This is a genomic window from Actinoplanes sp. NPDC019969 (genome assembly GCF_055562375.1).
The window spans coordinates 109,272-222,719 of record NZ_JBVHFK010000013.1 but is presented as its reverse complement, the minus strand read 5'-3'; the positions used below and the strand labels follow the sequence as shown (position 1 = coordinate 222,719).

The 113,448-nt window shown below is 71.6% G+C and carries 102 protein-coding genes, 2 pseudogenes and 1 riboswitch; of the genes and pseudogenes, 53 read left to right on the top strand and 51 right to left on the bottom strand.

From position 1 onward, the window contains the following. The first annotated feature begins 2 nt into the window (after positions 1 to 2). A complete protein-coding gene (locus tag ACZ3II_RS34005) occupies positions 3 to 203 on the top strand; it encodes a DUF5999 family protein (protein ID WP_465523060.1) in 201 nt (66 codons plus the stop codon). A 94-nt stretch (positions 204 to 297) separates the two neighbouring features. Here ACZ3II_RS34005 and gcvP read toward each other — a convergent pair whose 3' ends face one another. Beyond that, a complete protein-coding gene (gene gcvP, locus ACZ3II_RS34000; protein WP_465523058.1) occupies positions 298 to 3,102 on the bottom strand; it encodes an aminomethyl-transferring glycine dehydrogenase in 2,805 nt (934 codons plus the stop codon). Positions 3,103 to 3,181: 79 nt separating this feature from the next. Further along, positions 3,182 to 3,274, bottom strand: a riboswitch (glycine riboswitch). A gap of 61 nt (positions 3,275 to 3,335) precedes the next feature. Here gcvP and mgrA point away from each other — a divergent pair. The 4 genes from mgrA to ACZ3II_RS33980 all read left to right on the top strand — a co-directional run bounded on the left by mgrA (position 3,336) and on the right by ACZ3II_RS33980 (position 6,116). After that, complete coding sequence (gene mgrA, locus ACZ3II_RS33995) at positions 3,336 to 4,331, top strand: L-glyceraldehyde 3-phosphate reductase (RefSeq protein ID WP_465523056.1); 996 nt, start codon at positions 3,336 to 3,338, stop codon at positions 4,329 to 4,331. A 17-nt stretch (positions 4,332 to 4,348) separates the two neighbouring features. Then, on the top strand, positions 4,349 to 5,023 hold the full coding sequence (locus ACZ3II_RS33990) for a nucleotidyltransferase domain-containing protein (RefSeq protein ID WP_465523054.1): 675 nt from the start codon (positions 4,349 to 4,351) through the stop codon (positions 5,021 to 5,023). Then, positions 5,020 to 5,784, top strand: a complete 765-nt coding sequence (locus tag ACZ3II_RS33985; protein WP_465523052.1) for a nucleotidyltransferase domain-containing protein — start codon at positions 5,020 to 5,022, stop codon at positions 5,782 to 5,784. The genes ACZ3II_RS33990 and ACZ3II_RS33985 overlap by 4 nt, the downstream gene beginning before the upstream one ends. 185 nt (positions 5,785 to 5,969) lie before the next feature. Beyond that, a complete protein-coding gene (locus ACZ3II_RS33980) occupies positions 5,970 to 6,116 on the top strand; it encodes a hypothetical protein (protein WP_465523050.1) in 147 nt (48 codons plus the stop codon). On the opposite strand, the gene ACZ3II_RS33975 is transcribed toward ACZ3II_RS33980, so the two are convergent. After that, entirely contained in the window at positions 6,073 to 6,726 is a 654-nt protein-coding gene (locus tag ACZ3II_RS33975; RefSeq protein WP_465523048.1) for a hypothetical protein, read from the bottom strand. The genes ACZ3II_RS33980 and ACZ3II_RS33975 overlap by 44 nt on opposite strands. 50 nt (positions 6,727 to 6,776) lie before the next feature. Between ACZ3II_RS33975 and ACZ3II_RS33970 the strand changes: the two genes are divergently transcribed. The 4 genes from ACZ3II_RS33970 to ACZ3II_RS33955 are packed head-to-tail and all read left to right on the top strand — an operon-like array spanning position 6,777 to position 13,561. Further along, positions 6,777 to 11,546 carry a HEAT repeat domain-containing protein gene (locus tag ACZ3II_RS33970; RefSeq protein WP_465523046.1) on the top strand — a complete coding sequence of 1,590 codons (4,770 nt, stop codon included), beginning with the start codon at positions 6,777 to 6,779 and terminating at the stop codon, positions 11,544 to 11,546. A gap of 48 nt (positions 11,547 to 11,594) precedes the next feature. Next, positions 11,595 to 12,602: an aldo/keto reductase gene (locus tag ACZ3II_RS33965; protein ID WP_465523044.1), complete on the top strand. Its 1,008-nt coding sequence runs from the start codon at positions 11,595 to 11,597 to the stop codon at positions 12,600 to 12,602. After that, entirely contained in the window at positions 12,599 to 13,180 is a 582-nt protein-coding gene (locus ACZ3II_RS33960; protein WP_465523042.1) for a pentapeptide repeat-containing protein, read from the top strand. Before ACZ3II_RS33965 ends, ACZ3II_RS33960 begins: the two co-directional genes overlap by 4 nt. A gap of 12 nt (positions 13,181 to 13,192) precedes the next feature. After that, positions 13,193 to 13,561, top strand: a complete 369-nt coding sequence (locus ACZ3II_RS33955) for a hypothetical protein (protein ID WP_465523040.1) — start codon at positions 13,193 to 13,195, stop codon at positions 13,559 to 13,561. Positions 13,562 to 13,575: 14 nt separating this feature from the next. Here the strand turns inward: ACZ3II_RS33955 and ACZ3II_RS33950 are convergent, their stop codons facing one another. Then, positions 13,576 to 14,031: a nuclear transport factor 2 family protein gene (locus ACZ3II_RS33950; RefSeq protein ID WP_465523038.1), complete on the bottom strand. Its 456-nt coding sequence runs from the start codon at positions 14,029 to 14,031 to the stop codon at positions 13,576 to 13,578. Between the two features lie 80 nt (positions 14,032 to 14,111). On the opposite strand from ACZ3II_RS33950, the gene ACZ3II_RS33945 reads away from it, so the two are divergent. Then, positions 14,112 to 15,086: a DUF1152 domain-containing protein gene (locus ACZ3II_RS33945; RefSeq protein ID WP_465523036.1), complete on the top strand. Its 975-nt coding sequence runs from the start codon at positions 14,112 to 14,114 to the stop codon at positions 15,084 to 15,086. A 61-nt stretch (positions 15,087 to 15,147) separates the two neighbouring features. Here ACZ3II_RS33945 and ACZ3II_RS33940 read toward each other — a convergent pair whose 3' ends face one another. The 4 genes from ACZ3II_RS33940 to ACZ3II_RS33925 form a co-directional block, all read right to left on the bottom strand. Further along, complete coding sequence (locus tag ACZ3II_RS33940) at positions 15,148 to 15,276, bottom strand: hypothetical protein (RefSeq protein WP_465523034.1); 129 nt, start codon at positions 15,274 to 15,276, stop codon at positions 15,148 to 15,150. Continuing rightward, positions 15,273 to 15,668, bottom strand: a complete 396-nt coding sequence (locus ACZ3II_RS33935; protein WP_465523032.1) for an MmyB family transcriptional regulator — start codon at positions 15,666 to 15,668, stop codon at positions 15,273 to 15,275. The genes ACZ3II_RS33940 and ACZ3II_RS33935 overlap by 4 nt, the downstream gene beginning before the upstream one ends. 41 nt (positions 15,669 to 15,709) lie before the next feature. Next, positions 15,710 to 16,696, bottom strand: coding sequence for a glycerophosphodiester phosphodiesterase family protein (locus ACZ3II_RS33930; protein ID WP_465523030.1), 987 nt, complete (start codon positions 16,694 to 16,696; stop codon positions 15,710 to 15,712). A 382-nt stretch (positions 16,697 to 17,078) separates the two neighbouring features. Continuing rightward, positions 17,079 to 17,423, bottom strand: coding sequence for a hypothetical protein (locus tag ACZ3II_RS33925; RefSeq protein WP_465523028.1), 345 nt, complete (start codon positions 17,421 to 17,423; stop codon positions 17,079 to 17,081). A gap of 56 nt (positions 17,424 to 17,479) precedes the next feature. Here ACZ3II_RS33925 and ACZ3II_RS33920 point away from each other — a divergent pair, with 56 nt between their 5' ends. The 5 genes from ACZ3II_RS33920 to ACZ3II_RS33900 all read left to right on the top strand — a co-directional run bounded on the left by ACZ3II_RS33920 (position 17,480) and on the right by ACZ3II_RS33900 (position 20,625). Next, positions 17,480 to 17,806 carry a hypothetical protein gene (locus ACZ3II_RS33920; protein ID WP_465523026.1) on the top strand — a complete coding sequence of 109 codons (327 nt, stop codon included), beginning with the start codon at positions 17,480 to 17,482 and terminating at the stop codon, positions 17,804 to 17,806. Between the two features lie 71 nt (positions 17,807 to 17,877). After that, positions 17,878 to 18,213, top strand: coding sequence for a hypothetical protein (locus ACZ3II_RS33915; RefSeq protein WP_465523024.1), 336 nt, complete (start codon positions 17,878 to 17,880; stop codon positions 18,211 to 18,213). 86 nt (positions 18,214 to 18,299) lie between these two features. Beyond that, entirely contained in the window at positions 18,300 to 18,941 is a 642-nt protein-coding gene (locus tag ACZ3II_RS33910) for a nucleotidyl transferase AbiEii/AbiGii toxin family protein (protein ID WP_465523022.1), read from the top strand. 15 nt (positions 18,942 to 18,956) lie between these two features. Continuing rightward, positions 18,957 to 19,277 carry a hypothetical protein gene (locus ACZ3II_RS33905; RefSeq protein ID WP_465523020.1) on the top strand — a complete coding sequence of 107 codons (321 nt, stop codon included), beginning with the start codon at positions 18,957 to 18,959 and terminating at the stop codon, positions 19,275 to 19,277. A 190-nt stretch (positions 19,278 to 19,467) separates the two neighbouring features. Continuing rightward, positions 19,468 to 20,625, top strand: a complete 1,158-nt coding sequence (locus ACZ3II_RS33900) for a hypothetical protein (RefSeq protein ID WP_465523018.1) — start codon at positions 19,468 to 19,470, stop codon at positions 20,623 to 20,625. Here ACZ3II_RS33900 and ACZ3II_RS33895 read toward each other — a convergent pair. Both ACZ3II_RS33895 and ACZ3II_RS33890 read right to left on the bottom strand, forming a co-directional pair. Next, positions 20,622 to 21,050 carry a PPOX class F420-dependent oxidoreductase gene (locus tag ACZ3II_RS33895; RefSeq protein WP_465523016.1) on the bottom strand — a complete coding sequence of 143 codons (429 nt, stop codon included), beginning with the start codon at positions 21,048 to 21,050 and terminating at the stop codon, positions 20,622 to 20,624. The two genes, ACZ3II_RS33900 and ACZ3II_RS33895, sit on opposite strands and share 4 nt — an antisense overlap. 4 nt (positions 21,051 to 21,054) lie before the next feature. Continuing rightward, positions 21,055 to 21,402 (bottom strand): SbtR family transcriptional regulator, encoded by a 348-nt coding sequence (locus ACZ3II_RS33890; RefSeq protein ID WP_465523014.1) that lies wholly within the window; start codon positions 21,400 to 21,402, stop codon positions 21,055 to 21,057. Positions 21,403 to 21,503: 101 nt separating this feature from the next. Between ACZ3II_RS33890 and ACZ3II_RS33885 the strand changes: the two genes are divergently transcribed. Continuing rightward, positions 21,504 to 22,280 (top strand): inositol monophosphatase family protein, encoded by a 777-nt coding sequence (locus ACZ3II_RS33885; protein WP_465523012.1) that lies wholly within the window; start codon positions 21,504 to 21,506, stop codon positions 22,278 to 22,280. Here ACZ3II_RS33885 and ACZ3II_RS33880 read toward each other — a convergent pair. Beyond that, complete coding sequence (locus tag ACZ3II_RS33880; RefSeq protein WP_465523011.1) at positions 22,236 to 23,087, bottom strand: SDR family NAD(P)-dependent oxidoreductase; 852 nt, start codon at positions 23,085 to 23,087, stop codon at positions 22,236 to 22,238. The two genes, ACZ3II_RS33885 and ACZ3II_RS33880, sit on opposite strands and share 45 nt — an antisense overlap. A 61-nt stretch (positions 23,088 to 23,148) precedes the next feature. Here ACZ3II_RS33880 and ACZ3II_RS33875 point away from each other — a divergent pair, with 61 nt between their 5' ends. The 3 genes from ACZ3II_RS33875 to ACZ3II_RS33865 all read left to right on the top strand — a co-directional run bounded on the left by ACZ3II_RS33875 (position 23,149) and on the right by ACZ3II_RS33865 (position 25,410). Further along, the gene (locus ACZ3II_RS33875) at positions 23,149 to 23,754 is read left to right on the top strand and encodes a TetR family transcriptional regulator (RefSeq protein ID WP_465523009.1); all 606 of its coding nucleotides are present in this window, start codon (positions 23,149 to 23,151) and stop codon (positions 23,752 to 23,754) included. A 129-nt stretch (positions 23,755 to 23,883) separates the two neighbouring features. Next, positions 23,884 to 24,858: a pectate lyase family protein gene (locus ACZ3II_RS33870; RefSeq protein WP_465523007.1), complete on the top strand. Its 975-nt coding sequence runs from the start codon at positions 23,884 to 23,886 to the stop codon at positions 24,856 to 24,858. Positions 24,859 to 25,086: 228 nt separating this feature from the next. After that, entirely contained in the window at positions 25,087 to 25,410 is a 324-nt protein-coding gene (locus tag ACZ3II_RS33865) for an STAS domain-containing protein (RefSeq protein WP_465523005.1), read from the top strand. Between the two features lie 302 nt (positions 25,411 to 25,712). Here the strand turns inward: ACZ3II_RS33865 and ACZ3II_RS33860 are convergent, their stop codons facing one another. Both ACZ3II_RS33860 and ACZ3II_RS33855 read right to left on the bottom strand, forming a co-directional pair. Continuing rightward, entirely contained in the window at positions 25,713 to 26,474 is a 762-nt protein-coding gene (locus ACZ3II_RS33860; RefSeq protein ID WP_465523003.1) for a hypothetical protein, read from the bottom strand. A gap of 144 nt (positions 26,475 to 26,618) precedes the next feature. Beyond that, positions 26,619 to 27,674, bottom strand: coding sequence for a LacI family DNA-binding transcriptional regulator (locus ACZ3II_RS33855; protein WP_465523001.1), 1,056 nt, complete (start codon positions 27,672 to 27,674; stop codon positions 26,619 to 26,621). 16 nt (positions 27,675 to 27,690) lie between these two features. Here ACZ3II_RS33855 and ACZ3II_RS33850 point away from each other — a divergent pair, with 16 nt between their 5' ends. Further along, positions 27,691 to 28,866: an MFS transporter gene (locus ACZ3II_RS33850; RefSeq protein WP_465522999.1), complete on the top strand. Its 1,176-nt coding sequence runs from the start codon at positions 27,691 to 27,693 to the stop codon at positions 28,864 to 28,866. Between the two features lie 76 nt (positions 28,867 to 28,942). Here ACZ3II_RS33850 and ACZ3II_RS33845 read toward each other — a convergent pair whose 3' ends face one another. Then, entirely contained in the window at positions 28,943 to 29,830 is an 888-nt protein-coding gene (locus ACZ3II_RS33845; RefSeq protein WP_465522997.1) for an NAD(P)-dependent oxidoreductase, read from the bottom strand. 38 nt (positions 29,831 to 29,868) lie between these two features. On the opposite strand from ACZ3II_RS33845, the gene ACZ3II_RS33840 reads away from it, so the two are divergent. Both ACZ3II_RS33840 and ACZ3II_RS33835 read left to right on the top strand, forming a co-directional pair. Continuing rightward, positions 29,869 to 30,501, top strand: a complete 633-nt coding sequence (locus ACZ3II_RS33840) for a ThuA domain-containing protein (protein WP_465522995.1) — start codon at positions 29,869 to 29,871, stop codon at positions 30,499 to 30,501. Positions 30,502 to 30,599: 98 nt separating this feature from the next. Beyond that, entirely contained in the window at positions 30,600 to 32,567 is a 1,968-nt protein-coding gene (locus tag ACZ3II_RS33835; protein WP_465522993.1) for a cellulase family glycosylhydrolase, read from the top strand. Positions 32,568 to 32,573: 6 nt separating this feature from the next. Here ACZ3II_RS33835 and ACZ3II_RS33830 read toward each other — a convergent pair whose 3' ends face one another. Beyond that, a complete protein-coding gene (locus ACZ3II_RS33830) occupies positions 32,574 to 33,887 on the bottom strand; it encodes a serine hydrolase domain-containing protein (RefSeq protein WP_465522991.1) in 1,314 nt (437 codons plus the stop codon). A 109-nt stretch (positions 33,888 to 33,996) separates the two neighbouring features. Between ACZ3II_RS33830 and ACZ3II_RS33825 the strand changes: the two genes are divergently transcribed. Together ACZ3II_RS33825 and ACZ3II_RS33820 are read left to right on the top strand one after the other, a co-directional pair. Next, positions 33,997 to 34,593 carry a VHL beta domain-containing protein gene (locus ACZ3II_RS33825; protein ID WP_465522989.1) on the top strand — a complete coding sequence of 199 codons (597 nt, stop codon included), beginning with the start codon at positions 33,997 to 33,999 and terminating at the stop codon, positions 34,591 to 34,593. A gap of 72 nt (positions 34,594 to 34,665) precedes the next feature. Beyond that, complete coding sequence (locus tag ACZ3II_RS33820; protein ID WP_465522987.1) at positions 34,666 to 35,526, top strand: MerR family transcriptional regulator; 861 nt, start codon at positions 34,666 to 34,668, stop codon at positions 35,524 to 35,526. A gap of 46 nt (positions 35,527 to 35,572) precedes the next feature. Here ACZ3II_RS33820 and ACZ3II_RS33815 read toward each other — a convergent pair whose 3' ends face one another. Then, a complete protein-coding gene (locus ACZ3II_RS33815; protein WP_465523384.1) occupies positions 35,573 to 35,746 on the bottom strand; it encodes a hypothetical protein in 174 nt (57 codons plus the stop codon). Between ACZ3II_RS33815 and ACZ3II_RS33810 the strand changes: the two are divergent. Beyond that, positions 35,725 to 35,835, top strand: a pseudogene (locus ACZ3II_RS33810) (hypothetical protein); the annotation flags it as partial. The gene ACZ3II_RS33815 and the pseudogene ACZ3II_RS33810 sit on opposite strands and share 22 nt — an antisense overlap. Before the next feature lie 255 nt (positions 35,836 to 36,090). Here the strand turns inward: ACZ3II_RS33810 and ACZ3II_RS33805 are convergent. Next, the gene (locus ACZ3II_RS33805) at positions 36,091 to 37,296 is read right to left on the bottom strand and encodes a pentapeptide repeat-containing protein (protein WP_465522985.1); all 1,206 of its coding nucleotides are present in this window, start codon (positions 37,294 to 37,296) and stop codon (positions 36,091 to 36,093) included. Between the two features lie 181 nt (positions 37,297 to 37,477). Between ACZ3II_RS33805 and ACZ3II_RS33800 the strand changes: the two genes are divergently transcribed. After that, on the top strand, positions 37,478 to 38,287 hold the full coding sequence (locus tag ACZ3II_RS33800) for a hypothetical protein (protein ID WP_465522983.1): 810 nt from the start codon (positions 37,478 to 37,480) through the stop codon (positions 38,285 to 38,287). Positions 38,288 to 38,299: 12 nt separating this feature from the next. On the opposite strand, the gene ACZ3II_RS33795 is transcribed toward ACZ3II_RS33800, so the two are convergent. Beyond that, complete coding sequence (locus tag ACZ3II_RS33795) at positions 38,300 to 39,271, bottom strand: hypothetical protein (protein WP_465522981.1); 972 nt, start codon at positions 39,269 to 39,271, stop codon at positions 38,300 to 38,302. 51 nt (positions 39,272 to 39,322) lie between these two features. Between ACZ3II_RS33795 and ACZ3II_RS33790 the strand changes: the two genes are divergently transcribed. Then, positions 39,323 to 39,880 carry a dihydrofolate reductase family protein gene (locus ACZ3II_RS33790; RefSeq protein ID WP_465522979.1) on the top strand — a complete coding sequence of 186 codons (558 nt, stop codon included), beginning with the start codon at positions 39,323 to 39,325 and terminating at the stop codon, positions 39,878 to 39,880. A gap of 8 nt (positions 39,881 to 39,888) precedes the next feature. Next, entirely contained in the window at positions 39,889 to 40,044 is a 156-nt protein-coding gene (locus ACZ3II_RS33785; protein ID WP_465522977.1) for a hypothetical protein, read from the top strand. Between the two features lie 46 nt (positions 40,045 to 40,090). Here ACZ3II_RS33785 and ACZ3II_RS33780 read toward each other — a convergent pair whose 3' ends face one another. From ACZ3II_RS33780 to ACZ3II_RS33765, 4 genes are all read right to left on the bottom strand, one after another. Then, positions 40,091 to 41,344: a multidrug effflux MFS transporter gene (locus ACZ3II_RS33780; RefSeq protein WP_465522975.1), complete on the bottom strand. Its 1,254-nt coding sequence runs from the start codon at positions 41,342 to 41,344 to the stop codon at positions 40,091 to 40,093. A gap of 121 nt (positions 41,345 to 41,465) precedes the next feature. Next, the gene (locus ACZ3II_RS33775) at positions 41,466 to 44,126 is read right to left on the bottom strand and encodes an alpha/beta hydrolase (RefSeq protein ID WP_465522973.1); all 2,661 of its coding nucleotides are present in this window, start codon (positions 44,124 to 44,126) and stop codon (positions 41,466 to 41,468) included. Between the two features lie 75 nt (positions 44,127 to 44,201). Next, positions 44,202 to 45,674, bottom strand: coding sequence for a non-reducing end alpha-L-arabinofuranosidase family hydrolase (locus ACZ3II_RS33770; protein WP_465522971.1), 1,473 nt, complete (start codon positions 45,672 to 45,674; stop codon positions 44,202 to 44,204). Between the two features lie 40 nt (positions 45,675 to 45,714). Continuing rightward, positions 45,715 to 46,992, bottom strand: coding sequence for a glycoside hydrolase family 10 protein (locus ACZ3II_RS33765; RefSeq protein WP_465522969.1), 1,278 nt, complete (start codon positions 46,990 to 46,992; stop codon positions 45,715 to 45,717). Between the two features lie 299 nt (positions 46,993 to 47,291). On the opposite strand from ACZ3II_RS33765, the gene ACZ3II_RS33760 reads away from it, so the two are divergent. Both ACZ3II_RS33760 and ACZ3II_RS33755 read left to right on the top strand, forming a co-directional pair. Further along, entirely contained in the window at positions 47,292 to 48,731 is a 1,440-nt protein-coding gene (locus ACZ3II_RS33760) for a sigma-70 family RNA polymerase sigma factor (protein WP_465522967.1), read from the top strand. 34 nt (positions 48,732 to 48,765) lie between these two features. Beyond that, positions 48,766 to 49,119 carry a YciI family protein gene (locus ACZ3II_RS33755; protein WP_465522965.1) on the top strand — a complete coding sequence of 118 codons (354 nt, stop codon included), beginning with the start codon at positions 48,766 to 48,768 and terminating at the stop codon, positions 49,117 to 49,119. Between the two features lie 68 nt (positions 49,120 to 49,187). On the opposite strand, the gene ACZ3II_RS33750 is transcribed toward ACZ3II_RS33755, so the two are convergent. After that, the gene (locus ACZ3II_RS33750; RefSeq protein ID WP_465522963.1) at positions 49,188 to 49,982 is read right to left on the bottom strand and encodes an endonuclease/exonuclease/phosphatase family protein; all 795 of its coding nucleotides are present in this window, start codon (positions 49,980 to 49,982) and stop codon (positions 49,188 to 49,190) included. 253 nt (positions 49,983 to 50,235) lie between these two features. Here ACZ3II_RS33750 and ACZ3II_RS33745 point away from each other — a divergent pair, with 253 nt between their 5' ends. The 3 genes from ACZ3II_RS33745 to ACZ3II_RS33735 are packed head-to-tail and all read left to right on the top strand — an operon-like array spanning position 50,236 to position 51,955. Beyond that, on the top strand, positions 50,236 to 50,754 hold the full coding sequence (locus tag ACZ3II_RS33745) for a TrmH family RNA methyltransferase (protein WP_465522961.1): 519 nt from the start codon (positions 50,236 to 50,238) through the stop codon (positions 50,752 to 50,754). A 15-nt stretch (positions 50,755 to 50,769) separates the two neighbouring features. Next, positions 50,770 to 51,159 (top strand): barstar family protein, encoded by a 390-nt coding sequence (locus ACZ3II_RS33740; protein WP_465522959.1) that lies wholly within the window; start codon positions 50,770 to 50,772, stop codon positions 51,157 to 51,159. Positions 51,160 to 51,214: 55 nt separating this feature from the next. Further along, positions 51,215 to 51,955 carry a class I SAM-dependent methyltransferase gene (locus ACZ3II_RS33735; RefSeq protein WP_465522957.1) on the top strand — a complete coding sequence of 247 codons (741 nt, stop codon included), beginning with the start codon at positions 51,215 to 51,217 and terminating at the stop codon, positions 51,953 to 51,955. On the opposite strand, the gene ACZ3II_RS33730 is transcribed toward ACZ3II_RS33735, so the two are convergent. From ACZ3II_RS33730 to ACZ3II_RS33705, 6 genes are all read right to left on the bottom strand, one after another. Continuing rightward, on the bottom strand, positions 51,946 to 52,071 hold the full coding sequence (locus ACZ3II_RS33730) for an SDR family oxidoreductase (protein ID WP_465523364.1): 126 nt from the start codon (positions 52,069 to 52,071) through the stop codon (positions 51,946 to 51,948). The genes ACZ3II_RS33735 and ACZ3II_RS33730 overlap by 10 nt on opposite strands. A 37-nt stretch (positions 52,072 to 52,108) precedes the next feature. Then, positions 52,109 to 53,152 carry an NAD(P)-dependent alcohol dehydrogenase gene (locus tag ACZ3II_RS33725; RefSeq protein WP_465523362.1) on the bottom strand — a complete coding sequence of 348 codons (1,044 nt, stop codon included), beginning with the start codon at positions 53,150 to 53,152 and terminating at the stop codon, positions 52,109 to 52,111. A 171-nt stretch (positions 53,153 to 53,323) separates the two neighbouring features. Beyond that, on the bottom strand, positions 53,324 to 55,195 hold the full coding sequence (locus tag ACZ3II_RS33720; protein WP_465522955.1) for a hypothetical protein: 1,872 nt from the start codon (positions 55,193 to 55,195) through the stop codon (positions 53,324 to 53,326). 166 nt (positions 55,196 to 55,361) lie between these two features. After that, a complete protein-coding gene (locus ACZ3II_RS33715; protein ID WP_465522953.1) occupies positions 55,362 to 55,907 on the bottom strand; it encodes a hypothetical protein in 546 nt (181 codons plus the stop codon). A gap of 19 nt (positions 55,908 to 55,926) precedes the next feature. Further along, complete coding sequence (locus ACZ3II_RS33710) at positions 55,927 to 56,796, bottom strand: Gfo/Idh/MocA family protein (RefSeq protein WP_465522951.1); 870 nt, start codon at positions 56,794 to 56,796, stop codon at positions 55,927 to 55,929. Between the two features lie 22 nt (positions 56,797 to 56,818). After that, positions 56,819 to 58,027 (bottom strand): ROK family transcriptional regulator, encoded by a 1,209-nt coding sequence (locus ACZ3II_RS33705; RefSeq protein WP_465522949.1) that lies wholly within the window; start codon positions 58,025 to 58,027, stop codon positions 56,819 to 56,821. Between the two features lie 247 nt (positions 58,028 to 58,274). Between ACZ3II_RS33705 and ACZ3II_RS33700 the strand changes: the two genes are divergently transcribed. The 6 genes from ACZ3II_RS33700 (at position 58,275) to ACZ3II_RS33675 (ending at position 65,099) form a co-directional block, all read left to right on the top strand. Further along, complete coding sequence (locus tag ACZ3II_RS33700; RefSeq protein WP_465522947.1) at positions 58,275 to 59,324, top strand: zinc-dependent alcohol dehydrogenase; 1,050 nt, start codon at positions 58,275 to 58,277, stop codon at positions 59,322 to 59,324. Next, on the top strand, positions 59,321 to 60,139 hold the full coding sequence (locus ACZ3II_RS33695) for a sugar phosphate isomerase/epimerase family protein (RefSeq protein ID WP_465522945.1): 819 nt from the start codon (positions 59,321 to 59,323) through the stop codon (positions 60,137 to 60,139). Before ACZ3II_RS33700 ends, ACZ3II_RS33695 begins: the two co-directional genes overlap by 4 nt. Further along, positions 60,136 to 61,722: an MGH1-like glycoside hydrolase domain-containing protein gene (locus tag ACZ3II_RS33690; RefSeq protein WP_465522943.1), complete on the top strand. Its 1,587-nt coding sequence runs from the start codon at positions 60,136 to 60,138 to the stop codon at positions 61,720 to 61,722. Before ACZ3II_RS33695 ends, ACZ3II_RS33690 begins: the two co-directional genes overlap by 4 nt. Beyond that, positions 61,719 to 63,524 carry a glycogen debranching N-terminal domain-containing protein gene (locus ACZ3II_RS33685; protein WP_465522941.1) on the top strand — a complete coding sequence of 602 codons (1,806 nt, stop codon included), beginning with the start codon at positions 61,719 to 61,721 and terminating at the stop codon, positions 63,522 to 63,524. Before ACZ3II_RS33690 ends, ACZ3II_RS33685 begins: the two co-directional genes overlap by 4 nt. A 91-nt stretch (positions 63,525 to 63,615) precedes the next feature. Further along, the gene (locus ACZ3II_RS33680) at positions 63,616 to 64,428 is read left to right on the top strand and encodes a DUF4397 domain-containing protein (RefSeq protein ID WP_465522939.1); all 813 of its coding nucleotides are present in this window, start codon (positions 63,616 to 63,618) and stop codon (positions 64,426 to 64,428) included. Beyond that, on the top strand, positions 64,425 to 65,099 hold the full coding sequence (locus tag ACZ3II_RS33675; RefSeq protein ID WP_465522937.1) for a class F sortase: 675 nt from the start codon (positions 64,425 to 64,427) through the stop codon (positions 65,097 to 65,099). The genes ACZ3II_RS33680 and ACZ3II_RS33675 overlap by 4 nt, the downstream gene beginning before the upstream one ends. Here ACZ3II_RS33675 and ACZ3II_RS33670 read toward each other — a convergent pair. Then, positions 65,077 to 66,300, bottom strand: coding sequence for a lycopene cyclase family protein (locus tag ACZ3II_RS33670; RefSeq protein ID WP_465522935.1), 1,224 nt, complete (start codon positions 66,298 to 66,300; stop codon positions 65,077 to 65,079). The genes ACZ3II_RS33675 and ACZ3II_RS33670 overlap by 23 nt on opposite strands. A gap of 15 nt (positions 66,301 to 66,315) precedes the next feature. Here ACZ3II_RS33670 and ACZ3II_RS33665 point away from each other — a divergent pair, with 15 nt between their 5' ends. Then, complete coding sequence (locus ACZ3II_RS33665) at positions 66,316 to 67,827, top strand: class I SAM-dependent methyltransferase (protein ID WP_465522933.1); 1,512 nt, start codon at positions 66,316 to 66,318, stop codon at positions 67,825 to 67,827. Between the two features lie 6 nt (positions 67,828 to 67,833). Here ACZ3II_RS33665 and ACZ3II_RS33660 read toward each other — a convergent pair whose 3' ends face one another. Together ACZ3II_RS33660 and ACZ3II_RS33655 are read right to left on the bottom strand one after the other, a co-directional pair. Further along, complete coding sequence (locus tag ACZ3II_RS33660) at positions 67,834 to 68,151, bottom strand: hypothetical protein (protein ID WP_465522931.1); 318 nt, start codon at positions 68,149 to 68,151, stop codon at positions 67,834 to 67,836. A 23-nt stretch (positions 68,152 to 68,174) separates the two neighbouring features. Then, complete coding sequence (locus tag ACZ3II_RS33655) at positions 68,175 to 68,789, bottom strand: TetR/AcrR family transcriptional regulator (protein WP_465522929.1); 615 nt, start codon at positions 68,787 to 68,789, stop codon at positions 68,175 to 68,177. A gap of 127 nt (positions 68,790 to 68,916) precedes the next feature. Here ACZ3II_RS33655 and ACZ3II_RS33650 point away from each other — a divergent pair, with 127 nt between their 5' ends. Next, positions 68,917 to 69,054, top strand: coding sequence for a hypothetical protein (locus ACZ3II_RS33650; protein ID WP_465522927.1), 138 nt, complete (start codon positions 68,917 to 68,919; stop codon positions 69,052 to 69,054). Then, positions 69,051 to 69,689 carry a DsbA family oxidoreductase gene (locus tag ACZ3II_RS33645; RefSeq protein WP_465522925.1) on the top strand — a complete coding sequence of 213 codons (639 nt, stop codon included), beginning with the start codon at positions 69,051 to 69,053 and terminating at the stop codon, positions 69,687 to 69,689. Before ACZ3II_RS33650 ends, ACZ3II_RS33645 begins: the two co-directional genes overlap by 4 nt. 449 nt (positions 69,690 to 70,138) lie before the next feature. On the opposite strand, the gene ACZ3II_RS33640 is transcribed toward ACZ3II_RS33645, so the two are convergent. The 18 genes from ACZ3II_RS33640 to ACZ3II_RS33555 all read right to left on the bottom strand — a co-directional run bounded on the left by ACZ3II_RS33640 (position 70,139) and on the right by ACZ3II_RS33555 (position 93,866). Beyond that, positions 70,139 to 72,193 carry a PQQ-dependent sugar dehydrogenase gene (locus ACZ3II_RS33640; protein ID WP_465522923.1) on the bottom strand — a complete coding sequence of 685 codons (2,055 nt, stop codon included), beginning with the start codon at positions 72,191 to 72,193 and terminating at the stop codon, positions 70,139 to 70,141. Position 72,194: 1 nt separating this feature from the next. Beyond that, entirely contained in the window at positions 72,195 to 73,103 is a 909-nt protein-coding gene (locus ACZ3II_RS33635; protein ID WP_465522921.1) for a sugar phosphate isomerase/epimerase family protein, read from the bottom strand. Positions 73,104 to 73,216: 113 nt separating this feature from the next. Further along, a complete protein-coding gene (locus tag ACZ3II_RS33630; protein WP_465522919.1) occupies positions 73,217 to 74,224 on the bottom strand; it encodes a sugar phosphate isomerase/epimerase family protein in 1,008 nt (335 codons plus the stop codon). A gap of 270 nt (positions 74,225 to 74,494) precedes the next feature. After that, positions 74,495 to 76,603 carry a ThuA domain-containing protein gene (locus tag ACZ3II_RS33625; protein ID WP_465522917.1) on the bottom strand — a complete coding sequence of 703 codons (2,109 nt, stop codon included), beginning with the start codon at positions 76,601 to 76,603 and terminating at the stop codon, positions 74,495 to 74,497. 19 nt (positions 76,604 to 76,622) lie between these two features. Next, positions 76,623 to 79,439, bottom strand: a complete 2,817-nt coding sequence (locus ACZ3II_RS33620; protein WP_465522915.1) for a PQQ-dependent sugar dehydrogenase — start codon at positions 79,437 to 79,439, stop codon at positions 76,623 to 76,625. A gap of 119 nt (positions 79,440 to 79,558) precedes the next feature. Next, positions 79,559 to 80,629, bottom strand: coding sequence for a polyprenyl synthetase family protein (locus tag ACZ3II_RS33615; RefSeq protein ID WP_465522913.1), 1,071 nt, complete (start codon positions 80,627 to 80,629; stop codon positions 79,559 to 79,561). Continuing rightward, a complete protein-coding gene (locus ACZ3II_RS33610; protein ID WP_465523360.1) occupies positions 80,626 to 82,020 on the bottom strand; it encodes an alkaline phosphatase family protein in 1,395 nt (464 codons plus the stop codon). The genes ACZ3II_RS33615 and ACZ3II_RS33610 overlap by 4 nt, the downstream gene beginning before the upstream one ends. After that, positions 82,014 to 83,153, bottom strand: coding sequence for a metabolite traffic protein EboE (eboE, locus tag ACZ3II_RS33605; protein ID WP_465522911.1), 1,140 nt, complete (start codon positions 83,151 to 83,153; stop codon positions 82,014 to 82,016). Before eboE ends, ACZ3II_RS33610 begins: the two co-directional genes overlap by 7 nt. Continuing rightward, positions 83,153 to 84,004 (bottom strand): TatD family hydrolase, encoded by an 852-nt coding sequence (locus ACZ3II_RS33600; protein ID WP_465522909.1) that lies wholly within the window; start codon positions 84,002 to 84,004, stop codon positions 83,153 to 83,155. Before ACZ3II_RS33600 ends, eboE begins: the two co-directional genes overlap by 1 nt. A 17-nt stretch (positions 84,005 to 84,021) precedes the next feature. Further along, a complete protein-coding gene (locus tag ACZ3II_RS33595) occupies positions 84,022 to 84,585 on the bottom strand; it encodes an EboA domain-containing protein (protein ID WP_465522907.1) in 564 nt (187 codons plus the stop codon). 11 nt (positions 84,586 to 84,596) lie between these two features. Next, the gene (locus ACZ3II_RS33590; RefSeq protein WP_465522905.1) at positions 84,597 to 85,427 is read right to left on the bottom strand and encodes a sugar phosphate isomerase/epimerase family protein; all 831 of its coding nucleotides are present in this window, start codon (positions 85,425 to 85,427) and stop codon (positions 84,597 to 84,599) included. Next, a complete protein-coding gene (locus ACZ3II_RS33585; protein ID WP_465522903.1) occupies positions 85,424 to 86,278 on the bottom strand; it encodes an SCO3242 family prenyltransferase in 855 nt (284 codons plus the stop codon). The genes ACZ3II_RS33590 and ACZ3II_RS33585 overlap by 4 nt, the downstream gene beginning before the upstream one ends. Next, positions 86,275 to 87,411: an inositol-3-phosphate synthase gene (locus ACZ3II_RS33580; RefSeq protein WP_465522901.1), complete on the bottom strand. Its 1,137-nt coding sequence runs from the start codon at positions 87,409 to 87,411 to the stop codon at positions 86,275 to 86,277. The genes ACZ3II_RS33585 and ACZ3II_RS33580 overlap by 4 nt, the downstream gene beginning before the upstream one ends. Before the next feature lie 269 nt (positions 87,412 to 87,680). Next, positions 87,681 to 88,853 carry a Gfo/Idh/MocA family protein gene (locus ACZ3II_RS33575; protein ID WP_465523359.1) on the bottom strand — a complete coding sequence of 391 codons (1,173 nt, stop codon included), beginning with the start codon at positions 88,851 to 88,853 and terminating at the stop codon, positions 87,681 to 87,683. Between the two features lie 54 nt (positions 88,854 to 88,907). Then, on the bottom strand, positions 88,908 to 89,969 hold the full coding sequence (locus ACZ3II_RS33570; protein WP_465522899.1) for a substrate-binding domain-containing protein: 1,062 nt from the start codon (positions 89,967 to 89,969) through the stop codon (positions 88,908 to 88,910). A 95-nt stretch (positions 89,970 to 90,064) separates the two neighbouring features. After that, positions 90,065 to 91,150, bottom strand: coding sequence for an ABC transporter permease (locus ACZ3II_RS33565; RefSeq protein ID WP_465522897.1), 1,086 nt, complete (start codon positions 91,148 to 91,150; stop codon positions 90,065 to 90,067). Next, on the bottom strand, positions 91,147 to 92,688 hold the full coding sequence (locus ACZ3II_RS33560; protein ID WP_465522895.1) for a sugar ABC transporter ATP-binding protein: 1,542 nt from the start codon (positions 92,686 to 92,688) through the stop codon (positions 91,147 to 91,149). The genes ACZ3II_RS33565 and ACZ3II_RS33560 overlap by 4 nt, the downstream gene beginning before the upstream one ends. Continuing rightward, positions 92,685 to 93,866: an ROK family transcriptional regulator gene (locus ACZ3II_RS33555; RefSeq protein WP_465522893.1), complete on the bottom strand. Its 1,182-nt coding sequence runs from the start codon at positions 93,864 to 93,866 to the stop codon at positions 92,685 to 92,687. The genes ACZ3II_RS33560 and ACZ3II_RS33555 overlap by 4 nt, the downstream gene beginning before the upstream one ends. A 329-nt stretch (positions 93,867 to 94,195) precedes the next feature. On the opposite strand from ACZ3II_RS33555, the gene ACZ3II_RS33550 reads away from it, so the two are divergent. The 9 genes and pseudogenes from ACZ3II_RS33550 (at position 94,196) to ACZ3II_RS33510 (ending at position 106,760) form a co-directional block, all read left to right on the top strand. Then, positions 94,196 to 96,970 (top strand): ricin-type beta-trefoil lectin domain protein, encoded by a 2,775-nt coding sequence (locus ACZ3II_RS33550; protein WP_465522891.1) that lies wholly within the window; start codon positions 94,196 to 94,198, stop codon positions 96,968 to 96,970. 240 nt (positions 96,971 to 97,210) lie between these two features. Further along, a complete protein-coding gene (locus ACZ3II_RS33545; RefSeq protein WP_465522889.1) occupies positions 97,211 to 98,236 on the top strand; it encodes a multicopper oxidase domain-containing protein in 1,026 nt (341 codons plus the stop codon). Further along, positions 98,236 to 102,171 carry a ThuA domain-containing protein gene (locus ACZ3II_RS33540; protein WP_465522887.1) on the top strand — a complete coding sequence of 1,312 codons (3,936 nt, stop codon included), beginning with the start codon at positions 98,236 to 98,238 and terminating at the stop codon, positions 102,169 to 102,171. The genes ACZ3II_RS33545 and ACZ3II_RS33540 overlap by 1 nt, the downstream gene beginning before the upstream one ends. Positions 102,172 to 102,263: 92 nt before the next feature. Then, a complete protein-coding gene (locus ACZ3II_RS33535; protein WP_465523358.1) occupies positions 102,264 to 103,751 on the top strand; it encodes a cupredoxin domain-containing protein in 1,488 nt (495 codons plus the stop codon). Positions 103,752 to 103,771: 20 nt separating this feature from the next. After that, the gene (locus ACZ3II_RS33530; protein ID WP_465522885.1) at positions 103,772 to 104,761 is read left to right on the top strand and encodes a hypothetical protein; all 990 of its coding nucleotides are present in this window, start codon (positions 103,772 to 103,774) and stop codon (positions 104,759 to 104,761) included. 160 nt (positions 104,762 to 104,921) lie between these two features. Next, a complete protein-coding gene (locus tag ACZ3II_RS33525; RefSeq protein ID WP_465522883.1) occupies positions 104,922 to 105,653 on the top strand; it encodes a hypothetical protein in 732 nt (243 codons plus the stop codon). After that, positions 105,650 to 106,315, top strand: a complete 666-nt coding sequence (locus tag ACZ3II_RS33520) for a DnaJ domain-containing protein (protein ID WP_465522881.1) — start codon at positions 105,650 to 105,652, stop codon at positions 106,313 to 106,315. Before ACZ3II_RS33525 ends, ACZ3II_RS33520 begins: the two co-directional genes overlap by 4 nt. Positions 106,316 to 106,402: 87 nt before the next feature. Next, a pseudogene (locus ACZ3II_RS33515) lies at positions 106,403 to 106,459 on the top strand (DUF4865 family protein); the annotation flags it as partial. 46 nt (positions 106,460 to 106,505) lie between these two features. Beyond that, positions 106,506 to 106,760, top strand: a complete 255-nt coding sequence (locus ACZ3II_RS33510; protein ID WP_465522879.1) for a DUF4865 family protein — start codon at positions 106,506 to 106,508, stop codon at positions 106,758 to 106,760. On the opposite strand, the gene ACZ3II_RS33505 is transcribed toward ACZ3II_RS33510, so the two are convergent. Next, on the bottom strand, positions 106,757 to 109,687 hold the full coding sequence (locus ACZ3II_RS33505) for a discoidin domain-containing protein (protein ID WP_465522877.1): 2,931 nt from the start codon (positions 109,685 to 109,687) through the stop codon (positions 106,757 to 106,759). The genes ACZ3II_RS33510 and ACZ3II_RS33505 overlap by 4 nt on opposite strands. Positions 109,688 to 109,940: 253 nt before the next feature. Here ACZ3II_RS33505 and ACZ3II_RS33500 point away from each other — a divergent pair, with 253 nt between their 5' ends. Then, positions 109,941 to 110,393, top strand: coding sequence for a DUF305 domain-containing protein (locus ACZ3II_RS33500; protein ID WP_465522875.1), 453 nt, complete (start codon positions 109,941 to 109,943; stop codon positions 110,391 to 110,393). Positions 110,394 to 110,419: 26 nt separating this feature from the next. Here the strand turns inward: ACZ3II_RS33500 and ACZ3II_RS33495 are convergent, their stop codons facing one another. Beyond that, complete coding sequence (locus tag ACZ3II_RS33495) at positions 110,420 to 111,811, bottom strand: DUF1996 domain-containing protein (RefSeq protein ID WP_465522873.1); 1,392 nt, start codon at positions 111,809 to 111,811, stop codon at positions 110,420 to 110,422. An 84-nt stretch (positions 111,812 to 111,895) separates the two neighbouring features. On the opposite strand from ACZ3II_RS33495, the gene ACZ3II_RS33490 reads away from it, so the two are divergent. Next, entirely contained in the window at positions 111,896 to 113,011 is a 1,116-nt protein-coding gene (locus tag ACZ3II_RS33490; RefSeq protein ID WP_465522871.1) for a LacI family DNA-binding transcriptional regulator, read from the top strand. The last annotated feature ends 437 nt before the right edge of the window (positions 113,012 to 113,448 follow it).

The following is a 113,448-nucleotide window of genomic DNA, read 5'->3' as shown; positions in this document are numbered from 1 at the left end:
CGATGTGCCAGCACCTGATCCCCTGCCCTCCAGCCGATGCCACCGACCGTGAGGCCGCGCTCACCATCGCGACCTTCCGGGAGCAAGGATGGAGCCTGCTCTGCAACGGCGTCATCATCTTCGAGGACACCGGTGAGCTGCTGCCGGACGGCACGATGATCGAGCCGCACCGCGGACCTGCAGTGCACGCCCTGGCCGCCTGAGCAATCCCCCAACACGCGACGCAGCGTAATCAATCGACGACTACGACAGCGGCGCAGGCCGCGATCGACGACGACCGCGACCTGCGCGACCGATTCAGTCCTCGAAGGCCTCGGGCGACGGACAGGAACACACCAGGTTCCGGTCCCCGTAAGCCCCGTCGATGCGCCGAACCGGCGGCCAGTACTTCGCCGTCCGGTCCACGCCCTCCGGGAAACCGGCAACGGAGCGTGAGTACGGATGCGTCCACTCGTCGACCGTCACCGACGACGCGGTGTGCGGCGCGTTCGCGAGGGGGTTGTCCCCCGCCGGCCACTCCCCCGCCGCGACCTTGTCGATCTCGCCCTTGATGGCGATCATCGCGGCGATGAACCGGTCCAGTTCGGCCAGGTCCTCGCTCTCGGTCGGCTCCACCATGAGGGTGCCGGCGACCGGGAACGACATGGTCGGCGCGTGGAATCCGTAGTCGATCAGCCGCTTGGCCACGTCGTCGACGCTCACGCCGGTGGCCTTGGTGATCGGCCGCAGGTCGAGGATGCACTCGTGGGCGACGAGACCGTGCTCGCCCGCGTACAGCACCGGGTAGTACTCCCGCAGCCGGGCCGCGACGTAGTTGGCGGCCAGCACCGCCGTGGCGGTCGCCGCGGTGAGGCCGTCGGGGCCCATCATCCGGATGTACGCCCAGGAGATCGGCAGGATGCCCGCCGACCCGTGGGCCGCCGCCGAGACGGCGTGGTGGTCGCCCTGCAGCACCGGGTCGCCCGGCAGGAACTCGGCGAGGTGCGCGCCGACCGCGACCGGGCCGACACCCGGGCCGCCGCCACCGTGCGGGATGCAGAACGTCTTGTGCAGGTTGAGGTGCGACACGTCGGCGCCGAACCTGCCGGGCCGGGCGTAGCCGACGAGCGCGTTCAGGTTGGCGCCGTCCACGTACACCTGGCCGCCGGCCTCGTGGACCTTGGCGCACAGGTCGGCGATGCCGGTCTCGTAGACGCCGTGGGTGGACGGGTAGGTCACCATGATCGCGGACAGCGCGTCGCGGTGCTTCTCGATCTTCGCGTCCAGGTCGGCCAGGTCGACGTTGCCGTCGGCGTCGCAGGCCACCACCACGACCCGCATGCCGGCCATCACGGCGCTGGCGGCGTTGGTGCCGTGCGCGCTGGACGGGATCAGGCAGACGTCACGGTGGGCCTCGCCGCGGGAGCTGTGGTAGCCGCGGATGGCGAGCAGACCGGCCAGCTCGCCCTGGGAGCCGGCGTTGGGCTGCACGGACACCGCGTCGTAGCCGGTGATCTCGGCGAGCCAGGTCTCCAGCTGGGCGACGAGGTGTTCGTACCCCTCGGTCTGGGACGCGGGGGCGAACGGGTGGATGTTCGCGAACTCGGGCCAGGTGACGGCTTCCATCTCGGTGGTGGCGTTCAGCTTCATCGTGCAGGAGCCGAGCGGGATCATGCCGCGGTCGAGGGCGTAGTCCCGGTCCGAGAGCTTGCGCAGGTAGCGCAGCATGCTGGTCTCGGAGTGGTGGGTGTTGAACACCGGGTGGGTGAGGTACTCGGTGGCGCGGCCCGGCAGCCGGTGCACCGGGAAGACGCCCTCCGAGTCGGCGCCGAACGCCGCGACCACGGCGGCCACGTGCTCGCCCGTGGTGGTCTCGTCACACGACACCGACACCCGGTCGGCGTCCACCAGCCGCAGGTCGATGCCGCGTTCGGCGGCAGCGGCGACGATCTCGGCGGCCCGGCCCGGCACGACGGCGGTCACCGTGTCGAAGAAGTCCCCGGCGGGCACGTCGATACCGGACTCGCGCAGCGCCCCGGCGATCCAGCAGGCGTACTCGTGGGTCTCCTCGGCGATCCGGCGCAGCCCGGCGGGGCCGTGGTAGACCGCGTACATGCTGGCCATCACGGCCAGGAGCACCTGGGCGGTGCAGATGTTGGAGGTCGCCTTCTCGCGGCGGATGTGCTGCTCACGGGTCTGCAGGGCGAGCCGGTAGGCCCGGTTGCCGTCGGCGTCCTTGGACACCCCGACGAGGCGGCCGGGCAGCGACCGCTCCAGGCCGGCGCGCACCGCGAGGTATCCGGCGTGCGGGCCGCCGAAGCCCAGGGGCACACCGAACCGCTGCGTGGTGCCGGCGGCGATGTCGGCCCCGATCTCCCCGGGAGTACGCAGCAGGGTCAGCGCGAGCAGGTCGGCGGCGACGGTGACCAGGGCGCCCTTGGCGTGCGCGGCCTCGACCAGCGCCGCGTGGTCACGGACGGCGCCGGACGCTCCGGGGTACTGCAGGTGCAGGCCGAAGTAGTCCTCCGGCAGCTCCTCGGTGTCGAGGTCGACCAGGACGATCGTGATGCCGAGCGGTTCGGCGCGGGTCCGCAGCACCGACAGGGTCTGCGGGAAGGTGTCGGCGTCCACGGCGTACACGCTGCTCTTGTTCTTGGAGGAACGGCGCGCGAGCGTCATGGCCTCCGCGACCGCCGTCGCCTCGTCGAGCATCGAGGCGTTGGCCGTGGTCATGCCGGTCAGGTCGGTGACCATGGTCTGGAAGTTGAGCAGGGCCTCCAGGCGGCCCTGGCTGATCTCCGGCTGGTACGGGGTGTACGCGGTGTACCAGGCGGGGTTCTCGAGGACGTTCCGCTTGATCACGGCGGGCGTGACGGTGTTGTAGTACCCCAGGCCGATCATCGGGGTGGCGAGCACGTTGCGGCCGGCGATCGCGCGCAGCTCGGCGATCGTCTCCTCCTCGGAGGCGCCGGCCGGCAGGTTCAGCTCGCCCCGGAACCGGATCGAGGGCGGGATGGCCGCGTCCATCAGCTCGTCGACCGAGCCGTACCCGATGGCCTTCAGCATCTGGGTCTGCTCGTCGGCGTCCGGGCCGATGTGACGGGAAACGAACGGGGACGTCATGGGCGACTCCAAGCGTGAGAAGGTCGGAGAAACAGACCTCCCCCTCTGTCATACCCAGACATCGGGTACTTCAGAGTCGCCTGCCCACGCGGTTCGCTTTGCCTGAAAGTTTCCGGGGAGGATTTGCCTCTTCGGCGCCCTGTGGCTCCAGGGTCTCTCCCGCATGGGTGTTGCCGGCAAGAGTCAACCTACCAGCGAACGGGGGCGGGACCGGGAGTCCTAGGGTGTGCGATGTGACGTACACCCCTGCCGCCGACCGCTACGCCGAAATGATCTACCGGCGTGCTGGTCGCAGCGGTCTCAAGCTCCCCGCCATCAGCCTGGGCCTCTGGCACAACTTCGGCGACGGCCGTCCCGCCGACCGCCAGCGTGACATCGTCCGCCGTGCCTTCGACCTGGGCGTGACCCACTTCGACCTGGCGAACAACTACGGGCCGCCGCCGGGCAGCGCCGAGACGAACTTCGGCCGGATCCTGGAGGCCGACCTCAAACACCACCGCGACGAGCTGATCATCTCGTCGAAGGCGGGCTACACCATGTGGGACGGCCCGTACGGCGACTGGGGCTCCCGCAAGTACCTGGTCTCGTCGCTGGATCAATCGCTGAAGCGGATGGGTCTGGACTACGTCGACGTCTTCTACCACCACCGGCCCGACCCGGAGACGCCGCTCGAGGAGACGATGACCGCGCTGGACGCGATCGTCCGGTCCGGCAAGGCGCTCTACGTCGGCATCAGCAACTACAGGAGCGAGCAGGCCGCGCGGGCCGCCGACATCCTGCGCGAGCTGGGTACGCCGCTGCTGATCCACCAGCCGTCGTACTCGATGCTGAACCGGTGGATCGAGCACGACCGGCTGCTCGACACCCTGGAGGCGGCCGGGGCGGGCTGCATCGCGTTCAGCCCGCTGCAGCAGGGTCTGCTCACCGACCGTTACCTCAAGGGCATCCCGGACGACTCGCGGATCCGGACCAGCGTGTTCCTCAACGAGAGCGCGCTGGACAACAAGACCCTGGCACGGCTGCACGCGCTCAACGACGTCGCGAAGCGGCGCGGGCAGACGCTGGCCCAGTTCGCGCTGGCCTGGGCGCTGCGCGACGAGCGGATGACCAGCCTGATCATCGGCGCGTCGAGCGTCGAGCAGCTGGAGAACAACGTGGCCGCGCTGGGCAACCTGAGCATCGACCAGAGCGAGCTGGACGAGATCGACGCGACGGTGCTTGACCTGTAGCCGTACCCTGCGGCGTCATGATCGACTTTGTCGAACGGCACACCGCTCTCGCGGTCGTGGTCGGCTCCCGGGCGTACGGTCTGCACCGCCCGGACTCCGACCACGACCGCCGGGGTGTGTTCGTCGCGCCGACCCGGGCGTTCTGGACGCTCGGCAAGCCGCCCACCCACCTGGACGGGCCGGCCGAGGAGCAGTTCTCCTGGGAGTTCGAGCGGTTCTGCACGCTCGCGCTGCAGGGCAACCCGACGGTCCTCGAGGTGCTGTGGTCCCCGCTCGTCGAGTCGATCACTCCCGACGGCGCCGACCTGCGGGGCGTCCGGCACGCGTTCCTGTCGCAGCGGGTCGCCGACACCTACGGCAGCTATGCCCGCGACCAGCTCACCAAGGTCGCGAACCGGCGGGAACGGACCGGCGAGGTCAACGTCAAGCAGGCCATGCACATGATCCGGTTGCTGATGGCCGGCGCCCACGTGCTGCGCACCGGCGAGGTGCTGGTCGACGTCTCCGCACACCGGGAAGACCTTCTCTCGGTACGCCGTGGCGAGCGCCGGTGGCCGGAGGTCGCCGCGTGGGCCGGCCGGCTCCAGGAGGAACTCGCCGAGGCTGCCGCGCACACCACCCTGCCCCAGCGGCCGGACGTCGATGCCGTGGACCGGGTTCTGGTAGCCGTACGAGAAAGGAATCTGCGGTGACCCTCGACATCCCGCACTGGGCCGCCGAGGCCGCCACCGCCCTGCCGTATCCCCTGCTCTTCGCCACCGTGAGCGGCGCTCACCTGTACGGTTTCGCCTCCCGCGACTCCGATCTGGACCTGCGCGCGTCGCACGTGCTGCCGCCGGGCGAGGTGGTGGGCCTGCGCACCGGGCCGGACACACTGCAGGATTCCGGCGTCCGGGACGGCGTCGAACTCGACGTGGTCAGCCATGATCTGCTGAAGTTCGCGAAGCTCCTCAACAGCCGCAACGGTTACGTTCTGGAGCAGCTGCTGTCACCGCTCGTGGTCGTCACCTCGGACGTGCACGCCGCGCTCAAGGACCTCGCGCCTGGGCTGATCACCAGCAACCACGCCCACCACTACCTCGGGTTCGCGGCCACCCAGGAACGCCTCTACCACAAGACCGGGCAGCTCAAGCCCGCCCTCTACACGCTGCGGGTGCTGCTCACCGGCATCCACCTGATGCGCACCGGCGAACTCGAGTGCGACCTCGGCGTGCTCGGCGCGACGATCCCCTACGTGCCCGAGCTGATCGCCACGAAGCGTGAAGCCGAACACGGGCCGTTACCGGCATACGCGGCGGCGCGGCTCGCGGCGGACGTCCCGGCGCTGCGCGCCGACCTCGAGGAAGCCAGAGATCGAACCCACCTTGCGGGGTACGCCGATGCGAGCGCTGTGGCGGCGCTCCACGACATCGTCGTCCGCACCCGGCTCGGAGCATCAGCAGATGACCGGTGACGAGATCGCGGCCGTGGGCCGTTACGCGCAGCGGACGCACGCCGTGGCCGGCGGCGACCATCATGTCGCCTCGCGGCTCGGCGCCTGGCTGCCGCGCTCGCCACCAAGGTCAGCTGGGCCATGCCGTTCGACATCACGAATGCCGGATCGCTGGGCGCCGGCAGCGCCTGGACGTCCGGCTGTCGGTGGTCCTGCGGTCCCCGAAGTACGGCCACCAGGCGTACGTGGCCACCACGGCACAGGCCGGCGACGTCATCGTGCACGAGGTGCCGGTCTTCTCGGCCTGGGTCAGCGAGCCGGAGGACGTCCCGGGGGCCGATCGTCAGTGGTGACCGGCTGCAGGTCGCCGGCCGGTCCGTAGAACAGGTGGTCACGCAGCTCATGCCGGCTCAGGGCGGCCGGGTCCCCGCCGGAGACGACACGGAACGGCTGGTCCGCGATCCGGGCGTGCAGTGCGGAGAACGGCCAGGCCGCCCCGAAGAGCCGCCGCAGCCGGGCCATCGTCGCCACGTCACCGGGCGGGACACGGTCGATCCAGATGTCGGCCTCCCGGGGCAACTGCCACGAACAGCGCGCCGGGCTGCGCGGACATCCGGGCAGGTGATGGTCGACGTCGCGGCGCTGCGTCAGCCACCAGTCGTCATCGATCGTCACCTCGCCGTCCGGCACCACCGACAGGGCCGTGCCCCGCAGTGTCACGGGCAGCCGGACGCCGTGGTCCTCGACGTAGTGGATCAGGGTCTCCGGCCAGACGTAACGTTCTCCATCGGTCAGGAGGGCGTTCGTGGCGCGCCGCCCGCACAGCAGGCAGGTGGAGAGGCTCGGCGACGCCACGAAACAGGTGCCGGACCGTAGATAGCCAGCCGTCTCGAGGTCGGGTTCGCCACTCACGAACGCGCAGACGTCCACCGCTCCGAAGTGCCCGATGGCGCGCAGTTCCACGGCCGAAAACCTATCGGCACACGGGAACGGCGTCACTACCATCGGGCGGCATGACTGCGGTACGGGATGCGATCCGGCGTGGCGACCTCGGCCGGCTCTCCGCCCATCTCGGTGTGGACGAATGCACCCCGGACGTCTTCCGGCTGCTGGTCCGGCACGACGACCCGCTGGTACGGCATCTCGGCCTCGACCGTCTGCGGGCCCGGCTCTCCCGCGATCGGACCGGTGGGTCCGCATACGCCGGGCTGCTCCCGCGGAACCTCGACGGGCCACCGGAGACGGCGCTGCTGCTCGCCGATCTGTACCAGCGGCTCGGGCGGGACATCGCCCAGTCGCCCTCGCACTCCGCCTTCCCCTCCCAGCGCTCCTCGCCCTCTTGGCGAGGCGCCGGGCTGCCGGCTTCGGTACGGGTCGCCTGGTTGCGGGCCGAGATCCACCACCATCCGTCAGCGCTCCGCGACGAACCGGCGGGCGAACAGCTCTACCAGGCGGTCGCCGACCTCACCGTCACCGACGCGGCCCAGCCCGACGACCTGATCCGCGAACTGGCCGCCTCCGGCGATCCGGTCCTGCACAGCGCGGCGCTGCGGGTGGCCCGGGAGGCGCTGTACGCGGGCCTGCTGTCCCCGGCCCGCGCCCGCGAACACATCGGCGGACTGCTCTCGTCCCGGCCCTTCCCGCTACAGACATCACCCGAGGGCGAGCACCGCTCCCCCACACCACTCCCACATCTGCAGAACGAACGGTCTTCCCCGCCGCGGCCTCTCCACGGGCTGCTTGATGCCACGAGTGTCGGGGTTACCGCTGCCGCCCTTCGGGAGCTGGCCGAACCGTGGGCAGCGCTCGATCCACTGCCTCGGCATCGCATCCGTCCGTATCTCACCGCGGGGTCGCCGGACCCCGCTGTGATCGAGGCCGCGGTTCTGGCGGCGGCCCGGCACGGCCACGGTGACCTGCTGCGCGACGCCGTCGCGGACGAGGCGATGCCGCCACGGGCGCGGCAGGAGGCGCTGCGGGCGCTCGGTGAGCTTGCCGGGCGCGAGGCCATCCCGGAGATCATGGGGCACGCCATGGCCGACCCGCTGCTGTTCGGTCAGGCCGCGACGGCGTGCCTGCGATCGATGCACCGGCGCGGCGTGTTCCCGGGCGACAGCGACGCGCCGGCGATCGTGGCGATGGCCCTCGCCGACCACACCGTCGCCGCGGACGAGGTGGCCACCATCCTTTACACGTGCCGGCGTACGGCGTTCGACGCGCTGATCGGCACGGAACCCGGCGACCCGCTGTGGCCGCGGCGGCTGGCGCTGCTGACCGGTCTCGCCGAGCAGGGCGGTGACGACCTGCCGATCGGTGAGGCGATCACCGCCGTACTGCCGGTGGCCGCCGGCCCGGAGCCGTTCCTGGCCGCGATCGGGGAGCTGCGGCACCTCCCGGCCGAGACGGCGGTGCTGGACCTGCTGCCGCGCGCACCCACGGCAGCGTTGCGGGCTCTCGAGGCCATCGGCGGAGCCCCGACCGTGGCAGCGCTGTCCGACGGCCTCGGCATGAACCCGGCAGGCGACCGTGGGATCGCCGTTCACCTGCGGGCGGTTCGGGGCCGGGCGCTGGAGCTGCTGTGGCACCTCAGCGACAACCCCACCCTCCGGCAGTCGATCATGTCCCGGTTGAACCCGCGTGATCTTCCGTCCCGGATCGCGACCGACCTCGGCGCCGCCGATCCTCGCGAGCTGGCCCTGCTGAGCGCCGCCGCCGATCCGGGTGACCCGGCGCAGGCACTGATCATGCTGGCCCGCAACGGCGACACCTCCACCCTGCCGATGCTCACCGACATCCTGCTGCGTCTCGTCGCCGACCTGGCGGCACCCTCCATCCCGCCTTCCGCCGATCCGGGCGCGGCTACCCCCTCCCACCACAGCGCCTCCGCCGCCCCGCCCGACACCCGCGCCGCCAGTCCCGCTGCCTCCCACCACGGCACCTCTGCCGCCCTTTCCCATCCCCGCGCGTCCCGCCCGGATTCCGGTGGCTCGGCATACTCCGGCGGGGATTCCGGGGAGAAGCGGCCGGCCGCTGAACCCGCTGTGCCTGACGAGGTCGTCGCTGCGCTGCGCGGGTTGGGGCGCCGGCTTCACGAGCGTGGCAAGCTGCGGCCGTACTGTCTGCGTGCGGCGGACGGCCCGGACCAGGCCGGGGACGCGCTCGTCGCGACCATCGCGCTGGATCTGCTGGAACGGCCCGGCCTGTCCAGCGGCGAGCAGGTCGTTCTCCTGGAGCTGCTGCGGCGGGCGCCCTACCCGGGAACGCGCGCCCGGGTGCACCGGATGTTGCGGCACCGGGACCGGCACGTACGCAAACATGTCATCGCTCTGCTCGCCGGCGCGGACGCCCTGTCGGCGAGCCTGATCGTTCTGTCCACCGCCCGGGACGCGCAGACCGTCCGGCAGGCCGTTCTGGCGCTCGGGGAGACCCGGGCGCACTGGGCGGCCCCGGCGATCGCGGCCTGCCTGGAACACCCGGCCATGAACGTCAAGAAGACCGCCGCCGAGGTGCTGGCCGTCGCGGGTACGCCCAGTGTGGTGCCGCGCCTGCTGTTCTGGCTCGGTCACCACGACAATCCGGGCCTGCGGACGTCGCTCGTCGAGGCGTTGCGGGCGATCCTCGGTGACGCCTACGCCGCCACCGTTCTCGCCGCGGCCGAGCAAGCGGGCGAGCAGGCGGCCGAGCAGGCGCGCGGCGACCGTACCCGCGAACTGCTCCTCCGCGCCCTCGGCTGCTCACTGTCGGCGCGGGCGGTCGCGGCCCTGGACCGGCAGGGTTCGCCGGTCGCGTCGCTGTTGCTCGGCATGGTTGTCGACGGCCGGATCCGGTTGCGTTCCGGAAGCGTCGCGGAACTGACCGCCCGCGGTGTCCCCGCCGTCGCCGACGACGACGCCGGCGTGCTGGCGCTCGACGGCTGGGACGACGCGACCGCCCGGCGTCTGGTGGCCCGCCCGGTCGAGGATCTGAGCGCCGGACAGCGGGAACGGCTGCGGCCGCTGCTCGCCGACTGGCTGCGGCTGGCCGATGCCGAACCGGCCGCGCTCCCGTTCGCGCTGCGGATCTGCCCCGCGCCCTGGACGGACGCCGAGATCGGCACGTACGCCCGGGAGGCCGGGACGCTCGCCGACGGCCTGGCCGGTACGTCCGGCGCCGACCGTGACGACCTCCTCGCCGTGCTCGAAGCGGTCGGCCCGGTCCTGGACGCCGCCCGCGCGCTCGACGTCGTCCTCCGGATCCGCGCGGCCGCGCCAATGGCAGCCGGCCGGCGGTCCACGCTGCCGGTGCTGCGGCGGTGCGGCGCCGTCCTGACCCGCGCCGACGTGGACCATGCCCTCGCGGCGGCCCGGCTGGGCCCCGACCCGTGGACCGCCGAGCCCGCCGTCCTCCGCGAAGCCTTCGCGCCCGCCGTGACTCCCCCACCCGTTGCCGAGGTCAGGGCCTGGCGGGTCGCTGTGGAAGCCGCCGCCCGCACGCCACAGGCCCTTGCCGCGTTCCTGGCGCATGACGACCAGGCGATCGCGTCGCGGGACCGCCTCGATGCGCTGATCGAGGTGTTTCCGTCGGCCGACGGTGCGGTACGGGCCGCGCTGCTGGACTGGATGGGAGCTCTCCAACCGGTCGGCGCGCCAGGGTGGACCATCGCCGAGGAGGCCCGGCGGCCCGCACCGCTGACCCGGACACCGCGGGACGGTGACCTCGACCAGCCTCGGTCGGCCGCGCAGCGGGATCGCCTGCTCGCTCAGCTCGGCTCGGACGCCGCAGGCAGGCGGGACGCGGCCGCCGCGGAGCTGCGGGACTGGCCCGAGCCGGAGATCCGGCGGGCGGTGCTGCTCGCGTACCTGCACGGACGAGCCGAGGTGCCGGTCACCGCCGGGCTCGCTCGTGCCCTGACCGGCCTCGGCGAGGCGGATTTTCCGAGCGAGGACGTACGGGAACGGGCCGCGCGCCTGGCGCTGCACCTCGGCGCCGACGACGTGCACCGCCTGCTGCCGATGCTGATCCGATGGTGGGAGCACGGCGGAGCGGCCACCCGTGCGGCGGTGAAGCAGGTGGTGTGGCATCACGCCGACACCGTCGCCGCTCTCCTGCGGGACCGTCTCGATGCCGGGAGCACCGGGTTCCTGGACCTGATCACGGGCGTGCCGTTGCTGCGTACCCCGGCCCTGGAGCAGACCGACCGTTCTCTCACTGTCGTGGACGGCCCGTTGCGCAACCCGGAAGCCGCCCTCGACGACGCCGCCGCGCTCGCCGCTCTCCGCGAGCGCCCGCACGCCTCGGCTGACGACGGCTCCTCCCGGGAAGATCTGATCGAACTGATCCGTACCGGTCACCCCGAGCAGGCCCGGCAGGCTCTCACCACCCTCGCGGAAGCCCACGAGGACGGCCGCGCCGACGGCACCGACCTGACGGCGCTGCTGGCGGAGCTCCTGCGCCGCCCGGAGAAGCGGCTGCGCCTGCACGCCCACCGGATCGGCCGCAAGGTCCTGGACCGTGCCGTCCACCTGGAGCAGACGATGCTGCTGCTGGACGATCCGGACCCCGGGCTGGTGCGGTCGGCGGTCCGGGCGCTCGGCCACGCCGGGTACCGTCCCGCGATCCCGGCACTGGTCCGGTTGCTCACCCACCGTCAGCCCACGGTCCGGCGTACGGCAGACGATGCTCTGATCTTGATCGGTCAACCGGCGATTCCCGCGCTGACGTCCGCGGCCCGGCATGCCCGCCCGGACCGGCGGCGCCACTACACCGCCGTGCTGGACCGGATCACCGGGCGCGCGGACGTTTGACCCGCGTCGCGGTGGCACCGGCCGGGATCCGCTGGAAAGATCGGCTCCATGGAATACCGGTATGTCGGGAACAGCGGCCTGCGCGTGAGCGAACTGTGCCTCGGGACGATGACCTTCGGCAAGGAGGCGGACGAGGCGGCGTCGCACGCGATCCTCGACGCCTATGTGGAGGCCGGCGGTGACTTCATCGACACCGCCGACGTGTACTCCGGCGGCGCCTCCGAGGAGATCATCGGCCGCTGGCTGCCGTCGCGGCGGCGGGATTCCCTGGTGGTGGCCACGAAGGGGTTCTGGGGCACCGGCGACGCCGCCAACGATCACGGGGCGTCCCGCAAGCACCTGGTCGCGGCGGTGCACGAGAGCCTGCGGCGGCTCGGCACCGACTACATCGACCTGTACCAGCTGCACTGCTTCGACGAGTCGACACCGATCGAGGAGACCCTGTCGACGCTGGACCAGCTGGTCCGTACCGGGCTGGTCCGTTATCTCGGGGTCAGCAACTATGCCGCGTGGCAGCTGCAGAAGTCGGTGGACGTGGCCCGGTTCCGTGGGTGGGAGCCGTTCGTGGCGGCGCAGCCGCTCTACAACCTGATCGACCGGGACATCGAGCACGAGCTGGTGCCGGTGTGCCGCAACGAGGGGGTCGGCATCATCCCGTGGTCGCCGATGCGGGGCGGCTGGCTGACCGGCAAGTACCGGCGCGGCATGACGGCGGCGCCGGCCGGCACCCGGTGGGACGGCGACCAGCAGCCGTGGCTCGGCAACTGGGAGAACAGCGTCGACGAGCGGACCTGGACGGTCACCGACACGCTGCTCGCCGTCGCCGGCGAGACCGGCCGGACCGCGGCGCAGGTGGCGTTGCGGTGGCTGCTGCAGCGGCCCGGCGTGACCGCCCCGATCATCGGCGCGCGGACCGTCGAGCAGCTCACCGACAACCTGGGCGCGACCGGGTGGGCGCTCGGCGACAAGCACCTGGAGCAGCTCACCGCCGCCGGGGAGCAGCAGGCGCCGTACCCGCACCCGTACCTCGCCCGCTCTCCCCGGCAACGCCGGTGAAGACCCTCACCACCCGGGACTGGGACGCCGGCGCGGGGAAACTGCGCCGGCACGAGGAGGTCCAGTTCTCCGGGCTCGACCTGTGCGAGACCGACCTGGAGGGCGTCGAGTTCTCCGGGTGCGTGTTCCGCGACGCCCGGTTCAACTGCTCGCAGCAGTCCGACGTGGCCTACCTGAACTGCCGTTTCGTCAACTGCACCTTCTTCGACGCCACGTTCACCGACTGCAAGACGGTGGGCAGCTCGTTCGAGGGCTGCACGTTCGACCTGACCACCGTCGACGGCGGCGACTGGTCGTTCATCACCCTGCCGCGAGCCGATCTGGGCAGCGCCACCTTCACCGGGGTACGGATGAGGGAGGCCGACCTGACCGCGGTGCGCTGCCGCAACGGCACGATGCGCGGGCTGGACCTGTCCGCCGCCCAGCTCACCGGCGCCGACTTCACCGGCTGCGACCTGCGCGGCACCGACCTGCACGCGTTCGACCCGCGGAACGTCGAGCTGCGCGACGCCGTGATCACCGCCGACCAGGCCGTCGTCCTCGCGATGTCCCTGGGCCTGCAGATCCGCGACGCCTGAGGGGGCCTCGTCATGACCGCCACCGGAACCCTGATCGGCGACGGCCTGCGCCCGGGCGCCGTGTTCGCGCCGCCCGGCCTGCGGCTGACCCGCGTCCACCGCCTCGACCAGGAGGGCACCGAGGCGGCGGGCCAGCCACCGGTCTGGACGGTGCTCGACTTCGAGACCGACGACCCGGACGGCACCGCCGAAGCCCTGGCGGCGGCGCTGAACCCGGACGGCGGCTGGTACGCCGACCTGCGCAACGGCGCCGAACGCATCGTCGTCTTCGCCGATCGGATCTTCCGCTACGGCCCCGGCGACGACCGGATCCGCGAGGCGGCCCGCGCGTACGGCAGATCCGCCGGCGTCCCCGAACACCAACTCGACTGGGAAGGCTGACCCGCGGGTACAGCTCAGCAGTCGTCCTGGCGCCAGCGGCCGTCCTCGCGGGTCCACGGTTCGGCGTCCTGGTTGATCGCCTTGATCGCGTAGGTGTAGGTGACCCGGGCCAGGTCGCCGGAGACCTTCGCGGAGTACGTGGCCAGCGGCAGCGCGCTGCCGTACATCTTCTCCGCCGCACCGGCGATCGCGGTGAACTCCGCCTCGGACATCCGCTTGCGGCATCGGCCGGACAGCAGACCGTACGCCGTCTTCGCGTCCCCGGTCAGGAAGGCGTCGCTGTAGGCCTGCACGGCGGCCCGCAGCTCGTCGTCCGAGGTGCCCGCCGTCGCAACCGGTGCGGGAGCGCTGCTCTGCGGAGCGGCCGTGGCCGGGGAAGTCGCCGCGGGCGCGGTGGTGTCCTCGGCCGCCCCGCACCCGGCCGCGAGGACACCGACGGCCAGGCCCACCACCGTGATCTTGAAACGCATCTGAAGATCTTGCGTCATCGACCGGTGTCGAGAGAGTCTGGGCACCTCGACCCCCCGATCGCCGCTGGCTGGAGGAGCTGATGTCCGGGCCTGTTCCGTCGCCTTCCCTGGCGGTGCCGCCGCTGTTCGCCGCGCTGGACGGGGCCCGCAGTGTGCTCCTGGCCGGCGCCGGTGGAGGCTTCGACGTGTACGCCGCCCTGCCGCTGGCCGTCGCCCTGTGGGACCGGGGCGTGACCGTCCACCTGGCGAACCTGTCGTTCACCCCGCTGGAGACGCTGGACCTGGACGCGTGGCTGGCGCCCGATGTGGCCGCCGTCGTCCCCACCACCCACGGCCCGGACGAGTACTTCCCGGAGCGGACCCTGTCGCGGTGGCTGGCCGCCCACGATCTCCCTGCGACGGTGTACGCGTTCCCCCGCACCGGGGTACGGCCGCTGCGGGCCGCCTACCGGCATCTGACCGGCGAACTCGGCACCGACGCGATCGTGCTGGTCGACGGCGGCACCGACATCCTGCTGCGCGGCGACGAGACCGGCCTCGGCACCCCCGTGGAGGACATGACCAGCCTGGCCGCGGTCGCCGGTGTGGACGTGCCGGTGAAGCTGGTGAGCTGCCTCGGCTTCGGCATCGACGCCTACCACGGGGTCGTGCACACCCAGGTCCTGGAGAACCTGGCCGCACTCGACCGGGACGGCGCCTACCGGGGCGTCCTGTCCATTCCGGGCGCGAGCCGCGAGGCGGCCCTCTACCGCGACGCCGTCGCCGACGCGCAGCAGGCGACCCCGATCCGGCCGAGCATCGTCCAGGGCCAGATCGCCGCGGCGACCGCGGGCGCGTTCGGCGACGTCCGGTTCACCAGCCGCACCGCCGGCAGCACCCTGTTCGTCAACCCGCTGATGGCGGCCTACTTCACCGTCGACCTGGCCGGCCTCGCCGCCCGCAGCCTCTACCTGGACCGCATCGAACAGACCACCGACATGCACCAGGTCGCCACCCGGATCGGCGCCTTCCGCGAACAGATCACGCCCCGCCCACCTCGCACCTTCCCCCACTGATCAGCCCTCCCCCTCTGGTGAAGTCCAGGAGACAGCCTGTGCGTGCAGACCATCCCGTCGATCAGCTTGTCGTGGCGCTCGAAGGCGACCCGGCGGCGGCGATCATCAAGGCGATGCTCTCATCGGCGAGTGGGAGCGCGTCGTCGAGCGCGCGTGACGGGAGGACCGCCGCCATGGCACGAGTGGTCATGCAGGCGGTGGTTCCCGCTCGACGACCCGGACGCCGTCGTGCAGGGCGACCGGGTCCTGCACCTGCACTACACCGTCAAGCGGTAGTTCTCCTGGCCGGGGCGGCAGGCGTAACGCTTCGTGGGTGGGGCTGCCCGGCGCGGCGGTGTAGGTCACCAGGGTCTGGTCGGGTGCACCGGCCACGGCCAGGGTCTCGTACCCGAACTCCATCTCGCCGACCAGAGGATGCCGCACCACCTTGGCCCCGGACGTCTTCTCCCGGACCCGCTGCGCCGCCCACATCCGCGCGGAGTCGGGGCTGCCGATCGTCAGCTCGCCGACCATGGCGGCCAGCACCGCGTCCGACACGTTGCGGCCGATCTGGTCGCGTACACCGTGTCCCGGCCCCGCCACGGCAAGCTGCGCCAGCTCATCGTCCTGCCGACCCCGCAGGGCTAACGCAGCAGAGGTTCGACCACGTCGGCACGGTTCGACCAGATCCAGCCGGACCAGCCCTCGGGCACCGCCGCGAGGTCGTCCGGCTGGTCGAACCCCTCCGACCACTCCCCCTCGCCGCCGACCAGGATCACCCGGGTGCCGGCGTCGCGCATCCGGTCGACGAACAGGTTCGGCCAGCCCCACAGCCATCGCCCGTACCGTTGCGGCAGGTGCAGTTCGGTGTTGCGGCAGCTGTCGGGGACCCGGCCGGTCCAGCCGCTGCCGAGATAGCTGACCAGGCAGTCCTTCATGATCTGGCGGGAGGTGGCGCGAACTGCGGGGAGTCTCGCCGCGACGGCGGCGACCGCGTCGTCTCCCCCGTACACCCCGATGGTCCGCAACCGCTCGGCGGGCAGCGTCGCCAGGTAGGCGGCCAGCCGCTCGCCCTCGGACGCCTCGCCGTTCTTGAGGTCGATCAGCAGCTCACGGTCCGGGAACGCGGCCACCACCTCCGGCGCCGCCGGCATCAGCCCGGCGCCCTTGCCCCGCAGCGGGAACGTGGCGCCACCGTCGGCGGTGTACCCGTAACCGAGGTCGAGGCGCCGCAGCTCGGCGAGGGTGTGGTCGCGGACCCGGCCGGTCCCGTCGGTCCGGCACTCCAGGACCGGGTCGTGGAAGACGGCGAGCTGCCCGTCCGCGGTCACCTGCACGTCGAACTCCAGCATGTCCGCGCCGGCGTCGAACGCCGCCCGCATCGACGGGAGGGTGTTCTCGATGTAGCCGTGCTCCGGCGGGTGGATCCGGCTCGCCGTGCAGGTGTCGTTCCCCACCCCGTCCAGCGGGAACGTCTGCGCGATCCCCCGGTGCGCCAGCAGCGACGGCCGGCCGCCCGCGGAACCCCACAGCGCCGAGCTGTTGGCGACCGCGAGCCCGGCGGCCACCAGCAGCACGACCCCGAACCCGACTCCCAGCCGGCGCATCCACCGCCGTGTCCGCTCACGCATCCGGACAGGATGTCAGCCCTCGTCAAGATCCCCGTCGATGTCGCGGGCCGGTAGGGTTCGCCCGTGAACGCGACGCCATCGGAGGCCACCGGTCCTCCGGGACGTGATCACCACCGCCGACCTGGCCGCGGCAGTCCTCGAGGCGCGGCGCATCGTCGGGCACGACGAACGGCTGCCGGGCTACTTTCCGGCGGACCCCGGGATATCACGCTCCGCAGCCGCCGTGCCCCGGGCTGGCGCCGATCGGCGAGTTCGGGGCCGCAGAGACCTCCGGCGGGCTGCTGCGCGACCTGACCGCGGAGGAGGGGGCGTTCGTCGCACGGCACGACTACCCGCAGGGGTACTGGCACACCGGTTTCGAGACGGTGCTGCACGACTTGGCCTAAACGGCGCGGTCGAGCAGCCCGTCGGTGGCGCACTCATGGGCGAACACCGCGGCAGCCGCCCGTACCGGATCAAGGGTCACCACGACGTCGCCGTCCGTCTCCTCGATCGCCAGGCCGATCAGGGCGAGCGACGCCGCGAACGCCCGAACGTACGCCTGCTCCCCCGACTCCGGCCCCGGCGACTCGGTCTCGTCGCGCTGCCAGGCCCGGACGGCGGCCTCGGCGACCTCTCGCGGGAGGCGGACGGTGACCGGCCCGGTCTGGGCGGCCACCTGCTCGCCGATCACGGCCAGCAGGCGGGCGTCGTCGCGGTAGCGCTGCTGCGCGGGAGTCTCAGCCATGATCACTACCGTAGCGGGCTTTGCCCGGCACGATGAGCATCGATACGGTGCCGGGCATGACCGATGACGCCGCCCGGGAACGGCTCGCCGCCGCGCTGCGGTCTCTGCCGATGCCGGAGCTGCTGGACGTGCTGGGGCGGGTGCTGCCGGAACGCGACGAGGGTTTCCCCGGCAGCCGGACCGCCCTGGTGCTCGCCGCCGTCACCGCCAACGCGGAGGTACCCGGGCTGACCATGGAGATGGTCGCCTGGCCCGGCGACGACCAAGGCGAAGACGAGGGGCTGACCCGGATCGGCAGCTGCCATCGGTGCGGGTTCGAGGTGACGTCGACGGCGAAGCATGCTTTCTGCCCGATGTGCCGTTCCGCCTGCTACCTCACCTGACACACCCCCTATCGCGTCCTAGGACTCTAGGCGTTTGCCTGCCGTACGGTGTGTCGGTTTACGCTCATGTCATGACCGTGAGCACCGCCCCCGTCACCCACCTCGCCCGGCCGCACCGGCCGGTGGTCGTGGCGGGCACTCTGGGCGAGCTGCGCGGCCCCACCACCGGCCTGGTCGAGCTGCCGTTGCGCCTCTGGTGGCAGCCGCAGCGCGCCTTCGACCTGAGCCAGCACACCATGCTCCTGTGGATGTATGAGAACGTGCTGCGTGAGGCGATCCGCGCCGAGGAGCTCCGGGCGTACCTGAACGGCGCCGTCCTGGCCCGCGTCTGGCCCGAGCTGAACCTGCCCCGCGGCGTCCGCGCCGCCTGGGAGGCCCGTCATCCCCGGTTGCGCCCCCGCCCCTGAACTGCCTGGCTGGTCGTCACGGCTGTCTCAGCAACCGCGACACAGCCCTGACGACCCGCCGGACCGCGGTGTGCCAACCTTGCCGGGTGGACGTCGACGACTTCTACCGGGACATCGCCCGGATCGCCCTCGCCGTCGCCGACAAGCACGGATTCGTGCTCGGCGGCGGCGTCGCCTGGCTGGTCAACGGCCTGGTCTCGCGCCCGACCGAGGACCTGGACCTGTTCACCGACACCGCCGGCGGGGTGGCCGCCGCGGCCGGTGAGGTGACGTTCGCGCTGACCGCCGCCGGTTACCGGGTGGTCCGCGAGGAGGGCGACGAGCTGTTCGAGGGCATGGACGCCGACATCCAGGAGTTCCTGGTCGCCGGCGAGCACCGGGCGCTGCGGCTGACCCTGTGCCGCCTCGATCGGCACCGTGCCCCGGTGGTGATGGATTTCGGTCCGGTCATGCACCTCGACGATCTGGTCGCCACCAAGGTCGCCGCGCTGGTGAACCGCCGGGAGGTCCGTGACTACATCGACGTGGCCGCCGCCCTGGAACGCTATCCCCTGGCCCGGGTCCTGGAGCTGGCGCACGCCGCCGACCCGGCGCTGGATCCGGAGGACATCGCCGACGCCGGCCGCTACCTGGATCGTCTCGACGACGCGAGGTTCCTGCTCTACGGCCTGGACCGGGAAGCCATCGACGTTCTCCGTGCCCGCCTCGCCGGCTGGCCGCGGGCATGACGGACAATGCACGCCATGAACGACGAGACCCTGCTGCGCCAGTGGTGGCAACTGCCCGACGCCACCCGTAAGGAGGTCGTGGCCCTCAGCAAGGCCCGCCGCCGGCATCCCGACCCGGACGTGGCGTGGGTCGCCTGGCGGTGGGCGGAAACGGTCCTGCCGGTCGGCGCCCCGGAACCGGGCCGCATCCGCAACATCCTCAGCGCCATCGGCTTCTGGCTGACCCTGGTGATCGAGATGGCCAGCGCCAGCGACCCGGTCGACGCGCCGAAGCCACGGTGGCTGGACCGCCGGCGTGCGCGCCGCATCCTGCGGCTGGGCCCGCCGGTCGCTTGAGACCCCGCTTCGGTACGGGTCACCGCTCCCCCGCCGGACCACGGCCGTCCCCGTGAGACGCGTCCCCTTCGATGTGTTGAGTTCGGCCGCCATGCGCGCCCCAACTCAACACGCGGGAAGTGCCGCTGCCGGAACGGGTTAGCTCGATCCGGGTACGACGCGGACCGGGTGTGCGACGACCACCGACCCGGTGACCGCAGCATCGACCGTCGATCGAACGACGGGGGTGGGCATGCTGCGGATCGCGGTGTTCGGGTCGGTTCTGCTGATGGCGCTGGTCACGTCCGGGCCGGGGAACCGGTTCTTCGTGCACCGGAAGTTCCGGAGACCCCGGCGTTACGCGTGGGCTGGTCTCGGCGCGCCGTTCGCTGTCCTGATCGGATCAGCGTTCCTGCCGGGGCCGGCGGCACTGCTGACCGATCGGGAACGCGGGTGGCTGCTCGGCGACTGGCCACTCGCGGCGGCGGTGCTGGTACCGGCGCCGGTGGTGGCGTTCGCGCTGGCGCGGCGGATCAGCCCGCCCTGGTGGAAGCGCTCGCACCGGTGGATCGCCGGCCGGGCCGTGTTGCTGCTGGGCCTCGTGGCCGGCGCGACGTGGGCGGCCGCTGCTCCGGACGTACCCCTCCGCTCGCAGCTCCTGCGGGTCTGGCTCGTCTCGCTGATCGCCACGGCCGGTTTTCTGGCCTGCTGGCGGGTGGTCGACACCGGCTACTGGCCGTTGCTGCTGCTGCGCGACGGCGCGGTCCTGCTGGTGATCGCCGGCTCGGGCGCCCTGTTGCACGGGCGGTTCGACCTGCGGGACCCCGGCCTGGCTACGCTCGCCGAGACCCTGCTGATCGGCGCGATCGCCGCGGCCGGTGTGTTCGCGCTGCTCCTGGGCGCGGTGCGGCTGCGCCGGTGGCTGCGCAAGGGGCCGCCGTCCTGGCCGTTGCCGCCGGGGATCGCGAGCTGGCCCCCGGAACCCGGCCAGGTGTGGAGCGCGGTCCTCGTCGACGAGGACGGCAACCACCAGGACCGGCCGGTCGTCGTGTGGGACCGGGCCGCCAACCACGCGACAGTGCTGCCGATCACGACCGGCGACGAGCCGGCCCGGCCCGACCAGCACCTGCGGCTGTCCCTCGCCGAATGGCACCGGGTGCTGACCACGGACGCGTGGCTGTCGCTGGAGCAGACGCCGGTGCCGTACACCGATTTCCGCAGCCTGCGCGGCGACTGCCCGGACCATTCGTGGGAGAAGCTGGGCCGCCGCCGGATCCGGGACCCGCGCCGGGCGGCGCCGTCGCTGGCCCACCGGCACCGCCTGTACGCGGCGATGAACCGGCGGGCCGGAGTGAACGCCGCGCCCTAGTCGGCGACGCCGGTGAAACCGGTGACCTTCTCCATGGTGAGCCGGACCAGCAGCTCACCGTCGACGGCGTTGCGGGCGCCGTACTCGTCGGCCCGATCGGCGCCCATGTAACGCCCGGCGATCCTGGTGGCCCAGATGCGCATCTCGTCGAGGTCGGTGCTCACGGTGGCGGTGCCACGGACGGTGACGTACGCGTACGGCGCGGTCTCCTCGTCGGCGCACACCACGGCCCGGCCGTCCCGGAGCAGCGCACGGCCCTTGACCGTGTCCGCCCCGGTGTTGAAGACCAGGTCGTCGCCGTCGAGCACGAACCAGATCGGTACGACGTGGGGGGACCCGTCGGCGCGTACCGTCGCCAGTTTTCCGGTCCGTGTGCCCGCCGTGAGGAACGCGCGGACCTCGGACTCGCTCATCGCCGTAGCCATCGGATCATTCTGCCCGAAGTCCGGCACAAACGACGGTCACCATCCGATCGAGCGATTCCGGATCGGCGACCGAATGCGCCTGGCAGCCCACCAGCAGCGCTTTCAGGTCGCTGTAGACGACGTCGCCGCGGACCGCCCCGGCCTCCTGCGCCCGCGCGAGCAGCTCCCGCAGCCTGCCGCTGATGTGATCACCGGCCGCGTCGAGGTCGTACCCGGGTCGGCCGCCTCCGCCCACTGCTCCGCCTCGGCGAGCAGGCCGGTCATCCGCTCCTGCAGGATCGCCGCGAACAGCGCTTCCTTGGGCGAGCGCGGCCAGCACCGCGGTGAGGAGGACGACGCGTCGACGGCGCATGAAACCTCCAGGGGATCGTGGGGTTCCTGCATCGTCAGTGCCGAAACATCCTCCCCACATCAGTGAAATCGCCAGCCGTCTCTTCCGATAGCGTTGCCGGGATGGACCGAGATCTCGTCACCGCCCGCGACCTCGCCGCCGGCCTGGCCGTCCAAGCGGGCCGGCTGCAACTGGACCGTCGCGACACGCTGAAGATGGGCGCTCCGAAGGCGCACGCCAACGACGTCGTCTCGGACGTCGACATCGCCAGTGAGCGCCTGATCGTCGACGCGATCGTCGCGGCCTGGCCGGACGACGCCATCGAGGCCGAGGAGGGCCACGGCAGGCCGGGTTCCAGCGGCTGGTCCTGGGTGATCGACCCGCTGGACGGCACCCGCAACTACATCAGCCGGACCGGGCCGTGGTCGGTGTGCGTCGCGCTCTACCAGGGCGAGCAGGCCCGGATGGCGATCGTGCACGACCCGGCGGCGGACGAGACGTTCAGCGCTCTCGACGGTGGTGGCGCGTTCCTCAACGGCGAGCCGATCCGGGCGTCGAGCGGGCCGCCGCTGGCCGAGGCGCTGATCGGGGTCAGCTTCCAGCCGAACCCGCGGACCAAGGACCGCGCCGGCCGGGTGATCCGGGAACTGCTGCCGAAGTCCGGGGACATCCGCCGGGTGCCGGCCGCGCTGAACCTGGTCTACCAGGCCGCCGGCCGCCTCGACGGCGGGATCGCCCTGGACACGAAACTGTGGGACATCGCCGCCGGCGCGCTGATCGCCCGGGAGGCCGGGGTGATCCTCGGCGGTCACGGCCCGGACTTCTCCACCGAGCTGACCGTCGGCGCGGCCCCGTCACTGTGGCCGGAGCTGTCCGAACAGGTCCGCGCCGTGGCCTGACGACAGCTCCCACAACCGGCGGCCGATCTCCGGGTCGGCCGCCGCCGCGGACAACCGGGCCGGGGCCGGCCGGCCCCGCAGTTCCCCCGGCCCGTCCGGCCCGTACAGCACCCCGCCCTGGGCGTCCGGGCTGGTGGCGGCGTACAGGATCGGCTCGGCGCCCCGCTCGGCGGGCTGGGCCAGCAGCGGGTTGCCGATCCGGCCGAGCAACAGCCGCCACATCGGGGTGGTCGCCGCGAACTGCAGGTTCGTCGCGCAGTACCCCGGGTGGGCGAGGATGCTGCGGACCGGGCTGCCGGCCGCGGTGAGCCGCCGGTGCAGCTCGACGCCGAACACCGCGTTGGCCAGTTTGGACCGGTTGTAGGCGGCCATCGGCGCATACCTGCCCTCGGCGAACGGCGTCCGGGCCTGCCGGTGGTTCACCGACGTCACGGTGACCACCCGGGGATCATCGCCGGCGGCCAGCAGGTCGAGCAGCAGCCCGGTGAGCGCGAAGTGCCCGAGGTGGTTGGTGGCGAACTGCAATTCCTGACCATCTCCGGTACGGGTGAACGGCGTCGCCATCACGGCCGCGTTGTTGATCAGCACGTCGATCCGGTCATGGCGCTCGTGGATCCGGTCGGCGCACTCCCGTACCGAAGCCGGGTCCGCGAGGTCCAGTCGATGGGCCTCCCCGGTGACCCGGCCGACGTCGCGCACTGCCGCCACCACCCGGGCGCCGCGGGCGGTCAGGGCACGGGTGACGGCCGCGCCGAGCCCGCCGGTGGCCCCGGTGACGACGACCGTGCGTCCACTGAGATCAGTCATGCGTCCCACTGTGCAGTTGATGGCACAGGGTGTCAACCGTTGCATCGCGTAGCATCACGGCATGAGCACGATGGCCGAACGCAAACGCCTGCTCGTCGCCGCCGAACTCCGGGACGCCGCCCTCATGCTGCTCGCCACCAGGGGTTTCGACACGGTCACCGTGGACGACATCGCGGCGGCAGCGGGCGTCTCCCGGCGCACCTTCTTCCGCTACTTCTCCTCCAAGGAGGACGTGGTCGTCCGCTGGCTGGCCGAGATGAGCGACATCGTCGTCACCGTCCTCGCCGAGCGGCCGCCGTCCGAGCCGCCCTCGGTGGCGCTGCGGCACGCCATCTGGGCGCCGCTCGCCCTCTGCGCCGACCATCCCGACCACACCGAACGCTCCCGGGTGGTGGCCCGCCTCGTCCTGGACACCCCGGCCCTGGAGGCGCGCTGGCTGGAATACCAGATCCGGGCCCGCGCGGACCTGGCCGCCGAACTCGCCGCCCGGCACGGCCTCGACCCGGACGCCGGCGTCTGGCCGCGGATGGCCGCCGGGATGGCGCTGCTCGCCCTGGACCAGGTGCTGCAGCGGTGGCAGCCGGGCGACGACGAGGCGCGGCTGGCCCGGCTCACCGACGAGGCGTTCGCCGTGATCAACCCGGCCCTGGACGCCCCGCGCCATTGACAGATGTCGATTGCAGCGCTTACCGTCGGCCGGGGAAAGCGCTTACCCGCAGCGTACGGTCGAATCCCCCGGCCAGGTGGGCAGCGGTTTTCCGCAGATCCGATCCGTCCCCCAACGGAAGGAATCCCCATGTCCGCATCATCGTTCCGTCCCCGTCGCCGCACCGTCCTCGCGGCCCTGTCGGCGAGCGCCCTGGCCGCCGGCGGCCTCACCGTGGCCAGCGCGTCCCCGGCGCTGGCCTACGAGAACAGCCCGGTCGGTTTCGCCAGCCTCAACGGCGGGACCACCGGCGGCTCGTCGTCCACCGTGGTCACCGTGACCACCGCGTCGGCGCTCAAGTCGGCGCTGAGCTCCGGCACGTCCCAGACCGTGCGGGTGTCCGGCCTGATCAGCATCTCCGGCATGTACGCGGTCGCCTCCAACAAGACGATCGTCGGCGTCGGCTCCGGCTCCGGGATCACCGGCGGCGGCCTCAACCTGGACAGCGTCCGCAACGTGATCATCCGCAACCTGGTGTTCCGCAACGCGTCCGACGACTCGATCAACGTCCAGGACGGCTCGACCAACGTGTGGATCGACCACAACGACCTGGCCAGCGGTTACGACGGCCTGATCGACATCAAGCGGGGCTCGGACTTCATCACGGTCTCCTGGAACCGCCTGCACAACCACGACAAGTCGATGCTGCTCGGTCACAGCGACGACAACGCCTCCCAGGACACCGGGAAGCTGCGTGTCACGTACGTGCACAACTGGTTCGAGGGCACCGGCCAGCGCCACCCGCGGGTCCGGTTCGCGAACCCGGTCCACGTGCTGAACAACTACTACAGCAACATCGGCTCGTACGGTGTCGCCTCCACCGAGAACGCCGGCGTCTTCGTCGAGCGCAACTACTTCGAGAACGTCTCCAAGCCCACGGTCACCCAGACCGGCGACTCGGACTCCGGCAACCTGAAGGTCCTCAACAACTACAAGGTCAACTCGGGCACGGAGGCGGTCCGCAACGGCGCGAGCGTCGCCGCGATCCCGTACTCCTACACGCCGGAGGCCAACAACACGGTCAAGGCCACGGTGACCGCGGGTGCGGGCACCGGCAAGATCTAGGCAGGCGCCCTTCTCACGGCGGTGCCCGCTCACGGTGAGCGGGCACCCCTTTTTGTGTACGCCGGGAGCACCCACCCTCCCCTTCCGCGTCTTTCGCTCACACAGCGCGACCGCCGACCGGTGAATCAGCTATGCCCAGGTGAACTTTCCCGACTTTGCTCGACGCGCCCCGCCCGAAGACCTAACGTTGACGCCGCGCAAAGATCCGGTGAACGGAAGGTTTCCGCGATGGGCGCCAGCACGCTTGACGTCATCACCAACTCCGACGGCACCATCGTGATCCACCCCCACGGCCTTCTCGACGCCGACGACGCCGCCGGCCTGCAACGAACCCTGGTCCAGACGATCCGGCACACCCGCCCCGCCCGCCTGGTCCTCGACCTGGCCGACATCCGCGAACTCGATGCGATCAACCTCGGCACCCTGGCCGCCGCCTGCCTGCTCGGCGACGACCATCAGGTCGCCGTCTTCCTCGACCACACCTCCGCGGGCCTCGCCGACCTGCTCACCGCCGCCGGTGTCCCCCTGAACCGCATCCGTCACATCCTGTAGCGACTCAGAGCCCACCCGCCACCACGCCGGCTACCGCCGATCAGCCGTGGCGGCAGGCACCCGCGGAGCACCGAACCAGTGGGAGAGCACTGCTCTCAACGAGTCCTCGTCCGCTGACCCCGGGCGGGATGACCGAACCCGATCATTCCACCCGGCGGTTCGGGTCACCGGGGGCCGCTATCGCCGAACAGGGCTGATCCCTTCGGACGAGACATCGGCGGCCTAAATGCCGCCGTCGTCGAGGTCACGCCCGGTCACGTCGATCATCAGCGTCGCCCGCAGAAACGAGCGGGCCGGCCTTCTCAGTCAGTCCCGGCAGAGGGGCCGGAGGCGGAAGGGCCAGAGGGACCAGCGGCAGAAGGACCGGCGAGGGTGGGCGCGATGACCGCGGACGCCGCGGCCAGCAGCGTGACACCTTCCTCGGCAGCGCGCATCCGCAGTTTCGGATACGCCTCCGCAGAGCCGGTCTGCTCGCCCGCGCCGAGCAGCACCAGGGCGAGCTGAATGCTCTGGCGCACCGACAGCGCCTCGGTGAACCCCGCGATCAGTTCGGCGGCGCCGGGTTCCATGGACCGCGTGCCGTCGTGTTCGCCGGGCCATGGCAGGTCCGGGTCGTACGCGGCGCCGATCCCGGCGGCCAGCGGCGCGAGCCGGTCCGGGTCGCGCCCGTACAGGTCGAGGGTGGCGATCGTGGCGCCGCTGCCGGCGAACAGCGGAACCGACATCACGCCGAGTCCCAGGTCGGCGGCCGTGTCGCGGAAGCCCGGCCAGATCATGGTGCCGCTGCTGGACCGGCAGGCGTCCGCCGGCCCCATGCTCTCCTGCGCGGCCCGGGCCACGCTGTCGACGCCCTGCACCAGTTCGCCGCCCGCCGCGACGAGGCAGGTGCCGTCGTCGGGCCGCCGGACGATCGCCGCATAGTCGACGGCGGCGATCCGGTCGGCCGCCAGCCGGGCGACCTTCTGCAGGTCGTCGGCGATGCCGGGCACGTCGTCAGGTGTCTCGGCCAGTGCTGTCAGCGCCTCGGCCAGCGGCTGCCGCACACGAGTCGGAGTCTGCGTCATCGTGCTCCTCCCCCATTCGAAAACCATCACGACTGCGTACGGTATTACCCCGTTTAGCGGCTTTTCACACGATTGTTGATCCGTTGCCGCCGTCCCTGAGCCTTTCCCCGGCTCGGCCCGGTCAAGCGCCGTACCCCCACCGGATCATCGCGTGGTCGCCCGCGGAACGATCTGCCACGCGTGCCGGAACGAGGTGACCGTGGCCCGCCCCAGAGCCACCCGGGCACAGTGGGCCCCCTGGTCACGCAGCGATTGGGCGACGGTGGTCAGGCCCGCCGGCGCGGCGGTGTCGCTGTCGTCCCAGCCGGTGACGGCCAGGTCGGCGGGCACGCGCACACCGAGCGTGGCGGCGGCACGCAGAGCGCCGAGCGCCAGTTCGTCGCTCATCGCGGCGATCACGTCCGGTGGCTGGTCGCCGCGCAGCAACTCGAGGGTGAAGCGTTCACCCTCGGTGATGTCGTTGACCGGGCACACCGCCAGCCGCAGCCCGCCCGCGGGGTGACCGGCGCCGGTCCAGGCGTCCCGGAAACCTTCCCACCGATGCCGGGTCACCGGGAACCGCACCTCGCCGATCCGGTCGCCGGGCAGCAGCACCCGCGCGCGGTCCCGGTCGAGCGGGAAGCCGAGCACCACCGGCCGGCGGGCGCCGGCGAACGCGGTGCGCCCGGCCTCGGCGGCCGCGGCCCGGTCGTCGATGCCGACCACCGGCAGGCCGGGCCGGCCCGGGCCGGCGTGGATCACCGCGGGCAGGCCGGTGGCGGTGACGGCGGCCAGGACCGGGTCGTCGTCGCTGGTGGTCCAGACGACGAACCCGTCCACGGCGGCCTGGGCGACGCGTTGCGCGTCGGACGGCGCGCCATTGATGGGTACGAGGGTGAGCCCCACCCCCTCCGCCGCGCACACGTCGGACACCCCGGCGAGGAATCGGGCGGCCTGCGGATCGTCGAAGGCGTAGCTGAGCCGTTCGCCGAGCACGACGCCGAGGGAACCGGCCCGGCCGCGGCGCAGGGAACGGGCGCCGGGGTGCGGGCCGGGGTACCCGAGGCGGTCGGCGGCCTCCCGTACCTTCGCCGCGGTCTCGGCCGACACCCGGTCCGGCTGCGAATAGGCGTAGGAGACCGTCATCGGCGAGACTCCGGCGGCCGTGGCCACGTCGCGCATGGTCGGTCGCGGTCTCGGGTTGCCGGTGGCGCGGGTCATGGCGCACACTCTACTTGTGTATCGATACACAGAGACTGCGGCGAAGCCGTTCCACCGGGACGCGGCAACCGTCCTGTCGTACGCCGCCCTGGGCAGCTACACCTTCTGGCTGTACGCGTTCGGCCCGGCCGTCACCCTGCTCCGCGACGAGCTCGGTTTCTCGTACACCGCAGTGGGCTTTCATTCGGTGTCGTGGTCGTTGGGAGCGGCACTGGCCGGCGTCCTGTTCGCCCCGGCCGCCCGGCGCCTGACCCGGGGGGCGCTGCTGTGGGGCGCGGCGCTGGCCACCGTCGGCGGGGCGGCCCTGTTCACCATCGGCCCGTCGGTGCCGGTCACGCTGGCCGCGGCGGCGCTGTTCGGCCTGGCCGGCACCATGATGCTCACCGTCATCCAGGCGATCCTGTCGGACCGGCACGGCCCCCGCCGGGACCGGGCGCTGACCGAGGCCAACATCGGCGCCGGCGCGTCCGCGGTGATCGCCCCGCTGGTCCTCGGCGCGTTCGCGGCCGGTGTGCTGGGCTGGCGGGCCGCGTTCGCGGTGCCGGTCGTGGTGCTCGCCGCGCTGTGGCTGAGGTACCGGCGGATCAGCCTGCCGCAACCGTCCACCGCCCGCACGACCGGCCGCACGACCGGCCGCCTGCCCCTCGCGTGCTGGCTGTTCGCCCTGCTCACCGCGGTCGGATCGGCCGTCGAGTTCTGCCTGGTCTACTTCGGCCCGCAGATGCTGGTCGCGGCCGGCATGTCCGCGGCCGCCGCCGGCACCGCGCTGAGCAGCAACTACCTGGGCATCCTGGTCGGGCGGGTGGTGGGCGCCCGGCTCACCCGCGGCCAGGGCCGCACCACCCCGCTGCTGTACGGGTCCCTCGCGCTGACCACCGCCGGCTCCACCCTGTTCTGGCTCACCGGCCTGCCGGCGCTCGCGGTGACCGCCCTGTTCCTGTGCGGCGCCGGCATCGCCAACCTCTATCCGCTGGGCCTCGCCCTCACCCTGGACGCCGCCGGTGACCAGGAGGATCTCGCCAACGCCCGGTCCCAGGTGATCCTGGGCCTGGTCGCCGCCGCCTCGCCGTTCCTGCTCGGCACGCTCGCCGACGCGTACGGCCTGTCCAGCGCCTTCGCCCTGCTACCGGCCCTGGTCGTGCTGTGTGTGCTGCTGCTGTGGTCCGGCCGCCGAGCCGTCACGACCGGATGAGCTGACTTCCTGGCCGGCGGCCGACACGAGGCGCGGCGTCATCAGCTCCATCCCTGAGATCACCCGGTATCACCCGTTACCGCGAGCCGTCGGTGAAGCTGGCGTGGTACGACGCGGCCATATCCTCGTCGCCGTGGCCGGTGGCGGCGGCGCGGCGGAACCGCTCGGCGCCGGCGGCGGCCACGTCCAGGCGTACCCCCGCGGCTTCTCCGGCCTCGACGATCAGCCGGGCGTCCTTCGCGGCGGTGACCACGGCGAAGCTGGCCGGCGACAGCCGGTCCTCGAGGATCAGCGCGGCCTTGGCGTGCAGGTAGACCATGTCGACGGGGCCACCGGCGATCAGCGCGAGGAAGTCCGCCGGGTCGACGCCGAGGCCCTTGGCCAGGGCGAGTGCCTCGGCCGCGCCGTGCGTGGCGGCCAGCACCCAGCTGTTGGCGACCAGTTTGAGGCGGGTCGAGGCGTCTCCGTCGCCGGTCCACACGGTACGCGCGCCGATCGCGTCGAACACCGGCGTCACCGCGTCCCGGCGGTCGGCGGGGCCGGCGGCCAGGACGGTGAGCTGCCCGGCCTCGGCGGGCTGGCGGGTGCCGAGCACCGGCGCGTCGAAGAAGGCCAGCCCGTGCTCGGCGGCGATCCCGGCGAGCTCGGCGACGGACTCCAGGCTGACGGTGGTGGACTGGACCCAGGCGGCGCCGGTACGCAGCCCGGGCGCGGCCTGCCGGATCACCTCGCGCACGGCGTCGCCGTCGTACAGCATGGTCAGCACGACATCGGCGTCGCGGACCGCCTCGGCGGGCGTCGCGGCGACCTGGGCGCCGTCGGCGATCAGCGGTTCGGCCTTGTCCCGGCTGCGGTTCCAGACACGGACGGTGTGGCCGGCCCGGACGAGGTTGCGGGCCATCGCCGCACCCATGATCCCGGTACCCAGCACACTGACGGTGAGTTTCTCGCTCATGATCGCCATTGTCGTCCTTTTCGGAGAGGAACCCGATGATCCCTCGCGTGCTCGTCGTCACCCGGACCGCCGGCTACCGGCACGACTCGATCCCGGACGCGGTCGCCGCGCTGACCGATAGTGACCTGCTCCGGGTGTCCGTGTCGGAGGATCCGGCCGACGTCGCCGCCTGCGCCCGGTACGACGCCGTGGCGTTCGTCTCCACCATCGGTGACATCCTCGACGACCGGGCCCGTGACGCGCTGCGGGCGTTCGTGGAGGGCGGCGGCGGTTTCGCCGGGGTGCATGCGGCGGCCGGCACGGAGCCGTCCTGGGATTGGTACGCGGACCTGCTCGGCGCCCGGTTCGCCGGTCATCCGGAGGGCGTGCAGAGAGCGACGGTACGGGTGGACAACGGCCACCCCTCGACCGCGCACCTCCCGGAGTCCTGGACGTTCACCGACGAGTGGTACGCGTTCTCCGACGTCCGCCCCGGCTCCACCATCCTGCTCGACGTCGACGAGAGCACCTATCTCCCCGCCGAGCACACGATGCCGGACCCGCACCCGCAGGCCTGGTGGCGCTCAGTGGGAGCCGGCCGCAGCTGGTACACGGCGCTCGGCCACAGCACGGCGGCCTGGTCCGACGCGCTGTTCCGCGGCCACGTGGCCAACGGCATCCGCTGGACCGCCGGCGACTAACTTAAACTCCTCAACTTTCTGACCCGCAGGCGTTGCCCCGGCGGCGATCCGCGCCCTACCGTGACATCGGCCACAGTCGATGACGAGGGGATCTGCACATGCGCCGTCGGATAGCCGCCGCCCTGCTGGCGGTGGCCGCCTCGCTCACCGCGACCACACCGGCGGTGGCGGCCGCCCCGGACTCGTTCGTGGTGCGCAACGGCCACCGGCTGACCCTGGACGGGAAGACGTTCCGCTTCGGCGGGACCAACAACTACTACCTGTTCTACAAGAGCCGCGCGATGGTCGACGACGTGTTCGCCGACGCGCGGGCGGCCGATTTCACCGTGCTGCGCACCTGGGCGTTCGGGCTGATCGGCAACAAGGACGGCAGCGATGCGGTGGCCCCGGCCCCCGACGGCGTCTACTTCCAGTACTGGGACGGCACGAAACCGGCCTACAACGACGGGCCGAACGGTCTCGAACGCCTCGATTACGTCGTCGACTCGGCGCGGCGGCACGGCCTGAAACTGGTGCTGCCGCTGACCAACAACTGGTCCGACTTCGGCGGCATCGACCAATACGTGCGCTGGCGCGGCGGGTCGCATCACGACGACTTCTACACCGACCCGGTCATCAAAGGCTGGTACAAGGACTACCTCGACCACGTCCTCAACCGCACCAACACGATCACCGGGGTGAAGTACAAGGACGACCCCACGATCATGACGTGGGAACTCGGCAACGAACCGCGCTGCAAGGGCTCCGGCATCTACCCGCAGAGCCCGGACTGCACCACCGACACGATCACCTCCTGGGCCGACGAGATGTCCCGGCACATCAAGGCGATCGACCGGAGACATCTGGTCAGCGTCGGCGACGAGGGATTCTTCTGCGACGGGCCGGACGCTCCGGACTGGATCGACAACTGCGGCGAGGGCATCGACAGCATCGCGCTGACGAAACTGCCGGCCATCGACGTCATGTCGTACCACCTGTACCCGGACGGCTGGGGCAACCGCACCGCGCAATGGGGCGCCGAATACATCGCCCGGCACAACCGGGAGGCCGCCCGGCTCGGGAAAGCGGTGATGCTCGGCGAATTCGGGTGGAAGGACAAGAACACCCGGAACCCGGTCTACCAGCAATGGCTGAACGAGTTCACCCGTACCGGGGGAAATGGTTTCCTGTATTGGATCCTCTCCGGTTCCCAGGACGACGGCACGCTCTATCCCGACTACGACGGATTCACCGTCTACTGCCCCAGCCCGGTCTGCACCACCATCGGCAACGCGTCGAAGGAGATCGCATCGGGGCAGCGGTCCCTGCCGCCGGTCGCCGACCACGACACCGCGGTCACCGAGTCCGGCACGCCGATCACGCTGAAACCGGCGGCGAACGACATCGCGTACCGCACCAAGGTCCGGCCGGCGAGCATCGACCTCGACCCGGCCGCCGCGGGACAGCAGAAGACACTGACGGTCACCGGCGGCAGCTTCACCACAGCCGCCTCCGGCGACCTGACCTTCACACCCTTGCCGGGGTACGCCGGGCGCGCGGCCGCCTCCTACACGGTCCGTGACCAGGCCGGCCGCCTGTCGAACGTGGCAGGCGTGACGGTCACCGTCAAACCCGACCCGTCCGCCGTCGCGGTGCTCGCCGACTTCGAGACCGGCACCGAGGGCTGGGCGTCCGCGTCCTGGCAGGCCAACGGCGGCACCGTCGAGCAGACCACCGCCTTCGCCACCCACGGCACGCACGGGCTGCGGGTAAACGCGGCCGACGGCGGCTGGTTCGGCGTCACCTTCGCCGAACCGATCGACCTGTCCACCCGTACCGCGCTGAAATACGACCTGCGGACCGGGCCGGCCGCCGGCTCCAACGCGGCCATCGCCGTGCAGACCGGCGACGGTTTCGCCTGGTGCCAGTCCAACTTCAGCTGGGTCGGCCAGGACACCACCACCACGGCCACCATCGACCTGCTGTCCGCGATGTCCTGCGACAGCGCGGCGCTGGCCGACGTCCGGGTGCTGTGGATCTACGTCAACCCGGGCACCGTCGACATCGACCACGTCCGGGCCGAGTGACGACGGTCAGAGATGCGCGGCCAGGGCGTCCGCGACGGCGGCACGCACCGGATCCGGGTTCGCCCAGCTCCAGTTCGGGTGGGCCCGGTTGGTGAGCAGCACCAGCACCAGCCGGCGGCGCGGCTCCACCAGCAGGGACGTGCCGGTGAACCCGGTGTGCCCGAACGTGGCCGGCCCGGCCAGCCGGCCCATGAACCACGGCTGGTTCAGCGTCACCCCGAGGCCGTGGTCGGAGGGGCGGCCGGGGCGTTCGGCGTCGTACGCCCGCTTGCCCTTGTTGGCGTTGGCCAGCATCCGCCGCACGATGTCCGCCGACAGGATCCGCCTGCCGTCGTAGATCCCCTCGTCGAGCAGCATCTGCCCGATGACCGCCACGTCCCGCGCGGAGCCGAAGACACCGGCGTGCCCGGCGACCCCGCCGAGCACATCGCAGACGTCGTCGTGCACGACCCCGCGCAGCAGGCCCCGGGAACTGCGGGCGTCGGTGGCGACCAGCCGCTGGGCGCGGGCCGCCGGGGTCAGCCACTTCAGCGGCAGGAACCCGGTGTCGGTCAGGCCGAGCGGGGTGAGCACCTCGTCGGCCAGCGCCCGGTCCAGCGACTTCCCGGTCAGCTTCTCCACCAGCTGCCCGAGAACCATCAGGCCGGTGCTGGAGTAGCGGAACGCGTCGCCGGGCACCGCGCCGGGCACCAGCGGGGTGGTGAGCACGGCCTTGCGGCGGGCAGCCTGGTCGGGCAGGCCGGTCACCTTCGCGCCGACCGGCAGCGCGCCGGTGTGCGCCAGCAGCATCGCCACCGTCACCCGGTCCTTGCCGGCGCCGGTGAACCCCGGCAGGTACCGCTGCACCGGCGCGGCCAGGTCGACAGCGCCCCGGTCGACCAGGCGCAGCACCAGGATCGCGGTGTACACCTTGGTCAGCGAGGCCAGGTCGAAGATCGAGTCCGGCCGCATGGCGACCCGTTCGGCGGCCGGCAGCTCCCGGGGCCCGGCGGCGTAACGGAGGGCGTGGCCGACCGCCGTGTGCATGGTGACCCGCCCGTTCACCATGGTCAGCGCCACCGCCCCGGCATAGCCCGGATGTTCGGGGTTCTGCGGGGTGGGTGTCAGGTTGCGGTTCAGGATGCCGGTGACCGCCTCGGTGTACGCGGCGGTGACCTTCGCGTTCCGTACGGCGGCCTTCGCCTGCGACGGGTCGACCTTGGTGGGCACGGCGCCGGAGGCCCGCGGCTGTCCCGCCGCGGACGGTGGGCTCTGGCTCGCGCAGCCGGCGAGCGTGGCGGCGCCGGCAGCGGCCAGAACGGTACGTCGGGTGACATGCACCCGAGAATGATCGCAGACTCGGCCGGCTGGTTGTCACGACTGTCTCAGCGCCCGCGAGACAGCCATGACGACAGCCGGAGACAAGCGTGAACCTATTAGGATCGATGGGGTGAGCGAGCAACCGCGCGACATCCCGCAGGCGTACCAGCCGCCGCTGCACGTGCCGATGGACGCCGCCGAGCCGCCGCTGCCCGACCCCTACCAGCCGTACGTGGTTCCGGTTACGGCGCCACCCCGCGACACCCGGTTCCGGACCGGTCTCGTGGTCGCCGCCGTCGCCCTCGGCGTCGCGGTGCTCGGCGGGCTGGTGGCGATGTCCGCGCAGCCCCGGCCCGAGCCGGAGGCCCCGTCGGCGGTCGCTCCCGCCGTGGCGGCCCCGGTCGCCGAGGCCCCGATCCCCGAGGCGCCGCCGGCCGCCGGGCTGCCGGAGCTCGTGGCGCAACCGGGCAGTTCCGAGACCCTGGCCCCCGACGTGACCTACGGCGACATGACGTCGATCCGGTTCCGCAACACGACCGCTGATCAGGTCACCGTCAGCTGGATCGACTACCAGCAGAAACGCGTGCGGTACGTGGATCTGCCGCCCGGTGAGAGCTACGACCAGCCGACGTACGCCGGTCACCGCTGGGTGGTGAGCCGGCCCGACGGCACCGCGATCGCGGTGTACCAGGCGACGCCCGAGGTGGCCCAGGCGGTCATCAGCTGAGGTTGCACCTGCCGTAACGGCATGTGGTGCAGTGGACGCACGTCCCGGTCCGCTGAGGGAAGGTCCCCGCTCGTGCTCTCGTCTTTCCTGCCACCCCGCAAGGTCAAGATCGGTGACGCGGCGGCCTTCGCCGGCAGCACACCCCGGGCGATCCGCCACTACCACGAGATCGGCCTGCTCCCGGAGCCGGAGCGGGGCGGCGACGGCCGCCGCCGCTACGGGTACGAGGACATGATCCGCCTGCTGTGGATCCGCAAGATGGCGGATGCGGGGATCGCCCTGGACGACATCCGTGACGCCTTCACCGCCGGCGCGGCTTCCGTCGGTCCCGCCGGCGTGGACGATATCGCGGGCATTCTGGAGCGGCTGGCGGAGACCCTCGCCGAGCAGGAGGCACAGGTGCGGCGGCAGCGGGCCGCCGTGCAGCGGATGCGCGCCGAGGGCAGCCGGATGGGTCTGCTCTCCGACTTCGTCACCGACCGTCTCACGAACCTGCCCGACGGCGCCCTGCGCCAGGCCGACCTGGACACCCTGCTGGTCACCGAGCGGATCTTCGGCCCGCTCGGCGCAGCCGTCCAGGCCACCCGCTTCATCGTCCTGGCCACACATCCCTCGCTGCGGGAGGAGTCGGACCGCATCGACGCCGCCGAGGAGGCCCTCGACGACAGCGTCGCCGTCGACGATCCCCGGGTGGCTCAGGTGGCCGCCGAACGGCACGCCTTCGAGAACGCCCTGCACACTGTCATCGAGGAGTCCGGCCTGGACAAGGACGACGAGGCTCTCTTCGACACCTGGGACACTCTGCACCCGGCCCCCTCCGGTGCCGATCCCGGCGCGATGAGCGCGGTCGAGGCCATCCGCAAGATGCCGTACGACTTCTCCCCGGCCCGCCTGCGCTGCATGGAACTGGCCGAGAAGCTGTCCACCACCTGAGCTGGCCGGCCGGGCGGGTTGTTTCACGGACGCCTATCCGGCGCGACTACGACTCGTAACGGCCGAGCACCTTCTCGATGTCGGCCACGTCGAGGTGCAGGAACAAGCGCCGATGATCCTTGGTCACAGAGGCGGAACCCTTATCGGCGACGCGGAACGCCGGCATCCCGAATTGCGGTTTCTCGTCCACCTCAGGCAGTGCGAGGGCAACAGTCCGCATTCCCACTCCTGCGACGATGGCTCGAGCAGCCCCATGTCGCCCGGTGGTGGAACCACGAGGCCACTCCCGAGGCGGTCGAGCGCGACTTCGGACCGGCGGCCCGCGGCGAGACTCCGTCCGAGGACCTCCTCGCCATGCTCGACGGCGAGCGCTGGAGAAGGCCGGCCTGCGCCGGGTCGGTGCGGGGAACCTCGAACCCGGCGACCCGATCGACGATCCCTGGCATCACCTTTACCGGGTCGATCGCCCCTGACGCGCTGCGGCACGAGACGGCAGGGCGAACGCGACGTCGCGATCCTGACCGGCCGCTGGAAGACACTGGGCGCCGGACCCGGCCGGCCAACTCATGGATCGGATACAACCCGCCCTTTCCATTCGCCGGGATCGTCCATCGCCAGTTTCCAGCCTGGAGGCCAGACATAGTTTCGATCGGCCATCGCATGAACCCGTGCCCCGGTGAAAGTTGATGCCTCCATGAGGACTACATCGGCGTAAAGCGCGTCGCCGTGGAAGACAGCCCTGTCGAAACGAACTCCCTTCTGGAAGGTGGCTCTTTCGAAACGGGCGTCGCCGGCGAACACTGCCTTGCCGAAGTCGGCGTGGCCGACGAAGACGGCTTCCTCGAACTGAGCCTTTCTCAGGCGGCCTTTGTGCAAGGCCCAATCAATGAGCGTGGCTCCGGTCAGATCCAGGTCGAGGCCGGGCCAGAAACCGTTGCGCCGGCTGGGCCGGAAATACCGGTCCGAGTCGACCTCTTCAGGATAGGTCCAGATCAGGTGCGTGACAAGGATCCGTTGCGCGGTCAATCGGACCTGAAGCTCCAACTTCGCGTCTCTGCCGAAATCCGGTGCCGGTTTTCCATGGTGCAGCGGAAGGTCGCCGCTGCCAGGTCCCTCCTGCCGCTCGGCAGCAGGCGGCGCATACGGCATACGGAGATATGCGCACAATACATTCACGATGGTTTGCCGCTGTTCCACATCGTTCTGCGCCACCCGTTCCAGGGCGTACAACCCACCAAGCCGTACTGCGGCGTCGGCCGAACCCAGCTGTTCGACGGCCTTGGTGTAGAGATCGGTGAATCGACGCTCGGCCGCGTCGAGTTCAGTATGCGCTTGGGCACGCTCCAGATGTTGTTGACGACGTAACGCCAGCAGGAGCGCCGCCACCGCGCCGGCCGCCGCGAAGAGTCCAAGGCCGTACTTGATCGCATCGATCTGCAGACCGGGCCGCACCGCCGGAGTGGCCTCAGCCGCCACCTTCAGCATCATCACCAGCGCTACCGCTCCGATGCCGGCAACAGCCAAGGCGGCCGCGCTCACCCCGGGATAGGTGAGCACCCATGGCCACCGCATGTCGTCGAAGTATGGGTCGGGACCCGATTTCCTCCGCGCCCACCACTCGCCGATCCGTCGAGCAGCCAGGAGCAGAACGGCAGGTGCCGCGAACAGGACCAAGAACCGGTGGTCCAGCAAGAATGAACCGGCATCGCCCATCCAGGCCCACGCACGGAAGTCCAGAAATAGACCGACGACGATCAGAGCGATCGCCATCCGGGGGTACGGTTTCAAAACTCCCATGAGGCCATCGTCGGCGTCACGTTCAGTCCGGCCGATGCGAACGATCGCCGGCCACTCGCCCCGGTGACCGGGGAGCCGGAAAGGCGGATGGCGAGACAGCGGCGGCCGATCCCCTTGTGGTGCGGGGCGGTCGCGTCCGGCCGGCCATGGCACGATGCCGTTCGTGCGTACGGGGCCGATTGTTCTGGGAGGGGCCGCGCTGTTCGCCGTGGCCCATGTCGCCGGGGTGCTTCTCGCGCAGCCGGTCTGGCGGTTCGCGGAGCTGGCGGCGCTGGCGCTGCTGGCCGTCTACGCCCTGGTCGAAGGGCTGCCGGTGCCACGGTGGGCGTTGCCGGCCGCGTTGGGTGTGCTGGTGGTGGATGCCGTCTGGACGCTTCCGCCCGAGCCGAGCGAGGCGGCGTACGGCTGGCAGGTGCTCACCCCGGCGGCCGGGATCGACACGACGGCCGGGATCGAATCCACCCTGGCCGCCTGGTGGGCGCCGCTCGTCGCGGTGGTGCTGCTGCTGATCGCCCGGGCCCGCGGCCGCCGGCTGTCGCGGGTGGTCACCACGGTGGCGACGGCCGCGGCGGCGCTGATCACCGGGTACGCGGCGGTCCGGGTGATCGGTGTCGGACGGGCGGTTCCCGAGGCCGACACGGTGACCGCCGTGGTCCTGGCCGTGCTGCCCGCTGTCGCCCTCGGGCTGGCCGCGGTCGCGCTCGCCGCCGTGCTGGCGGGACGCGGGCACCGCACGGCAGCCGCCGGGGCCGGTCTGCTGGCGGTGGTGGCGCTGCCGAACATCGATGCCGGCATCGCGGCGACGCCCCTCCCGTACGCCGCAAGCAGTGTCCCCGGCCTGTTCGGCTGGGACCTCATCACCCCGTCGATGGCGTTGCCGCAGCCCGTGCCGGCGTTGGTGGCCGCCCTGGAGATGGCCGCGTTCCTGCTGCTCGTAGCAGGCCTGACGGCCGACCTCGAGTGAGTTCCCGGCACGCTACGAGAGCGGCGCCGCCCTCACCAGGCGCCGGTAGGCGTCGGCCGCGGCCGGCACCTGCTCCACGCCCTGCGGGTTGCCGGCGGCATCCGGGCCGGCCCACCACTTCAGGAAACGCGCCGGCGGCAGGCCCGCGTAGTCACCGCCGATACGCGCCGGGTCGGCCGCCGCAGCGGTGATCGTGCGTACCCATTCGGTGAAGCGGGCGCTCTCACCGTGCACCGTCGTGCCGATCTCGCCGACCGCCCAGGGCAGCCCGGTCTCCCGCCACACGTCCCGCGGGTAGCGGAAGAATTCGTCGGGAGTGGCGTACCGTCCCTGCTGGGGTGGCATGCCGGGAAACACGTAGGTGTCCCAGGAGACGACGTCGGCCGGGTCGTCCCGTTCGACGAACAGGCGCCAGTCGCCGCCCAGGTTCGTCACGTTGTAGTGCTGCCAGAACCACATCAGATTCTTCTCGAGCGAGATCCGGGTACGGGGGGGATGGTCCCGGATGATCCGGCGGTAGGCGCGGTAGACGCCCCGGTACACCTCCGGGTCGGCCCGCGGGTCCCGGCGCCGCCCCCAGTCGTCCTGCACCTCGTGGAAGTAGATGACCGACAGCCGGGTGCGGTGCTCCCCCGCCCAGTCGAGCAGGGCCCGCAACCGGCTGTCGTCGCGGGTCTTGTGCGAGATGGTGATCGGCTCGTCGGGACGGTCGGTGGCGGCCCAGGTGAGCAGCGATCCGACCATGCCGGGGTCGCCGGGCAGGGGCAGCCGGCCGCCGGCGAACAGCCGGATGCCGATCGGGCCGCCGTACCACGCACGCCGTTGTTCGTAGAGTCGCCGGAAGGTGGCGGCGTCGTCGGCGGGCGGCCCCTGGGTCGAGGCGATGACGCCGAACCGGGTCGTCGTGGCCGCGGCGGCCGGCGACCCGGTCAGCGTGACCAGCCCCGCGCCGAACGCCGTCGCCAGCAGATCCCGTCGCAACATGATCGTCCTCCCAGCCTTTGCGGCTGACGTTACGGCCTCTAACCTCGACAAATGACTCGTATCATCTATTCGGTCGCGTCATCACTCGACGGTTACCACACCGACACCGACGGCGACTTCTCGTGGGCGGTGCCGGACGAGGAGGTCATCGCCGCGCTGAACGCCGACGCGGCGGGTGTGGACACCTACCTCTACGGCAGGCGGATGTACGAGGCCATGGCCGGCTGGGAGACCGATCCGGCGGTCGCCGCGCAGTCTCCGGAGTCCGCGGCGTACGCCACCACCTGGCAGGCCGCCCGGAAGGTGGTGTTCTCGGCGAGCCTGCCGCAGGTGTGGACCCGGCAGACCCGCCTCGAACGGGAACTGACCGCCGCAGCGATCGACCGGGCCCGCGCCGAGGCCTCCGGCGATCTCACGGTCGAGGGCCCGACCCTGGCGCACAGCGCCCTCCAGGCCGGTTTCGTCGACGTGGTCGAGCTGCTGATCTGCCCGATCGTCGTCGGCGGTGGAACCCGGGTGCTGCCGGACAAGTTGCGGCTCCCGCTGACGCTGCGCCGGGAACGCCGCTTCGGCAACGGCATGGTCCAGCTCACCTACGACGTCCGCTGACGCGCCAGATGACCGACGACGACGTCCCGGATGATCTCGACGACATGATGCTGCTCAGCCCTGAGCAGTACGAGTTCCTGCGGAAGGCGTTCGAGGAGGGGCGCCATGACTGGAGCCGCGCGCGGGCCGAGGCACTGCTGAGGACATATCCCGACGTGTGTTGAGTTCGGCCGCTATGCGCGCCCGAACCCGACACACGGGGGAAGGCGGTCAGTGGACGACGGCGACCACCGGCTCGGAGCGGTCCACCGGCAGGCGTCCCGGCTGGACGACCAGGTAGCAGACCAGGGTGGCGGCCAGCATGCCGCCGAAGACCACCACCGCCATGGCGACCGCGCCGACGCCGAGGACCCCGACCAGCGGCGCGGCGAGAGCGCCGACGCCGAACTGGACCGCGCCGAGCAGGGCCGCGGCGGTGCCGGCGGCCTCGCCGTGACGGGACAGGGCCAGCGCGGGCGCGTTCGGCATGGCGAAACCGACCATCGCCAGGACCAGCCACAGCGGGATCAGGATGCCGGGCAGGCCGCCGGTCTCCGTCACGGCCAGGACCAGCAGGATCAGGCCGAAGACGGTGCCGGCCACCAGCGCGCCGCTCATGATCTGCTGCGGGGTCCAGCGGCGCAGCAGGCGCACATTGAACTGGGTGGCGCCGATGAGGCCGATGGCGCCGCCGGCGAAGACCAGCGCGAACTCCTGCTCGCTCATGCCGTACCCGTCCTGGAAGACGTACGACGACCCGCTCACGTAGGCGAACAGGGCGGCCATCGCCAGGCCCGCGACCAGGATCAGGCCCACGTACACCCGGTCGGTGAGCAGCCTGCCGTAGTCGCGGGCGGTGCCGAGGACGCCGCCGCCACGGCGCTGGCCGGGTGGCAGGGTCTCCGGCAGGACGATCGCCGACACGGCCATGATGGTGACGCCGACGACGGTCAGGACCACGAACACGCCACGCCAGGACGTCCAGGTCAGCACCAGCCCGCCGATGGTCGGGGCGAGGATCGGGGCGACGCCGACGACCAGCATCAGGCGGGAGAACAGCCGGGCCGCGGCCAGGCCGGTGAACAGGTCACGGACCATCGCGGTGGCGACGACCGTCGCGGCGGCGGCGCCCAGGCCCTGCAGCACCCGCAGGGTGCCGAGCACCGCCACGTTCGGCGCGATCACGCAGAACACCGAGGCGAGCACGTGCACGGCGATGCCGGCCAGCAGCGGCACCCGGCGGCCGAACGCGTCCGACAGCGGACCGACCAGCAACTGCCCGAACGCCAGGCCGACGAGCGTGCCGGTCAGGGTGAGCTGCACGGACGCGGCGGTGGTCTGCAGGTCGGAGGTGATCGTGGGCAGGGATGGCAGGTACATGTCGATGGTGAGCGGCCCCAGGGCGGTGAGGAAGCCGAGCACGAGCACGATCCGGAAACGGCGGCCGAGCGGCAGCCGTTCTCCGGGGGAAAGGGGCGAGGTCACACTCGGCGACAAGTCTTCCCGGGCCGATGGTCTTCCGCCCACAGCGATTTCGTAGCAGTGGTCACATTCTCGGCGAAGGGGTGCCCGCAGCGGCCCGGAACCGCTACGGGCACCCCGCTCGTCAATCGGTCACCGTGCCGGTGATCGGCGGCAGGAAGACGTAGTCCCGCTCGCCCGGCAGAATCACCAGCGGGAGGAACCGCAGGTGCTCGGGGCCCTCGGCCACGGTGTCGGCGACGGTCGGCGCGGTCACCGTGAACGAGGTGGTGCCCGGCGCGATCTCCAGGTACGGCTGCAGGAAGGTGCTGGACAGCGGCCGGGACGGCTCCGGGTCCTCGCCGCTGACCGAGGTGAACCACTCGGGGTCCATGTCGGTCGAGGAGAGTTCCGGGCCGGTCGCGGGGGCCTCCGGCAGCAGCGACATGCGGAGGTAGTCGTCCGCGGCCCCGGAGAGGGTCACTGTCCAGGTCAGCGCCGACCCTTCGGGGGCGGTCGCCGCGGCCGGGGTGAAGATGATCTCCGGCACCGGCTCGTCGTCGCGAACCAGGACACCGCCGTCGTGGTCGCCGACGACGGCGTTGCGGATCGCCTTCGCCGACAGCGTGTACCGCAGGTTGCCGCTGTAGGTCGTGTTGCCGAGCACCGGCACCGGCACCGGGATCCGGGTGTCGCCCGGCCTGATGTCGGCCACCCAGCTCGTCGACAGTTTGGTACGCGGGTCGGTGACGAACAGCCGGATCTGCGCCGGCAGCTTGCCCCGCACGGCGACCGGCACCGTGTACGTGCTGGTCCCGGAGTCGCTCTCGTCGACCTCGACCTGTCCCACGTCGATCCGGTCGAGCGGGGCCGGCCGCGGGCCGGGGGTGCCGGGCCGCCAGCCCCACGCGTCGATCAGCCAGGCCGGCCCGGCGCCCTGCGGGGTGATCTCCAGGCGGGTCACCGCCCGGATGTCCCGGGGCAGCGGCAGCCGGACCTCCTGGGCCCAGTACGAGCTGGTGAAACCGGTGCCGGGCAGCCCCGTGACGGTAGCCGTGCCGAGGACGGACCTTCGGCCGCGATCGTCGGTGACGGCGACGGTGACCGGGGTGGCCGGCGCGTTCGGCGGCACGATCAGCCGCAGCGCCAGCTTCGCCGATCCGGCGACCGGCATCGGCCGCCCCGGTGTCAGGACGCCCGGCGTGCCACCGGTCAGCGCGACCGCGTACCGGCCCGGCTCGGGTTTCCGGTACGGCACGAAGTGCGGTGATCCGGGCCCGGTCAGGCACTCGCCGGGGTTACCGCCGGTCTGCGGGCAGAGGCGGGCATCGCGTACGCCGAGCGACGCATCCGGGACGATCGCGGCGCTGCGGTTCGCCCCGATGGCGTGGGCCAGCACCCGGGCCGGACCGGCTGACGGCGCCCGTACCCCGGTGCCGTCGAGCAGTGGCCGGGCCCGCTCGTCGCGGGCCACGAACAGCGACGCCGCCGCCGCGATGTAGGTCGCGCCCGCCGTCTGCTGCTGCTCGGCGGTCAGCCGGGCCGGGGCGACCCCTGCCGTGCACAGCGGGTCGTTCTCCTCGAAGACGTCGTCGATGGCGGGCCCGGCTGCCTGCCCAGGCGTCCACTCGGTGTTGAAGAAGTTGTGGTTCGCCCCGACCATGTACAGCGCGCTGTGCAGCGCCCGCCCGGAACTCACCCCGCGGGTCGCGTCGATGAACATCTGGCCCTGCAGATCGGAGACGTCGCCGTCACAGCCGGGCAGGATCGTCACCGACGGCACGTCCGGCTGCGGGTTGTGCCCGAACAGGGTCGGGCCGATCAGCACCTGCCCGCGGATCGTCCAGCGGACCGCGCCCCGGAAATCGTCCTGGACGGGCGGCGCGAGGCTGTCGATCGCGGCCCGGTTCACCCCTTCGCCGCCCCGCGAGTGGCCCATCAGCAGAACCTGCGACAGGTCGGCTCGCGGCAGCGCCCGGACGATCCCGGGCGCGGTGGCCCGGCCGCTGCCGGCCCAGGCGGCCCAGCGGGCGAGGTGGGTGCGGACCAGCGACGAGCGGGCATGAGCGCCGCCGTCGGTGTCCGCCTCGTCCTGGCCGTTGATGCCGTTCGCGGAGATCGACACGGTGAGGTAGCCCTGTGAGGCGAGCAGTTCCTGCGCCTGCAGGTAGCCCCGGTGGCTGGGCACCTCCCGCGACTCGGGCGGGCACGGCCAGTCGCCGAGGATGAAGTCCTCGCCGGGCAGCCAGCAGGTCCAGTGCCTGCCGTGCAGGAACAGCGCGAGCGGCCGCCTGCCGGGCGCGTTCACCGGCCCGACCACGACGGCCCGCATCTCGACCGGCTGCGGGTAGCCGGAGAGTGCGATGCCGGGCAGATCGTATTCGCCGGTCGTGGTCGTGTACGGCCCCTTCACCCCGGGGTCGAAGGTGTGCGCCGGCAGCGGCGTCACGGTGACCGGCGCGGCAACCCGTTGCGGCGCTTTCGGGGCGGCCGCGTCCACCCGCCGGCCGCCGACCCTCACCTGCAGATCGGTCAGCTTGCCGGACGCCCCGCCCGCCAGGCTGAACGTCCTGTAGTCGGCGCCCGCGCGGGCCGGGCCGAGCAGCCGGTCCCCGGCCCAGAACTCGACGGTGGCGTCCCCGGGCGGGATGACGCGTTCACTTCTCCAGGTCAGTGCGCCCTTGCCGAAGGACCAGCCGGGCGGAAGCACGCTCGCCACCGGCTCGGGCGGCTCCGCCGACGCGGGGACCGGTATTCCCAGGACCAGGGCGCTCGCCGCCGCGACGGCGATCAGTATTCTCCGCATGCGCCCGTTCTACTCGACACATGCAAATGCCTCAATGCCCTGCCGGGTGCCACCCGGCAGGGCATCAGGCGGGGGTCAGCGCCGCAGCGTCAGAACACCCGGGCGGTACGGCAGCAGCCCGTAGTCGCCGCCGGGGCTCGGCGAGCGGCCCTGGTAGAGCAGCTGCAGGTTGCACGGGTCGACCGTCATGGTCTGGTCCGCGCCGGTGCGGATCAGCTCACCGTGGCTGATGTCGTTGGTCCAGGTGGCGCCGCTGTTGGCCTTGCCGGCGAACGGGTTGCTCTCGGTCGCGGCCTGCGGGGTCCAGGAGCCGTTGAGGCTGGTGGCGGTGAACGACCGGAAGTAGCGTCCGTTCGCGCCGACCGCCTCGACGATCATCAGGTACTGGTTCTGGCCCTTGACCTTGTAGACCTGCGGGGCCTCGAACAGGTTGTTGGTGGTGTCGCTCATGATCGTCGTGTACGACGACCCGAAGTTGCCCGGGAAGTTCCCGATCGGCATGCTCGCCCGGTAGATCTTGCCGTTGTCACCGGCGAAGAACAGGTACATGTTCGTGCTGTCGCCGATGATCGTCTGGTCGATCGGGCCGGTTCCGGAGCCGGTGATGCTGCCGGTGAACAGGGTCTGCGCCGCGGACCAGCCGTTCGGGTTCGTCGGGTCGCTGGAGGTGCGGTAGGAGAACGCCGGGCCGCCCCACTGGTAGGTGAGCACCCAGATGTTCTTCGGCGCGAAGTAGAACAGCGACGGCGCGACGGCCGAGAAGTTCATCCCGTTCTGGCTGGCCGAACCCATGTCGGACCAGTTGGTGAAGGTCCCGAAATTCATCGAGCCCCACTTGGTGCCGGTGTCGTGCGTGGTGGCGTAGACCAGCTGCTTGCCGTTGTACGGGGCGTGGGTGAAGTCCTTCAGCGCCACCCAGCCGGACTTCGGGTTCGCCAGCACGCCCGTCGACGACCAGCGGTAGCTGGACGGCAGGGCGCAGGAGCCGCCGGACGTCGGCGAGGTCGTCGGGGTGCCCCCGCTGCCCAGCTTGACGAGCTGCCACTGCTGGTTGGCGCCGTTCCAGTCGCTGTACTGCACGATGTTCGCGCCGTCGGCGGTGGACGCCCCCTGCACCTCGACGGCCTTGCCGCTGTTGCGGTTGATCAGCTGGATGTAGCCGTCGATGTCCTGCACGCTGAACTGCTGGTTCGTGGTGTTGTTGTCGGTCCACTGCACGATCGCGCCGCCGTCGGCGGTCGACAGGTTGTGGACGTCCAGGACCTTGCCGGAGTGCTTCGACCTGAGCCGGTAGAAGCCGCCGCCGGAGTCGACGAACTGCCACTGCTGCTGCGCCTGGTCGCTGCGGGTCCACTGGGTGATCCGCGCGCCGTCGGCCGTGGACAGGTTGTACACGTCCAGAGCCTTGCCGCTGGTGCGGTTGACCAGGACATAGGAGGCGTTCGTGTCGATCGTCGCGGCGGAGGCCGCGGTCGCCGTCACCGCGACGGCTGCGCCGCCGGTGATCATGACCATCGCGGCGAGCGCGATGCGCCAGGTCTTTCTCATGAGAGGTTCTCCCGGAGCCGGGGATGTACGGGGGAAGGGTTCAGCCGGCGGTGCAGGACCGGATCTGCGGCCGTGCGGAGGTGTTGCCGTTGAAGGTGGTGGTGAAGCCGAACGTGGTGCCGGAGCCGTTGGACTTCACCGTCATCACGTTGCCGCTGCTGTCCCAGCTCGCCGTGCCGCTCCAGACGGTGCTGACCTTCTGCGGAGCGGTGAGGGCGACGACCACCGTCCAGGTGGAGGCGCCGCTGACGGTGACCGAGGTGTTGTACCGGTCGCCCCAGACGGTGCCGGCGGTCGCGGTCGCGGAGCAGCCGCCGCCCGGGGTGGTGGCGCCGCCGGCGTTGAGCGCGTTCAGCACCGACGTGTAGGCGGCCTTCTTGTTGCCGCTCGCGTCGAACAGCAGCGGGTTGGTGCCGGTCCGCCACGAGTCGCTGTCCCGGATGCCCCACACGGTGATGCCGGTGCAGCGGGCCACGGCGAGACACGCCTTGGTGACGGCGGCGTACGCGGCGGCCTGGTTGCTGCCGGAGATGTCCAGCTCGGTGATCTGCACGTCGACGCCGAGGTCGGCGAAGCGCTGCAGGTTGGACTGGTAGTCGCCGGGCGCAGAGTTGGTCAGGTGCGACTGGAAGCCGACGCAGTCGATCGGGACGCCGCGGGCCTTGAAGTCACGGACCATGTTGTAGACGGCGGTGCTCTTCGCGTTGACGCCGTCGGTGTTGTAGTCGTTGTAGCAGAGCTTCGCGCCCGGGTCGGCGGCCCGCGCCGACCGGAACGCGGCCTCGATCCAGTCGTTGCCGGTGCGCTGCAGGCTGGAGTCGCGGCGCGAGCCCCGGCCGTCGTCGGCGAACGCCTCGTTCACCACGTCCCACGAGTGGATCTTGCCCTTGTAGTGGGTGGCGACCTGGGTGACGTGGTTGAGCATGGCCGAGCGCAGGGTGCTGCCGGACAGCGACTGCGCCCAGCCGGGCATCTGCGAGTGCCAGGCCAGCGCGTGACCGCGGACCTTCTGGTTGTTGGCCTGCGCCGTGGCCAGGATCCGGTCGCCGCTGGAGTAGTTGAAGACGCCGCGGGACGGCTCGGTGGCGTCCCACTTCATCTCGTTCTCCGCGGTGACCGAGGTGAACTCGCTCTTCAGGATCCGGGTGTAGGTGCTGTCGCCGAGCTTCGACGCGGCGATCGCGGCGCCGAAGTAGCGGCCCTTCGCCTCAGCCGACGCGCCCAGGGTGGCGGCGGCGTCGGAGGTGCCGGCGAAGAAGATCGCGGCGGCGGCGCCGACCGTGCCGGTCAGCAGGACCGGCAGCAGTTTGCGGAGCATGGGGAAACCTTTCCGGGGCGGGGAATTCCGTACGCGAGAACAGATCAGGGGATGCGTACGGCATTACGTCCGGCGATGTTGCCACAATTATCAGCACGTTTCAAACCGCATGTTTCTCCAGCTCAGAGCGGTTTTAATAGCCCGACCAGAACGGTATGTTCACGATAACAACTTCTTTGGAAACAATTCCTCGACCACGGCGGGGTCGCTCACATAACAACTTTTACAAAGATTTTTCCCAAGCGTCGTGGCGCGGTATGGTGCCCGGCAGCGCGAGACGATCGAGGACGGGCCGGGCGATGAGAGTGACCGAGACTACGACGGCCGACCTGGTCGTCGCGGCGCAGCGAGGTGACCGGCAGGCCCTCGACCGGCTCGTCGCCGAGCACCTCCCCCTCGTCTACAACCTCGCCGCCGGCGCCCTCGAGGATCCGGCCGACATCGACGACGTCGTGCAGAACACGATGCTGCGGGCCGTCCGGGATCTGAGCTCCCTCCGTACCCCCGCAAGTTTTCGCCCCTGGCTCGCCGCGATCACCGTCCGGCAGGTCGGCACCCACCAGCAGCAGGCGGCACGCGACCGGACCGCGCCCCTCGACGAGGCGGCCGGCCGGCCCGACCCGCACGCCGAGATCGAGGACCTCACCGTGCTCCGGGCGCACCTGTCCGGCCAGCGCCGCGAGGTCGCCGAAGCCACCCGCTGGCTCGACCCCGGCGACCGGACCGTCCTCGCCCTGTGGTGGCAGGAGGTCGCCGGGCTGATCACCCGCGCCGACCTCGCCGACGCGGCCGGGCTCAGCGTCGCCCACGCCGGCGTCCGGATCCAGCGGATGCGCGCCGAACTCGACGCCGCCCGCGGCATCGTGGCCGCCCTCGCCGCCCGGCCCGCCTGCCCCGGCCTCGCCGCCACGGTCACCGGGTGGGACGGGCGGCCCAGCGGCCTGTGGCGCAAACGGATCGCCCGGCACGTCCGGTCCTGCCCCGCCTGCACCGCGGCCGCCGGCAACCGGATCCCGGCGGAACGGCTCCTGAGCAGCCTGCCCATGCTCGCCGTACCGGCCCGCCTGCTCGAAGCCACGCTCCTCAAGACCGCCGCCGGCGTCGCCGGTGTCGCCGCCGGGACCGGTGTCGCCGCCGGAACCGCGGGAACCGCCGCCGCCACCGGGGTGACCGCCGCGATCGCCGCGCATCCGTTCGCTGCCGCCGTGGCCGGCCTGACCGTCGCCGCCGCCATCGCCGTGCCCGTCATCACCGGCTCACGGTCCGGCCCGGCCGCCCCCGCCGTGACCGCCGCACCGGCCGCCTCGACCGTCCCGCTGGGTCGCCTCTCCCTGGAGTGGGCCGGCGGCGGATACCTCACCACCAGCGCGAACAGCGACGCCGCCGCGGTCGCCGGCGTCACCGCCGCCAGCCGCCGCCGGGCCACCTTCGTCGCCGTCGCCGGGCTCTCCGACCCGAAGTGCGTGTCGTTCCGCACGCTGGACGGGCGGTACCTGCGGCACTACGAACTGAAGGCGTACGCCCACGAGGTCGCCACCACCCCGATCTTCCGGCAGGACGCCACGTACTGCCCGCAGCCCGGCGTCAGCACCGACACCGTGATGCTGCGATCGTTCAACTACCCCGAGTTCTACCTGCGGTGGGACGGCAGCGGCCTCGGCATCGGCTACTTCAAGGACACCGTCGACTTCCGTACCGCGAGCTCCTTCCGCCTCCGCCCCGCCCTCGCCGCCAACTAGGCTGCCCGGCGGTGTCGGTTACCGGAGGTGGACGTTGAACGGCCCGGAGAAACAGTCGGAACTGTCCCGGTTCATGATCCTGATCTACGACCGGGTGACGCCGGAGAGCGCGCGGGCGGCGCCACCCGCGCTCCTCGAAGCTCACTTCCGGCTGCCCCGGCAGATCACCGAGACCGGCGGCCGGATCGTCAGCGGCCACGCCATGCGCCCCGCCTCGACCGCGGTCACGATCCGCGACAACACGGCGACGCCCGGCTCCACCGCCGGCCATCCCCTCGCCGCCTACTTCATCGTCGAGGCCTCCGACATCGACCACGCCACCTGGATCGGCCGCATGATCCCCGTCGCCGACGGCTGGGTCGAGGTCCGCCCCATCCTCACCGAGTAGCAGCCCTCCCCCGGCTGGCTGTCGGTGCTGTCTCAGCCGCTCCGAGACAGCCATGAGAACCAGCCGGGTCAGATGTCGAGGATCAGGGCGCGGTGGTCGGAGACCTCGGGAGTGGTCAGGACCTCGAAGTGCTTGACGGCGGCGACGTCGGAGACCAGCAGGTAGCTCGCGTGGCGGACCGGCTTGGGGTAGCGGGAGGTACGGGTGTCGGCGGCGCCGACCAGGTCGGTCAGGCCGGCCTCGGCCAGCACGCCGAACGTCTCGCTGTCCGGCAGCAGGTTGAAGTCGCCGCACAGCACCACCAGGTCGCGGAGGCCGCGGATCCGGCGGACCAGGTCGGCGAGCCGGTCGGCCTGGTCGCGGCGGGCCGGGGTGTCACCCTTGCCCCGCGGGTCGCGCAGGCCGTGGACCTGCACGATCCAGAGGGAGCGGCCGCCGGGGCGGTCGACGGTGCGTACCGCCAGGGCGACCCGGGGCCGGTCGGCGACCGTCCACTCCTCGTGGTCGGTGAACCCGCCGTGCACGAACGCCGACTCCACACCGGCCGCCGGCAGATCCTCGGCGAGCAGGGTGGCCAGGCCGAAGTCCTGGCGGTGGCGGGCGCCGGCGGCGTCGTGCACCGGGCCGGAGTCGGCGGCCACGAAGACGGCCTGATGGCGGGGCAGCGCGGCCCGGACGTCGGCGAGCAGGTCGGCGCGCTGCGGCAGGGCCCGTTCGCCGTCGGAGAACCGGGTCCAGCCGGTCAGCCCCGGTGTCCGCGTCACCTCCTGCAGGCAGATCACGTCGGCCCCGGCGGCGGGTAGCCAGGCGAGCAGGTCGTCGTACATCGCCCCGCCCCAGGCGTTCACACTCGCGATCCGCATGGCGCTGCCCTCCCCGTACGTCCGGAAAGGATCTTAAACGGCGAGCCGTCGCTCAGGCCGGTCGCCCGCACGCCGAAAGGCGCCTCAGCGACGGCTGACCTGGTCCTGGAGCCGACGCGGAAACCGCGTAGCCGTGGCCGGGCGCGGCGGGGTAGCCTTCGCGCGGATCGTGTCGGCTCGTCGATGGCCCGCGTGCGCCGCGAAGCACGTCGCTGATGAAGTCTGCAAGCTGGAGCGTGGTCGCTCCCCTGTGGTGAAGCCGGCGATCCGGGTGCGGACGCCCCGCGAGATCCGGTCGGCCCGGCGGCCCCGGCGGCACCGCTGCTGGGGGCATCTCGTCGCGGCGGCGCTGTGGCCGATGCACGACGCCAACCTGGGTACGCTCCTGCGCACCTGTGACGCGGTCGGAGCATGTCTGGCGGTGCCGCCGTTCGGCTGGGTGGACGCGGCTCTGGCCCGTGGCAACACGCTGCGGCAGCCGGCCTGTGTGCACCGGGTGGGCAGTCCGCTGCGCTGGCTCGCCGACGAGCGCCGGGCCGGCTCGGCGGTCCTCGGGGTGGAGTTGGCCGACGAGGCGGTACGGCTCGCCGACCTGCCGGCGGCCCGGCGCCGGACCGTCATGGTGCTCGGGCACGAGGCGACCGGCATCCCGCCGGAGGCACTGGACCTGCTGGACGGCGCGGTCGAGATCCCGATGACCGGCACCGGGTCCAGCCTCAACGTCGCGGTCGCGGGCTCACTGGTTCTCTACAAGCTCGCCGGGCTGCTCTGACGGCATACTCCGATCATGGACGGTCTTCCGGTACGCGAAATCGATGGCGCCGCCTTCTCCGATCTGGCCGGTTTCGGCCGCGAGTTCTCGAAGCTGCTGCGCGACTACACCTGGCACGGCACCGATCTGGACGCGTTCAACGACATCCTCCACGGCGGCTTCGGGACACCGCAGGGCCGATGGGTGCTGCGGTGGCGGAACGCGGAGCTGTCCCGGGCCACGCTCGGCCACGAGGCGACGACACGATGGCTCGAGGAGGTCCTGCAGAAATGCCATCCGTCGAACCGGCCGGACTTCCGGGCCCGGATCGAGAGCGCCCGGCGGGGCGAGGGCCCGACCCTCTTCGACATGTTCGTCGAGATCATCCGGGATCACGGTGACGACATCGTGCTGGAGCTGGCCTGACAGCTCCGCCGCACCTGCACCGAAGAGGTGCCGCCGGACGAGTATGTTGCCGGGCATGGGTGACGGAACAGCACGGGAGCATGCGGCGTCGTTCGGCAGTGCTGCTGCCGCGTACCAGCGGGGCCGTCCGCCGTACCCCCTCTCCGTTCGGGAATGGGCGGTGCCGCCCGGCGCCCGCCGGATCCTCGATCTGGGCGCCGGGACCGGCAAGTTCACCCGGCTCCTCGCCGACGCGGGCCTGGACGTGGTGGCCGTCGAGCCGTCGGCGGAGATGCGGGAGCAACTGGCCGCCGCTGTTCCCGGTGTGCAGGTTCTCGACGGGACGGCCGAGCGGATCCCGCTGCCGGACTGCCACGTGGACGCGGTCGTGGTGGCGCAGGCCTGGCACTGGGTGGATGCCGGGCGGGCGGTTCCCGAGGTGGCGCGGGTGCTGCGGCCGGGTGGCACGCTGAGCCTGGTGTGGAACGTCCGTGACCACACCGAGCCGTGGGTCGCCCGGCTCGACGACGTCCTGGGCCGCCACACCCGCGAGGACATCGACACCGAACCGGATCTCGGTGAGCCGTTCGGGCCGGTGGAACGGGCCGAGATCCGGTGGCGGCACCGGCTGGACCGGGCCGGGCTGCTCGACATGGTGGCGTCGCGCAGCTACGTCATCGTGCTGCCGGAGGAGCAGCGGCGGGAGCTGCTCGGCCGCGTCGAGCACCTGCTGGCGACCGATCCGGAGCTGCGGGGACGTACGGAGTTCGAGCTCCCGTACGTCACCCGCTGCACCCGGGCCGCCGCTCAGACCTGACTCGCGCCGCCGTCGACGTAGATCTCGGCGCCGGTCATGCAGGTGCTGGCGTCCGAGGCCAGGACGGCGACCGCGTCGGCGATCTCCTCCGGGCGGCCCTGCACGCCACGGTCGATCTCGCCCTGCGCGCGGTCCCCCGCGAAGCAGGCGTGATCAGCGCAGGGTGTCCACGTCGATGACGAAGCGGTAGCGCACGTCGGACTTGAGCACCCGCTCGTAGGCCTCGTTGACCGCCTCCGCGCCGATCACCTCGATCTCCGGGGCGATGCCGCGCTCGGCGCAGAAGTCCAGCATCTCCTGGGTCTCGGCGATGCCGCCGATCATCGAGCCGGCGAACGAGCGCCGGTTGCCGAACAGCGCGAACACCTGCACCGGCAGCGGCTCCGGCGGGGCGCCGACGCTGACCAGCGTGCCGTCCAGGGCCAGCAGCCGGAAGTAGGCGTTGATGTCGACCGGCGCGCTGACCGTGTTGATGATCAGGTCGAACGAGGCGGCCAGGGTCTCGAAGGTCGCCGGGTCGCTGGTCGCGTAGTAGTGCTTCGCGCCGAAGGCCAGCCCGTCGTCCTTCTTGCCGAGCGTCTGGGACAGCACCGTCACCTCGGCGCCCATCGCCACGGCGATCTTCACGGCCATGTGGCCGAGACCGCCCATGCCGACGACGGCGACCCGCTTGCCCGGGCCGGCCTTCCAGTGCGAGAGCGGGGAGTACGTGGTGATGCCCGCGCAGAGCAGGGGCGCGGCGGCCTCGTACGGGATGCTCTCCGGCACCCGGAGGACGAAGTCCTCGTCGACCACGACGTGCGTGGAGTAGCCGCCCTGCGTGACGGTGCCGTCGCGGTCGACGCTGCCGTACGTGCCGATGTTGCCCTCGGCGCAGTACTGCTCCTGGCCGGCCTGACAGTTCGCGCACTTGCGGCACGAGTTGACCATGCAGCCGACGCCGACCCGGTCGCCGGCGCTGTGCTTGGTGACCTCGGCGCCGACCTCGGTGACGTGGCCGACGATCTCGTGACCGACGGTCAGCGGGTACGGCACGGGGCCCCACTCGCCGCGGACGGTGTGGATGTCGGAGTGGCAGATCCCGGCGTACCGGATCTCGATCAGAACATCGCGCGGCCCGAGGTCACGGCGCTCGATCGTGGTCCGCACGAGCGGGTCGGTCGCGGACGGCGCGGCGATGGCGTTGACGGTAAGAATGGTGCTTCTCCGATCAAAACGACGTTACGGATCGTCATTCTTTACCCAGCGAACCGCATGCTCACCCGGCGAACGAGACCCTGTCGTTAGGTGTACTGCCAGTGCACGGCTGGTCGTCATGACTGTCTCGACTGCTCCGGGACAGCCATGACGACCAGCCGCACACGATTGTCAGTTCAGGGTGGCGGTGTAGCGGCGGGTCTCGTCGTTGAAGGCCAACTTCCAGGTGCCGGAGTACGGGAGAGCGATGTCGGCCCCGTTCCGGTCGGCGACGCCGTCCGTGTCGTCGTCACCGAAGTTGGTGGCCCAGGTGCCGTCGACGTCGAACTTGAACCGTTCCGGGCCGCCCGACGCGAAGCGGACGGTGGCGGTCCAGGTGTGGTCGGCGGTCAGCGTCATCGGCGTGGTCCCCCAGCCGTTGGCGGTGCCCCGGACGTGCAGGGACGGGTAGTTGTGGGCGGGTTGGGACCAGCGTACGGCGTACGCCTTGGTGCTGGTGTTGAAGTCGATCGTGTAGCGCCCGGCGCCATTGGTGACCGGAATGTCCGCCCCGTCACGGTCGGCGATGCCGTCGCGCTGCTGGTCGCCGTAGTTCTCCGACCAGTCGCCGGTGATGTCGAACTTGAACCGCTCGTCGGCCCCGGACCCGAAGTCGGCCTGCACGGTCCAGTCGTGCGGCGTGCCCGGCACCCGGGTCATCGCGGTGGTGCCCCAGCCGTTGCTGGTGCCGCGCAGGAACACCTGCGGAACGTCCCCGGCGAACGTGACGCGGACCCGGGCCTCGGTGGCGCCGACCGACTCGGTACGGATCGTCACACCGTTGGCGGCGTCGGTGAACGTGCTGCCGACCCGCAACGGAGCGTCCTGGAACCAGCCGTCGGCGGTGGTGTCCAGCAGCGAGCTGTCCGGACCGTACACCCGCCGCAGCGAGACGCCGTTCATCAGCGCCGGATTGTCGGCGACCCGGGCGTCCCAGTACTGGCCGTAGGGCCGGCGGAAGTCGATGTCGTACGCCTGGCCGTCGGGCAGCGGGATCCGCAGGCTCCGCGGCGCGGTGGTGTCGACCTCCGAGGGCGCGACCGGGTACGTCCCGTCGGCGGTGATCGTGGTGACGCCGCTGTCCGGGATCCAGCCGAGACGGTTCTTGGTGTAGGCGGAGAACTGCATCTGGTCGTACGCGGCCCCCATCGAGTCGAACGGATCCCCGTACTCGTCGACCTCGCAGGCCTGGCCGTTCTCGATGACCGCGTAGCCGCCGCCGGCGTCACGGCAGCGCAGCGCGTGCGCGTGGTACAGCCCGAAGTTGTGGCCGAGCTCGTGGTGCGCCACCGCCCGGACGGCCGGCTCGCCCTGGTAGATGTTGACGCTGACCTGGCCGCCGATCCACGCCCAGCCGCCGTAACCGCAGTTGCGGGCGCCGCCGTCGATCAGGTACTCGATCCGGTCGTACCCGCTGAGGTCGAGCCCGGCGGCGCGGACCGCGGTCTCCCCGGCGGTGGCCTCGGCCCAGCAGCCGGTGTCGGCGGGCACCTCGAGGTAGCCGAAGACGTCGCCGCGCAGGTCGTACTTCGCCCAGGAGCTCTCCCGGAAGTACGCGGACACCGAGTTGGGCGCGGTGAAGAAGCTCTGCCGCACCTCGGCGGGCGTCATCGGCTGGCCGCCGGACGGGCCGGGCCGCAGCAGCACCACGGCGAGGGTCTCCTCACCGGTGACCTGCGGGGCGGCGGCGGTGGCGAGCGGGTGGGCCTCGGCGGCCTCCAGCGCCGACGCGGTCTGCCGGCCGGTGACCGAGGCACGCTGACCGGGGACGAGGTCGTCGAAGACCTCGTCGGCGCCGTCCAGGCGGATCCGGTCGCCGTCGGCCTCGCGCAGGAACCGCAGCTCCTGGTGGCCGCCGGCGCTGCCGAGGGCGGGGGTGCTTTCGATGAGCTCATAGACGCCGTCGACGGTGCGCGCACCGGTGGCGGCCGCCGCTGGGCCGGCCACCAGTGCGCTGCCGCCGACCAGGGACAGTGTCGTGAGGAGCGATAGGAAGGTTCTCACGGGCGGTGACCGTAAGCGCACGTCACGAACCTTGCAAGAAGCATCATTTCCTGCAAGAGAACGTCATGTGTCGCCGTTGCGTCCACTCCGGACGCTCACCCCCGCCGAGCTGGGGCGGGGCACGGCCATGAGGATTTACAGTGGCGTGCGCCACGCACCCGGTCCCTTAGGCGACGGTGAGGTGGTAGGTCGCGGTCACGGTGAAGCCGTAACCGTCACCACCGTCGAGCCGGATCGAGTGCTGCCCCGGAGCCAAGGGATCGAGCCGCTTCCACAGGCCCCAGACGGTCATCCGGATCGGTCCGCGGGTCCGGGTCACCGGGTTGAGCAGCGCGCCCACGACCGGGAACGGCTCTTGCGTCGCGATCACGTCCAGCTCGACCGGAACGCCGTCGACGGCCAGGGACCCGTGCGCCCGGGGCAGGTGCGGCGGGGGCCCGTACGCGCCGCGGTGCCACATGTTGAACGCCGGCGCGAACAACGGCACCCCCGCGGGCACGGTGCAGGTCCGCTCGACCTCCCCGCCGAACGTGCCGGCCAGGAACCAGACGTCACCGGGCTGGTTGACGCCCGCGTACGCGCCCGTGGTGTCCGACACCGGATTGCGCAACGGTCCTGTTCCCGCCACCCACCGCACCCAGCGGGCGGCGAGTCCTTCCGGGGATTCCGGGGCGTACGGCAGCGGCAGCGCGCGGCGCGAGAAGATCGACATAGGCGCACACCTTAATTGATCAACCGGTACGGCCGATCCGGTGCAGAAGCTCCTGGAGCAGCAGGCCGCGGTGGACGTCGAGCGGGTGCGGGACGCCGGTGCGGACGGCGGCGGCGAACTCCGCCCGCAGGATCGGCCAGCACTCGGCGTGATCGATGGTCGCGAAATCGAGGGCCAGCATGCCGGACGGCCCGAACAGCTCGATACCCGCGCGGGACGACGGCAGCCCGATCGCGCCGGACAGCGAGAGCTGGCTGACCGCGCCGCCACGGTGCCGGCACGACACCTCGACCCAGCGGCGGCTGTCACCGGTGGCGTGCACGTCCTCGATCGGGCCGAGCGCCGCGTCGACCAGGTCCATCAGGTGCGGGCCGAGGTCGTGGAGCGCGCCGAGGGCCAGCCGCCACCCGGTCGCCATCGCGCCGCCGAGGAACGCGCCGTGCAGATACCGGGACTGCGCGCCGGTCGCGTCGAAACCGGCGGCGGCGGCCAGGAAGGCGCGCGTCGCCGGGTGGTACCGCTTGGTCAGCACCAACTGGGTGACCACACCGGACTCGGCGACCGCGCCGGCCAGCGCACGCGCGGCACCAACATCGAGGGCGATCGGCTTCTCCAGCAGCAACGCCTTCCCGGCCCGCGCGGCGCGGGGCGCCAGCGCGGCCTGCACATCCGGCGGCACGGCGAAGGCGACGGCCTCACAGCGGTCGAGCAGTTCGTCGTACGAGGATGCCGCGTACGTCCCCAGCCGTGCGGCGAGTTCGGCGGCCGCGTCCGGACGGCGCGCCCAGACGGCGGCCAGCCGGGTCTCCGGGCCGGCCGCGAGCACCGGCCCGTGCATGGTCGCCGCCCACGGCCCGGCACCGGCCAGCCCGACCTCAACAGGGTTCATACCGGACATACTGCCGGTACGGTCAGCAGCTGACCGGTTCCGCGGCCGGCATCATCCGGGCGAGTTCGGCGTCCACCGCCGCCGGGGCGTACACCTGATCCACCACCATCGCGTGCCCGCCGATCACCACCGACTGAGTGCCGAGCCGGCTCGTGCCGACCTCCAGGTGCCGGGTCGAGCGGGGCAGCGCGCTCTGGTAAAGCACCTCGCGCACCCCGGTGACGAAATGGATGTCGGCCAGGTCCCCGGCGATGATCAGGACGGCCGGATTGACCATGCAGACCACGGTGGACAGCACCTCACCGACGAGCTTTCCGGCGGTACGGGCCAGGTGCACCGCCTCGGCGTGCCCGGATCGGATCCGTTCCACCAGCTCGGCGCCGGACGAGGTGGGCGTGCCGGACGCGGTGAGCCGCTGCGCCAGCGCGAGTCCACTGGCCACCGCCGCCAGGCAGCCGTACAGGCCGCACTCGCAGCGGGCCTCACGGTGCTCGTACAGCCGGATGTGGCCGATGTCGCCGGCGCCACCGTCGATGCCGCGGTACACCTGCCCGTCGATGACCACGCCGGCGCTGATCCCGGTGGCCACCTTGACCAGCACCAGGGCCGGGCAGTCCGGGTGGTGCGCGGTCTGCTCCCCCAGGGCCATCAGGTTGGCGTCGTTGTCGACGTACACCGGCCGTCGCCAGATGCGGCGCAGCCGCTCCGCGATCGGATAGCCGTCCCAGCCCGGCATGATCGGCGGCTGGGTGACCATGCCGAAGTCGAACTCGACCGGGCCGGGCACGCCGACGGCGATTCCGCGGACCTGCCCCGCCTCCCAGCCGACCCGGGCCAGCACCCGCTGGAAGGCGCCGTCGACCCAGGCCAGCACCGCCTCCGGCCCGGTCCCTATCTTGATCGGCTCGTGTTCCTCGGCCAGCGGCTGCCCGCCCAGATCGACGACGGCGGCGCGGGCGTGGTTGCCGCCCAGGTCGGCGACCAGCACCACGCCGTGCCCGGTGTCGAACTCCAGCAACTCGGCGGGCCGCCCGCCGGTCGAGCCCTCGACGCCGCACGCCCGCAGGTAGCCGGCCGCCCGTAGCACGTCCAGGCGCTGCGTGATGGTGGACCGGGACAGGCCGGTGTAACTCTGCAGCTCGCCGCGGGTACGGGCGCGCCCGGTACGGACCAGCCACAGCAGGTGCCCCGCCGAGTTCTGGTTGACGCCCCACCTGTCCCTGACGTTCATCTGCTCAGCGTATGCATCGCGCGGCCCCGCGGTGCCCCGGCCGGATTTGCGACCCTATCGGGTCTGACCTGCGACGACGCCTCGTTTTCCCGGTGCCCGGACGGGCGGGGAACGGCGGCGGCATCGACCGTTTCACCCGGCGGGGCGGCCACTATTGCCCGACCGTACGACAGAAGTCGCCCAGCTGATCAACCTAACTTCCCGCGTTATGCCCGCGCGCCCGCCGTTGTTGCGATGAAATGTCCGAGTGTCTCAGACAGTGCAGATCACCTCTCCGCGTCACGTCGAGGTGATCGATCAGCCCTCTCCCGAGCTGCGCGCCGGTCAGGTGCGGGTGCGAACCACGTTCTCCGGCATCTCGGCCGGCACCGAACTGACCGCCTACCGCGGCTCCAACCCCTACCTGAACAAAGCGTGGGACCCCGACCTGCGGATGTTCACCGACGGCATCGGCGGGCTCAGCTATCCGGTCGCCGGGCTCGGCTACTCCGAGGTCGGCCGGATCGTCGAGATCGCCCCCGACCTGGCCGGCGACCCCACCGTCCCGCCGGTCGGCGCGAACGTGTGGGGCATCTGGGGTCACCGCGGCGAAGCCGTGCTGGCGGCCGACAAGGTCCGCGGCTGCACCGTCCCGGTCGGCCTCGACCCGATCGCGGCGACGTTCGCCCGGGTCGGCGCGGTCGCGCTGAACGCGGTGCTGGCCGCCGACGTCCACCTCGGCGAGACCGTCGCCGTCTTCGGCCAGGGCGTGCTCGGCCTCATCGCGACCCGCCTGGTCCGGCTCTCCGGCGGTACGGTCGTCGCCGTCGACGCGGTGCCCGGCCGCCTGCAGAAGGCCCTCGAGTACGGCGCCGACACCGTCCTGGACGCCCGCGACGGCACGTCCGGCCAGCAGATCCGCAAACTCACCGACGGCCGCGGCGCCGACGTGGCGATCGAGATCAGCGGCTCGTACCCTGCGCTGCACGAGGCGATCCGCTCGGTCGCGGTCGGCGGCCGGGTGGTCGCGGCCGGTTTCTACCAGGGCGACGGCGCCGGGCTGCGGCTCGGCGACGAGTTCCACCACAACCGGGTCAACCTGATCTGCTCCCAGATCGGCGGCGTGCCCGCGGCGGTCGCCGGGCGCTGGGACCAGTTCCGGCTCAACCAGACCTTCCTGCGGCTCGCCGCCGACCACCAGATCGACCCGGCCGGCCTGGTCAGCCACGTCGTCCCGGTCAGTGAGGCGGCCGACGCCTACCGCATGCTCGACCACAGTCCCCACGAGGCCCTCCAGGTGGTGCTGACCTTCCCATGATCAAGATCTCGTGTCAGGAACAGTTGCTGCCGGGGAAGACCCTGCGGGAGAAGTACGCGTTCGCGCACGACGCCGGGTTCGGCGGCATCGAGTTGCGGGCCCAGGGCGGGTACGCGTTCCGGGACCGGCTGCCGGAGCTGCGGCAGGCCGTGCGGGACGGGGTGCCGATGCCGTCGGTGTGTGTCGACATGGCGCACTTCTTCGGCGCGTTCGACCCGTCGTTGCGCCGTGACGCCGTCGACCAGCTGAAGTCGCAGCTGTCGGTGATCGCCGAGGTGGGCGGGCCGGGCGCGGTGGTGTGCACGCCCGCGTCGTGGGGGATGTTCTCGCGCCGGCTGCCGCCGTTCGAGCCGCCGCGCAGCGAGGCGGACGACCGGATCGTGCTCCTGGAGGGCCTCGCCGAGCTGGGTGAGCACGCGGCGCGGGAGGGAGCGGTGCTCGCGCTGGAACCCCTCAACCGGTACGAGGACCACATGGTCAACCGGCTCGACCAGGCGGTCGAACTGATCGAGGCGGCCGGGCTGCCGTCGCTTCGCGTCCTCGCCGACACCTACCACATGAACATCGAGGAGGACGAGCCCACGTCGGCGCTGGTCACGGCCGCGGCGCACCTCGGTCACGTGCAGGTCAGCGACTCCAACCGGTTCCAGCCGGGCGCCGGGCACCTGGACTGGGCGGCGCTGCTCGGCACCCTGGACGCGATCGGCTACGACGGCTGGCTGGCCGTCGAGTGCCGCCTGCGCGGCGAGCCGACCGCGGCTGTCGCCTCGATCCCCGCCTTCCTGCGCCGCAACGACGTCTGCGTCCCGGCATGACAGCCGTCATCGAGCGGTCCCGGCTCACCACCGCCGACCTGGATCGGGCGGCGCGGCGGGTGCTCGTGGCGAACTGGCGGCGGCACGCCACCGTTCCCGCCTCCCGCCTGTACCCGCACCAGTGGAGCTGGGACTCGGCGTTCATCGCGATCGGGCTGCGGCACCTGTCGCCGGTACGGGCGCAGCGGGAGCTGGAGTCGCTGTTCGGCGCGCAGTGGCCGGACGGCCGGATCCCGCACATCGTGTTCGACCCGTCCGTGCCGGCGGACGCGTACTTCCCCGGCCCGGCGTTCTGGCAGGCCCACGCCCAGGGAACCCCGACGTCCGGAATCGTTCAGCCGCCCGCCCACGCGCTCGCCGCCTGGCTGACGTTCCGGGCCGATCCGGCGGCGGCCCGGGCCCGCGGGTTCCTGCCCCGGATCTACCCCCGGCTGGTCGCCTGGCACCGCTACCTGACGACCCGGCGGGATCTGACCGGAAACGGGCTCGTGTCGATCGTGCATCCGTGGGAGTCCGGTCTGGACAACAGTCCCGCCTGGGACGTTCCGTTGTCCCGGGTGACGCCGGTGCCACCCACCGAGTTCACCCGCCGCGACCTCAACCATGCCGCCGCCGCCGAACGGCCGACCGATACTGATTACGGCCGCTACGTGCGGCTGGCCCGCGACTACCGCGACGCCGGATACGCCGATTCGCTCGCCGGGCACGGTTTCGCGGTGGAGGATCCGCTGTGCAACGCGCTGCTCATCGCCGGCGAGCACGCGCTGGCCGCGATCGCCGCTGAGGTCGGGGCCGATCCCGCGCCGCACCGCGCGTCGGCGGAGCGGTCGGCCCAGGACCTGACCAGTTTGCTGTACGACCGGAGCGACCGAACGTTCTTTCCCCGCGACGCGCACACCGGCGCGTTGCTCCGCACGTACTCGATCAGCGGTCTTCTGCCGTTGATCGTCCCGGGCCTGCCGGTCGCCGGAGAGCTGATCGAGACCGCGCTCAGCGACCGCTTCCGTCTGGCCGACGCGTGCCCGCCCCCGTCCTACGACCTGACCGCCGCCGATCACGACCCGGTCAAGTATTGGCGAGGTCCGGGATGGATCAACACCGGCTGGCTGCTCTGGTACGGCCTGCACCTGCACGGTGCGTCATCGCTCGCCGACGATCTGCGGCGTCGCATGCTGGACCGGGTCCGGCGGTCCGGCTTCCGTGAATACTTCAACCCGCTGACCGGAATCGGTCACGGCACCGACGACTTCAGCTGGACCGCCGCCCTGACCCTCGACCTGCTCCGCGCCTCCCCACCCGCCCACGTGTGGAGTTCAGCCGTCCCAGACACCCCAACCCGACACACCGACTCGGCCACCCCCAGCGTGTGGAGTTCGGCCGCCATGCGCGCCCAAAACCAACACGCCGATCCGGGCCATGAACCGGAACTGCCCGGCGTGTGGAGTTCGGGCGCCATGCGCACCCGAAACCAACACGCCGATCCGGGCCACGAACCGGAACTGCCCGGCGTGTGGAGTTCGGCCGGCATACGCGCCCGAAAACAACACGCTGAACGGGGTTGCGGGACGGGTGCCGGCGCGTGAGCGGGTACTCGGTGGTGGCCGGGACGACCTGCCTGCTGACGAACGCGCCTGGTGGTGATCTCGCCGGTGACGGGACGGACGGGTTCTTTGTCGACGACTGCCGGCACCTGTCACGGCTGGTGCTGCGGGTGGCGGGCCCGGTCCTGCGGGTGCTGCGCGCCGATGCCACGTCCGCCGTCTTCGTGCCGGAGTCGGGGCGGCATGCTGATCCGCCGTACACGCTGGTCCGTCGCCGTCGGGTTCGGGCCGGCCGGCTGGTCGAGACACTCGAGCTGACCGGTTTCGCCGAGGCCGGGCAGACGGTCGAGCTGGGTTATGAGGTGGCGGCCGACTTCGCTGACCAGTTCGAGTTGCGATCGGCGCGCGTGTTCGGCAAACCGGACGCCGTCCGCGGGACGGAGGTGACAGCAGGGCGGCTGACCTGGACGTACGCCAGAAAGGGTTTCGCCCGCACCACAGTCGTGGACACCGTCCCGGCGGGAGACGTCACGGACGGTCATATCGGGTGGTCGGTGGTGGTGCCGCCACGGGGGACGGTGACGCTGGAGATCACCGTGTCGGCGGGACCTGGCGGGAGCACCGGGCCCGACGTCGCCGGGACGCTTCCCTCGGTGAGCCGTGGTGACCTGGCGAGATGCGTACATCAAGGCCTCTCGGATCTTGATGCGCTGAGCATGCCGGTGCCGGAGATCCCGGGGGCGATCATGCCGGCCGCCGGCGCGCCCTGGTTTCTCACCGTCTTCGGCCGGGACAGCCTGCTGACCTCGCTGTTCGCGCTGCGGCACCGGCCGGAGCTGGCGGCCGGGACGTTGCGGGCGCTGGCCGCCGCACAGGGCCGGGTCGTCGACGAGTCGCGGGTGGAGGAACCCGGCAAGATCATTCACGAGACGCGGCGCGGGGAGCTGGCGACGCTGGGTGAGGTGCCGTACGCCCGCTACTACGGCTCGGTCGACGCGACGCCGCTCTTCCTCATGCTGATGTCCGAATATCATCAGGTCACGGGCGATGACGGGCTGATCCGGCGGCTCGCGCCCGCGGCCCGCGCCGCCGTCGGCTGGATGCTCGGGCCGGGTGGGCTGTCCGGCGGCTACCTGCGGTACCGCACCGACCTGCCCGGGCTGGTGCACCACTGCTGGAAGGACTCCGCCGACTCAATCGTCTTCGCCGACGGCAGGGCGGCGGCCGGCCCGATCGCGGTCGCCGAGGCGCAGGGGTACGCCTACCGGGCCCTGCTCGGCGCCGCCCGCCTCGCCGACCGCGTATGGGACGATCCGGCCTGGTCGGTGACGCTGACCGGCACGGCGTCCGGCCTGCGCGAACGGTTCGCCGCCGACTTCCGCCTGCCGGACGGTTTCGTAGCGCTCGCCCTCGACGCCTCCGGCGCCGCTGTCGACGCGGCGGCCTCCAACGCCGGGCACGTGCTGTGGTGCGGCCTGCTCGACGACGACTGGGCCGCCGGCGTGGCGGCCCGGCTGGCCGGTGACGACTTCTTCTCCGGCTGGGGGGTGCGGACTCTGGCCGCCGGTCAGGTCCCGTACCACCCGCTGTCCTATCACCGGGGCGGTGTGTGGCCGCACGACACGGCGATCACGGTGGCCGCGCTGGCCGCCGGTGGGCACCGTGCCGAGGCGGAGACGATCGCCGACGGCCTGATCGCCGCCGCCGCGCACACCGGCGGCCGGCTGCCCGAGGTGATGACCGGTCTGACCCGCGAGCCGGGGCACGGGCCGGTCCCGTACCCGCACTCCTGCTCCCCGCAAGCCTGGGCCGCCGCTGCTCCCCTGCTCCTGCTGGATCTGTGAGATCGAAAATAAAAAGGTGCATCCATCGGCGGCGGTGGGAGCGAAGGAATGGTCGTACCGAGTCAACGACGATCCGTTCCTGGGAGCTTCGATGCGTACTCTGCACCTCCACCGCGCGGCCGCGATCGGCGCCGTCACCCTGATCGCGCTCGGCGCCGGCGCCACGCCGGCGTTCGCCGAGGCCGGTTCCAAGGTCTCCGTCGTGCACGGCATCCCCGGGCAGGCGGTGGACGTCTACGTCAACGGCGAGAAGACGATCCCGAACTTCCAGCCGGGCAAGGTGGCGGGCCCGCTGGACCTGCCGGCCGGGCAGTACGACATCGCGCTCACCAAGCCCGGCGACCCGATCGGCAGCGCCCTGCTGACCGTCGACGACGCCGCCGTGCCGGGTGACGCGAACCTGAGCCTGGTGGCCCACCTGAGCGCCGACGGCAAGCCGACGCTCACCCCGTTCGTGAACGACACCGGCAAGCTGGCCGCCGGCAAGGCGCGGCTGATCGTGCGGCACACCGCGGCGGCCCCGGCGGTGGACGTACGGGCCGGTGGCCAGCCGGTGTTCGAGGGCGTCACCAACCCGAAGGAGGGCAAGGCCGACGTCGACGCCGGCACGGTGTCCGCCGACGTGGTGCTCGCCGGCACGCAGACCCGGGTGCTCGGCCCCGCCGACCTGGACCTGAAGGAGGGCACGGCGACCATCGTGTACGCGGTCGGTTCGGCCGAGGCCAAGTCGCTCGACATCGTGGCGCAGACGATCGACGGCCTGCACTCCGCGCCGGGTGGCGTTCCGAGCGGTGACGGCGGCGCCGCCGACAAGGGCACCCCGATCGCCTGGTACGGGACCGGCGCCCTCGGCATCCTGCTGGCGATGTTCGGCCTGACCCGGCTGGCTGCCCGGCGTCGATGAGCACGCCGTCGCACGGTGGCACGTCCCGGCATCTGCCGGGGCGTGCCCTGCTCATCACGTCGGTCGGCGTCGTCCTGGCCACCGCCTCCGGCGTGGTGGCCTGCCGGTCCCAGCCACCGGACGACTTCGGCCCGTCCCCGGTCCCCGCCGTGACATCATCGGCCCCAGAGAACGTCCGGGTTCCGGTGCGGGACGGCACTCTCCCGTCCGGCGCCGCCGACGTTGCGCCCGCCCGGCTGCGGATCCCCGCGATGGACCTGGACGTGGCGGTGGACGCGGTCGGCATCGACGCGGCGACCGGCGACTTCGCCGTCCCGCCGAGCGTCAGCCGGGTCGGCTGGTACAGGTACGGCCCGGGGTTCGCCGCGTCCGCCGGTTCGATCGTGGTGGCCGGTCACGTGGACAGCGCCGCCGAGGGCAAGGGCGCGTTCTTCCGGCTCGGCACCCTGAAGGCCGGTGACACGGTGACGCTGACCGGCCCGGGCGGCAAATCCCGCGCGTTCACCGTGACGGCCCGGAAACGGTACGCGAAGACCGCCGTCCCGCTGGACGACTACTTCGCCCGGGACGGCTCCCCGCGCCTCACCCTGATCACGTGCGGTGGCCCCTTCGACCCGAAGACCCGCCACTACCGCGACAACGTCGTCGTCACCGCCGCCGAGAGCCGCTGACACGCCGGGCCGCCCGCTCGATCGCGTCGCCCGTGGCGGCGCGCATCATCGGCAGCAGCGGGCTGGTCGACATCAGGGTCAGGTCCTCGGCGACAGTGGTGGCGCCGTCGAGGAAGCGCAGCACGCGGTCGGGGGGATTGCGGTCGAAGAGGCGCTGGAAGAAGGCGACCCCGTCGACCAGGCCACGGTCCAGGGCACGTAACTGGACCGCGTCCATCCAGCGGTGCCGGGGCGGGTAGGGCGGCCCCGGAAGCGGCGGCCGGCCGGCGGCGACCTCGCGGGCGATACGGTCGGCCTGCCGCACCATCGCGGTGAATGTGAACCCGGTCGACGGGCGGGTCGCTCCCCCGGCGGTGCCGAGACGGACCACGCGCGGCGACGGGCGCGGGTCGAACACGCCGTCGGTCATCGGGATCACCCCGTCCTCCACCTCGCGCACCCGCAGCGTGGACAGGTCGAGGCCGAGCAGGGCGGCGTACCCCCGAAGGGCCGTGTCGTAGGCGTCCCCGGTGAGCACCGCCGGGGAGAACTCGGTGTACTCGACGAGCGCGAACCGGTCACTGACCGGCAGCACGTAGCCGAACGACACACCCCGGGACGGCTGGGGGGTACGGAAATCCATCAGCACCGCCCGCCCCGGCTCGAACACCGGGCGTTCCGACTCCAGCCACCAGCCCCGGAAGTGCTGCAGCCAGTCGGTCCGGCCGGGGCGGTCCGGCGGGCGCGGCCGGGAGTCGAGCACCCACCCGGCCCGGACCAGCGGCGTCCCGTCCGGGGCGGAGATCACGACCCGGGAGCCGTCGTCGTCGAGCGGGCCCGCCGCGGCGGTGATCCGGGTCGCGCCCAGCCGCTGCTCGGAGGCCGCCGCCAGGTCGTAGAGCGGGGCCGAGCGCAGCATCGCGTACCGCAGCGGGTGCAGCGGCAACGTCCGGCGGCCCTGCGCGGTGACCACGTCGACGGCGTCCCACGCGGCGCTGAGCAGCGGGTCCAGGAAGGTGCCGGGGGTGCCCCAGAACGCCCACGTCCGGTCCTGGCCGCGCTTGTGCACGGGGTCGACGATCGCCACCCGTACACCGCAGGGTGGTAAAGCGGCGAGCACCAGCGAGGCCGCGCCGCCGCCTCCGACCAGGGCCAGGTCCACGTCGATCACCGGCCCAGCCTGCCACCGCCGGGCCGGGCGATATGATCCGGGACCGCTCAACCAGGGGATGATCACATGCGCTACGTGCTGTTTCCCGGCCGCCACCATCTGCTGACCCGTTTCCAGGCGGACTACCTGCACGGGCTGGCAGGGGGCGACGGCGCCACGATCGTGTGGGCCGTGACGTCGGCGAACCACGACAACACCCGCCGCAACCCGGTGCCGTACCACCGGCGGGAGGCCGCGATCGAGCGGTTCAGCCTGCTCAGCGGACTGCGGTCGCTGGTGGTGCCGGTGTTCGACACGGCGCCGACGGACGCGTTCGCCGAGGTCACGCTGAAGAGCATCGCCGTGGCCACCGGGCTGGATCTGACGCCGGCGGACACCGTGGTGGCGTGTTCGACGCCGGAGGTGGCGAAGCTGTACGAGCGTCTCGGCTTCCCGATCGCCCTGGTCGAGGCGGATCCGGCGGTGCGTACCGTGCCCGAACGGCCGTGGGACGTGCTGCTGCGGCTGGCCGCCGGCGACGAGTCGTGGCGCAAGCTGGCGCACCCGGCGACCATCGACGTGTTCGAGCGGTACCGCCTGGTCGACGCGGTCCGGACGGTCGTCAACGATCCGCTGGTCGGCGACGAGGGCGGGCTGACCGCGACCCGCGACTACCGGACGTACGTGGAGGCGTTCGCCGACGCCGCCGACCGCAAGTGGGAGGCGGTCCGCCGGCATGTCCGGCCCGGCCGGATCGTCGACATCGGCTGCGGCGCCGGGGCGGTCCTGGAACTCGCCGACCGCGAGCCGGGCCTGCACGAGAGCGACCTGATCGGCGTCGAGGTGGCCCGCCACCTGTACTCCGAGTGCGTGCACAAGAAGGCCCAGGGCGTCTTCCGCAACGCGAACGTGTACTTCTACCAGCGCAACGTCCTCGGCGGCGCGATCTTCGCGGACCGGTCCGTCGACACCACGCTGACGTTCGCGCTGACCCACGAGATCTGGTCCTACGGCAGCCGGCGGGAGTCGCTGCTGCAGTTCGCCCGGCGCATCTTCGACCACACCGCGCCCGGCGGCGTCTGGATCAACAGCGACGTGTGCGGCCCGGACGACCGCCGCCGCGAGGTGCTGCTGCGCCTGGAGGCCGTCGACGGCGAGAACCCCGCCGGTGCGCGGCACGATCTGGCCGACCTGGAGTCCGGGGAGATCCGGAGGTACGTGGAGCGCCTGTCCACCCGGGCCCGCCTCGACCAGTTCGCTGCCGACTTCGCGTTCCCGTTCGCCTTCGAGGACCAGGCCGACGGTACGGTCCGCCTCGAACTCGGCGCGGCGATGGACTTCCTGACCCGCAAGGACTACGTCGACAACTGGCTGTCGGAGACCAAGGAGCAGTTCTGCGGGCTGTCCTTCGCCGAGTGGTCGGACCTGCTGGCCGAGGTCGGTTTCGAGCTGGACCCGGCGTCCACCCCGATCCGCAACGACTGGATCATCGACAACCGGATCGCCCCGGTCGCCTCCCTCACCGAGACCGACGGCACCCCGCTCGACTGGCCGACCACCCACCTGCTGGTGGTGGCCCGCCGCCCGCACAACAGCTGACCAGCGTCACCACTCGGCGATCAGTTGCGTGGCGACGGCGGTGATCAGAACGGCGGACAACACCAGATAGACGATTGCGGTACGGGGTAAGCCGCGCGACCGGGCGACCCCGGCGATCCCGAGCGGGGCGAAGACGAAGAACGCCAGGCCCACCACCGACAGCGGCCCGAGGAGGGCGCCGAGCGCGCCGAAGCCGGTCCGGTCGTCCCCGAGGGCGGCCGACAACGCCATGAACCACGCGAAACCGAGACAGACGGCGCCGACCAGCCACCCGACGGTGAGCAGGACGATGGTGGCCGGCGCGGAGGTCCGGGGCTGCGTCATGGGCGTCACCCTAGACCGGCGGCTCAAGGGCCGCCGGTCAGGATCCGGGTCATCTCGTCCGGGGTGGGCGACGGCGCGGGCAGCGGATGGGCAGCGGACGTGCGCAGACCGTCGAGCAGGAAGCCGACGGCCCGCCGCCAGGCGCCGGAACCGGCGGACGCACGAGCGATCGGGGCCTGCGCGGCGAGGAACAGCACCAGGTCCTCGCCGGTGAAGTCGGGGCGCAGCACCCCGGCCCGCTGGGCGCGCTCGATGACGGCGGCAGCGGCGGCGGACGTGCGGTCGCAGACGCCCATCAGCCGGCTGGCGTCCGGGAACCGGCGGGTCAGCACGTCACCCAGCGCCGGGTCGACGGCCTGGAGCTCGCACACCCCGGACACGTAACCGGCGAAGCCGTCCCAGGGGTCCGGGCAGGCCAGGGCGGTGCGGGCGGCCTGGTCCAGACGGGCGGCGGCCAGGTCGGCGACCACCTCGTCGATCAGCGCCTCACGGCTGCCGAACAGGTTGTAGAGGGTGCCGTGGCTGACCCCGGCCCGGCGGGCGATCTCCTTCAACGGCACCTGCAGGCCGCGCTCGGCGAACAGTGCGGCGGCGGCTTCCCGCAGTCTCGTCGCGTTACGTTGCGCGTCGGCCCGCATTCCCGCCCTCCCCGTCGCTTTCCACCGGCCGGTTCTCACGGCTGTCCCGCGCCGCCGGAGGTGGCCGTGACCATGCTCGCACGAGCGATGTTGACCGGCGGGTCAACTTGGCTGCTACCGTTCGATCATGCCTGAGGTGACCGAGGACGCCACGGAACAGCCGGAACCGGCCGCGCCCGTGGCGGAGCCCGCTCAACCCGTACCCCCACTGATCCTCATCGGCGCGCAAGACGCGCCGACCTGCACCGATGGAGTCTGCCTGTGACCGCCGACATCCGTATCGACGTGTGGTCCGACGTCGTCTGCCCGTGGTGCTACATCGGCAAGCGGCGGCTCGAGACCGCCCTGTCGGCGTTCGAGCACGCCGGCCGTGTGTCGGTGCGCTGGCACAGCTTCCAGCTCGATCCGACCATCCCGGCCGGGCATCGCGAGCCGGTGCAGCAGATGCTCGCCAAGAAGATCGGCGCGCCGGCCGCGCAGGTCCGGGCGATGACCGGGCAGGTCACCGAACTGGCCCGGGCCGAAGGGCTGAGCTACGACCTGGACCGGGCGGTCTCGGTCAACACCCGCGACGCGCACCGGCTCGCCCACCTGGCGGCCGAGCACGGGCTCGGCACCGAGATGCACGAGCGGCTCCTGAAGGCGCACCTGTGCGACGCGGAGATCGTCGACGACCCGGACACGCTGGTGCGGCTGGGCGCCGAGGTCGGCGTGCCGGCGGAGGAGACGGCGGAGATGCTGCGGGGCACGAAGTACGCGGCCGAGGTCGACGCGGACATCCGCGACGCCCGCCGGATCGGCGTCTCCGGCGTCCCCTTCTTCGTGATCAACCAGCAGTACGGCCTGTCCGGCGCCCAGTCCCCGGAAACGATCCTGAGCGCCCTGCACAAGGTCGCCTGAGCCGCCCGGCAGATCGCCAGCCGTCGCCCAGACCCGTTAAGGCCGCCCCTTGACCGGCCTGACGTACGGCTGACCGGCCCAGCCGTCGCCCAGACCTGCTACGGCCGCCCCTTGACCAGCCTGGCGTACGGCTGGCGAAGCCCCGCCGTCGCCCAACCGCCGAAACGACGGCTGGCGAAGCCAGCCGTACGGCAGGCCGGTCAACCGGCCACCGAAAGCGGCCTGAGCGACGGCTGACGATCTGCCGGTGCGGCCCGCTTCGTGCGGTTCTGCCACGACTGGATCCGGCTGGTTGTCAGGGCTGTCTCAGCGGCGCTGAGACAGCCCTGACAACCAGCCGGGGGTGACCCCTGAGCGGGAGCCGGGGACGCCGCGAGCACGGGACTGTGCGTGGGGTGCGGACGTCGAGGGCCGGCACTGAAATGCCGGCCCTCGACGTCTTGGCGGGGCTACTCGTCGGGGGTCAGGACGACCTCGGCGGAGCCGGTCTGGCCGTCGGCGTCGGTGTATTCGGCGACGAAGACGGCGTTCAGGTTGTCGGCGCCCTCGTGGCCGGGGTCGACGAACGTGGTGATGGAACCGGTGCAGCCGGCTGTCGTGGACAGCGGGTGGCCGTGCTGGTCGTGGCCCAGGATGTAGGAGACCTGGACGTTGGCGCAGTTCACCGGGGCGTCGTCGACGATCGCGACCTCGAAGGTGACGGTGTCGCCGAACTCGAACGGCTGGTCCGCCGTCGGCGTCACGAACGACACGGTGGGCGCGACCGGGCCGACGTGCAGCAGGAACTCGGCGGACGCGGACCGGCCGGTGGCGTCGGTGACCTTCAGGGTGGCCCGGTAGTCGCCGTTGACCCTGTACGTGTACGACGGGTTCGCCTCGCGGGAGTCGACGCGGCCGTCGGCGTCGAAGTCCCAGGCGTACCGGATCGCGTCACCGTCGGGGTCCAGCGTGCCGACGCTGGAGAAGTTGACGGTGAACGGCGCGGAGCCGACGGTCGGCGTCGCGTTGATCTTCACGATCGGGCTCTTGTTGTCCGGTGCGTAGTCGACGCGGGCCAGTTGCGCCTCCGGGTTCTCGGCGAAGTAGCCGTCGCCGTACTCCAGGACGTAGAGCGCGCCGTCCGGGCCGAACTCCAGGTCCATCGGGTTGTCGAAGACGATCGACGGGAGCACCGGCTCGATGGCGGTCACCTGGTTGCGGCGGTCCAGCGAGAACGCCTTCACGTAGTCGCGGGTCCACTCGTAGAACAGCGGTTTCCCGGCGAAGTCGGCGGGCCAGGCGAACGGCGAGCGGTTGCGGCGGTCGTACTGGTAGGCCGGTCCGCCCATCGGGCCGATGCCGCCGGTGCCGAGTTCCGGGAACTGGGCGCTGGCCCCGTACGAGTAGATGACCTCGGCTTTCTCGACCGCCGGCAGGGTACGCAGCCCGGTGTTGTGCGGCGAGTCGTTGACCGGTTTCGCGCAGTTGAACGGCTGCCCGGAGACGCCGGTGGCGAAGTCATAGTCGACGTACGGCATGTCGGGCGCGACACAGTACGGCCAGCCGTAGTTGGCGGGTTTGTCGATGGCCATCCAGCGGCCGTGCCCGGCGGGTCCGCGTTGCGGGTTCGGCTGCTGGGCGTCCGGTGAGTAGTCGGCCAGGTAGATGACGCCGGTCTTCTCGTCGACGTCGAACCGGAACGGGTTGCGCAGGCCCATCGCGTAGATCTCCGGGCGGGTCTTGGCGGTGCCCGGCTTGAAGAGGTTCCCGCGCGGGATCGTGTAGGTGCCGTTGGACCGTACCGTGATCCGCAGCAGTTTGCCGCGCAGGTCGTCGGTGTTGGCGGAGCTGCGCTGCGCGTCGAACGCGGGGTTGCGGTCCGCGCGCTCGTCGATCGGGGTGTAGCCGCCGGATGCGAACGGGTTGGTGTCGTCGCCGGTGGACAGGTACAGGTTGCCCTGCCGGTCGAAGTCGATCTTCCCGCCGACGTGGCAGCAGATCCCCCGGTCCACCGGGACCTGGATGATCTTCTGCTCGGTGCGCAGGTCGAGGGTGTTGCCGCGCAGCTTGAAGCGGGACAGCTGCAGGTGACCCCGGAACGGGGCGAAGTCGGCGGCGGTGCCGTTCTCCGGCGCGTTGCCCTCGTTGACCGCCGGGGTGGCCGGGTCGTCGACCGGGGTGTTCAGGACCGGCGAGTAGTAGACGTACACCCAGTTGTTCTTCTTGAAGTCGGGGTCGATCGCGATGCCCTGCACGCCCTCCTCGTCGTGCAGGTAGACCGGGATGGTCGCGGCGAGCACGTTGCGGCCGGTGCGGGGCTCGTGGATGCGGACCTGGCCCTTGCGGGCGGTGTGCAGCACGCGGCCGTCGGGCAGGACGGCCAGGGCCATCGGCTCGCCTGGATAGTCGTTGAGAGTGACCTTCTGGAAGTCGGTGTCCGGCGGCACAGCGACGGCGGCCCGGACCGGGCTGCTCATGGTCAGGACCAGGGCGGCGGCGGAGAAGACAGCGAGAAGACGGCGCATGTCAGAACCTCAACCCTGCGAGGTACGAGTAACCGGCGCGCGCGGTGTCCAGGGCCTGCTCCGGGGTCCGGGGCGGGCTGCCGGCGTCGTCGCGTTCCACGATGTACTCGATCAGGCCCGCCTCGGAAGCACGCCGGAAGACCCGTTTGAAGTCGATCAGGCCGTCGCCCGGGTCGGCGAAACCACTGCTCACCGCCATGTCCTTGACGTGCACCTGGCGGATCCGCCGCCGGTTGCGCTCGATCAGGTCGACCGGGTCGGCGGCGCCGCGCCACGCCCAGTACAGGTCGACCTCCAGGTGCACCAGGCGCGGGTCGGTCTCGCCGGTGAGGATGTCGAAGCCGGTCCGGTCGCCGCCGTCCTGGCGCAGGAACTCGTTGTGGTGGTTGTGGTAGCCGAAGCTCAGCCCGGCCCGCCGGGCCAGTTCCCCGGCCTTGTTCAGGTCGGCCGCGAACGCCCGGTAGACGGCGCCGGAGCGGATCGGCCCGTTGGCGTCGGTGCCGAAGTACGGGTGGACGATGAACGTGTTGCCGACGATCGCGGCGTCCTCCAGGGCACGTTTCCAGATCTCCGGATCCCACGGCTGCGGGATGCCGGCGTGCCCGGAGGTGGCCTTCAGGCCGGCGTTGTCGAGGGCGGCCCGGAACTGGGCGGCGGTCCGGCCGACGAACCCGGCGTGCTCGACGCGGGTGTAGCCGATCTCGGCGAGTTCGGTGAGGCTGCCCTCGAGGTCGATGGCGAGCTGGTTGCGCAGTGTGTAGAGCTGCACGCTGATCCGGTCGCGGGGCACCCGGTGCGGGTTGCCGCCGCCGGCTGCGGCGGGCGAGGTGAGGGCGGGCGCCCCGACGGCGGCGGCACCGGCAGCGGCGGCGCCCAGAAGGTGACGGCGACTCAACGGTGTCTCATTCATGGTCATGACGCTAACCGCCATTTATGCACATCACTAGATGAACAATCCGTGAGCGGCCCGTAAAATGGCACGCCGAGGAGCCGGGTGCGAAACACCCGGCCCCGGAAGGCGTTTTACTGATTGGTGGAGAAAGCGGCGTCGAATGCCGCCGAGGGAGCGTCGAAAGCGAGTCGCCGAACGAACTGGAGGGCCTCCGGGGCGCCGACCAATCGGTCCATTCCGGCGTCCTCCCATTCGATCGAGATCGGCCCGTCGTAACCGATCGCGTTCAGTGCCCGGAAACAGTCCTCCCAGGGCACGTCGCCGTGCCCGGTGGAGACGAAGTCCCAGCCCCGGTGCAGGTCCGCCCACGGCAGGTGGGAGCTGAGCCGGCCCCGCCTGCCGTCGCCGGTGCGAACCTTCGCGTCCTTGCAGTCGACGTGATAGATGCGGTCGGCGAAGTCGAGGATGAAATTGACCGGATCGAGGTCCTGCCAGACGAAATGCGACGGATCCCAGTTGAGGCCGAAAGCGGCACGATGACCGATCGCCTCGAGGGTCCGCTTGGTGGTCCAGTAGTCGTACGCGATCTCGCTCGGATGCACCTCGTGCGCGAACCGCACGCCGACGGAGTCGAAGACGTCGAGAATGGGATTCCAGCGGTCGGCGAAATCGGCGTACCCGCGTTCGATCATCGACGGCGGAACCGGCGGGAACATGGCCAGGGTGTGCCAGATCGACGAGCCGGTGAAACCGACGACGGTACGCACCCCGAGCTTGGCCGCGGCCCGGGCGGTGTCCTTGATCTCCTCGGCGGCCCGGCGGCGTACCCCCTCGGGCTCGCCGTCGCCCCAGATCCGGGCGGGCAGGATGTCCTGGTGCCGTTCGTCGATCGGATGGTCGCAGACCGCCTGGCCGACGAGGTGGTTGGAGATCGCGTACACCTTCAGGTTGTGCTTCGCCAGCTGCTCGCGTTTGCGGTCGACGTACCCGTCGTCGGCGAGAGCCTTGTCGACCTCGAAGTGGTCGCCCCAGCAGGCGATCTCCAGGCCGTCGTAACCCCACTCCGACGCCAGGCGGCACACCTCGTCGAACGGCAGGTCGGCCCACTGGCCGGTGAAGAGGGTGATCGGTCGTGACATGTTCAGTCCACTTCCTCGCAGGTGTTCCCGGACGTGACGCGGGATTCCGTCGCCGCAGCGAACGGCGGAGCGTGTTGGTTTCGGGCGCGCATGGCGGCCGAACTCAACACGCTGGTGGCGCGAGGGACCACCCGGGCGTGACGGCGCGGCGGCGGCGAGGTGTGCCGGGTGGGTTTGCGCCTCCCACCCGGACGCCGTACGGGTCCGCGGTCGTCGGGTCCACTCTAGGCCGCGACCCGGGGCCGGCGGAAGGTCCGCCGGCCCGGTTCGTCAGGGCAGCGTCCACTGCTGGTTGGCGGCGCCGAGGCAGTCCCAGATGTGGATCTGCTGGCCGTCGTTCGGCCGGGCCTCGGAGACGTCCAGACAGCGGCCGGACTGCGGGTTGCGGACGGTCCGGTCGGACTGGGCGGCCCAGTTCTGCGCCCCGCTGCCGTTGCAGGTCCACAACTGGACCTTGGTGCCGTTGGCGGTGCCACCGCCGGACACGTCCAGGCACTTGCCGGACGCCGGGTTGCGCCACACCTGCCCGCTGACCTGCCACGTCTGCGCCGCCGAGCCGTTGCACGTCCACAGCTGGATCTTCGTGCCGTCGGCGGTGCCGCTGTTGCTGATGTCCAGGCACTTGCCGGCGAAACCGGCCACCCGGCCGGTGCCACCGCCGCCACCGGAGGCGCCGAGGGTGAAGTCGTCGACGTCGAACAGTCCGGCGCCGGAGCCGGTGAACGTCAGGTAGAGGGTGTGGGTGCCGGAGGGCACGTTCGCCAGGGTGGCGCTGACGTCGGCGAACGTGCTCCAGCCGCCGGTGTTCGGCACCACCACCGAGCCGAGCAGCGGCCCGGTCGGCGAGCCGGTGCGGACCCCGATCGTGCCGCCCGCGCCGCCGGAGACGACCCGGGCCTTGACCGAGGTGACGCCGGTCAGGTCGACGCCGCTGTAGGCCGCCCAGTCGCCCGGGTCGACGTACCCGAGAGTCTGTCCGTTGTTGGCGCCCGCCTTGGTGAACGCCTGCACGCCGCTGGCGGAGCTGAAGGACTCGGCCTGCACGGTACGGGCGCCGCCGTTCCCGCCGCCGAGGTCCTTGATCCGGATGTTGCGGAACGACACGTCGTCGCCGTCGCCGTGGTTCTGCAGGCCGATGTGGCCGTCGAGGTTGCGGGCCGGGTCGGTGTTGGTGAAGTCGTTGATCTTCACGCCGTTGAGCAGCACCTGCAGCCGCTGACCTTCGACGAGCAGTTCGTAGGTGTTCCACTCCCCCGGCGGGTTCAGCGCCGCGTCCCGGGCGGCGGCGTTCGCGCCCTGGAAGCTGTAGACGGCGCCGGTGGTGCGGTCCGCGGCGTCGGTGGCGTCGATCTGGATCTCGTAGCCGTTGTTCACCGCCGACCAGGGATCGCTCGACGGCGGGAAGCCGATGAACACCCCGGAGTTGTCGTCGCCCGCCATCCGCCAGTCGAGTTTCAGCGAATAGTTGGTGTACGACTTGCCGGAGTACCAGAGCATGCCCAGGCCGCCGACCGAGGTCAGGGTGGCGTCACTGTTGGTGAAGCTGCCCGGCCCGGCCTGTGACCAGCCGCTGGTGGAGCCGTTGTACAGGGTGGTGTAACCGGTCTCCGGGCGGCAGTCGGCCTTGGTGCGGCCGGCCGCGTACCGGATCCCGCCGAGCAGGTGGCCACGGAAGGCGGTGTCCGCGTACGACGCCTGGGTGTGCCCGCCGCCGGTGTAGAACGACCGTCCCGCGTCGAGGGTCTTGCACCAGGCGTGCGGGTGGTCGGCGCCCATCGTCCCGCCCGAGTACGACCCCTCGTCGAGGGTGGCGAGGACGTGCGCGGTGCTGCGGGCGTTGGTGCGGTAGTCGTACCACTCGTCGGTGCGGGTCCAGGTCTGCGGCAGGTGGGCGGTCGCGGCGTGGGCCCGGTCCTCCACCTTGACGTTGGCCTGCTGGATCGCCGGGTGCGAGGCGAACCAGGCACCGACGAGCTGGCCGTAGAAGGGCCAGTCGTACTCGGTGTCGGCGGCCGCGTGGACGCCGGTGTAGCCGCCGCCGGAGCGGATGTACGACTCGAAGGCGGTCTGCTGGGCGGCGTTGAGCACATCGCCGGTGGTGTTGAGGAAGACCACCGCCTCGTACTGGGCGAGGTTGCCGGTGGTGAAGGCGGCGGCGTCCTCGGTGGCGGTGACGGTGAAGTTGTTGGCCGCGCCCAGGTCGCGGATCGCCTGGACGCCGGTGGCGATCGAGTCGTGCCGGAAGCCCGCCGTCTTGGAGAACACCAGGACGTCGTAGGCGGGGTCCGCGGCCGCGGCGGAGGTGGCGGGTGCGGTGCAGGCCAGGGTGGTCAGCACGACGGTGGCCGCGCCGAGCAGGGTACGGAGGTGTCTTCGCACGGGGAATCCCCTCAGCTGGTCAGGACAGGGTCCACAGTTGGTTGGCGGCGCCGGTGCAGTCCCAGATGTGGATCTGCTGGCCGTCGTCGGGTTTGACCTCGGAGACGTCCAGGCAGCGGCCGGACTGCGGGTTGCGTACCGTCTTGTCGCTCGGGGCGGCCCAGCTCTGTGCCGCGGTGCCGTTGCAGGTCCACAGTTGCACCTTGGTGCCGTTGGCGGTGGCGCCACCGGCGACGTCCAGGCACTTGCCGGACGCCGGGTTACGCCACACCTGCCCGCTGACCTGCCACGTCTGCGCGCCCGAGCCGTTGCACGTCCACAGCTGGATCTTGGTGCCGTCGGCGGTTCCGGCCCCGTTGACGTCCAGGCACTTGCCGGCCAGGCCGACGACCCGGCCGGTGGGCGCGGCGGCGGTGGTGAAGGTGAACGCGTCGACGTCGAACAGCGCGCCCGTTCCGGTGCCGGCGAAGGTCAGGTAGAGGCTGGTGGTGCCGGCCGGCGGGTTGGTGATCGCCCCGGTGACGTTGGTGAACGTCTCCCAGCCGCCGGTCACCGGGACCGTGGCCGAGCCGAGCACCGTGCCGGTGGCCGATCCGGCGCGGATCTGCAGGGTGCCGCCGGAGCCGTTGGAGGAGACCCGGGCGGTGAACGACGTCGCGTTGTTCAACCGGTAGGTGTGGAACGAGATCCAGTCGCCGTTGTTGATGTCGCCGACGGTCCGGCCGCCCTCGGCGGTGGTCTTGGTGAAGGTGTTGACGCCGGACGACGTCGTGAAGTGCTCGGCCTGGCGGTGCCGCGGCTGCAGGGTGTGCTGGGTGTGCGTGGTCAGGCCGCCGGCGTCGGTGTACTCGGCGTCGAACACCGCGAAGATGTTGGCCGCCGCGTCGTGCTCCCCGTCGACCGGGATGGTCAGGCTGCCGGTGCAGCCGGTGGTCGAGGTGATCTGGTGGCCGTGCTGGTCGTGGCCGAGCACGTACGTCATCTTGACCTTGGAGCAGTCGATCGACGGGTCCTCCGGGTCGGTGACGGTCACCGAGTAGGGCACCGTGTCGCCGAAGGAGAACAGCTGGCCGTTGCCCGGTGTCGAGATGGTCACCGTGGGCGCCGTGTTGCCGACGCCGACCTGCACGTTGTCACTGCCGGTCGCGCCCTGCGGGTCGGTCACGGTGAGCGTCACGGTGTACGTGCCGTTGGCGGTGTAGGTCTTGGTGGGGTTGGCGGCGGTGGAGGTGGTGCCGTCGCCGAAGTTCCAGGAGTAGGACAGCGCGCCGCCCTCGGGGTCGCTGGATCCGGCCGACGAGAACGCCACGGTCAGCGGCGCCTGGCCGGAGACCCGGTCGGCGGTGGCGTTGGCGGTCGGGCTCCGGTTGCCGCCACCGACGTAGTCGTACCGGTACAGCGCCGAGTTCTCGTCGCCGTTGAAGTAGCCGGTGCCGTAGTCGAGCACGTAGAACGAGCCGTCCGGGCCGAAGGCGGAGTCCATGACCTGCTTGCCGTTCCACGGGAACGTGGTGATCTCCCCGGGTGCGCCGTCGGCGCCGACGTGGATCGGCTTGATCCAGCCGCGGCCCAGTTCACCGGCGAAGAAGTGGCCCTCGAACGACTGCGGGAACTTGGTCGCCGACGTCGAGGAGGCGTTGTAGCGGTAGACCGGTCCGGCCATCGGCGACTCGGAGCCGCCACCGAACTCCGGCGGGCTGCCGGCGTCACCGGCATACCGGATCCAGGCGGGCTTGGCCGGGGGCAGCTTGCTTTGGCCGGTGTTGCGGAACGAGTTGTTCACCGGGCCGCCCGCGCAGTCGTACTTGGCCCCCGCCGTGTTGGTCGAGAAGTTCCATTCGGCGTACGTCTCGGTGGCGGTGTTCGTGCCGGTGCAGTACGGCCAGCCGTAGTTGCCCGGTCCGGTGACCCGGTTGAACTCGACCTGCCCGCTGGGACCCCGCCCGGTGGTGGCCCCGGCGTCCGGCCCGTAGTCGCCGACGTAGACGACGCCGGTGGCCTTGTCGACGCTCATCCGGAACGGGTTGCGGAAGCCCATGGCGTAGATCTCGGGACGGGTGTTCGCGGTGCCCGGGGCGAACAGGTTGCCGGACGGGACCCCGTACGTCCCGTCGGTGTTGACCTTGATCCGCAGGATCTTGCCGCGCAGGTCGTTGGTGTTGCCGGCGCTGCGCTGCGCGTCGAATGCCGGGTTGCGGTCGGTGCGCTCGTCCAGTGGTGAGTACCCGTCGGACTGGAACGGGTTGCTGTCGTCGCCGGTGGAGAGGTACAGGTTGCCGGCGGCGTCGAAGTCGATGTCGCCGCCGACGTGGCAGCAGAGGCCGCGGTCGGCGGGGACGTCCAGGACCTTCGTCTCGGCGGAGAGCTTCCAGTCGCCGGTGAGGGTGAACCGGGACAGCCGGTTGACGCCCTGCCAGGTGGCCCAGTTGCCGCCGACGGCGGGGGCGTCGCCGGCCGGGGTGCTCAGCGGCGGGGCGTAGTAGAGGTAGATGTGCCGGTTGGTGGCGAAGCCGGGGTCGACGCCGACGCCCTGCAGCCCCTCCTCGTCGTGCGCGTAGACGGGCACCGTGCCGACGACCGCGGTGTTGCCGGAGCTGTCGGTGCGGCGCAGCGTGCCGTTGCGGGCGGTGTGCAGCACCGACCGGTCCGGCAGCACCGCGAGGGTCATCGGCTCGCCCACCTCGGGTTCGCCCTTGGCCAGAGTGACCTGCTGGAAGTCGGCGGCGTTGATGGGGTGGGCCCGGGCGGGCGCGGGGAGCCCGGCGACGGCCGCGGTGGTCAGCAGGAGGACGGCCGCGGCGGCCGGGCGCCACCGGGGCAGGGAACGGAACGGCACGGGGATACCACCTTCCGGGTTCACCTCGGTGTAACAAACGGAAACGTTAAAGACTTCATACAGAAGTGTCTATACTTCCGTGTTCCGGAACTCGACTTTTGTCGATGCGAGCGAAAAGCTCAGCTCCGCCGGTTGACCGCTCCGTCCGCCAAGGACATCAACCGGGCGGACACCTCCTCCGGCACCGGCGCCACCGCCAGCGCGGCCACCGCCGCGCTCAGCCGGTTCTCGATCAGCCGTTCGGTACGCTCCAGCGCTCCCGTGCCGACGATGATCCGGCGCAGCTCGGCCGCCCCGTCCGCGTCCAGCTCCGGGCAGCCGAGCAGCTCCCGGATCCGCGCCGCCTGCTCGCGGGTGGCCGCGTCCCGGGCGTACGCCATCATCACCGTGCGCTTGCCCTCCCGCAGATCGTCCAGCACCGACTTGCCGGTCACCGCCGGATCGCCGAACACGCCCAGCACGTCGTCGCGCAGCTGGAAGGCGTCCCCGAGCGGGTCCCCGAAGGACGCCAGCGCCGCGAGCAGGTCCTCGCCGCCCCCGGCGAGCGCAGCGCCGATCTGCAACGGCCGGGTCACCGTGTACCGCGCCGACTTCATCCGGATCACCGTCAGCGCCCCGGCGGCGGTGCCCTCGCCCACCCCGGAGACCAGGTCGAGGTACTGGCCGGCGATCACCTCGGTACGCATGCCGGTGAACACCGCGTAACCACGGTGCACCTGTTCCCGGGTCAGGCCGCAGTCCTGGAACATCTGATCCGCCCAGACCGCGCAGAGGTCCCCGCCGAGCAGGGCGGTGTTGAACCCGTACCGGGCCGCGTCCCCGCGCCACGACGCACGGGTGTGCCGGTCGGTGAAGAGCTGATGCACCGACGGCTCGCCCCGGCGCCGCTCGCTGCCGTCCATGATGTCGTCGTGGATCAGCGCGAAGGCGTGGAACAGCTCCAGCGCCGCCGCGGCGGTGACGATCGCGTCGGTGTCCGCGCCGCCCGCGCCGCGCCAGCCCCAGTAGCAGAACATCGGGCGCAGCCGCTTCCCGCCGGACAGCACGAAACGGCTCAACGTGGTGAGCAGCCCGCGCGGGGCGCCGTCCGGCCAGCCCGGCCCCTGCTGCCGCAGGAACTCCGCCAGCCGGGCGTCGAACCGGGCCCGCAGCTCGGCGTCGTCCCGCGCGCGGGCGGCCAGCTGCGTCACGACACCTCCTGCGGCAGGCCGGCCAGCTCCAGCAGCAGCGCCTTCACCTCGGTCGCGGCGAAGCCGTCCCGCCCGGCCGCCGGATCCGAGCACAACAGCACCGGGCCGTCATCCGGATCGTCCGGGAGCCTGCCGTGCGAGCCGCGGACCGCCCGGGCGCCGGCGTCCAGGCCGACCACGCTCATCAGGTAGCGCATGCCGAGCTTCTTGCGGGCCAGCGCGATCCCCGCACGCCGCTTCGCCGCCGCCGGACCGGCGGGGTCGAAGAACAGCTCGGCCGGGTCGTACCCGGGCTTGCGATGGATCTCCACCAGCCGGGCGAAGTCCGGGGCCCGCGCCTCGTCGAGCCAGTAGTAGTAGGTGAACCAGGCGTCCGGCTCGGCCACCAGCACCAGCTCACCGGCGCGGGGATGGTCCAGGCCGTGCTCCTTCTTCCCCGCGCCGTCCAGCACCGCGGCGACCCCGGGCAGGCCGCCCAGCACCTCGGCGGCCCGGGGCACGTCGGCCGGATCCCGGACGTAGACGTGCGCGACCTGGTGATCGGCGACGGCGAACGCGCGGGACGTCCACGGGTCGAGGTACTCCATGCCGTCCTGGGTGTGCACCCGCAGCAGGCCCTCGGCACGCAGCGCGCGGTTCACGTCGACCGGGCGGCGGGCCTCGGTGATGCCGTACTCCGACAGCGCCACCACCGTCGCGCCGCGTGCGGTGGCCGCCCGCAGCAGCGGGTCCAGGACGGTGTCCAGCTCGGCTGCCGCTGCCGCCGCGCGGGGGTCCGACGGCCCGAACCGTTGCAGGTCGTAGTCGAGGTGCGGGACGTACACCAGGGTCAGGTCGGGGTCGTGAGCCGCCATCACCCGCTGCGCTGCCGCGCAGATCCACCGCGACGAGGCGATCCCGGCGCCCGGCCCCCAGTAGGAGAACAGCGGGAACGTGCCGAGGGCGGCGGTCAGCTCGTCGTGCAGCTCCGGCGGGTCGGTGTAGCAGTCCGGTTCCTTGCGGCCGTCGGCCCGGTACACCGGCCGGGGCGTGACCGTCCAGTCCACGTCGGCGCCCATCGCGTACCACCAGCAGATGTTGGCCACGGTGTAGCCGGGCTGCCGGCGGCGGGCCGCCTCCCAGACCTTCTCCCCGCCGACCAGCGCATGGTGCTGGCGCCACAGCAGCACCTCGCCCAGGTCCCGGAAATACCAGCCGTTTCCCACGATCCCGTGCCCGGCCGGGGGATCGCCGGTCAGCAGGGTCGCCTGGACCGAGCAGGTGACGGCGGGCAGCACCGGATCCAGGCGGGCCTGGAAACCGCTCTCGGCCACGGCACGGAGCCGCGGCATGTGCGCCAGCAGCCGCGGCGTCAGCCCGACCACGTCGAGAACCACCAGCTTCGTCATGATCTCGCCTCCGCCACCCGGGTCAGCAGGTCACGGGTCCAGGCCAGCTCGCCGGCGATGCCGTCGGCCAGTTCCGCCGGGCCGGCCGGGCGCCGGTCCGCGGGCAGGACCTCCCAGGTGTACGTCTCCACGTCCAGGTGGTCGCACCACGGCTCGTCCGCGCTCATCAGATCGCGCAGCGCCGCCTCGATGACCGGGGTGGTGCCGGCCAGCGGCGCGTCCGGCGCGGCGTGCAGCGGCACGTGGAAGTGCACCCGCCACGGTCCGGGCAGGTTCCCGGCGAGCGCGAGGTCCAGGTCGTCGGCGGACGGGCCGGCGGCCGAGCGGGTCTGGTGCAGGAACCGCGGTTCGGCGTACCGCCGCAGCACCGGCGCGGCGGCGACCGGATCGGCGACCTCCAGCGCGGCGCTGACCTGCACCTTCACCACCGGCAGCCCGGCGTCGGCGAGGCGTTTCAGGGCGGCTGCCGGTTCCTCCCAGGCGCATGCGAGGTGCGCCAGGTCGAGACAGATCCCGAGCCGGTCGGTGTCCACGGCCGACAGCAGCGCGGCGGCCTGCCCGGTGGTCTCCACGACGCAGCCCGGCTCCGGCTCGAAGCCGACCCGGACCGTCCGGCCGGTGCGTTCGAGCTCGCCGAGGCCGGTGGCGAGCCGGTCCAGCATCCGGGCCGCCGCGTCCCGCTGGTCCGGGCGCCACGGGTCGCGCCAGGCCAGCGGCAGCGTCGAGATCGAACCACGGGCCGCGTCGCCGGGCAGCAGGTCCACCAGCACGCGGGCCAGGTCGAGGGTGTACCGCAGCCGGTCCGGGCTGGTCCAGTCCGGGTGGTAGACGGCGTGCTTGACCACCGGCGCCTGGAACGCCCGGTACGGGAACCCGTTGAGGGTCACCACCTCCAGGCCGCGCGCGTCCAGTTCGGCCCGCAACCGGCGCCGGGCCGTGGCGTCGGCGGCCAGGGTTGCGGCGGCCGGCGCGGCGAGCCAGAGCCCGAGGCCGAGCAGGTCGGCGCCGAGCCGCTCCCGGATCGGCAGCGCGTACGCGTCCAGCTGCGCCAGGATGCCGGGCAGGTCCTCGGCGGGGTGCACGTTCGTGCAGTAGCTCAGGTGCAGCGGCGTGCCGCCGCTGTGCCGTACCCGCATCAGCTGCCACCCCGCAGAATGGAACTGCCCTCGAAGGTGGCCCCGCCGGTGACCGCCTCGGACAGGTCGAGCCGCCCCGACTGCCCGTAGAACTCCACCGGATTGCGCCACAGCACCCGGTCCACGTCGTCGTCGCTGAACCCGGCGGCGAGCATCGCCTCCCCGGTGCGCAGCGTCAGCAGCGGATCCGAGCGGCCCCAGTCGGCCGCCGAGTTGACCAGCATCCGCTCCGGGCCGTGCTCCCGCAGGATCTCGACCATCCGCGACGGCGACATCTTCGTGTCGGGATAGATCGAGAAACCCATCCAGCAGCCCGCGTCCCGCACCGCCCCGACGGTCACCTCGTTGAGGTGGTCGACGACCACCCGGTCCGGCGCGATGCCCGATTCCCGGACCACCGCGAGGGTACGGTCCACGCCGCGCGCCTTGTCCCGGTGCGGGGTGTGCACCAGCGCCGGCAGCTCGTGGTCGACGGCCAGTCCGAGCTGGGCGGCGAACACCTCGTCCTCCTCCGGCGTCATCGCGTCGTACCCGATCTCGCCGACCGCCACCACCGAGTCCTTGTCCAGATAGCGCGGCACCAGCTCCAGGGCCTCCCGGCAGCGCGGGTCGTTGGCCTCCTTCGGGTTGAGCGCGATCGTGGCGTGGTGCCGGATGCCGAACTGGGCGGCCCGGAACGGCTCCCACCCGACGAGCGAGTCGAAGTAGTCGGCGAACGAGCCGGCGCTGGTCCGTGGCTGCCCGAGCCAGAACGCCGGCTCGACGACGGCCCGCACACCGGCGGCCGCCATGCGCTGATAGTCGTCGGTGGTCCGGGACGTCATGTGGATGTGCGGGTCGAAGATGCGCATCGAACCTCCAGAACTCCTCAGGTGGGCAGGCGCAGCAGGGCGAGGGCGTCGTCGGAGACCGGGCGGCCGGCGGCCTCCCGCTCGTCGCGCAGCCCGGCGGCCATCGCCGCCAGCTCGGCGTCCGCGCGGTCGGCCAGCCCGTGCACCGCGGCCAGCGGGATGCCGAGGAAGACGCACTTCAGGACGGCCTGCCGCCAGGCGGACTGATCGAGATGCGCGGCGTACGGTCCGAGCGCCGCCGCGATCAGCCGGGTGTCGTTCGTACGGACGGCGTCGTGCAGCAGTGGCGCCGCGGCATCGCCGATCGGCAGCAGGGGAAGCGCTTCCAGAGCGGCGAGCTTCTCGGCCGCGTCGCCGTGCCGGTACAGGTCGTCCACGTACCGGGGCATCTCGCCGGGTGGCAGGGCGAGCAGCAGGAGGGCACGGGCGGCCTGGCCGGCGGCCCGCCCGCAGTGCCGGCCGGCCGCCGGGAACAGCCGGGTGATGCTCGGCGGGTTCGCGCGGACGCTCTCCACGCCGGCGGCGAGCCAGGCGGCGCCGGGTGACCGGGCCACCGCCGTACGAAGCGTGCCGGGGTCCATGGTGTCTCCCTTCAGACGTGCGCTCGCAGGAACGCGATGGACGACGCCGCGACGGTCGGCGCGGCGTGCGAATGCCGGGGCAGTTCGACGGCCACCAGCCCGCGGTAGCCCGCCTTGTCCAGGGCGGCCAGCACCGGCCGGAAGTCGATCTCGCCGGTGCCGAACTCGAGATGTTCGTGCACCCCGCGCCGCATGTCGTCGATCTGGACGTTGACCAGGTGTTCGGCCACCGACGTGACACAGTCCGGCACCGGGTCGGGCTCCAGGCAGCGGCAGTGCCCGATGTCGAGGGTGATGCCGAACCCGGCGGGCGCGCCGAGCGCGGCGTGCAGCCGCCGCCAGCCGGCGATGTCCTCGACGAGCATGCCGGGCTCCGGTTCGAAGCCGAGGACCACACCCTGCCGCCGGGCCGCGGCGTGCACCTCGGCGCACCCGTCGACGAGCCGCTGCCACGCAATGTCCTCGCCGATCTCGGCCGGGCGCACCCCGGCCCAGAACGAGACCGCCTCCGCGCCCAGGTCCGCGCCGATCGCCACCGCACGCCGCAGGAAGTCGACCCGGACCTCCCGGTCGTCGTGCAGCAGCGTCGGCGCGTGCTTGCGCCACGGATCGAGCAGGTAGCGGGCGCCGGTCTCGACGACCACCGACATGCCCAGGCGGGCGAGGCGCCGGGCGACCGCGTCGACCCGGCGGGCGGCGCCTTTCGCGTACGGGTTGAGGTGCCCGTGGTCGAGGGTCAGCGCCACCCCGTCGTAGCCGAGGTCGGCCAGCACGGCGAGGGCGTCGGAGAGCTTGTGGTTGCCGAACCCGTTCGTGCCGTACCCGAACCGCAGCCCGCTCATGTGGCACTCACCAGCCTGGCCAGCCGGGCAGCCGCCGGGGCCAGGACCGCGGTGGCCGCGCCGACCGCGGAAGCTCCGGTACGGGCGGTCAGCGCCCCCTGCAGCACCGGCAGCGTGGTGATCCCGGCCGTGACCGCGTCCCGGATCCGGCTCCCGCTCGGTTCGGCGGCAGCCCGGGCCTGCGCGGCGCCGTACCGGACCGCGTACCAGGCGGCCAGCGCGGCCGGCACGAGCATCCGGGGGCGGCCGCCGGCGGCGGTGGCGATCGCGGCGGTGGCGGCCAGGGTACGCAGCGGCAGCGACGGCTCCGCCCCGTGCACCTCCCGGCGCGACAGCGCGGTGACCGTCCACGTGTGCGCGGCGACGGTCAGCGCCGCCGGCAGGACGGCACGTGGCGCGGTCCGCCACCGGCCGCCGGTGCCGAGCAGCACGTCGAGACCCCGGCAGGCGGCCATCACGGCCGGGCCGGCGGCGGTGTTCTTGGCTCCCAGGTCGTACGCCCAGATCGCCCCGGCCAGCCCGAACGCCACCGGAAGCGGCCGGCGTCCCCCGGCGAGCGCGGCGACCGTCAGCCCGGCCGCGGTCAGTCCCACGGCGACACGGGCGGCCGTCGCCGGGGACACCCGGCCGGACGGGATCGGCCGGTGCGGGCGTTCGACGGCGTCGACGTGGCGGTCGGCGAGGTCGTTGCCGGCCATTCCGGCCCAGTACAGCAGCACCGACGCGGCCGCCATGGCCGCGGTGCGCGGGCCCAGTGTCCCGGCGGCGGCCGCGCCGGCGACGACGTCGCCGGGCACGGACAGCGCGGCGGGCGCGCGGGTCAGCTCGACGAGGTCGCGCCAGCCGGTCATCGCGGCAGCTCCGCGGCGAACCCGACGAGGTCCTGCCACTGTTCGGCGAATCCGTGCGGGACCTCGCCGACCGGGTCCTTGAAGAAGTACGCCAGTTCGGTCAGCGGCCCGTGCCGGCCGGCGGCGTGGGCGGCGCCGGTGAGCCGGGCCAGATCCAGCACCAAGGGGGCGGCCAGGGCCGAGTCGCAGCCGTGCCAGGTGAGTTCCAGGCGCATGCCCGTGCCGAGGAAACCGGCGAAGGTGATCAGGTCCCAGGCGGTCTTGAAGTCGCCGATGTCCTCGACGTACTCGATCCGGACGGCGCCCTGCGGCTGGTAGCCGAGGGTCTCCCGCAGCACCCGCTGTTTGCTGGCGCTCTTGGCCGCGTTGGCGCCGGGGTCGGCGAGGTTGGCGCCGTCGCCGCCGCCGAGCAGGTTGACCCCGGACCAGGTGCGGACCTGGAGGTGCCGGCGGGCGAACATCGGCGCGAGCACCGATTTGAGCAGGGTCTCACCGGTCTTGCCGTCGTGGCCGGCCCAGGGCAGGCCGTGCCGGGCGGCCAACTCGGCCAGGGCGGGCAGCCGCGCGCCGGCCGACGGGGTGAAGTCGACGTAGGAGCAGCCGGCGGTGAACGCCGCGTACGCGTACAGGGAACTGGGCGGCAGCACCGTCGCGCCGCTGCCCAGCGCGGCGTCGAGCGCCGCGAGGGTGGCGTGCGCGGGGTGTGGTTCGGGGACGGGTTCGGTGGACGACACGTTGATCACGACCACCCGGTCCAGGCCGTGCCGGTCGCGGAAGGCGGTCAGGTCGGCGGCGAGCAGGCCGGCGGTCGCCGCCTGGTTGGCGCCGGCGGGCACCGGCCGGATGTCGGCGTCCGCTCCGGACAGGGGCGTGTGCAGGGCGGTGACCAGGGCCGCGGGCACGACACCGGCGGCGGCCAGTTCCTCGGCCTTCTTCGTCAGCGGCGTCGCCACCAGGTCGTGGCCGCCGAAGACGAGGTCACCGAAGTCGGTGAGGCCGGCGGTACGGAACTCGGGGAGCGCGGTGACGCAGCCGGTGGCCGGGGCCAGCCCGGCGCGCAGTGCGTGCGCTCCGACGATGCTGGTCACCGCGACGCTGCCGCGCCCGCCGACCAGCCAGACACCCAAGGGCATGGAAATCCTCCGGACTCGCCGTCACGGCGATGGTGGATGGAGCCGTCCGGCGCGGGCCGGGGAATCCCGTCCGGTCCGCGGCCGGCGGCCGATCCGGTCGTGCACCGTCCGGACGCGGGGCGCAACCGCGTCCGGACCCTCGCGGTGCGACGGCCGGCAAGCTGAGCGTGTGAAGTTCGGGCGCTCCTGACGGCCGAACTCAACACACCGGAAGTGTGTGAAGTACGGGCGCACCAGACGGCCGAACTCAACACGCTGAAAGGGGCGGGTCAGGCGGCGATCTCGGTCAGGACCGGCTCCACCTCCGACCAGGTGCTCCCGAGCCCGGCGGACCGTTCGACCGCGTCCAGGACGAGCTGCACCTGGAGCGCGTCGGCGAACGACGGCGCCAGGGGCTCGCCGGTGGCGATCGCCTCGATCAGGTCGCGGGCCTGGTGGGTGAAGGAGTGCTCGTAGCCGATCAGGTGGCCCGGCGGCCACCAGCCCGACATGTACGGGTGCTCCGGCTCGGTGACCAGGATGCGGGCGAAGCCCTGTTCCGCCGCCGGGCGGGTGGCGTCGTAGAACTCCAGTTCGTTCATCCGCTCGAAGTCGAAGACCACCGACCCCAGCGACCCGTTGATCTCCACCCGCAGGCCGTTCTTGCGGCCGGTCGCGAAGCGGGTCGCCTCGTACGTGGCGATCGCTCCCCCGTCCAGCCGTGCCAGGAACAGCGCGGCGTCGTCGACGGTGACCGCCCCCGTGCCGGTCCTGCCGTCCGCCGCCGCGCTGAGCCCGGCCGACCCGGACGGGAGGGGCCGCTGTTTGACGAACGTCTCGGTCAGCGCGCTGACCCCGGTGATGAGCTGCCCGGTGACGTACTGGGTGAGATCGATGATGTGCGCGCCGATGTCACCCAGCGCGCCGGAGCCCGCCTTGTCCTTCTGCAGGCGCCAGACCAGCGGGAACTGCGGGTCCGTGATCCAGTCCTGCAGGTAGACCGCGCGGACGTGCCGGATCTCGCCGATCCTCCCGTCGGCGATGAGCCGGCGCATCAGGGCGACGGCAGGCACCCGCCGGTAGTTGAACCCGCACACCGATCGGACGCCGCCGGCGTGCGCCCGGGCCGCCGCGGCGGCCATGGCCCGTGCCTCGTCGATGGTGTTGGCCAGCGGTTTCTCACACAGCACGTGTTTGCCGGCGGCCAGGGCCGCGATGGCGATCTCGGCGTGGCTGTCGCCGGGCGTGCAGACGTCGATCAGATCGATGTCGTCCCGGTCGAGCAGCGATCGCCAGTCGGTGCTGTGCTCCTGCCAGCCGAGCCGGGCCGCCGCTTCGGCGACCTTGCTCTCGTCCCGGCCGCAGATGGCAGCCATCCGCGCCTGCAACGGCAGGTCGAAGACGCGGTTCACGGTACGCCACGCCTGTGAGTGCGCGGTCCCCATGAACGCGTAGCCGACCATGCCGATGCGCAGGTCCGTGGTCTGCTTGGACAAGATGGGTCTCCCCCCGTGCGATCAGAACCCGAGCTTGAGGTACTGGCCCGCGTTCTCCTTGGTGATGGTCTCCGAGGCCAGGACGATCTCCTTCGGGACCTGCAGCTCGACCAGGTCGGACATGCCCTTGTTCTGGCCGATCAGGCGGGCCAGCGAGATGGCCGACGACGCCATCGAGGGGCTGTAGGTGACGGTCGCCTTGAGTGGCGTCTTGTCGGCCTGGATGTCCTCCATGGCCTTCTTGGAGCCGGCGCCGCCGACCATCACGAACTCGGTGCGGCCGGCCTGGTTGGCCGCCGCGAGCACGCCGATGCCCTGGTCGTCGTCGTGGTTCCAGAGGGCGTCCATCCGGGGCACGGCCTGCAGGAGCTGGCTGGCCGCCCGCTGCCCGGTGTCGACGGTGAACTCCGCGGGCACCCGGCGCTGCACCTTGAAACCGGCCGCGCCGAGGGTGTCGGCGAAGCCCTTCGAGCGTTCCTGGGTCAGTTCCAGGGAGTCGATGCCGGGGATCTCGCCGATGATCGGGCTGCTGACGCCCTTGGCCTTCATCTGGGCGATGATGTACGTGGCCGCGGCCACCCCCATGCCGTAGTTGTCCCCCTTGATCTGCAGGCGGTAGGCCCGCGCGTCCGGGAACGCCCGGTCCAGGTTGACCACCGGGATGCCGGCCGCCATCGCCTCCAGGCCGAACGCGTTGAGCTCCTTGCCGTCGTGCGGCAGCAGCACGATCACGTTGGGTTTCTGACCGATCAGGGTGGACAGCGCGGCCCGCTGGGCGGCCGCGTCGGCGCCCGCCTCGACGGTCTTGAGTTCCACGTCGGAGTACGCCGCGGCCTGCGCCTTGGCGTTGTTGGTGATCGCCGCGATCCAGCCGTGGTCGGCCGCCGGGGCGGAGAACCCGATCACGACCTTGGTGCCGGGCGCGGCGTTCCCACCGCTGGCGCCGCCCTCGGCCGGCTTGATCTGGGCGTCGTTCGGCTTGGCCTCGTTGCTGGTGCACGCGGTGAGGAGGGTGCCCGCGCCGACTGCGGCCCCGCCGAGCAGCAGGCGGCGCCGCGACAGGTCGCGACTGCTCTGTGTCATGGTTTCTCCTGAATTAATCGAGACGGAAGAGCGGAAAAAGGGTGCACGGAGCCCGGCGTCCGTCACTCGACGGTCGCCTGACGGAAAGCCGGGACTCAGGTCTTGTTGCGGCGCAGCAGCTGGGTCACGGCGCTGAAGCGCAACTGCTGGACCAGGACGGCGGCGATGATGATGCCGCCCTTGACCATGTTCTGGACCTCGGTGGACAGGCCGTTGATGGCGAAGAGGTTGGTGATCGTGGCGAAGATGATCACGCCGAGCAGCGAGCCGACGATGGTTCCCCGGCCGCCGCTGAGCAGCGTCCCGCCGATGATGGCGGCGGCGATCGCGTCGAGCTCGTAGAGGTTGGCCATCGCCGCCTGCGCGGAGGTTCCCTGCGAGGTGAGCATGATCGCGGCGATGCCGCAGCAGAGACCGGACAGCCCGTACAGCAGCATGGTGTGGCGTTTGACGTTGATGCCGGCGAGGCGGGCGGCCTCGACGTTGCCGCCGACCGCGACGGTGCGTCGGCCGAACGTGGTGCGGTTGAGCAGCACCCAGCCGATCGCGGCGACCGCGCCGAGGATGTAGACCAGCAGCGGGATGCCGAGCAGCTTGCCGGCGGCGATGCCGTTGATGAACGAGCTCTCCGAGATCTGGGTCTGCTTGTTCGAGATCTCCGCGGCCAGGCCGCGAGCCGCCACCAGCATCGCGAGGGTGGCGATGAAGGGCACGAGCTTGCCGTACGAGATGAGCAGTCCATTGATCAGCCCGACTGCCACCGCCACCACGATCGCCGTGAAGATCATGCCGCCGGCGCCGTAGCTCTGGGTGGCGACCGTGGTGGCCCACACCCCGGCCAGGGCGACGATCGCGCCGACCGACAGGTCGATGCCGCCGCCGATGATGACGAAGGTCATGCCGACCGTGACCACGCCGATCACCGAGGCGAGCTGCAGGATCGACAGGATGTTGTTCCACACCCAGGTCGAGTCGCTGTAGAGCTCCGGCTGGGTGATCGCGCCGATCGCGATGAGCACCGCCAGCACCCCGACGAGCACCAGGTTGCGGATGGTGTTCTCGCTGTTCTCGCCACCCCAGCCGGTCCGCTGGGACTTGGCCGCGCCGGTATGGGCCGGTTCCACCGGTGGCGACTGCGCCGGGAGGCCGGGCGCGGTTCCCGTGCCATCGCTGAGGGTCATACGGGGGCGCCTTCCATGAGCGATCCCGCCATGACGAGATCGAGAACGGTGTCTTCGTCGAGTTCGCCGGCGGGCGCCGTCCGGACCACCCGGCCTTCGCGCATGACCAGCACGCGGTCGGCCAGACCGAGGACCTCGGGCACCTCGCTGGAGACCAGCAGCACGCCGACCCCGTCGGCGGCCAGGTCGCGGATCACCCGGTAGAGCTCGGCCCGGGCGCCGACGTCGACGCCCCGGGTCGGTTCGTCGAGCAGCAGCAGCCGGGTGCCGCCGAGCAGCCAGCGGCCGACGACCACCTTCTGCTGGTTGCCTCCGGAGAGGGTGCGCACGGCCCGGCCGACGTCGGCGGGCCGCAGGTCGAGGGTCGTGGCGATCCGGTCGGCGGCGTCGCGTTCGCGCTTGGCGCTGGTGAAGCCCAGCCGGGCGATCCGGGTGAAGGTGGACAGTGTCATGTTGCGGTAGATCGGTTCGCCGAGCAGCAGAGCCTGGCTCTTGCGTTCCTCCGGCGCCATGCCGAGGCCGGCCCGTACGGCGGCGCCGACGTTGCCGGACGGCAGCTTGCGGCCGGCGACCGTGACCGTGCCGCCGTCGGCGCGGCGGGCGCCGTAGATGGTCTCCAGCAGCTCGGACCGGCCGGAGCCGACCAGGCCTGCGATGCCGACGATCTCGCCGGCGGCGACGGTGAGCGAGACGTCGGTGAACTCCCCGGACCGGCTGAGCCCTTCGACGGCCAGCAGTTCGGCCCGGTCGGCGGGCGCCTCGGGGCGCGGCGGGAAGACGTACTCGATGGTGCGCCCGGTCATCCGGCTCACCAGCTCGCCGGTCGGGGTCTCGGCGGCGGGCAGGTCGGCCGCGGTGGTGCGGCCGTCCTTGAGGACCGTCACCCGGTCGCCGATCGTACGGATCTCCTCGAGCCGGTGCGAGATGTAGACGACGGCGATGCCCTGGGCGGTCAGTTCCCGGATGATCCGGAACAGGTTCTCCACCTCGTCGTGGGCCAGCACCGCGCTGGGCTCGTCCATGACGAGCAGCCGCGCCTCGTGCGACAGCGCCCGGGCCATGCTGACGATCTGCTTTCCGGCGGCCTGCAGTTTGTGCACGGCGCGGCGGGGCGGGATCTCGCCGTGACCGAGCCGGCCGAGGATGTCGGTGGTGCGGGCGGCCATCGCCCGGCGGCGGACGAACCCGGCGCGGCGGGGCTCGTGGCCGAGGAAGACGTTCTCCGCGACGGACAGGTCCTCGACCAGGTCGAGTTCCTGGTAGATGGTGGCGATGCCGGCCTTCATCGCGGCCTGCGGGTTGGCGAAGGTGACGGGCTCGCCGAGCCACTCGACGGTGCCGGAGTCCGGGCGGTGCAGCCCGGACAGCACCTTGATCAGGGTGGACTTGCCGGCCCCGTTCTGCCCGAGCAGGCAGTGCACCTCACCGGCGCGGACCTCGAGGTGGACGCCGTCGAGGGCCCGTACGCCGGGGAAGGTCTTGACCACGTCGGTCAGGCGCAGGACGACGTCGCCGGTGCCGGTGCCGGTGCCGGTCACGATGCCTGCTCGAACGCGACGTGGCTGGCCAGCACGGCGGCGCCGGTGACGCCGGCCCGGGGGCCGAGTTCGGACAGGACGACCGGGAGGTTGCCGGTGGCGAGCGGGAGTGAACGGCGGTAGACGGCGCTGCGGATCTCCGCCAGCAGGATGTGGCCCAACTGTGCGAGCCCCCCTCCGATGACGATCATGGACGGATTGGAGAAGCTGACCAGCGCGGCGAGCACCGAGCCGAGGCGGCTGCCGCCTTCGCGGATGAGCTGGATGCAGGTGACGTCGCCCTCGGAGGCCCCGTCCGCGACGTCGCGGGCGGTGAGCGGGCTGCCGGCGGCGAGCCGTTCGGCGAGGGCGGGTGAGGCGCCGGACCGGGCGGCGGCGAGGGCGTCGCGGGCCAGGCCGACCCCGCTGAACAGGGCTTCGAGGCAGCCGATGTTGCCGCACGAGCACATCGGGCCCTGCGGGTCGACCTGGATGTGGCCGATGTCCCCGGCGCAGCCGTCGGTGCCGCGGTAGACCTCGCCGTTGAGGTGGATGCCGCAGCCGATGCCCGTACCGATCTTGATGAACAGGAAGTCGTCGACGCTGTGCGCGACGCCGCCGTGCCGCTCGCCGATCGCCATGATGTTCACGTCGTTGTCGACGACGGTGGGGCAGCCGTGTTCCCTGGTCATCAGCTCACGGACCGGGAAGCGGTCCCAGCCGGGCATGATCGGCGGGGAGACCGGCACGCCGTCGCGGAAGCTGACCGGCCCGGGCACCCCGATGCCGATCGCGTCGAGCTTGTCGTAGACGCCGTCCGCCCGGGCCTTCGCCAGCAGCTCGCTGACCCGGTGCAGGATGACCTTCGGTCCCGAGCGGATGTCGGCGGCCTCGGTGTAGGTCGCGACCGTCTCCAGGCGCCCGTTCGTCACCTCGACGTCGATCGAGCTGGCGCCGAGGTCGACGGCGGCGAAGTGCAGCCGCGGGTGCAACTCCACCAGGGTGGAGCGCCGGCCGCCGCGGGAGGCTGCCATCCCGGCCTCGGCGACGTACTCGGCGGCGACGAGGCGTTCGACCTCGGCGAGCAGCCGGGGACGGGTCAGCTCGAGACGGTCGGCCAGCTCGGCCCGGGAGATGGGCCCCTCGTCCCGCAGCAGCTGGAGCAACCGCAGGTAGGGCGGATCGACCGTCGTGCGCACGAACAACCTCCACTGTCACGGGGGTGTTACTTGCGCCACACATTAGAAGCGATCGATAGTGCTGTCCATAGCTTCGACATGATCCGTAAAAACTTTTGTCTCCACTGTCAAAAGGATCGGCACAACCCAACAGCAAACAAACTTTTGCGTCGTACGGGAAAAGTTCGCTCCGCTCATGCATAACTTCTAGTGATTTCATCGACGATCATCTACTGTTTCCGCCACAACACGCTCGTGTTGCGGGCACGTCACCTCCCCTTCCCGCGCCGGACTTTCGCTCCGGCGCCGGCTCGGCGTGCCCACCTGTCGCACCCCTTAGGAGTGACCGGATGGCCCGACTGCGTCAACGCTCGTCACGCCTCGCCCTCGCCACCCTGCTGGCCGCCGCCCTGACCGGTGGCGTGCCGGCCACGGCAGCGCAGGCGGCGCTCGATGCCGACGAGCCCGGCGTGACCCTGCGCGTCTTCGACGTGCAGACCCCCCTGAACAAGCTGTGCACGCTCAAGCCCGCACAGACCCCGAACATCGACAAGCTGATGCCGACGATCAACTGGTCGTCCGCGGCCGACTTCGGCATCGAGAACTACTTCGTGGCCCAGGCGCTGGCCAACCTCACCGTCCCGTCCGCCGGCGCGTACACCTTCCGCCTGACCAGCGACGACGGCTCCCGGCTCACCATCGGTGACACCGTGGTGGTCGACCACGACGGGGCGCACGGCGCCACCCCGAAGGAGGGTGCCGCCACCCTCACCGCCGGCACCCACCGGTTGCGGATCGACTACTTCGAACGCGACGGCGGGCAGCAACTCACCCTGGAGTGGAAGCGGCCCGGCGCCGCCGCCTTCGAGGTGGTGCCGAACGCGGTCCTCAGCACCGAGGCGGGCGTGGTCCGGGTGACCGCCCCCGGCCGCAAGGAGTGCGAGCAGGCCGGCGACTCCCCCGGCGACGGACTGCCACTGACCGGCGTGCACCCCAACTACAACCTGGTCAATCTGCGGCAGGCGGGGTTCGAGCCCAAGGTCACCGGGATGGACTGGCTGCCGGACGGGCGCCTGGCCGTGCTCACGTGGGGTGGCTCCGACGACTCGGGCACCTCCACCGACGGCGAGGTCCACCTGATCGGCAACTCCGGCGCCCGTAAGAAGATCGCCGGTGGGCTCAAGGAGCCGATGGGCCTCAAGGTCGTCGACGGGACCGTCTACGTGTCCGAGAAGGCCCGGCTGACCCGGCTCGTCGACACGACCGGGGACGAGGTCGCCGACCAGCTCCAGACGGTGGCGACGTGGCCGTACGGCGGGAACTTCCACGAGTTCGCGTTCGGCCTGCTCTACGACGCGCCGAACTTCTACCTGAACCTGTCGGTGTCGATCAACTACGGCGGCAACACCACCGACCCGCAGCCCGCCGCGAACCGGGGGACCACCGTCAAGGTCAACAAGGACACCGGCGCGGTCTCGTACGTCGCCGGGGGTCTGCGCACGCCGCACGGCATCGGCTGGGGCCCGGAGAACGGCCTGTTCGTCACCGACAACCAGGGCGGCTGGCTGCCCTCGTCGAAACTGGTGCACATCAAGCAGGACCGGTTCTTCAACCACTACACGAACCCGGCCGGCCCGTTCGACGCGAAACCGGTGACCCCGCCGGTGCTGTGGATGCCGCAGAACGAGATCGCCAACTCCCCCAGCACGCCGGTCCTGCTCAAGGAGGGCGTGTTCGCCGGGCAGATGCTGATCGGTGACGTGACCTACGGCGGGCTGCAGCGCGCCTACCTGGAGAAGGTCAACGGCGAGTACCAGGGCGCCCTGTTCCGGCTCACCCAGGGTCTGGAGGCCGGGGTGTCCGAGGTCGCCGTGGGCCCGGACGGCGCCGTCTACGCCGGAGGGCTCGGCGCCGGCGGCAACTGGGGACAGACCGGCAAGCTGACGTACGGCCTGCAGAAGCTCGTGCCGAACGGGAAGAACACCTTCGACATGCTGGCCATGCGGGCCAAACCGGGCGGCTTCGAGATCGAGTACACCCAGCCGCTGTCCACCACGACGGCCGCCGGGCTCGCCGCCAAGTACACCATCGAGCAGTGGCGTTACCGGCCCACCGGCGGGTACGGCGGCCCGAAGATCGACGAGCAGACCCTGACCGTGTCGTCGGCGACCCTGTCCGCGGACCGGAAGAAGGTGACCCTCGCCGTCGCCGGGCTCAAACCCGGGCACGTGGTGCACCTGCGCTCGCCGCGGCCGTTCGCCAGCGAGGCCGGTGAGACACTGTGGAGCACCGAGGCCTGGTACACCCTCAACAACCTGGCCGGCTCCACGCCGCCGGTGGTGACCACCTACCAGGCCGAGGAGGCGGGCAACCGCGGTGGCGCGGGCCTGGCCACCAACCACACCGGATACACCGGCGCGGGTTTCGTGGCCGGCTTCGGCAACCTCGGCGCGACCAGCACGTTCTCCGTGAACGTCCCGGCCGCCGGGACCTACCCGGTGGCGCTGCGCTACGCCAACGGCCCCGACCCGTTCACCGGGACCAAGAAGATCAGCGTGTACGCCAACGGCGTCAAGCTGCGCCAGACCAGCCTCGCCAGCACCGGCACCTGGACGACGTGGGCGCAGCAGACCGAGAACGTGCCGCTGAACGCGGGCGGCAACACCATCACCTACCGGTACGACAGCGGCGACGACGGTCACGTCAACCTCGACGCGATCACCATCGGCGCCGCCGGCGGCGGTCCCGGCCCGATCACCGGCATCGGCGGCAAGTGCCTCGACGTGGACAACGCGGGCACCGCCGACGGCACCAAGATCCAGCTGTGGACGTGCAACGGCTCGGGCGCGCAGCAGTGGAGCCGGGCGGGAACCACCTTCCGGGCCCTCGGCAAGTGCCTGGACGTGTCCGGCAGCGGCACCGCCAACGGCACCAAGGTGCAACTGTGGACCTGCAACGGCAGCGCCGCCCAGGCGTGGCAGCCGCAGGCGAACGGCTCGGTGCTGAACCCGCAGTCCGGCAAGGTCCTCGATGCCGCCGGCGCAGCCTCCGCGGACGGCACCCAGATCCACATCTGGGAGTACGTCGGCGGCGCCAACCAGCACTGGACGGTCAGCGCGGCGTGATCAGTCCTGGCCGGTCGCCCCAGGCCAGGGCGGCCGGCCGTTCTCCCCGGTTTACTTTTAGTTTTTGCCGACAAAAGTCGAGACATATAAGTCTTTACTTTTATCGATGTCGTCCATAGATTCAGGTCAACAGGCAAAAGCTGAGGTCACCGGACCGGCGACACGACAACGCCACACCCTTCTCCGCCCGAGCTGCTCGGGGGATTCGTCGTGTCCTGGCACCGGAAGGAACGGAGACGCATGGACGAAACCACCGCTCCCCCCAGACCGTTGTTCTCGCGGCGCTCACTGATCGTCGCCGGGGCGATGGGCGCCGCGGTGCCCGCGATCGCCGGCGTGGCGACCCTGCCCGGCGAACCGGCCCGCGCCGCCGCCGGCGCCGTCAAACGGGTGACGCTCTACGCCGAGGCGCTGCCCGGCGGCCTCTTCGGCTACGGGCTGGAACGCGGGAAGGCCACCGTGCCCGGACCCGTGCTGGAGATCTACGAGGGCGACACCCTGGAGATCACCCTGGTCAACACCACCAACCAGCGCCTGTCGATCCACGCGCACGGCGTCGACTACAGCCCTGACTCCGACGGCAGCCCGCTGCACGCCTCGTTCAACGCCCCCGGCGAGACCCGCACCTACGTGTGGCGCTCGCGGGAGATGTTCGCGGCGGCCGGCCGCCGGTTCATGCCGGGCAGCGCCGGTTACTGGCACTATCACGACCACGCGATGGGCACCGACCACGGCACCGGTGGGGTCGCCAAGGGCCTCTACGGCGCGCTGATCGTGCGGCGGCGCGGCGACATCCTGCCGGACAAGCAGTTCACCGTGGTCTTCCACGACATGACGATCAACAACAAGATGGCGCCGAACACCCCGATGTTCGAGGCGAATCTCGGCCAGCGGGTGGAATGGCTCGCCATCGGCCACGGCAACCTTTTCCACACCTTTCATCTGCACGCCCACCGCTGGGTGGACAACCGCACCGGAATGCTGGAGAGCATCAGCGATCCCAGCCCGACGATCGACAACAAGGACCTCAACCCGGGCAGCTCCTTCGGCTTCCAGGTGCTGGCCGGTGAGGGCGTCGGCCCGGGCGCGTGGATGTACCACTGCCACGTCCAGAACCACTCCGACGGCGGCATGTCCGGCCTCTTTCTGGTGCGCAACGCCGACGGCAGCATGCCGCCCGGCGCCGAGGAGGCCATCCACCGTTTCCAGGGCCACACGCACACCGGCACGTCGACCACCGGCGACGCACATGGGGGGCACGGCTGATGGCACGAAACGATTCCTCGGTACGGCGAGCGCTCGCCGCCGCGATCACAGCACTCACCGTCCTCACCGCAGCGGCGCCCGCGGTGGCCTCCCCGGCGACGGCGTCACGCGCCGCAGCGGCGGCCCCACAACAGTCGGTGCTGATCTTCCACGGCGCCGCAGCCGCCCAGGACGACCCGGTCGCCACGGCGGCCACCACCATCGGAACGCTCGCCGGGGCGGCGGGCCTCACCGCCACCACGTCCACCGACCCGGCCGTGTTCACCGCGTCGGAACTGGCGAAACACCGGGTGGTGGTGTTCCTGTCGGCGGCCGGGACCCCACTCGGTCGCGATCAGGAGAGCGCGCTCACGGCGTACGTCAAAGGGGGTGGAGGGTTTGTCGGGATCGCCGACGCCGCGAAGGCGCAACTGGACTCGACCTGGTTCACCGGCCTGATCGGCACCCGCCCGGCAGGCGCCGTCCCGGCCGCCGAACCCGTCAGCAAGGTCACCGCGAGCGGCGAGAACCCGCCCACCGAGACCAAGGAAAAGCTCACCGACGGTGACCCGAACACCAAGTGGCTGGTACGCACCGCGACCGGCTGGGTCACCTACGAGCTGGCCGCCGCGAAACCCATCACCGGGTACGCGCTGACCTCCGCCAATGACTTCGTGGGCCGGGACCCGAAGGACTGGTCGCTGCAGACCTCCCCGGACGGGCAGGACTGGACCGACGTCGACAAGCGCACCGGGCAGACGTTCGCCGACCGTTTCCAGACGCGCCGGTTCGACCTGGCCACCCCGCAGAACGCGAAGTTCTTCCGGCTGAACATCACCGCCAACGCCGGAGAGCCGCTGATCCAGCTCGCCGACCTGCGGCTGTTCACCGCCGACGCCGTCGCTCCGCCGCCGCCGGGCGTCAACCAGGCGGTGGTCGACGTACTGGACACCCGGCACCCGGCCACCGCCGGGCTGCCGCGCACGATCACCCGGTCGGACCGCTGGTACAACTGGGACCCGAACCCCCTGGGAACCGTGCACACCCTCGCCCAGGTCGAGGAGCGCCACTACAACCCGGGCGCCGGCGCGAACGGGGCGTTCCACCCGGTGTCCTGGTGCCGTGACTACGACGGCGGCCGCTCCTTCTACACCGGCATGGGCCACACCGCCGGCAGTTACGACGAGGACGCGTTCCGCAAACACCTGTCCGGCGCCCTGAAGTGGACCGCCGGCCTGGTCCGCGGCGACTGCCAGGCCACCATCGCCGCCAACTACAGGACCGAGCGGCTGACCGCGGCGAACCAGACCGGGCAGCTCGACCAGATCGGCGAGCCGCACGGCCTGACCATCGCCGGGGACGGCACCGTCTTCTACGTCGGCAAGGCCGCCTGCCCGAGCGGGCCGATCGTCAGCTGGGACGACCCCAAGGTGGGCCTGGGCTGCGGCACCATCCACTCCTGGGATCCGCGCACCAAGCAGGTGAAACTGCTGACGACACTGCCGGTGATGGGCAACCGGGGCAGCGGCTCCGAACTGGTCAAGAACGAGGAGGGCCTGCTCGGCATCGTGCCGGACCCGAAGTTCGCCGAGAACGGGTGGCTCTACGTCTACTGGATGCCGCACGACTCGATCGACCGGGCCAAGCGGGTCGGCGACCGGACCGTCAGCCGGTTCACCTACGACCGTGAGTCGCAGACCATCGACCAGGGCACCCGCAAGGACCTGCTCACATTCCCGGTGCAGATCCACAGCTGCTGCCACGCCGGCGGCGGCATGGCCTTCGACAAGCAGGGCAACCTCTACATCGGCTCCGGCGACAACAACTCGTCCGAGGGCTCGCAGGGCTACTCCGGCAACAACTGGACCCAGGAGTACGCCGGGATCTCGTTCCAGGACGCACGGCGCACCTCCGGCAACACCAACGACCTCGCCGGCAAGATCATCCGCATTCACCCGGAGGCGGACGGCACGTACACGATCCCGCCGGGCAACCTGTTCCCGCCCGGCACCGACAAGGCCCGGCCGGAGATCTACGTGATGGGCGTCCGCAACATCGCCCGCCTGCAGATCGACCCCGAGACGAACTGGCTGACCGCCGGCTGGGTCGGCCCGGACGCCGCCAACCCGAACCCCGAGCTGGGCCCGGCCAAGTACGAGACGGCCACCATCATCACCTCCGCCGGCAACCAGGGGTGGCCGTACTGCATGGGCAACCGGCAGCCGTACCGCGACCGCAGCAGCACCGACGCCACCCAGCTCACCGGCTGGTACGACTGCGGCAACCTGAAGAACACCTCGCCGCGCAACACCGGCCTGACCGACATCCCGCCGGCCCGCGACAACATGATCTGGTACGCGCCCGGCGGAGGCGGCCCGGTCTTCCCGCCGCGCGCCGACGGCAGCGGCATCCCCACCTACAACGCCGCCGACGCGGTCTACACCCAGCCGTACCTGCGCGGCGGAGGCCAGGCCGTGATGTCCGGCCCGACATACCACCACGACCTCGCCGACCCGGCCAGCACGGTGAAATGGCCTGCCTACTGGGACGACAAGTGGTTCATCGGCGACCAGTCGAACTCGGCCAACCGGGTGGCCGTCACCGTCGACCCGGCCGGGGTGCCGCAGCAGAAGCCGCCGCTGTTCGGTGAGACGCTGCGCGCCATCCTGCCCGGCGGCAACGCCGACAACCGGCTGATGAGCTGGATGGACGCCAAGTTCGGCCCGGACGGCGCGCTGTACCTGCTCGACTACGGCGGCGGCTTCTTCAGCCTGCACCCGGCCCAGAAGCTGCTGCGGGTCGTCTACACCGGCGGGGCGCCCACGCCGGCTCCGCAGGCGGCGGCGGTCGCGGTGCAGAACAAGGCGCTCACCTACGCCTTCACCGGCTCCCGGTCCGGCGGCGTCAGCCACCTGTGGGAGTTCGGCGGCGGCACCAGCTCCTCACTGGCCGACCCGCGGCACGTGTACGCCGAACCCGGCGCCTACACCGTCCGGCACACCGTGACGTACGCCGACGGCGAGAAGGCCGTCGTCACCACCACGGTGAACGCCGGATGCGCCGTGCCGGACAGCCGGAGCACGGTGTTCCTGGCCGACTCCGACACCGGCGTGCCGAACAAGGCGATCGGTGGCGGCTGCACCGTCAACGACCTGATCGACGACGAGAGCACCTGGACCGACCACGACGGTTTCGTCCGCCACGTCGACGCCGTGGTCCGCAAGCTCTCCGTCCTCACCGCCCGGCAGGCGGGCACGCTGATCCGGGCGGCGGCGGCCTCCCCGATCGGCCGGCCCGGCCACACCGGGTACGAGCCGCTGTTCGACGGCACCGCCGCATCCCTGAAGGACTGGGTCCAGGCGCCCAGCGGATCGTTCGCCATCCAGGCGGACGGATCGCTGCGACCCTCCGGCGGGCTGGGCATGCTGTGGCACACCAGGGAGGTCGCCGACTTCTCGCTGCGGCTGCAGTTCCGCGACGTGGCGCCGGGCACGGCCCGCGGCAACAGCGGGGTGTTCACCCGGTTCCCGGACCCGCGGATCCCCCTCGACCAGCGGCCACCCGGCAGCTGCGGAACGGTCGGCTCGGCCCGTACCTCGCCGGCCTGGGTGGCCATCTACTGCGGGCACGAGGTGCAGATCTACGACGGGGAGACGGGTGAGCCGCAGAAGACCGGCTCGATCTACAACTTCGACCCGGTCGCCCTGCCCGAAGCGCGCGTCACGCCGAAGAACGTGTGGAACGACTACGAGATCCGCGTCGTCGGGCAGCACTACACGATCATCCGCAACGGCGTGACCATCAACGAGTTCGACAACACGCCCGGCAAGACGTCGTCGCGGGCGTCCGACCCGCCCACCGACCTGCGGCAGTTCCTGCGCGGGCACCTCGGGCTGCAGAACCACGGCGACAGCGACCTCGTCGAGTTCCGCAACATCCGGGTACGCGACCTCTGAGCCCCGGCGGGACCGGCTCCCGGGCCGGTCCCGCCACCGCCGAAAGGTGTCACCTCTTGCAAACGTCCCTACGCCGGCGCACCGGCGCGGCCCTGATCGGCCTGCTCCTCGCGGTGCTGGCGATCTCCGTGCCGACCGCGGCGGCAGCCGCGGAGACCCTGACCTGGACCGCCGACGACGACATCACCCGCTATCGCAGCGCCCCCACGACAGCCGTGGCCGGGGCCACCACCATCGTCTTCGAGAACAGCGCGGCCACCGGCAACACCACCGGCATGCCGCACACCCTCACCTTCGACACCAGCACCGACGGCTTCAACCACGACGTCGACCTCAACATCCTGGCCAGCCCGTTCGACGTGAACAACGGCCACCACACCGCCACCGTCACACTGACCCCCGGACGGTATCGCTACTTCTGCACCATCCCCGGGCACAGCACGATGGTCGGCGAGCTCACCGTCACCGGCGGAGGCGGCGGGGAGGACACCACGGCGCCGACCGTGACCGGCACGGTCACCGGCAACCGCGACACCGCGGGCGACTACCTGGGCTCGGCCACCGTCACGGTGGCCGCCGCCGACAGCGGGTCCGGCGTGAAGACCGTCGAATACCAGGTCGACGACACCAGCTGGCAGCCGTACACCACACCGGTGGTGGTGATCGCGCCCGGCGACCACGCGGTCCAGTTCCGGGCCACCGACAACGCCGGCAACATCTCCACCGTCGGCTCGGTGTCGTTCCGGGTCGCCGCAGCGCCCGGCGACACCACCGCGCCGACCGTGACCGCCGCCGTCACCGGCTCCCAGAACCCCGACGGCGACTACATCGGTACGGCCACCGTCACGGTCACCGCCACCGACACGGGCTCCGGCGTCGGCCGGATCGAATACCAGCTCGACAGCGGCGCGTGGACCGCCTACACCGCGCCGGTGGTGGTGAACACCGCCGGCATGCACATGCTGCACTCGCGGGCCACCGACAAGGCGGGCAACACCTCCGCCGTCCAGATGACCCACTTCACCGTCGCCGCACGGCCCGCCGAGGACACCACCGCCCCGGCGACCAGCGCCACCGTCACCGGCTCCACAGACACCAACGGCGACTACATCGGTACGGCCACAGTCACTGTCACCGCCACCGACACGGGCTCCGGCGTGGACACCGTGCAGTACCGGCTCGGCTCGGGCGGTTGGACGGCGTACACCGCCCCGGTCGCCGTCAGCACGCCCGGCACGTACACCGTCGGTTATCGGGCCGCCGACAAGGCAGGCAACAGCGCCGCCGAGAAACAGGTCACCTTCACGATCGCCGGGCACGGCACGGACGCCTGCCCCGACTCCGACACCCGCACCACCGTGATCATCGACGGTGTCGACACCGGGGTGCCCAGCGCCGACACCGGCGACGGCTGCACCGTCAACGACCTGATCGCCGAACGCGCCGAGTACCCCACCCACGCCGCGTTCGTCCGGCACACCGAAACCGTCACCGCGGCCCTCGTCACCGCGGGCAAGCTCACCGCCCGCCAGGCCGGCACGATCGTGCGCGCCGCCGCCCGCTCGGACATCGGCTCATGACCACCCCCAGGAGCGCCACCATGCGACGTACCACCGCCCTCGCCGCTCTCACCGCCGCCGTCGTCGCCGGATCCCTGATCGCCCCGCCCACCGGGGCGAACGCCGGCCTGGTCACGCACTGCGTCGGCACCGGCGGCGCAGTGACCGTCCCCAACGACCTGTACGTCCCCGCCGGCGAGTCGTGCGCGCTCACCGGCACCGTGGTCACCGGCAACATCACCGTCGCCGCCGGGGCCAACCTGGTCATCGACGGCGGCCGGGCCGACGGCACCGTCCGCGTGTCCGCCGACGGCTACCTCGACGCCCGCGGCACCACCATCGGCGGCGCCGTCGTCCTCGCCGCCGGCGGCTACGGCGTCTACCTCAAGGACAGCGGCAGCGGCGCCGTCACCGTCCGCCCGAAAGGCGCCACCACCGTGGACAGTTTCCTGTTCACCGAGAACGCGCGCATCGCCGGCACCGTCAGCGCCCAGGCCGGCGAGGTGCGTCTCGGCGACGGCACCCAGGTCACCGGCAGCCTCACCAGCTCCGGCACCCACTACACCGACCTGCACGACTCGTTCGTCGACGGCGCCCTGTCGGTGCTCAACAGCGCCACCGGCGCGGTGGTCTGCGGCAGCGCAGTCCGTGGCAGGTCCACGTTCGCCGGCAACGTCGGCGGCGTACAGCTCGGCCCGAACGGGGTTCTCGACAGCTGTGCCTCCGGCGGATACTTCGGCGGCGACGTGAGTGTCACCAACACCACCGGTGCGGCCACCCTCGACGGCAACCTCATCCAGGGGGTGCTGACCGCACACACCAACGATCCGGCGGCGGTGATCGCCACGAACAACCGGATCCGCGGCGGAGTGATCGGGGCCCCGTCTGCTGCCTCCCCGTCCGCTGCCGCCCGGTCCGGCCAGTCCCGCGCGACGGCCGTTCCGCGGCCGGAGAACGCGCGCGAGCGTGCCGACTCGCGTCACTCTGCCGCCGTCCGGGCAGCAGACGCGGCAGGCGAGGCCGACCTGTAACCGGCCGCCGCCCGGCGGCCTCCACCCCCCGCAGAGGAGGGAGCCGCCGGGCATGGCCGAGGCGGGCCCGCACCTGACTCCGCTCGCCCCCATGAAGATCGATTGTGGACATACGATGTCGGGGAGGCGGTTCCGCCGGACCAGGGATGCAGGAGACGTCGTGAGCCACAACCTTCCCGACAGATTCCACGGTGGCAGCGTTCAGCGTGATGACCCCGAGCGCTCGCCGGCCCGCCGTCCGGCTGCGCCGCCGGTGCACGAGGCGCGCAAGCTCGGCTTCGTGCAGGACCATGACCGCGAATACTGGTGGAACGAACTGAGCGACAAGGTCAAGGCGCAGATCGCCGACAAGGCCGGGCCCGCGATCGAGTGGTGGGCGTACCGGCACGGAGTGGAACGGGAGCGGGCCTACGCTGTCGTCCTCGGTCCGCATGCGCTCGTGGTGACCACACCGCTGCGCAGCAACACCGGCAGCCCGGTGCAACGGGTCCGCCCGTACCGTTTGGTTCCCGGGTCGCTGCGGTACGCCCCGGTCCGGCAGCACCCGTCCCCGCCGCGAGCAGGCAGTGGCGGCCCGGCCACGGCACCGTCCGGCCCCGGGACCGCGCCGCCCTCGCCCGGCCTGGCCATCAGCGCGGACCTGCGAGGTTTCCTCGGAAATCTGCCCGTGGAGGCCCAGCAGCGGATGCAGGGCCCGTTCGCCGCCGGTGACCCGGTGGTCGACAGCGACTACTTCTATCACGGCAGCGCCGAGGATCTGAACATGTGGTGCTACCTGGCCGGCCAGGCGAACGTCATGTTCCTCTCCGGCCGCCGGGTCGGGCCGGCCGGGCCGCCGCATCTGGCATCCTGGGATCTGATCTGCCGGCATGCCCGGGTGGCCACCGGGTGAGGCGTGACTTCGAGAACCTGAACGGGGCGGACCCGTGGCAGTTGCTCGGGGTGCCGCGGGACGCCTCCCCCAAGCAGTTGCAGCAGGCGTTCCGGCCGCTGGCGAAGCGGTACCACCCGGACAGCCCCACCGGCGACACCGCACGGTTCAAGGGGATCAGTCTCGCGTACGAGATCCTGTCGTCCCCGGAGCGGGCGGCCGCCTACGCCGCACGGCTGCGGCAGGCGGCCGAACCCGATCCCGAGCCGGAGGAATACACCGATCCGTACTCATGGGAGTCCGGTTCCGGCCCGGCCTTCACCGAGCCCGCACCGGAACCGGAACCGCCATGGACGCAGGGCTTCATTCCCGAACCCCCGCAATGGCACTACGCGCAACACGGTCCCGCCCCTGCCGTCGTACCGCCGTGGCCGTATCCACCGCCACCGCCGCCGACCTGGAACGGTTTCGCGATCGCCTCGCTGGTGCTGACCCTGACGCTGTGCGTGCCGGTCGGTTTCCCCCTGGCGATCGTCGCGCTCACCCAGATCCCGCGGACCGGGCAGCGGGGCGCCGCTCTCGCCTGGACCGCACTGGCCCTGAGCGCCCTCGCCGTCGTCCTGCTGTGCTGCGCGCCGACGTTGACCACCCTGCAGTCACCGGCGCCGGGTCAGGCGCGGTAGACGCCGCACTCGTCGAGCGAGCAGCCGTACGCCGGATGCCGCTGTCGCCGCTTCTGATAGGAATCTCGCACGTATACGAAGCAGTACGAGCTCACCCTGCCGGCCGACTACGACATGGAGATCATCCGCAAGCGGGTCGCCGTCGGCGGCCGCCGAGCCTCCGGCGAGCGCGGCCGGGCTGATCACGCCGGTGGCGGCGGACGAGCGGGACCTCAGCGACGTGGTCGGCGAGGAGATCGAGCGGACCCGCGCGCTGGCCGGGCGGGACGGCGCGCACACGGCGGTGCTCGCGGTGGATCCGGCGCGCTGGGACCTGGTCCGGTTCGTGTTGTGGCGCGACGCCGTGCCGGACGGCGAGGCGGCCACCGAACGGTACGAGGTCCTGCACCTGTCCGGACCGGGAGTGGGCGGGCAGCACGTGCCGCCCGCCCACTGCGGTGCCTAGGTGCGGTAGACCCCGAACTCGTAGAGCGAGTAGCCGTACGCCGTCGCCCGGGAAGTGGCGTCGACCCGGACGTAGCGCCCGGTCCCGGCGACGGTGAGTTCGTCGAAGCCGCCGTCACCCGCGGTGGTCTCGTGGACGGTCCGCCAGGTGGCGCCGTCGTCGGAGACCTGGACGGTGTACGCCTTCGCGTACGCCGCCTCCCACGCCAGCCGCACCCGGTCGAACGACTGCACCGACCCGAGGTCCACCCGCAGCCACGCGGTGTCGACCCATTCGCTGGCCCAGCGGGTGCCGTAGTCGCCGTCGACCGCGTACGACGGCAGCTGCGGCCCGTTCGTGCCGGTCGGCTGGTAGGTGGACGCCGTCACCGGCCGGCCCCGGGACAGGTCGGCGCCGGGAGCTGCGGGCGGGACGACCTTGAACGAGCGCTGCTCGATGCCGACGTTCCCGTGACCGTCGTAGGCGTACACATAGATCTTCCAGACGCCCAGGGTCTCCGGCGCCCGTACCGTGAAAGCCCCGTCGCCGGTCTGGCGGAAGGCCAGATGCCGCAGGCCGCGGTTGCCGTTGATGTGTTTGTCGCTCGCCATCAGCTGGTAGCGGATCAGGTCGCCCTGCGGGTCGGTCACCGTCGCGTTGACGATGAAAGTGCCACCCGCGGGTACGGCGGTCGGCGATCCGACGGTCATCGCGGTGATCTCCGGCGGGGTGTTCGGTGCGGGCTGCCCGGTGTACGCCTGGCGCATCGCGTGGTACCCGTGCCGCCGCCAGCCACCGGTCGTGGTGTTGAGCCAGACCCCGCCGAAGTCGTTCTCGATGCCGTAGTGGAACTCGGTCGCCCCGAGCGCCACCCCCGGATGCCCCTTGATCGCGTTCCAGCTGTACGCGTACCCCGCACGTTTCTGCAGGTCGGTCGGCTCTTCAGGCACCCCGTTGACGTCGTCGGGCACCTCCCACTCCCCCGCCGGGCCACCTTCGGTGAGGATGTACGGCTTGGTGTACCCGCCGGCGATCCAGTCCCGTTTCACGGTGTCAACGGCGCCGTACGAGTTGACGGCCAGCAGATCGAGCGCCGGCGCGTGCGGCTTGTAGTACGTCCAGGCATGGGTGTACGCATCGGTCGACGTGACCGGGTGGTTCGCATCGGCGGCGTGGATCGCCTCGGTCACCTCATTGACGAACCTGGCGTACGCGACCCGCCGCGCCTCCACCACGTCGGCGGCCAGCCCGTAGTTCTGCATCTCCAGGATGACCTCGTTGCCGACGTCCCAGAGCAGCACCCCGGACCGGCCCTTCAGCTCGTTCACCGTGGCGACGATCTCGGCCTTCACCGCGGTCTTGTAGGCGGTGTCGTTCACGTAGTCGGTCCCGTGGTTGAGCCACAGGCCGACGATCACCTTGATCCCGTGCCGGGCCGCGGTGTCGAGGAGGTACGGGGTGTTCGCGTCCGGCCCCCAGATGCGGATCGTGTTGACGCCCATGTTCCTCAGGTCGCGCATGTACCCGTCGGCGGCGGCCTGCGGCGGCCCGTACGTCATGCCCTTGATCTCCCACGGGGACCCGTCGACGGTGAGCCGCCAGTTGCCCTGGCCACCGGCGACCTTGACGACACTCGGCCCGGCCGGGACCGGCGGATCGGTCATCGCCGGAGCGGTGCTGCCGGTGGCCTTCGCGACCGTCACCGAGTCGACACTGAGGACCCCGCCCGAGGTGGTCTGCGGTGTCGGGGTGGTGGATCCGGCGATCGCGTTCGGCAGGGAGCCACCGATCGCCAGGTCGAACCGCAGGTAGAAGCCGTGGTGCACGGCAGCCTGCCAGGCCGCGACGCCGACCTGCGACTCGCGGACCACCCAGGTCTGCCTGCCGTCCAGATAGAACCGGATCTCCTCGTCGGTCTTCGTCCGGTCGATGATCTGGGTGTACTCGTGGTAGCCGCTCTGACAGCCGGTGCACGACGCGAACCCGGAGGACCGGCCGTCGTACTCGTTGCACGGGCCGCCCGGCGCGGTCCCGCAGTGCAGCGTCTGGGAGAGCTGGTCGCGGCCGTTGACGCCGGTCATGATGTCGGTCTCGCCGACGCCCGGCCAGTTGGTGAAGTTCCCCCGGTACGCGGCCCCGGTGGCCCGGAAGCCCGGCCAGTAACCGGCGGCGTTCGCGACGTCCGGCTGCTTCAGGACGGCGGTGAATTTCAGCTGCTCGCCCGGCTGCGGGGTGAAGTCGGCGCGCTGGGTCTCGATCCGGCCGGAGGTCCAGTTGCCGGCGCCGTCCCGGCGAGCGGTGATGTTCAGTCTGCCGTTGCCGTCGAGGGCGACGTTGGACTCGGTGGCGGTCTCGACGGAGCCGGTGCCCCAGTGGGCGGCGCCGCCGGGGTACTGGGTGCCGGTGCGCAGCAGCCAGTTTCCGGTGTCGAGCCTGGAGCCGTCGAAGGTGTCGGTCCAGATGGTGGTGAAGCTGTCCGCTTGGCTCGCTCGATAGACGGCGAACTCCCACAGGGAGTAGCCGTAGCCGGTGCCACGCTGCGTACCGGCAAGCCGGACATATCGCCCGACGGCCGTGATGTCGTGGGTCTCCGTGCCCCCGGCGCCATCACGCACGGTCTTGGCGGTGGTCCAGGTGGCGGCGTCGCTTGAGGTCTGGATCTGGTACGCCTTGCCGTACGCGCCCTCCCACTGCAGCACGACCCGGCCGATCGGGACCGTCGCGCCCAGGTCCACCTGAATCCACTGGGGGTCGGTGAAGGCGCTGGACCAGCGGGTGGCGGGGTCGCCGTCGAAGGCGTTGGCGGGGCTGTAGCCGGGTCCGGCCACCTCCTGCGACGAGGCGGTGGCCGGCTTGCCCTGGGACAGCGGCACGTCGGCGGCGGCAGCGGGGGCCGCGGCGCCGAGCCCCAGGATGAGGGCGGCGATGAGGAATAGCCGTCTATGCATGGTCACACCAATGAGTCGGGGTCTGGAAAGCGCTCTCCAAGCGCTCCGATTGTTTCCCTCGCGTTGCCGCCGGGTCAACACTTCGCCATTGACATGAATAGTTCCGGAACCGGAGACTGCGAAAATGCCCCGCCGCCTCTCCGCTTTCCTCGCCGCTCGGCCTTCCCCCGTCGCTCGCCCTGCTCTCGCCGCTCTGTTGCTTTCCGCCGTTCTGCTTCTTTCCGCTGGGTGCGGCGGCGGCCCGGCAGCGCCGATGCCGTCCGCCGCGCCGGTCTTCGGCGGCACCGACCGGTCCTGGATCGAGATCACCATCGCCATGAACGAGCAGGTGCTTCCCCTGCTGGAGCTGGTCGAGCCCGATTCCCCGCTCCATGAGACGTCACAGCAGGTCAAGACGTTGACCGTGGCCGAGCTGATCGAGCTACGGCGCCTGCACGAGGAGGCCGGCCTGCCCGCGGAGAACCCGCACAAGGGCATGCCGATGCCCGGCATGGTGACCGCGGAGGACGTCACCGCGGCCACCCGGCTGCACGGAGAAGCGCGCGACACGATGATCCGCGAGCGCCTGCGCGCCCATCTGGAACAGGGCGCGAAATTGGCGGACAGCGAACAGTCCACCGGGCTGGAGAACCGCACGGTATCTCTCGCCGCACGCGTTTCCCAGACCCGGCAAACCATTCTGCGTGTTGAGTTCGGGCGCGCATAGCGGCCGAACTCAACACGCGTGATCTGTCAGGGCAACTGGTATTGCTCGTTCAGCGCGGCACCCCTGTCCGGCTTGTACTGGTCGAAGCCGCGCGGGTTGCATTGCAGACCCCCGTTGATGCAATGCCGCACCAGCGCGGCGAGGATCGGCGGCTCCCACACGTTGTAGACGTCGTAGTGGAACGAGAACCCGCGCCCGCTGGCGAACCGGACCGCGCTCATGTTCCCGCTGACCGGCCACGCCATCTTGAACTCGATCATGGGAACGGCGACCGGGTGGGAGACCGGGCAGACCCCGTTGACCGGGTACGCCATGTGGCTCTTGTGATCCGGCGAGTCCAGGTGCAGGCCGTTCCAGCAGCTCGGCGCCTGGTAACGGACGTTCAGCTGGGTTCCGGCCGGGCAGTTCGCCGGGATGTCCCAGTTGAACGCGCTGTTCCCGCACTCGAAGCCCTCGACGGCGCCGGGCGCGTTCCGGAACTCCTCCTGGGTGGCGGTCGGGCTGCCGACCACATAGCGCAGCCCCGGGGGGAACGGCCGCACGCTGCGGTAGTCGATGACACCGCTCTTGTAGTAGATGACCTGCGGCCCGTCCGGCTGGACCGCCTGGTCACCGTGGTAGAGCGTCGGCATCCAGTAGCCGGTCCTGTCACCGGGCGTGACGCACGACGTGCCGCCGGCCTGCAACGACGCCAGGGTCGAGGCAGCGTTGGTGGTCCGGTTTCCCATGAACGTGTGCGAGTGCGAGGCGCCCGGCAGGTTCGGGAACACGATCGGATCGTCGTTCAGGTTGGACCGGCTCACCGAGCAGTTCGCCTGGAACTCGCGGTGGGTGACCGGCGGGTTCGTGGCCGGCGGGATCGCGGTGGACGGGACGACGCCGGTGACCGGCGGGTTCGCGGAGACGTAGCCGGACCCGTCGGTCGGCGGCGGAGTCACCGTGGAGGTGCCGTAGACCTGGAACTCGTACAGCGAGTAGCCGTAGCCGGTGCCGCGCTGGGTGCCGTACATCCGCACGTACCGGCCGGTGCCGTTCACGGCGTGTGCCGCGGCGCCGCCGGCGCCATCGGTCTTCGAGAGGACGGTGGTCCAGGTGACGCCGTCGGCTGAGGTCTGGATCTGGTACGCCTTGGCGTACGCGGCTTCCCACTGCAGCACGACCCGGTTGATGGTGGCGGTGGCGCCCAGGTCGACGCGCAGCCACTGCGGGTCGGCCCACTGGCTTCCCCAGCGGGTGTCGGGACGGCCGTCGACGGCGGCGACAGCGGGGGCCTCGCCGTTCTCCACCGACGAGGCGAGGGCGGGTTTGCCCTGGGAGAGCAGGGTGTCCGCGGCGGCGGCGGACTGGTTGCCGGCTGCCACGAGTAGCGCGGCGGTCAGCAGGGCAGCGCACGCGGGCGCCAGGATGCGTTGTCGCACGGGGGTCTCCAAGGTGTGCGGGGACGGGGGGGACGACGCTTGGAGAGCGCTTTCCCATCGTGGGCTCCGGTAGCACGTACGTCAATGAATCGGGGTTCCGGAACCGCTTGCTCCCGCCTCTGTGGACAAGGTCGGGAAAGCGCTCTCCGGCGTGCTATAAACGTCGGCATGCAGAGCCGGCGGTTGCCCACCCTTGAAGATGTGGCCCGGATGGCCGGGGTCTCGCGGGCCACCGTGTCCCGCGTCATCAACGGCATCCGCAACGTCGACCCGCAATTGCACCAGCAGGTGTGGACCGCCGTCGACCAGACCGGTTACGTGCCCAACGGCGTCGCCCGCTCGCTGGTCACCCGCCGCACCGGCACCGTCGCCCTGGTCGTCTCCGACAACGAGACCCATGACGACGACCCGTTCATGAGCCGGTTCTTCTCCGACCCCTACTTCGGCCGGGTCGTCGGCGGCCTGATGAGCGTGCTGCGTCCCGCCGGGATGCGGCTGGCCCTGCAGATGGTCGGCGCCGACGGGCACAAACGCCTGGTCGGCGACCTGCGTAACGGCCAGGCCGACGGCGCCGTGGTGCTGTCCCTGCCGCCGCGGGACGCGCTGCCCGGGCTACTGGCCGACGCCGGCATCCCCGCCGTGCTGATCGGCCGCCCGGCTGTCCCGGTCCCGATCAGCTACGTGGACCTGGACAACGAGGGCGGCGCCACGCTCGCCGCCGACCGGCTCGCCACCCGCGGCTGCCGCCGTCCCGCGATCATCTCCGGTCCCGCCGACGTGCCCGCCAGCGTCGACCGGATCACCGGTTTCCGGCGCGCCATGGCCCGTCACGGGCATCCCTGGCTCCCGCACGAGACCGGCAACTTCACCCGCGACAGCGGCGAGACCGCGATGCGTACGCTGCTGGCCGCCCACCCGAGCATCGACGCCGTCTTCGTGGCGAACGATCTGATGGCCCTGGGCGCCCTGGCCGCCCTGCGCGACGCCTGCCTGCGCGTTCCCGACGACGTGGCGGTGGTCGGTTTCGACGACAGCAGCGCCGCCACCGCCGCCGACCCGGCCCTCACCACGATCCGGCACCCGTTGGAGGACATGTCCGCCGAGGCGGCCCGCATGCTGCTGACCCGCGTCGACGCTCCCGGGACGCCGGTCGCCTCGATGATCTACGAGCCCGCCCTGATCCCCCGCGCCACCGCCTGATCTCACCGCTACCCCCGGCTGGCTCTCATGGCTGTCTCCACCGCCTCGAGACAGCCATGAGAGCCAGCCAACCCGCCGCCCCGGCCAGCATCGCAAGCGGCCGCGGCTGCTGCCCACCCTGAACCGCTGCCACCCCCAGCCGCACCACCACACGGCCGCCCGGAAAGCGGCCTCAGCGACGGCCGCCGATGCCAGCCGTCGCCCAGCCCGGCCACGGACGGCCGGTAGGCAGCCCCAACGACGGCCGACAACCCCAGCCGTCGCCCAGCCCGGCCACCGACCGCCGGTAGGCAGCCCCAACGACGGCCGACAACCCCAGCCGTTACCGCCCTCAGCCGCTGCCAACTTGGCTGCTGCCGCCCTCGGCCGGTCGGCGGAACTGCGGCGCGGTTGGGGCGTCCACAAACGGGGCAACCCAGGCACGTTCCCACTCGGAG

Bases quoted from the DNA above. Each gene is read 5' to 3' on its own strand.
- gcvP (WP_465523058.1), bottom strand. From the start codon at position 3,102: ATGACGTCCCCGTTCGTTTCCCGTCACATCGGCCCGGACGCCGACGAG.
- ACZ3II_RS33775 (WP_465522973.1), bottom strand. From the start codon at position 44,126: ATGCGGAGAATACTGATCGCCGTCGCGGCGGCGAGCGCCCTGGTCCTG.
- ACZ3II_RS33785 (WP_465522977.1), top strand. From the start codon at position 39,889: ATGACCGACGACGACGTCCCGGATGATCTCGACGACATGATGCTGCTC.
- ACZ3II_RS33595 (WP_465522907.1), bottom strand. From the start codon at position 84,585: ATGGACCCCGGCACGCTTCGTACGGCGGTGGCCCGGTCACCCGGCGCC.
- ACZ3II_RS33930 (WP_465523030.1), bottom strand. From the start codon at position 16,696: ATGCGTGAGCGGACACGGCGGTGGATGCGCCGGCTGGGAGTCGGGTTC.
- ACZ3II_RS33925 (WP_465523028.1), bottom strand. From the start codon at position 17,423: ATGGCTGAGACTCCCGCGCAGCAGCGCTACCGCGACGACGCCCGCCTG.
- ACZ3II_RS33655 (WP_465522929.1), bottom strand. From the start codon at position 68,789: ATGCGGGCCGACGCGCAACGTAACGCGACGAGACTGCGGGAAGCCGCC.
- ACZ3II_RS33705 (WP_465522949.1), bottom strand. From the start codon at position 58,027: ATGAACGTCAGGGACAGGTGGGGCGTCAACCAGAACTCGGCGGGGCAC.
- ACZ3II_RS33970 (WP_465523046.1), top strand. From the start codon at position 6,777: ATGACTGCGGTACGGGATGCGATCCGGCGTGGCGACCTCGGCCGGCTC.
- ACZ3II_RS33500 (WP_465522875.1), top strand. From the start codon at position 109,941: ATGCCGTCCGCCGCGCCGGTCTTCGGCGGCACCGACCGGTCCTGGATC.
- ACZ3II_RS33585 (WP_465522903.1), bottom strand. From the start codon at position 86,278: ATGACCGGCTGGCGCGACCTCGTCGAGCTGACCCGCGCGCCCGCCGCG.
- ACZ3II_RS33835 (WP_465522993.1), top strand. From the start codon at position 30,600: ATGCGCCGTCGGATAGCCGCCGCCCTGCTGGCGGTGGCCGCCTCGCTC.
- ACZ3II_RS33565 (WP_465522897.1), bottom strand. From the start codon at position 91,150: ATGACCCTCAGCGATGGCACGGGAACCGCGCCCGGCCTCCCGGCGCAG.
- ACZ3II_RS33695 (WP_465522945.1), top strand. From the start codon at position 59,321: ATGATCAAGATCTCGTGTCAGGAACAGTTGCTGCCGGGGAAGACCCTG.
- ACZ3II_RS33650 (WP_465522927.1), top strand. From the start codon at position 68,917: ATGCCTGAGGTGACCGAGGACGCCACGGAACAGCCGGAACCGGCCGCG.
- ACZ3II_RS33660 (WP_465522931.1), bottom strand. From the start codon at position 68,151: ATGACGCAGCCCCGGACCTCCGCGCCGGCCACCATCGTCCTGCTCACC.
- ACZ3II_RS33890 (WP_465523014.1), bottom strand. From the start codon at position 21,402: ATGCGCCGTCGACGCGTCGTCCTCCTCACCGCGGTGCTGGCCGCGCTC.
- ACZ3II_RS33760 (WP_465522967.1), top strand. From the start codon at position 47,292: ATGAGAGTGACCGAGACTACGACGGCCGACCTGGTCGTCGCGGCGCAG.
- ACZ3II_RS33530 (WP_465522885.1), top strand. From the start codon at position 103,772: ATGCGACGTACCACCGCCCTCGCCGCTCTCACCGCCGCCGTCGTCGCC.
- ACZ3II_RS34005 (WP_465523060.1), top strand. From the start codon at position 3: ATGTGCCAGCACCTGATCCCCTGCCCTCCAGCCGATGCCACCGACCGT.
- ACZ3II_RS33905 (WP_465523020.1), top strand. From the start codon at position 18,957: ATGAACGACGAGACCCTGCTGCGCCAGTGGTGGCAACTGCCCGACGCC.
- ACZ3II_RS33915 (WP_465523024.1), top strand. From the start codon at position 17,878: ATGACCGTGAGCACCGCCCCCGTCACCCACCTCGCCCGGCCGCACCGG.
- ACZ3II_RS33710 (WP_465522951.1), bottom strand. From the start codon at position 56,796: ATGAACCCTGTTGAGGTCGGGCTGGCCGGTGCCGGGCCGTGGGCGGCG.
- ACZ3II_RS33665 (WP_465522933.1), top strand. From the start codon at position 66,316: ATGCGCTACGTGCTGTTTCCCGGCCGCCACCATCTGCTGACCCGTTTC.
- ACZ3II_RS33990 (WP_465523054.1), top strand. From the start codon at position 4,349: ATGATCGACTTTGTCGAACGGCACACCGCTCTCGCGGTCGTGGTCGGC.
- ACZ3II_RS33545 (WP_465522889.1), top strand. From the start codon at position 97,211: ATGGACGAAACCACCGCTCCCCCCAGACCGTTGTTCTCGCGGCGCTCA.
- ACZ3II_RS33575 (WP_465523359.1), bottom strand. From the start codon at position 88,853: ATGGTCGGCTACGCGTTCATGGGGACCGCGCACTCACAGGCGTGGCGT.
- ACZ3II_RS33765 (WP_465522969.1), bottom strand. From the start codon at position 46,992: ATGCTCCGCAAACTGCTGCCGGTCCTGCTGACCGGCACGGTCGGCGCC.
- ACZ3II_RS33885 (WP_465523012.1), top strand. From the start codon at position 21,504: ATGGACCGAGATCTCGTCACCGCCCGCGACCTCGCCGCCGGCCTGGCC.
- ACZ3II_RS33715 (WP_465522953.1), bottom strand. From the start codon at position 55,907: ATGTCGATCTTCTCGCGCCGCGCGCTGCCGCTGCCGTACGCCCCGGAA.
- ACZ3II_RS33550 (WP_465522891.1), top strand. From the start codon at position 94,196: ATGGCCCGACTGCGTCAACGCTCGTCACGCCTCGCCCTCGCCACCCTG.
- ACZ3II_RS33640 (WP_465522923.1), bottom strand. From the start codon at position 72,193: ATGCGCCGTCTTCTCGCTGTCTTCTCCGCCGCCGCCCTGGTCCTGACC.
- eboE (WP_465522911.1), bottom strand. From the start codon at position 83,153: ATGCGGGTACGGCACAGCGGCGGCACGCCGCTGCACCTGAGCTACTGC.
- ACZ3II_RS33740 (WP_465522959.1), top strand. From the start codon at position 50,770: ATGGACGGTCTTCCGGTACGCGAAATCGATGGCGCCGCCTTCTCCGAT.
- ACZ3II_RS33675 (WP_465522937.1), top strand. From the start codon at position 64,425: ATGAGCACGCCGTCGCACGGTGGCACGTCCCGGCATCTGCCGGGGCGT.
- ACZ3II_RS33860 (WP_465523003.1), bottom strand. From the start codon at position 26,474: ATGACGCAGACTCCGACTCGTGTGCGGCAGCCGCTGGCCGAGGCGCTG.
- ACZ3II_RS33600 (WP_465522909.1), bottom strand. From the start codon at position 84,004: ATGCGCATCTTCGACCCGCACATCCACATGACGTCCCGGACCACCGAC.
- ACZ3II_RS33865 (WP_465523005.1), top strand. From the start codon at position 25,087: ATGGGCGCCAGCACGCTTGACGTCATCACCAACTCCGACGGCACCATC.
- ACZ3II_RS33750 (WP_465522963.1), bottom strand. From the start codon at position 49,982: ATGCGGATCGCGAGTGTGAACGCCTGGGGCGGGGCGATGTACGACGAC.
- ACZ3II_RS33735 (WP_465522957.1), top strand. From the start codon at position 51,215: ATGGGTGACGGAACAGCACGGGAGCATGCGGCGTCGTTCGGCAGTGCT.
- ACZ3II_RS33875 (WP_465523009.1), top strand. From the start codon at position 23,149: ATGAGCACGATGGCCGAACGCAAACGCCTGCTCGTCGCCGCCGAACTC.
- ACZ3II_RS33800 (WP_465522983.1), top strand. From the start codon at position 37,478: ATGCCGTTCGTGCGTACGGGGCCGATTGTTCTGGGAGGGGCCGCGCTG.
- ACZ3II_RS33815 (WP_465523384.1), bottom strand. From the start codon at position 35,746: ATGCGGACTGTTGCCCTCGCACTGCCTGAGGTGGACGAGAAACCGCAA.
- ACZ3II_RS33920 (WP_465523026.1), top strand. From the start codon at position 17,480: ATGACCGATGACGCCGCCCGGGAACGGCTCGCCGCCGCGCTGCGGTCT.
- ACZ3II_RS33805 (WP_465522985.1), bottom strand. From the start codon at position 37,296: ATGGCGATCGCTCTGATCGTCGTCGGTCTATTTCTGGACTTCCGTGCG.
- ACZ3II_RS33690 (WP_465522943.1), top strand. From the start codon at position 60,136: ATGACAGCCGTCATCGAGCGGTCCCGGCTCACCACCGCCGACCTGGAT.
- ACZ3II_RS33580 (WP_465522901.1), bottom strand. From the start codon at position 87,411: ATGCCCTTGGGTGTCTGGCTGGTCGGCGGGCGCGGCAGCGTCGCGGTG.
- ACZ3II_RS33590 (WP_465522905.1), bottom strand. From the start codon at position 85,427: ATGAGCGGGCTGCGGTTCGGGTACGGCACGAACGGGTTCGGCAACCAC.
- ACZ3II_RS33630 (WP_465522919.1), bottom strand. From the start codon at position 74,224: ATGTCACGACCGATCACCCTCTTCACCGGCCAGTGGGCCGACCTGCCG.
- ACZ3II_RS33845 (WP_465522997.1), bottom strand. From the start codon at position 29,830: ATGGCGATCATGAGCGAGAAACTCACCGTCAGTGTGCTGGGTACCGGG.
- ACZ3II_RS33940 (WP_465523034.1), bottom strand. From the start codon at position 15,276: ATGACCACTCGTGCCATGGCGGCGGTCCTCCCGTCACGCGCGCTCGAC.
- ACZ3II_RS33540 (WP_465522887.1), top strand. From the start codon at position 98,236: ATGGCACGAAACGATTCCTCGGTACGGCGAGCGCTCGCCGCCGCGATC.
- ACZ3II_RS33770 (WP_465522971.1), bottom strand. From the start codon at position 45,674: ATGAGAAAGACCTGGCGCATCGCGCTCGCCGCGATGGTCATGATCACC.
- ACZ3II_RS33795 (WP_465522981.1), bottom strand. From the start codon at position 39,271: ATGTTGCGACGGGATCTGCTGGCGACGGCGTTCGGCGCGGGGCTGGTC.
- ACZ3II_RS33505 (WP_465522877.1), bottom strand. From the start codon at position 109,687: ATGCATAGACGGCTATTCCTCATCGCCGCCCTCATCCTGGGGCTCGGC.
- ACZ3II_RS33965 (WP_465523044.1), top strand. From the start codon at position 11,595: ATGGAATACCGGTATGTCGGGAACAGCGGCCTGCGCGTGAGCGAACTG.
- ACZ3II_RS33680 (WP_465522939.1), top strand. From the start codon at position 63,616: ATGCGTACTCTGCACCTCCACCGCGCGGCCGCGATCGGCGCCGTCACC.
- ACZ3II_RS33570 (WP_465522899.1), bottom strand. From the start codon at position 89,969: ATGACACAGAGCAGTCGCGACCTGTCGCGGCGCCGCCTGCTGCTCGGC.
- ACZ3II_RS33895 (WP_465523016.1), bottom strand. From the start codon at position 21,050: ATGGCTACGGCGATGAGCGAGTCCGAGGTCCGCGCGTTCCTCACGGCG.
- ACZ3II_RS33945 (WP_465523036.1), top strand. From the start codon at position 14,112: ATGTCCGGGCCTGTTCCGTCGCCTTCCCTGGCGGTGCCGCCGCTGTTC.
- ACZ3II_RS33790 (WP_465522979.1), top strand. From the start codon at position 39,323: ATGACTCGTATCATCTATTCGGTCGCGTCATCACTCGACGGTTACCAC.
- ACZ3II_RS33635 (WP_465522921.1), bottom strand. From the start codon at position 73,103: ATGAATGAGACACCGTTGAGTCGCCGTCACCTTCTGGGCGCCGCCGCT.
- ACZ3II_RS33870 (WP_465523007.1), top strand. From the start codon at position 23,884: ATGTCCGCATCATCGTTCCGTCCCCGTCGCCGCACCGTCCTCGCGGCC.
- ACZ3II_RS33955 (WP_465523040.1), top strand. From the start codon at position 13,193: ATGACCGCCACCGGAACCCTGATCGGCGACGGCCTGCGCCCGGGCGCC.
- ACZ3II_RS33950 (WP_465523038.1), bottom strand. From the start codon at position 14,031: ATGCGTTTCAAGATCACGGTGGTGGGCCTGGCCGTCGGTGTCCTCGCG.
- ACZ3II_RS33880 (WP_465523011.1), bottom strand. From the start codon at position 23,087: ATGACTGATCTCAGTGGACGCACGGTCGTCGTCACCGGGGCCACCGGC.
- ACZ3II_RS33855 (WP_465523001.1), bottom strand. From the start codon at position 27,674: ATGACCCGCGCCACCGGCAACCCGAGACCGCGACCGACCATGCGCGAC.
- ACZ3II_RS33490 (WP_465522871.1), top strand. From the start codon at position 111,896: ATGAATCGGGGTTCCGGAACCGCTTGCTCCCGCCTCTGTGGACAAGGT.